The following is a 97,966-nucleotide window of genomic DNA, read 5'->3' on the forward strand; positions in this document are numbered from 1 at the left end:
TCTGCACGCCGAGGACGAGTCCATCTTCACCCTGCTCGACCGGTGGAAGGGGGAGCCGCGCTCCTACCTCGACTACGAGCGGCGGCGGCCGCGCAGCGGCGGCATCTCCGCGGTGGCGCGCGTCCTCGAACTGGTCGGCCGGTACGGCACCGCGGCCCACATCCTGCACCTGTCCAGCGCCGAGGAGGCCGACCTGGTCACCGCGGCGCGGGCCGCCGGGCTGCCGGTCACGTTCGAGGTGACCGGCCACCACCTGTCGTTCACCGACGCCGACACGAGCCGGCTGGGCGCCAGGATCCGGCTGTCACCGGCCATCCGCGCCCAGACGGACCAGGACAGGCTGTGGGAGGCGCTGCTGGGGGGCGAGGTCGCCTGCCTCGGCAGCGACCACGCCCCGCACACCGTCGAGGAGAAGACCCGGCCGGTCGCGGACGCCCCTCCCGGGCTGCCCGGCGTGCAGGAGCTCGCCGTGGCCGTGTGGACCGGCATGCGGCGGCGCCGGCCGGACGAGGACCCCGACGTGGCCGTCATGCGCCTGGCCGAGCACCTCTCCGCCAAGCCGGCCGAGCTGTTCCGGCTGCCGGGCAAGGGCCGGCTGGAACCGGGCGCCGACGCGGACCTGGTGGTCTTCGACCCCGCCGCGCCCTGGATGCTCTCCGCGCACGATGTGCGGTCCAAATGCGGCTGGTCGGCGTACGAGGGGTGGACGATGACCGGCCGGGTGCTCACCACGATCAGGGGCGGGCAGGTGGCCTGGGACGCCGAACGGGGCGTCTTCGGCCGCCCCGGGGGACGCTGGCTGTCCGCCGCCGCACAGGACCCGCCGCGTACGGAGGTCGTGACACGGGAGCCGTCCCGCGAGGCGGGGGAGCGGGAGGTGACCTCCGCGTGATGCTCAAGGGGATACACCCGAACATCAAGCTCCGCATCGGCATCGGGTTCGTCCAGCGCCTGCTGGACATGATGCTCATCCCGCTGATGATCATCCACTTCTCCGCCCTGTACGGCCCGGCCACCGCCGGCCTGATGACCGTGGTGGCCGCCGGAGTCGCGATCGCGTGCACCTTCCTCGGCGGCTACCTGTCCGACGCGCGCGGGCGCCGCCGCACGATGCTCGTCAGCGAGGTGGGCTGCTTCGTCGCGGCCGTGTGCCTGGCGCTCGCCAACTCCCCGTGGTGGGAGTCGGGCATCGCCACGTACCTCTTCTACCTGGTCAACACGGCCCTGATCAGCGTGGTCCGGCCGGCCAGCGACGCCATGATCATCGACGTGTCCACCCCGGAGACGCGGCCCAGGATCTACGCGGTCAACTACTGGGCGACGAACGTGGCGTTCGTGGTGGGCTCCCTGCTCGCCGGTTTCCTCTACGGCGGGCACTTCTTCCTCATCCTGGCCGCGGCGGCCGTGCTCTCCGGCGGGGTCGCCGTGGTCACCTGGCGCTGGATCTCCGAGACCAGACCGGTCCCCGCCGGGACCGCCGGGACCGCCGGGGAGACCGGCACCGGGGCCGGCGGAGGGACGGCCGGAGGGACGGACGCCGGGACCACCGCCGGGACCGCGGGCGAAACCACCGGGGAGACCGCCGCCGGGGCCGCGGGCGGGCCGGGGACCGGGCGGTCCGGCTGGCTGCTGCCGCTGCTGCGGGGCTACGCCGCCGTCCTGCGCGACCGCGTCTTCGCCCGCTTCTTCCTCTCGATCCTCCTGTTCACCTGCATCCAGGTGCAGCTCGCCAACTACATCGGGGTACGGCTCAGCCAGGAGTTCCCGCCGCAGCGGCTCTTCGACGTCGGCCCGTGGGCGCTGGACGTCGACGGGGTCAACATGTTCGGCATCCTGCGGGCCATCAGCACCTTCGTCGTCGTCTGCCTCGCGCTGTCCGCGACGACGATCTTCAGGCGGCTCACCGACGGGCAGCGGATCGGCGGGGGCACCATCGTCGTCACCGCCGGATACATGGTGCTGGCGGTGAGCAACGACCCCGGGGTGCTGATCACCGCGACGGTGGTGTTCGCGCTCGGGGAGATCATGACCTCCCCGACGCGCCAGGCGCTGCTGGCCGACGTGGTCCATCCCGACGCGCGCAGCATGTACATGGCCGTCTACCAGCTGCAGTTCCGGCTCGCCGCGGTGGCCGGCTCGCTGTGCGTGACGCTCGGCACCTTCGTCCCCCCGGCCGCGATGAGCGTTCTGTACGGGGTCTTCGGCGCCGCGTCGTGCCTGCTGATCCTGTCGGTGCTGCGGGCACGGGCCGCGGGCGCGCGGCCGGAGGCCGTACCGCACGCGACCGGAGACCGGGCGGAGCCCGCATCGCGCACGGACGGCGAGGCGGGGGAGGCCGCGGCGGGCGAGGACGGCGACCGGGCCGAGGCCGTACCGCAGGCGGACGGCGACGCGGGGGAACCGCACACCCGACACGCGACATCAGGGAGCAGGCGATGACCCAGGACAGGACGCTGCTGTTCATCGGCGCCACCACGCGCGCACTCCGGACGGCGAAGGAGTTCGGCCTCGGCGTCGTCCTCCTCCAGCACCCGAACAAGTTCGAGGCCGAACAGGCCGCGCTCGCCGACGTGACGTTCGTCGCCGACTACACCGACTGGTCCGCGGTGCGGCCCCTGGCGCAGGTCGCGCGCGAACACTGGGGCGTCACGGCCGCGCTCGCCCTGACCGACCCGGCGCTGGACGCCCTGGGCCGGGTCAACGACCTGTTCGGCCTCGGCGGCACCGGCTACGAGGTCTGCCGGAGATTCCGGGACAAGTACGAGATGCGCCGGCGGCTGGCGGCCCACGGCGCGCCGACGATCGGCGCCGAGCCGCTGGAGAGCCGGGAGGACCTGACCTCCTTCGGCGACCGGTACGGCTACCCGTTCATCGTCAAGCCCACCGACGCGGCGGCCGGCATCGGCGTCTTCCGCGTCGACGGCCCCGACGGCCCGGACGGGGTGGACGCGGCGTGGCGGCGGGTGCTCGGCCTGCGGGAGACCGGGGTGGACCGCGGCTGCGGCTACCTGTTCCCGCTCACCGGCTTCATCATGGAGGAGTACGTCGACGGCCCCGAGTTCAGCGTCGAGGCGTTCAGCTTCTCCGGCCGCCACGTCGTGGTCGCCGTCACCGAGAAGCTCACCTCCGACGCCCACTTCGCGGAGCTGGGCCACACCGTCCCCGCCCGGATCACCTCCGCCGAGGAGGACCTGGTCGCGGCCGCCGCGACCGGCTTCCTCGACGCGATGGGGCTCACCGACGGGCCCAGCCACACCGAGATCCGGATCGGGCCGCGCGGCCCGATCGTCATCGAGTCGCACAACCGGATCGGCGGCGACCGGATCACCGACCTCGTGGAGGCGGTGTACGGGATCGACCTGATCGCCTACGCCGTCGGCCACCCCTTCGGACTGGTCGAGGAACCGGCCGGACGGCCCACGCCCCGCGGCGGCGCGGCCGTGCGGTTCCTGGACGCCGGACCGGGCCGGGTGACGGCCGTCGACGGCCTGGACGAGCTGCGCTCCCGCCCCGACGTCATCGCCGCCGACGTGTTCGTGAAGGTCGGCGACGTCGTCGGGCCGGTGCTCGACAACAACGACCGGCTCGGCCTGGTCGCCGCGACCGGCCCCGACGGCGACGCCGCCGTCAAGCTGTGCGAGGAACTGCTGGAGAACACCCTGAACGTGCAGGTGGTGAACCCGTGAGCATTGTCATCCTGGACCGGGCCGTCGGCCCGCTCCCGCCGTACGCGGACTGGCTGCGCGACAGCGGCCGGCCGCTCGTCCTGCTGACCGGACGATCCCTGGCGGAGGTCCCCGCCGGCGACTACGAACAGGTGGAATGCCTCCCCGGCTACGCGACGTCCACCGAGGCGGACAGGTTCGTGCTCGGCCTCGCCGAAAGCACCGCCGTCGCGGCGCTCGTGGCGACCGCCACCGAGGACCTCGTCAGGGCCGGCGCCCTGCGGGAGTGCCTGGGCGTCGCCGGGCAGGGCAGGGACGACGCCCTGGCGTTCGCCGACCCCGTGACGACCCGGCGGCTCCTGGCCGGGGCGGGTGCCCCCGCCGTCGGGCGCGAAGCCGTGAACCGGATCTCCGACCTCTACTGGCACGCCCACCGCTGGGGGTACCCGGTGCGGGTCCGGGAGCGCAAGACGTCCGGCTGGCCCACGACCGCGGTCCTGCGCGACGAAGCGGACGTGCGCGCCTACACCCGCGGCGGCCTGGCCCCCGACCTGGTGTCCGTGCCCGCCCTGATGGCCGAGCCGATGACGGACGGCGAACGCCGCCGCCTCGTCGTCACCGGCGGCACGGCGTGCGGCTCCGAGACCCCCGGCCTGGCGGCCGTCGTGGACGCCGCGCTGGCGGCGCTGCCGACGACGGACGGCTGCCCGTACCTCGTCGAGGCGGTCCGCGACGGCGACGGGCGGTGGCTGGTCGACACCGTCGCCGTGGACATCCCCGTGGACGCCGACGGCGACGACCGCCGCGCGGCGGTCCGGGTGCAGGCAGGGCTCGTCCCCGACAACCTGGAGATGATCCGATGAGCGTCCTGATCATGCACCACCGCGGCACCCTCGCCGCCCACGCCTACGACAGGTGGCTCTCCGACTACGAGGGGGACGTCCTGCTGCTGGCGTCCAAGGAGCACCTCGGCTGGGTCGGCGAGGAGCTGCCCACCGGGGAGACCGGCTACAGCCACATGGAGGCCCTGGACGACTACGAGGTCGGCGGCGTGCTGGAGGCCCGCGTCCTCGACCTCGCCAGACAGTACGGCGTGACCCGCCTGTTCACCTGCCAGGAGCACGACCTGGAGCGGGCCGCCCAGCTCCGCGAGATCCTCGGCCTGCCCGGCCAGACGTTCTCCAGCGCGCTGCCGTTCCGCAACAAGCTCCTGATGAAGGAGACCGTCCAGGCCGCCGGCATCGAGGTCGCGGCGCACCGCGGCGTCGAGTGCGCCGGGGACCTCGTCTCCTTCGCGCGGGAGCACGGCTTCCCCGTGGTCGTCAAACCCCGCGACGGGGCGGGCTCCATCGGCGTCACGGTGCTCCGCTCGCCCGAGGAGCTCGACGCGTTCGTCGCCGAGAGGCTCGACGTCTACGGGCCGCTCCAGTCGAACCTGATGGTGGAGGCGTTCGTGCCCGGCGCGATGTGCCACGTCGACGGGCTCGTCGTGGACGGCCGCGTCGCCCTCGCCTGGCCGTCGCAGTACCTGTTCACGCTGGCGTCCTTCAAGGAACTGCGCGGCGGCAGGCACGACGTCACGCTCGACCGCGACGACCCGCTGGCGCGGCGGCTGCTCGACTTCACCGACCGGGTGCTGGACGCCCTGCCCTCCCCGCGCAACTTCACCTTCCACGCGGAGGTGTTCCACACCCCCGACGACCGGCTCGTCCTGTGCGAGATCGCCTGCCGTACCGGGGGCGCCCAGACGCGGGGCGTCATCAAGACCATCTTCGGCGCCGAGCTGAACGAGTGCTGGGTGCGCGCGGAGGCCGGCCTGCCGCTGCCGATCGACATCGGCCCCGAACGGCCCGAGCCGGTCAAGATGACCGGGCAGCTGCTCCTGTCGCGCCGGCCGGGCAAGGTCGTCGAGCTCCCGGGGGAGCCGCCGTTCCCCTGGGTCGAGGAGTACAAGATCTCCGTCGAGCGCGGGGAGGTCATGCGGGTCTCCCGCTACTCCGCCGACGTCATGTGCTGCTTCCTCGTCTCCGGACCGGACCGGGCGACCGTCCAGGACCGGCTCCAGGAGCTGGAGGACTGGTTCCTGGACGGGCTCGTCCTGGAGGAACTGGAGGATCTGCCCGAGGACGGGACCCCTGCCGTCCCGGAGACGAGCCGGAGCCGGTCGTGACGGGCCCGAGCGTGGTGGTGGCCGGCGGTGGCATCGGCGGGCTCGCCCTGGCCGTCGCCCTGCGCGGCGCCGGGCTCGGCGTGACGGTCGTCGAGCGTACGGCGCGCATCGCCGAGGCCGGCTCCGGCATGGTGCTCTACCCCAACGCGATCACCGCCCTGGACGCCATCAGCCCCCGCCTGGGCCGTGCCGTGCGCGCGGCCGGGCACGAGGCCGTCCCCGGCGACACCAGGCCGACGCTGACCTCCGGCGGCACGACGCTGGCCATCGACGCGATCGGGGAGCTCACCCGCCGCTTCGGCGCCCCGCAGGTGACCCTGCTGCGCTCGGCACTGCAGCACGCGCTGCTGGACGAGGCCCTGGCCTGCGGCGTCGACCTCCGTACGGGCGTCCGCGTCGAGGACCACGCCGACCGCGGCGGGCACGTCGACGTGATCCTGTCCGACGGCTCCGTCCTGACCGCGGACGTCCTCGTCGGCGCGGACGGCGTCCGCTCCGGCGTCCGCCGGCGCCTGTTCGGCGACAGCCCGCTCCTCTACCGCGGCTACACCTCGGTGCGGGGCAGGACGAGAGGGTGCGGCGCCCACCCCAACGGGTTCATCGCCAGCGGCGACGGCGTCGACCTGTTCGCCGGACCGATCGGCGGCGGGCACCTGTACTGGGCGGCCAAGATCGTCGCGCCGTCCGGGGTGTGGCCCGCGATGGGCCCGGCGGCCGCGATGCCGGCCCTCCTGGACCTGCTCGACGGGTGGCACGACTCCATCGTGGAGATCATCCGCGACGCCGACGCCGACGGGATCGTGGTGACCGACATCGTGGACCGCGACCCCATCCCGTGCTGGACCTCGGGCCGGGTGGCACTGCTCGGCGACGCCGCCCACCCGATGACCCCCGGGGTCGGGCAGGGCGCCGGCATGGCGCTGGAGGACGCGGCGGTCCTCGCCCATCACCTGCGGACGTGCCCCGACGTGCCGGCCGCGCTGGAGGCGTACTCGGCGGCCCGCGCGCCCCGCGCGGCGGACGTGGTGCTGCGGTCACGGCGCACGGGACGCGTGGACAGGGAGTCGGGCGCGGGCGAGGCGTCGGGCGCACCCCGGGACTTCAGCACCCAGGACGAGGGGCCCATGACGCTGTTCGGGTGGCGGCCCCCGGGCCACGTCGGGCCCGTCGCCGAACCTGTTTCCGAGCCCGTCGCCGAGTCCGTCCCGGTGTGACGCGCGTGACATGTGCGGCACGCGCCTCATGCGTGCCGCACATGTCATCCGTCATCCGAAACGGCGGATGCGGCGGATGCGGCGGATGCGGCACACGGAAACGTGACGCACGAGAAAGCGGCCGGACGTCATGTCCGGCCGCTTCACCGATTGCACAGCTTTCGCGGGCTGCACAGATTTCACGGATTTCGCGGAGAGTGCGGGGAGACGGCGGGCGCCGCCGCCTCCCCGGAAACGCCCGACGGTCCTCGCGGAACGGCTCGAAGCGGTTCTTCGGCGGATCACATGGGGACGGAGGTCGTGAGACCGCCGTCCACCGCGAGCTCCTGGCCGGTGATGTAGGAGGAGCGGGGCGACAGCAGGAACAGCGCGGCGTCCGCGACGTCCTCGGCCGCGCCCAGCCGGCCCAGCGCCACCTGCGCGCGGCACGCCTCCTGCGCCTCGGGGGTGTTGGAGATCCCCTCGAACATCTCGGTCACGATGTAGCCGGGGCTGATCGCGTTGACCCGGATGCCCTTGGCCGCCAGGTCGGGGGAGAGGGTGCGGACCAGGTTGATGACCGCGGCCTTGGTCGCCGCGTACACCGAGGTGAACGCCAGGCCGCGGTGGGCCAGCCAGGAGCCGTTGATCACGATCGCGCCGCCGTCGCCCATCAGGGCCGCCGCCTTGGCGATGGTGAAGTACACGCCCTTGAAGTTGACGCCCACCAGGGCGTCGAAGCCCTCCTCGGTGACACCGGCGCTGGGGGCGAAGTCGGCGATCCCCGCGTTGGCGAAGACGCCGTCCAGCCGGCCGAACCGCTCCCCGATGAGGGAGAAGAGCCGGTCGAGGTCCTCGGTGCGGGAGACGTCGGCCGCCACGGCCAGGACGCGGTCACCCGCGCCGAGCTCCTCGACCGCCTTGTCCAGGCGCTCCTGGCTGCGACCGGCGATCACGACCTGCGCGCCCGCCGCCAGGAGCTTCTGCGCCGTGGCGAGGCCCATGCCGCTGCCGCCACCGGTGATGAGAACTGTTCTGTTCGCAAACTCCGTCATGCGGTCAGAATCACACGCGGGTGTTTCCGCGACATCCTCGGAATTGCGCTCCTCCTTCTTCCGGAGCGCCTTTCTCGATCGTCTTTACGGCGGCATGCCGCGCCTCCTTTCCGGTCCGCCGGATCCCCGTCCTTCCGGGTCCGCCAGGCAGCATTCCAGAAGATGCCCGGTGTAATTCCGGATGTGACGCTGTAGCGGATAGAGCAGCGGACCGCCCGTCTCACGGAGAAGGGCGGGCGCCCCGGCCGGCCGTACGGGACCGGCGGGCGACGACGGATCGCTGAAGGAAATCTTGAGCCGAGGAGGCGCTCCAATGGGTGATGTGGCAAAGACCCGTGCGGTGGTGCTCGGTGGAAGCCTCGCTGGGCTGTTCGCGGCCCGGGTGCTCGCCGACGCCTATGACGAGGTGCTCATCGTCGACCGCGACGTCCTGATCGGAGTGGAGGGGCCGCGCCGGGGTTGCCCGCAGAGCCGCCACATCAACGGACTGCTGGCCCGCGGCCAGCAGGTCATGGAGGAGCTGTACCCGGGGATCACCGAGGAGCTGTTCGCCGACGGCGTGCCCACCGGCGACCTCGCCGGGAACGTCCGCTGGTACTTCCACGGCAAGCCCATCAAGCAGCAGCACGCCGGCCTGGTGTGCGTGGCCGCCAGCCGTCCCAAGCTGGAGCACCACATCCGTGAGCGGACCCGGGCGCTGACCAACATCGCCTTCGCCGAGCGGCACGACATCCTCGGCCTGGAGACCACGCCCGACAACAGCCGGGTCACCGGCGTGCGGGTGCAGCCGCTGGAGGAGGAGGGCGCCGGCGAGAAGGTCATCGACGCCGACCTCGTGGTCGACGCCACCGGCCGTGGCTCGCGCACCCCCATCTGGCTGGAGGCCCTGGGCTACGCCCGGGTCGAGGAGGAGCGGACGAAGATCGGTCTGGGCTACGTCACCCAGCACTACCGCCTGACCGCCGACCCCTACCACGGCGACCTGTCCATCAACCCGGTCGCCTCGCCCGAGCTGCCCCGCGGCGCCATCTTCACCAAGACCGACGGCGACCGGGTCGAGCTGACCACCTACGGCATCCTGGGCGACCACCCGCCGACCACCCAGGAGGGCCTGTACGAGTGGATCAAGTCGCTCGCGGTGCCCGACATCTACGACGCCCTGCAGCACGCCGAGCCGCTGGACGAGCCGGTGGCGTTCCGCTTCCCCACGACCCTGCGCCGCCACTACGAGAAGATGACCCGCTTCCCCGACGGCCTGCTGGTCACCGGCGACGCGGTGTGCTGCTTCAACCCGGTGTACGCCCAGGGCATGACCGTCGCCGCGCTCAGCGCGCTGGTCATCCGCCAGCACCTGCACACCGGCGCGGCCCCCGACCCCTTCCAGTACTTCTCCGACCTGTCGCGCAACGTCATCGACCAGCCGTGGGAGATGACCCACACCGTGGACCTCAGCTTCCCCGGCGTCGAGGGGCAGCGCACCCCGCAGCTCCGCGCGGCCCAGGCGTTCCTGAACCTGGTGCAGACCGCCGCCACCCGCGACGGCGTGGTCGCCGCCGCCTACATGCGCGGCGCCGGCCTGATCGACGGTCCCGAGGCGCTGATGCGGCCGAAGATGCTCGCCCGCATCCTGTGGAACGCCCTGCCCTGGGGCAAGCCGGCCGCGCAGCCGCGCCGCAGCCCGTCCACGCCGGCGGAGAAGCCCAAGGCGTCGGTGTCGTGACCGCCTCCCCGGTGACGGCCGCCGTCTTCACCGGGCGGCCGGTCCATGAGCTGGTACGGCGGCACGCCCGGGCGACCCCCGACGCGGTCGCCGTCACCGGGGAGGGACGAGGAGTCTCCTACCGCGACCTGCTGCGGCGGGCCGACGCGGTCGCCGGCGTCCTGCGGGACGCCGGCGGGGTGCGCGGCCTGCCGGTGGCGGTGCGGATGGACCCGGGACCCGGCCTGGCGGCGGCGGCGCTCGGCGTCCTCGCCGCCGGCGGCCACCTGCTCTGCCTCGACACCTCCGAGGCGGGCGGGCGCAGCAGGGCGGTCCTTGAGGACCTGCGGCCGGCGTTCCTGCTGCTCGACGGGGCCGCCCCGGCCGGGGACGACCTCCTGACCTGGTACCGCGACGCCCTGGGCGGAACGGTCCTGGACGCCGGGCCGTCCCCGGGCTCCGCGGCGTCACCCGTGCCGTCACCGGGAACAGGCGGGGATGTCCGGACCGGTGCGGACGCGGACCTCGTGGCGGGGGAGACCCCGGAGACGGCGGACGCGGCGGGCGGCCACCCGGACGGGCGGGCGGACGACCGGCTGGACGGGTGGATGTACGTCACCTACACCTCCGGCTCCACCGGCCGTCCCAAGGGCATCCCCCAGACCCACCGTGGCTTCGCCCAGTTCATGGACTGGTTCGCCGCGGAATTCCGGATCGGCCCCGGAGCCAGGGTGGCCCAGTGGGCGGCGCCCGGCTACGACGCGAGCCTGGTGGAGATGTTCGCCCCGCTCACCTCGGGCGCGACCCTCTGCCCGGTCCCGGCGAAGCTGCGGGCCAACCCGGAGAAGCTCGCCGCCTGGCTCGCCGCCGAAGGCGTCACGCACCTGCAGACGGTCCCGAGCTTCGCCCGCCGCCTGCTGGAGGCCGTCACCGCCCCCGGCGCGCGGCCGCCCGCCTCGCTCGGCTGCCTCCTGCTGGCCGGGGAGGCGCTGACCGGCGAGCTGGCGGACGGCGTCCGCGCGGCGCTGCCCGCCGTACGGCTGGTCAACCTGTACGGCCCCACCGAGTCGATCCTGGCGGCCTGGCACGAGGTGACCGGGACGGAGGGCGACCGCGTCCCGATCGGCCGGCCCATCCCCGGCCGGGACATCCTGGTGCTGGACGGCCGGGACCGGCCCTGCCCCGACGGAGCCGTCGGCGACCTGGTCGTCCGCAGCCCGTACGTCACGCCGGGATACGTCGGCGCGGCGGCCGGGGACCTGTCGGGCTTCCGGCCGCCGCCGGGCGCGCACGGGCCGGACCGCTTCTACCGCACCGGCGACCGGGGACGCCGCACCGAGGACGGGCTGCTGGAGTTCCACGGCCGCCGCGACCACCAGGTGAAGGTCAACGGCGTCCGCCTCGAACTCGGCGACGTCGAGTCGGCGCTGGCCGCGCACGACTCGGTGGCCGAGTGCGCGGTGGTGGCCGTTCCCGGCAGACACCGGCAGGTCGCCGGCCTGGCCGCCTACATCGTGCCGCGCGACCCCGCGGCCGGCGACGCGACGCCGGCCGCCTGGCGGGCCGCCCTGCGCCGGTGGTTCGGCCGGGCCACGCCGCCCGTGACCTTCACCGTCGTCGGCCGCCTGCCGCGCACCGCCGGCGGCAAGGCGGACCGCGACACGCTGCGCCGCCTGGCGGCGATCCCCGAACCGCCCGCGCCCGGCCCTGGGCCGACGGCGAGACCCCGGCCCGACGACGCAACCCCCACCCCACGAAGCAAGCAGCACGCCGGCATGAGGAGCCAGGAGCAATGAGCGTTTCCGAGGTGCCAAGCCTGACCGCCGACATCACGAGCGACGGGCCGGACCGCGTCCCCCTGTCGTTCAACCAGGAGTTCCTGCGCGCGTTCGACAAGGGAGACGAGGAGGGGCCGTTCGGCCCCCGCTACACCATCGTCTGCGGCTGGCGGCTCACCGGGCCCCTCGACCCGGCCGCCCTGCAGCGGGCCCTGCACGACGTCGTCGCCCGGCACGAGGCCCTGCGCACCGAGATCCGCCGAGGCGAGGACGGCCACCAGCTGATCGCCCCGCCCGGCCTGGCGCGGCTCGACGTCCGCGACCTGTCCGGCCTCGCCCTCGCCGACCGCGAGCTGGCCGCCGAGCAGCTGCTCAACGAGGTCGAGGCCGAGCCGTACCCGATGAGCGACCTGCCGCTGCTGCGCGCCGTGGTCGGCCGGTTCGACGAGCGCGACGCGGTGCTCGCGCTGATGGCCCACCACACCGCCGTCGACGAGTGGTCGATGCGGGTCCTCATGCGCGACCTGGCCGCCCGGTACGCGGTCCGGAGCGGGCACGACGCCGAACTGCCCGATGTGCCGCAGTACCGCGACTACGTCGCCTGGGAGCGCTCCGGCGTGGACCCGCAGTGGCTGGGCAAGGCGCAGGCGTACTGGCGGGAGAAGTTGGACGGCGCCCACATGCTGGGCACGAGGACCGACCACCCCCACTCGGCCGGCCTGCCCAAGCTGACCGGCTGGCGGCGCTTCACCTTTCCCGCAGACGTCACCTCGGCCGTCCAGCGGATCGGCAAGGAGACCCGCTGCTCGCCGTTCATGGTGCTGCTCGCCGCCTACGTGCGGTTCCTCCAGGAGAAGACCGGGACCGACGACGTCGTCATCCCGACCTTCTCCTCCGGCCGGGGCCCGGCGCGGTTCCACGAGACCGTGGGGTCGTTCTTCAACTTCATGCCGCTGCGGACGGACCTGACCGGCTGCGACGACTTCCGCGACGTCGTCACCCGGGTCCGGACGAGCTGCGTCCAGGCCTACTCCCACGACATCCCGTTCGGCCAGGTCCTCCAGCAGGCCCCGGAGCTCATGCTGCCGGTGATGCAGGACGACATGGCCCTGGTCGCCTTCCAGGTGTTCCGGTCGCCGTTCCCCTCCGAGCGCGGCACCGCCGGGGATCTGGAGTACTCGGTGATCCGCAGGCGGCTGCTGTCGCAGCCGGTGGGCGGCGACATCCCGGACGGCGCGATGTGGCACCTGGAGCTCGAACCCGGCGGTGAGATCGTCGGTTCCATGGCCTACAACAGCAACCTCTTCGACCCCGCCACCATCGACGACATGGTGACGTCGTTCGGCGCCGTCCTGCGCCGCCTGGTCCTCCCCTCCGGCGAAGAGGGCTGACCCCGGCCCGCCCCGCCTTCCGGTGAGGAGGGCAGACCCCCGCCCTCCGCGCCCCCGCCGAGGAGGACCGATCCCGCCCTCCGCACTCCGGCACACCGCGCCGGGGCCGTCCATACGACGGCCCCGGCGCGTCCGCGCGCCCGGCTTCCCCACGAGATCGACCGGCCGGCCCGGCGTGCGGTAGGCCGGAGGCGTGACCGGCCGCTGACCGTACCCCCGGTGACCCGAAGGGCGAAGCCCATCCCTCGACCCCACCGCGTAGGGTCTCCTCCATGAAGGGCATGATCAAGATCCGTGAGGCGGGGCCCGGCGACGGGGACGTCCTCGGCGAGATCCACGCGACCTCCTGGGGCGTCTCGCACGGCCCGCTGTGCACGCCGGAGGTCGCCGCCGCCGGTGTCCAGGAGCGGCGCACCAAGTGGAACGCCATCCTGGCCGAGGACAGGGCGGAGGACGAGGACACGATCCTGATCGCGGTCATGGACGGTCGGCCGGGAGCCTTCGCCCGCTTCGGGGCCTCCTCCGATCCCGGTCTCGCGGAGATCCACACCTTCTTCGCCCACCCGGACGTCTGGGGCAGCGGTCTCGCGGCGGCCCTGCTGGTCGCCACACTGGGCCGGCTGAGGGAGGGCGGCTACGACCGCGTGCACCTGTGGACGCTCCGGGATTCACCCCAGGCGCGCCGTTTCTACGCCAAGCACGGTTTCGGCGAGACCGGCAGGCGACACGACCACGACTTCGGCGAGGGTCCTCCGATCGCCCTCATGGAGCTCGTGCGAACCGTGCCCGGCCCCGGTCTGTGACGCAGACCGTGCCTAGCCCGGTCTGTGACGAGCAGACCGGGTGACCGCCTCGGCGCACGGAAACCCGGCCCGTACGGTCAGGCGTCGGCCCGGGGACGCCGGGCGACGGTCAGCAGGTGGGCGCTGACCCCCAGGAGCGAGGGCACCGACTCCATCGACCGCTGGGCGTCGAGCAGGAGCCGGCGGCGTTCCGGGTCATCGAGCCAGTCGTCGACGTCTCCGTACAGCCAGAAGGCGCCTTCCAGCCCGTACCGCTCGGCGCCGGGAAGACCCGCGTCGGCGAACTCTCCGGGAATGTCCTCCGGGTCGTGGAGGTAGGCGGGGAAACCGTCGCCGGGGGAGACGATGTGCCCGTCCCGCACCGCCGCGTGCGCCGCCTCCCGCGGTTGCTCCTGAGCGTAGAAGCCGGTGAGGACCATGTCGTGCACGGCCGCGTGGCGGTTGATGGTCGCGGCGGCCACCGTGCCGCCGGGCCGTACCGCGCGCCGGGCCTCTGCCAGCGCCCGCACCCGGTCGGCGCGTTCGGTCAGGTGGTAGAGCGGGCCCAGGAGCAGCACCGCGTCCACGCTCGCGTCCGGCACCGGCAGTTCCCGCGCGTCACCCGGCCGCGCCGTCACCCCGGCCAGCTTCGAGGCCCGCTCCACGTGCAGGGGCACCGGGTCCAGCAGTTCGACGTCGTAGCCGTCGGCGGCCAGCCACTCGGCGTGCACCCCGGTGCCGCCGCCCACGTCCAGCACCCGGGCCGGAGCCGGGGGCAGCGTACGGCGCAGCACGTCCTGCGTCCGCCAGAGCTCCAGCCGGCCGTGCCCCGTACGAAGCCGGCCGTCCTCCCTGTCCTGCCCGTAGTAGGCGAGCAGCAGTTCCCTCGTCACAGCCATACTCGATCATGCTGTGCCCCGTTCGCCCCGGGCAAACGGTTTGTCCTCCGTCGCGTCACCTGACACTCCGGGCGCACCTCATGTCGCCGGGGTCATGCCCCCGAGAACACGATGCCGTTGCCGTCGGGGTCGGTCACGACGAGGATGCGTGAGGCGGTGACCTGCCGGACTCCGTGATCTATACCCTCACGTGTCAGCCTGTCGGCGAGGGCGTCCAGGTCGGACTCGTCCACGACCATCGTCGAACGTCCGGCGCGTTCGGCGTCCTCCCACAGCTGCACGCCGAAGTTCGGAGCCAGATGCCACTCGGCCATGCCGTCCATGGGCCGGGCGTCGGCGTCCCTGCCGAACAGCTTCGCATACCATCCGATGGCGCGTTCGAGGTCGACGATCGTCATCTGCGCGAGCAGTCGAGTCATGGCCATGCCTCACCGACTGCCCGTTCGCCGGCGCGTCATGCACGACGCGGTACGACCGGAGGCGGCCGGTGAGGGTCAGGAGGCGGGGAACCTCCTGACCGCGGCGGACAACCAGACGGCCAGCGCGGTGACGGCCATGACGGCGATGGCGATCAGCACGGGAAAGTACCAGCCTGGGAAAAGAGACCCGAGAACGACGTCGAGGGCGAAATAAAACAAGATCACGTAAGTGCTCAACAGAGCCAGCACGAGAGTGAACAGGTATGCCGTGCCGACGGCCGTGCACAGCACGAGGCCCCCGACGGTGGATCGACGGTTCAGCCGGCCACCCGATACGGCCAATACGGCCGCCTCGACGGCGAGGATGAGAGCGATGCCGAGCAACATTCTCCGCGCCGACGCGATCTCCCCGTCCAGCTGGCTCGGCAGCAGTGGATTTTCGTACATGGAGTCGAGCCCCGCCCGGACGGCCGACTGGAGTGCGATCAGGGTCACTCCGGCGTACAACACCGGCGCCGCCAGAGCACACAGCAGAGCGAGCGAGCGCTTCGGATGTCGAAGTTTCATGATCGGTTGGACGGCCGACTCGAATTGAACGTTCCATGACGGATCACCTTCTCGACGCCTGAGCCGGATTCTTTCCGCCGCTGGAAGTGCCGGTGCGCGGTCCGTCATGGAGGCGGATCGATGGACGGGCACCACTCTGGACAGCCGGCGCGGTATCACCCCTACCGGGGCTCTTCACCGCGGAAGGTCCCAGCGGGCCCAGACGGTTTTGCCGGGGGTGTCGGGGAGTGGGGTGACGCCGAAGGCGTCGGAGAGGGCTTCGACGATGGTCAGGCCGCGGCCGTGGACGGCGTCGAGGCCGAGGTTCAGGCGGCGCGGCAGTTCGGGGCCGCGGTCGGACACCTCGATCCACAGCGCCCCGTCCTCCGCGCGGAGGGTGAGCCGGACCAGTGGCTCGCCGTAGGAGATGGCGTTGGCCAGCAGTTCGCCGGCGGTCAGGACCACGTCGTCGGCGAGGTGGCCGAGGCCCCATGCGGTGAGCGTCTCCTCCACCAGCCCGCGCGTCTTGCCGATGACCGACAGGTCGTGGGGGAGCGTCCACTGCGCGGCGCGCGGGCCGTACGGCGTCACGGGCATGGCGTCTTCCGGGAGTGACGGCGGGACGGGTGCCGACAGGGGAGTGGTCCGGCCCCCATTCGGACCGGCCGGAGCGGCGAGGGAGGGGTACGGTCCGGCGGCGCGTTCGGCGCCGCGCATCAGGCGGCGCAGTCCGTCGGTCCCTGCGGCGTGCACGATCAGCGGTTCCGGGGCGGGCCAGGCGGCGACGGCGTAGAAGCGGCGGGTGCCGACGCCGTACCAGACGGTCCAGGCGGGCTCGGCCTCGTCCAGGCGCCGGGCGGAGTCGCGGTGGGCGCCGTCCCAGGGGTGAGGCCGGGCCGCCGTGACGGGTGCGCCGTGCCGGTGCCGTCCGCGCCGGGCCGGGGGTGGAGCGGACGGCTCGGGGCGCTCCGGCCGGAGACGGTCACTCTGGTGCGGGGGTGCGGAGGCACCCTGAGGCGCGGGTGCGGAGGGCGGTTCGGGGTGGTCCGGCTCGCTCGCGTGGGGGTTGCCGGAAGGTGATAAACCCGTGCCCACGGAACGGCCGGGTCGATCGCCCGGACCGGTCGGATCCGCTCTTTCGACGGCCATTAGTTCCTCCTTTTTCCGGACATTTCCGCCGGTTCTCTCGGAGATCCAGAAGGCGACTCTTCTAGAGAGGCGAAAGGGCCTCCACGTGGGATCTCACGCGAGACGTTTCCCTTCACAGGGTGCCCTCGGGCCACTACTTTGGGTATGGAACCCCAGGCACACACCCGTGACACTTTGTGTCATTGCTGTGACGTCCGCGCGCCGGGATATACCCCCCTTTTCCCGATGGAGGAAAGATGTCGGAATACTCCAAAGCCGGCCTCCCCCTAAAGCCGTGGACGTTCTTCGGCAACGAGCTGTGCAAGCACCGCAAGCGAGCCGGGTTCACCCAGCAGGCGCTCGCCGAGGCGACGCAGTTCAGCCGGAGCCTGCTGAGCTTCATCGAGCGGGGCGAGCGCACCCCCAGCCGTAACCTGGCCCAACGCTGCGACGATGCCCTGGACGCGAACGGGAACCTCATCCGGCTCTGGTCGCAGATCACCCGGGACGCCAGTCCCCGGTGGTTCCGCGGCTGGCTGGACATCGAGCAGGACGCGCACACCCTGCACACCTGGGAGCCCCTGGTCTTCCCCGGCCTGCTGCAGACCGAGGAGTACGCGCGGGCCGTCATTCGCGGCGAGCCGGGCATATCCGATGAGCAGGTGGAAAAGGCCGTCGCCGCCCGAATGGAAAGGCAGCAGATCTTCAACCGGACCAAGCCGCCGCTTTTCCGGGCGATCATCGACGAAGGAGTCCTTCACCGCCTGATCGGCGGGAGGAAAGCCATGCGCCGTCAACTCCAGGCGATTCTGGAGGCGGTAGAGTCGCCGCGGATCGGCGTCCAGGTCATTCCCCTGACCCTGGGGGTGACGACGGGCATTCTCGGCGGCTTCGTGATCGCGCAGCTTCCGGAGGACTCGGACGCGGCGTACATCGAATCGACGATCAACGGGCACGTGACAAGCCGCCCGGAGGACGTCGATGCTGTGCGCAGCAGATACGACATCCTGCGTGCCGAGGCGCAGCCCCGGCACGTGTCCCTCACCCTGATCAGAGAGGCGGAGAAACTGTGGAGCTGAGCGACGAGCTGAAGACCGCCGCCTGGCGCAAGGCCACCAAGAGCGGGTCCAACCAGGGCAACTGCCTGGAGGTGGCTCCGTTGTCCGGTGGGCGGGTCGGGTTGCGTGACACCGAGGCTCCGGGGCGGGCGCCGTTCGTGGTGAGCGCGAGTGTGTGGGACGCGTTCATCGACGGCGCGAAGAAGGGCGAGTTCGACTTCTGACCCTCGAACGCGAGGGAGGCCCCGGTGTGGCCGTGTGCGCCGCATCCGCTGGGAACCATGAGGCGGGACATGGTGTCGTTCGTGGGGGAATCCAAGGGCCGGGCATGACGACGGCCCCCAGGAGGAGCCTTCCTGGGGGCCGTCGTGGTCCTCCCGGTCGTCGCGGCCGGGCCGTACGCGGAAGCAGGCCGTACGGCGGGCGGTCCGTGGCGCGGGGGAGGGGCGCCGGGCATTCGGTCCTTGAAGAGGTCCGTGACCTCGGACGCTTCGTGCCTTCGGAAAAGGCCCGGAGCCCGTACCGGCGGTCACCGGTCCGGTCGTCCGGAGGCCGGGGCGGGCCGGCTCGTCAGGGCCGGTTGTTCTTGCCGTCCAGCCACAGCACGTCGGATTCGTCGCGGTGGGAACCCGAACTGCCGACGTGCTTGGCGTCGATCTGCGGCCCCTTCTTGATCACGTGTACCAGCGCCATCGCGTGTCCACGGCCGAGATCGTAGTCCTGCTTCAGCCAATCGATGATCACTCCGGCCTTCGTGGCCGGGGCGTCGAAGCCGCGTTCCTTCGCCAGGGTGATGAACTCGCGCGGCGTCAGCCCGGTCTTTTCCTCAATATTGTCAAGGTATGCCTGAAATGACATGATTTCTCCGTTCTATGGTGCAGCGCCCCATGCTAGCCCGCTGATAGCGGTTTGTCCGATGGGCGGGTCCATGACCGGAGTTCTTTCATATCGTTCCGGGTGAAGCCGTCGATTCGGCCGTTCGCCGTCACGGGCCGTGTTCCTTCACGAAGAGACAGCGGCCCGCTCACGGCCCCGAGCAAGGCGACGTCCCGCTGTGGCCCTGTGACGCGCCTGCCATGGCGAGAGGAAGGTGACCTCCGCGCCCGCCCAAGGGCTGCTTCAGAGGCTCTTCGGGTCGCGTACCCGCAGGCCGAAGGCCGACAGGCCCTGCTCGTGGTGCTCGATCAGTCCGAGGCGCCGGTAGAAGGCGTGATTGGCGGGGCTTTCGGGGGTGGATTCGTGGTCGGTGGTGAGGACGAAGTAGCGGCAGTGCGCGTACCGGTCCTTGAGGTGCTCCAGCAACCGGCGGCCGACGCCCTTGCCGTGGTACCGGGCGTTGACCAGCAGTTCCTGCACATAGCAGACGACCTCGTCGTCGGACACCGTCCGTGCCAGGCCGAGCAGGCGGCCCGACTCGTCCCTGGCGGTGACGACCAGGTGCGAGCCGGCCAGGCTCCGGCACACCCGGGCGACGTCGCGCGTCCACGGGTGCCAGCCGACCGAGTCGTAGAGCTCACGCACCTCGGCCTCGTCGAACGACGTCTCCTGAGCGATGATCACCAATTACGGGTCTCCTTGATGTTCCCGGCATGAAGCGACGCGTCAAGCGTAGCCGGGGAGGCCTCCCCGGCTACGCCGATCGAAGTCGTGATGATCATGGATGAGGTGCGGCCGGGTCCTCGCCTGTCCGCCCCGCGGTGGCGGTGTAGGCGGCGTCGAGTCGCTCGAACGCGCCCGGACCGTCGTGCGGTTTCGGTGGGGCGTCGAGGTGGCGGACGCGGAGCTCGTCCATGAGCTCCTCGACGAACGCCGGGCCCTCGTCGCGCATGATCTGCTGCCGGATTCGGAGCTCGGCGCTGCCGGATCTCCAGTCGAGGCCCCAGTTGCCGAGGGCGTAGATGATCGGCAGGGTCTGGATGCCGGCCTCGGTGAGGCTGAAGCGTGCGCGCTGTCCGCGGGCCGCGGTGCCGCGGGTGAGGATCCCCGCGTCGATGAGCCGTTTGAGGCGGTCGGCGAGGATGTTCGAGGCGATGCCCTCGATCGATCCGGTGAGCAGCGCACGGAAGTGCCGGCGGTCACCGAAGATGACGTCGCGCAGCACGAGCAGCGACCAGCGATCTCCGAGTATCTCGACGGCGGCGTTGACCGGGCATCCGGACCGTGGTTCCACGACTCCTCCTTGACAGGCGTTTCGCCCCCAATATAGTGGTTGCGAAATGCAATCACTATGGGGATGGGGAGATGATGGGCCGTTTCCTGTATTGGATGAACGTGTCCCTCGACCTGCGGATCGAGCAGGTCCCGGGGGACGATGGCGCCGGCGAGTGGCTTCGCATCGACGAGGACCTGCACCGCGAGTTCAACGCGCGGGCACGGGCGCTCGCGATGATGGTCCAGGGCCGGGTCATGTACGAGACCATGGAGGAGTACTGGCCGCGGGCACGCGAGGACGCGTCGCTGCCTGACGTCCTGCGTGAATACGGCGAGATCTGGACCACGACGCCCAAGGTGCTCGTCTCCCGCACCCGCCGCGACGCCGGTCACGGCACCCGGGTCATCGGCGGGGACGACGCGATCGAGCAGCTCGCCGCTCTGCGTGCCCGGACCGACGGCACCATCGGGGTGGGCGGAGCGATGCTCGCGACGCAGCTGCTCCGCGCCGGTCTGCTCGACGAGCTGTTGCTCTTCACCCATCCCTCGATCCTCGGCTTCGGCAGGCCGCTGTTCGACGACTACGACCGGCCCATCGATCTCGACCTCCTGGAGCAGCGATCGTTCGCCCACGGCGTCACGATGCACCACTACGCCGTCCGGGACACGAAGGAGATGAGCGCATGCTGACGCGGGTCGCGGAGGGCGTGTGGGTCCACCAGAGCGAGTTCGTGCGGAGCAACGCCGTCGTCGTGCGGGGCCGGGACGGGGTGCTGCTCATCGACCCCGGGGTGACCGGCGCCGAGATCGAATGCCTCGCGGACGACCTCCGTGAGGCGGGCCTATCCGTCGTGGCGGGGTTCTCCACGCATCCGGACTGGGACCACCTGCTCTGGCACGAACGGCTCGGCGAGGTCCCCCGGTACGGCACGGCGCGCTGCGCGGCCACCGTACGGGATCAGCTGTCGGACGCGGGTGCGAAAGACCGCGTCGCCGACCACCTGCTGGAGACGGAGGTCGCCGGGCAGGTGCCGCTCGACCTCCTCGGCCGCATCACCGGCCTGCCCGCCGAAACCACAGAGATCTCCTGGGACGGCCCCAGGATCCGGATCATCGAGCATCAGGCGCACGCCCCGGGCCATGCGGCCCTGCTGATCGAGGAGCGCGGGGTCCTCGTCGCCGGAGACATGCTCTCCGACGTCCTGGTTCCGATGCTCGACCCGGACGCCGCCGACCCGGTCGAGGACCATCTCGCCGCGCTGGACCTGATCGAGGAGATGGCGGGCGGTGCCGACGTCGTCGTCCCCGGCCACGGGTCCGTCGGCGGAGCCGATCAGATACGGGCGCGGATCGACCTGGACCGGGCGTACGTGCTCGCGCTGCGGGACGGCCGGGTCCCCGCCGACCCGCGGATCGGCCCATCGGCCGAGCCCGGCTGGGAGTGGGTGAGCGACGTGCATGAATATCAACTCCGGCGTCTCGCCCGCGGAGGCGAGCACGACGGGACGCCCCGCTAGCGCCGGGCTCGTGCGGCCTCGGAGCCGGGACCTCAGCACGGCGTCAGCCGCGGCGCCGGGTCTCCTCCAGGTAGCGCAGGACGGCCGTGACCCTCCGGTCCGCCCGGTCGGCGGGCGCCAGGTCGAGTTTGGCGAAGATGCTGCGGATGTGCTTGTGGACGGCGCCTTCGCTGATGAAGAGCCGTTCGGAGATGGCGGTGTTGCCCAGTCCCTCGGCCATCACGGCGAGCACGTCGTGCTCCCGGGCGGTCAGCCGTTCCAGCCCGCTGTCGGTGCGGGTGCGGGTGAGCAGCTGCGCGACGACCTCGGGGTCGATGGCCGTGCCCCCGGCGGCCACCCGGTGCAGGGCGTCGAGGAACTGGTCGACACGGCCGACCCTCTCCTTGAGCAGGTATCCGAGCCGGTCGGTTCCGCCGGCGAGCAGTTCGGTGGCGAACGTCTCCTCGACGTAGGCGGACAACACGAGCACCGCCAGGCCGGGCTGAAGGCGTCTGGCCTCGACGGCCGCGGTGATGCCCTCGTCGGTGTGGGTCGGGGGCATCCGGACGTCGACGATGGCCACGTCGGGCCGGTGGGCGGCGACGGCCGCCAGGAAGGCGTCCGGGTGGTCGGTCGTGGCCACCACGTCGAGGGACTCGGCGCGCAGCAGCAGCGCGACCCCCTCGCGCAGCAGCGGGTCGTCCTCGGCTATCACGATCCGCACGGCAACCCCACTTCGAGCGCGGTCGGCCCACCGGGCGGGCTGGTCAGGGTGAGGCGGCCGTCGTGCGCCTCGACCCGGCTGCGGATGCCGGGGAGCCCGGAGCCGCGCCGTTCGTCCGCGCCACCGACGCCGTCGTCCTCGATCCGCAGGCACAGCCGGTCGCCCGCACGCCGTACGGTCACCGTGGCGTGCCGGGCCCGGCTGTGCCTGGAGACGTTGGTGAGCGCCTCGGCGGTCACGAAGTAGGCGGTGGCCTCGATGGAGGCGGGGCACCTGCCGAGCGCGTCGACGTCCACTCGGCAGGGCACACCGCAGTTCGCCGCGAGCCCGGCGAGCGCGCCGGCGAGCCCCCGGTCGGCCAGTACGGGCGGCAGGATGCCGCGGACGGCCGTACGGAGTTCGGACAGCGCCTGCTCGGCGGTCTCCTGGGCGCGTTCGAGCATGTCCTCCGCGTCCGGCCGGTTCCGGGCCAGCGCGCGGCGGGCCGCGCCGAGCAGCACGGTGACCGCGACCAGCCGGTTCTGCGCCCCGTCGTGCAGCGAGCGTTCGATCCGCCGCAGCTCCGCGGCGTGGGCGTCCAGCGCCGCCGCGCGGGTGGCCGACAGCTGCGCGATCCGCAGCGACAGGTCGACGTCGGCGGTGGGCGTCAGAAGCCGGCGCCCCGGCCACCCCTGCAACCGGGCCATCCCCGGCCCCAGCAGCAGGAAGCAGACGGCCATCGCCACGCCGAGCGCCGCGACCGCCATGGCGTCGGCGTCGTCACGCACGTCCCAGAACACCGGGGTCGGGGTGCGGTCCTCCGCGGGCAGCGCCCGCCACCACAGCGGATACGTGATGTTCTGCACGGCGTCCAGCACCATGGTCATCCCGGCCAGGCCGAGGAACAGGCCCAGCGTGCCGTGCGCGAGGAGCCAGCCCAACTCCCGCCGGACGACCGGGTCGGCGAGCGCGGCGCGCGCGCCGGACGGTGCGGGCCCCATGCCGACGATCTCCGGTCCCCAGCGGGACAGGCGGTCACGCTCCCGCTCGGCGACGGCCCGTACGGCACGCGGCACGGTGGGCAGCAGGAGCAGGCCCACACCGATCACACAGGTGAGCCCGGCCACGACGAGCCATGCCAGGGCGGCGAGCGCCAGCAGCGCGGTGCCGAGGCCGCCGACGAGGTGTCCGAACGCGACGGAGACGTCACGGACGCGTGCGGCGGCGCCCCTCCGGCCGTCCCGCCGGGTGCCGCCCGGTTCCGGCTGGTGCGCCGCCATCGTGCCACCCCCTTGGGCCAGAGATTTTAGGACATTTGATCCTTCGGGGCGGTGGCCGGTGCGGACTGCCGCCTACCGTGCCGTTGACGACCCGACGGCCGGACCGTCAACGGCCGGGGCCGTGGACGACGTGCCCCGCGCCGGTCGGATCGACGGCCAAGGAGTCTCCGGCTCCGTCGGCGGGCTCCGGCGTGGGCTCCTCGGCCGGACGGTAACCGAGGCGGCCACGGGTCGCGGCGAGCAGTACGATCGCCGCCGTGGCGGCCGCGAGCAGGGTGACGCGGCTCCCCTGCTCGGCGGTGTCGATCGACGGGAACATCGCCCCGTAGACCATCGACATGAAGTTGTTGACGCTGACGTGCAGCAGCATGACCAGAGGCAGGCTCTGTCCGGTCCGGTTGAACACCCAGGTGACGACCACGCTGAAGGTGCAGCAGAAGGCGATGAACTCGCCGACTCTCATCAGGGTGACGTCCGGCCATCCGCCCCACTCGCTCAGATAAAGCGGTAGATGCCAGACGCCCCACAGCGGGCCGAGGAGGGCGGTGGCGCCCAGCGGGCCGAACCTGCGCTGCATGCGGGGCAGCGCGAAGTCACGCCAGCCGGGCTCCTCGGCCAGACCGGTGGTGACCATCTGGAGCAGCAGGCCGGGCACGTAGGCGATCAGCACGGCGACGGGTGGCATGCGGACGTCCTCGCCGTAGAGGGCCGAGGCGGCGACGATGAGGGCGACGGGGACGGCGAGGACCGAGATGAGATACCAGACCCAGCTGACCCGCCACTTGGTCATCCCCCGTATCCACCGGCGGACGCCTTCCCTGCCGCCCGTGACCCTGGTCACGATGTAGGCGGAGAAGATGGGGCCGAGATAGGCGCCGGGGAGCATCCCGGTGAGCTGCGAGGTGCCGAGCACCTCCGGGAAGCGGAAGTTCCAGACTCCGAGGCCGGTCGCCGAGAGGATGTAGGGCACCCAGGCCACCCAGCTCATCAGGTTGGCCAGTGTGAAAAAGCTGATCAACGGATGGCGGCGGATGAAGCCCCGGAGCCCGCTCTCACCGGTGGAGCGCGCGGCCTCAGGCCGGCTGTCGACTGTCATTTCACTTTCTCCTGGAAGAGCGTTTGACTGACAGTGATCAGCACATCAGCCGGGGGCCCTCCCGGTCGCTCCCGCGTGCACCCCAATGGGGGTACAGCCTGGGGTACCGAGGGAGACGACGGCCAGGTCGGAGCGGGGGCCGGGCATGACGACGGCCGCCGGGAGGAAACGCCTTCCCGGCGGCCGTCACGGTGGACCCCCCGATCGCGGCGGCCGGGCCGTACCCGTCACGAACGGGTCGTACGGCGGGCGGCCGGGCCGTGGGGGACCGGTGTTCAGCGCTATCTAGTGAGGAGCCCCGGGCGTTCACACGCGGGAGGAATCGCCGCGCTCTGGCCGGATCCGGCCGGGTCTGGCATCGGGCTTTTCCCGGACGCGGGCAGGGGCCGGTCGCTACTGTGTTCGAGGTGAAGCTGGTGGTGCAGGTCAAGCTCCTGCCGACGCCCGCGCAGGCGGCGGCCCTGGCGGCGACCCTGCACGCGGTCAACGCCGCCGCCACCGCCGTCTCCCGCACTGCGCATCGGACGAGCACGTTCGGTGTCTACGACCTGCGCCGACGCACTTACGGCGACCTGCGCGCCGATGGGCTGTCGGCGCAGACCGCCCAGCACGTCATCAAGAAGGTCACCGACGCCTATGCCGCCCTGCGCGGCCTGATCCGCACCGGACGGCTGAAGGGTAAGCGCCCGAGCAAGGCCGAGAGCACACCCATCGCGTTCCGGCCCGAGGCCGCCCACCCCTTTGACGACCGGTGCCTGTCCTGGCGCATCGACGCCCGCACCATCTCTATCTGGACGGTGCACGGCCGGATCAAGGACCTCGCCTTCACCGGCTCGACCGCCCAGCTCACGACGCTCGCCGCCCACCGGCGGGGTGAGTCGGATCTGGTGTGCCGGGGCGGCATGTGGTTCCTGATCGCCACCTGTGAGGTGCCCGAAGCGCCGCTCAACACCACCCCGGCCGGGTGGATCGGGGTGGACCGAGGCATCGTGAACCTGGCGACCACCAGCGACGGCGTCAACCACAGCGGCCGAGAGCTGAACCGCTACCGGCGGCGCATGGCCCGCCTCCGGGCCGAACTGCAGGCCAAGGGCACCAAGTCCGCGCGGCGCAAGCTCAAGCGGCGCGCCGGGCGGGAATCCCGGCACGCCGCCCAGGTAAATCACAAGATCGCCGACGAGATCGTGGCCGATGCGCAACGCACCGGGCGCGGCATCGCCGTCGAAGATCTGGCGGGGATCCGTGAGCGGGTACGGTTCTGGCCATCCCAGCGGGCCACGCTCTCGTCCTGGCCGTTCCACCAGATGGGCGAGTTCCTGTCCTACAAGGGCCGCCGCGCAGGCGTGCCGTACACGGCGGTGGATCCGGCCTACACCTCCCAGACGTGTCCGGTGCCCTGGTGCGGGTCTGTCTGCCGGGGCAACCGTCCCACCCGGGACGCCTTCTCTTGTCGGTCGTGCGGGTTCGCTGGGCCCGCCGATCACATCGCCGCCCTCAACGTCGCACGACGGGCCGGGGTGGCGTGGGTGTTCGTCAACGCGCCCAACGATCCCGCCGTGGAAAGCGGGGTCAGTGCGTCCCGCGCCTGCCAGCCAGGCAGGCGCGAGAGGCGCAAGCCCAGGGCATCAGCCCTGGGTCGTTGACCTGGCCTTGAAGAACTCCGCGACCGCGGGGGCGAGGACCTCGGGGGAGGCGTCGTGCGCCTGGCCCTCCAGGATGCGGTGCTCGCCGTTGGACAGCTTGTCGGCGACGGCGGCGCCGGCCTTGCCCATCCAGGGGGCGCTGTTCTCACCGGTCAGGACGAGCGTGGGGGTGTCGACGCCGGACAGCCGCTCGGCGGGCAGCTGGTTGCCCGGGCCGACGACCGCGGCCTCGTAGACGAGGGTGTGCGCGACGGCCTCCATGCCCTCCCAGTAGGGGGACTGGCGCATCTGGTCCACCATCTCGGCGGGGACCTCGGCGGCCTCGGTCATGAAGCGCGCGACCACGTCGCCGCGACGGCCCTCCGAGATGAGGGAGGCGAGCTGGGCCTCGAAGTCCTGGGGGACCGGCGCGCGGCTCTCGTCGACGATGTAGGGCGGCTCGTACACGGCGAGCTTGGTGATCGCGAGCCCGTGGGCCGCGGCCTCCAGGGCGAGCGCCCCGCCGGAGGAGCCGCCGAACACCATCGCCTCGCCGCCGGCGTGCTTGATGATCGCCTCGAGGTCCTCGATCTCCCGCTCGACCGCGTACGGCTGCGTGTCGCCGCTGCCGCCGCGTCCCCGGCGGTCGTAGTTGTACACGGTGAAACCAGCGGGGGCGAGAGCGTCGGCCATACCCGTCCAGATCGGGTGGGAGCGGTCGCTGAACCCACCCTGCACCAGGATGACCGCGGGCCCTTCACCGGACCGGTCGAAAGCGATGGTGGTGCCGTCTGCTGACGTTACGTCCATGGTGAATCTCTCTGTGTAGTGGATATGGACAGTTGTTCGGTCGTGCCCCACCGGGTCTCGCGCGACGGCGACCTGCGCCGGCCCCGCGGGAAAAGGCAGACCCGGTGGAACCAACCTGCACCACCCGTGACCCGGCTGGCATCTCCGAGGATGCTATTCCGGCGGACCGACAATTCCGCGGTCCGGCCGGAGAACGGCCGCTCCGGGCGCTCCACCGCGTTTCCCGAATCCGAGACCTTTCAACCACTGATAACATTTTTAAGGCATTTATCGCCTTATGTGAATTTATGTATCGATCGCGTATTTTGGCGTGGTTTCACGGCGCGGACCCGCGCCCGCACGGCGTGGACGGCCCGGCTCCTGACGCATCCGTACGGCGAGGCGCCCCGGATCCCGCCGCGCGCGTACGACGGGCCGGAACCGGCCCCTCATGCCCGTACGGCGGGCCGGCGCCGTGCGCCCGCCCGCCGTACGCCCGCCACGCGAACCCGCTGAGCGGCCGAGCAGCCGATCAGCGAGCCCGCCGAGCCCGCCGAGCCCGATCAGAAGAGCTCGAAGGCGGAGGGGGAGCGGTGCCAGCCGAAGGCCGGACCGGCGGCGGCCAGCGCGCCCGGGGTCAGCTCCCGGACCAGCCCGGTACCCGCCAGCGTCCGGATCGACGTCCCGCCCATGTAGAGGGCGCCCAGCGCGCGGATGTCGCAGGCCAGGTCGGCGGGGTCGGAGGTGGGGACGCAGGTGGCCGAGTCCGGCGAGCCGGTCAGCCGCCACCGGCCGGTGTTGACCGGCATGAACTCGTCGGTCACGTCGATCACGACGTCCACGGGCGCGGCGTACCGGCGCGACTCCAGGGCCTTGGCGACGTCCACGACGCGGATCCACAGCGCGTCGCACAGGTGCGCCGCGAGCTGCCGCGGCTCGCCGACCCAGTAGAACAGCGGCTCGTCGACCGAGCACGACCACGTCGTGACCGAGCGGGTGAGGTCCACCGTGAGCAGGAACCGCCACAGCGCGTCGTACGCCTCGGGGGTCGTGGAGACCTGCTCCACCAGCTCGACCTGCCCGATCGGGCCGTTGCCGGTCCAGTTGCTGCGCACCCGCCACAGGGCGTAGCCGTCGACGCCGCCGTCGCCCTCGTGCAGGACGACCCGCAGCGCCGAGGCGCCGGCCCGCATCGACATGGTGTCGGCCAGCCGGTAGTCCCAGTGGGCCTCGGTCCGCTCCGACCAGCCGGGCTGCTCGGCGTACACCTGGTCGTAGACCTTGACGAGGGCCTCACGCAGGTCGGCCGGAGTGCCCTCGACGATCCTGCCCTGACCCTTGCCGGGCGGCAGGGTGACCTCGCGGGAGTTCACGTTGAGCCCGATCCGGCGGATCGACAGGCCGTAGCCGAAGCGGTGGTAGATGCGCGCCTCACTGGCCCAGCACAGGGTGATGGCCTCGCCGAGGGCACGGGCGTCCTCGAAGTGCCGGCGCATCATCTTGGTCAGCAGGCCCTGACGGCGGGCGCCGGCGGAGACGGCGCCGCGGCAGCCGTGGGCGGCGGGGATGACCGCTCCGGGGACGGCGATCTGCCGGGTGTTGCACCCCAGCGTGCCGACGACCCGGCCGCCGCTCCGCGCGACCAGCGAACGGTCGGGCTCGAAGAGCTCGCGCTCGGTCTCGCGGCTCTGCGGGTCGCCGTCGATGTTGATGCCCGCGGAGAACGTCGCGTAGATGTCGTCCCAGTCCTCGTGGGTCGGGACCTCGATCGTGATGTCGTCGGCCACGGCTTCCCCAAGGTCGTTGCTCTTCATTTAGTAGCCTCCGGATTGCCACACTCGGGTTTTCGACCGGATTACGGTGAACGGCGTTCGCCCTCGTATCCTCACACCGCCTCATGGGCGGAACATCTCCTGAAATGCGGGACCACCGGCCCGCCGGCGCCCGCGGGGGAAGTCGGCAAAAGCAGAGAAGGGCGTTTACCGGGGGGCTGTAAGAATGAGCCGCATGAAGGCCCTGGTGCTGTCCGGCGGGTCTGGCACCCGCCTGCGTCCTTTCAGTTACTCCATGCCGAAGCAGCTCATCCCGATCGCGAACAAGCCGGTCCTGGAGCACGTGCTGGAGAACATCCGCGACCTCGGCGTCACCGAGGTCGGCGTCATCGTCGGAGGCTGGGCGGCCGAGATCGCCGGAGTGATCGGCGACGGGTCGAGACTGGGGGTGCGCGTCACCTACATCCGGCAGGACCGGCCGCTGGGCCTGGCGCACTGCGTGGCGCTGGCCCGTCCGTTCCTCGGCGACGACGACTTCGTGATGTACCTCGGCGACAACATGCTGCCCGACGGCGTGGAGGCCATCGCCGCGGAGTTCCGGGCCGGCCGGCCCGCGGCGCAGGTCGCGGTGCACCGGGTCGCCGACCCGCGGGCCTTCGGGGTCGTGGAGATGGACCGGGACGGCGAGGTCCGGCGGCTGGTGGAGAAACCCTCGCAGCCCCGCAGCGACCTGGCCATGATCGGCGTCTACTTCTTCACCGCCCGGATCCACGAGGCGGTCGCCGCGATCCGGCCCGGGGCCCGCGGCGAGCTGGAGATCACCGACGCGATCCAGTGGCTGGTCGACCAGGGCTCGACGGTCAGGGCCAGCGAGTACCGGGGCTACTGGAAGGACACCGGCCGGGCCGAGGACGTGCTGGAGTGCAACCGGCGGCTGCTCGCCGAGCTGGGCGACAGGGTCGTGCTGGGTCCCGGGGCGCGGGTGGTGCGGTCGGTGATCGAGGGACCGGCCATCATCGGGGCGAACACCCTGATCGAGGACTGCCACCTCGGGCCCGACGTCTCCATCGGCCAGGACTGCGTGCTGCGCCGTACGCGGCTGGCCGACTCGATCGTGCTGGACGGCGCGACGATCTCCGAGGTCCCGGGCCTGTACGGGTCGATGATCGGGCGTTCGGCCGTCGTCATGCCGGCCGACCGGGAGAAGGTCCAGCACCGGCTGCTGGTCGGCGATCACACGCGGGTCGAACTGGTCGCCTGACGGCCCGGTACGGCGGGCGGCGACCGTACGGCGGGCGGCGACCGTACGACGGGCGGGGAGGCGGCGGGAAGGCGGTCCGGCGGCCGGTCTCCCGGACGCCGGGAGGACACGGACGCCGGGAAGACGCCGATACCGGGAGAACACAGACACCGGGAGGACACAGACACCGGGAGGACACAGACACCGGGAGGACACAGACACCGGGAGGACACAGACACCGGAAAGACGCCGATACCGGGAAGACGCGAAGGGCCGGGCATGGAGAAGGGGGACCTCCACGGGGAGGTCCCCCTTCTCATCCGGCGTCCGGGCCGCCCGCCGTCCGCGGTCAGGCGGCGACGGCGGCCGGGCGGTGGTCAGACGGCGTTCGCCGGAGCGTTGTGATAGGCGGTGAGCAGCCACCGGCCGTCCTGCTTGGCCAGGACCCACGTGGCGTGGACCGCGCGCTCCGGCGCGGGCTGGGTCTCATCGCCCACCAGGGCGCCGCCCCGCGTCACGAGGATGGCGCCGTCGGCGCCGGTGAACCGCACCGAGATCGGCTCGCCGGCCACCCGGGTGCCCCGGAGGGGACCGGCGTAGGCCCCGGCCATGTAGCCGCGGATCCCATCGCGGCCGGAGACGAAGACCCCGGGCAGGACCATGGTGGCGTCCTCGGTGAAGACCTCGGCGAAGGCGTCGGCGTCGTTGGCGGCCCACGCGGCGATGATGCGCTTGGGCACCTCGCTGACGGCCGTGATGTCGTCGGTGATGGTCGGTGATGCGCTCATGCTGGCGTTCCCTCACTCGATGGCTGGGGCAGGGCAGGCCCGGCGGGTCGGCGGAGGGAAGGGGATCGCCCCGCGACCTCGCGGGCCCGCACATTCGCATCGTGGTCGCCCGGTGCCGGAAGGCGCACCTTTCGGCGTGCGGTGTCCGCTTTCCGGGCGTCTTCGCGGTGACCGGAAAGGCGGCGACGGCCGTGGACGGGGAATTCCGGCGAGCCGGGAACGCGCTGGTGGCAGGGACGGGAACCCGGAAGAACCGGAAAGAAGGGAAAAGGACTTCGACGGCCCGCTCGGGGCGCTGGCAGGAAGTTGCCGGTGACCGGCACCTTGCTGAGGGCTCCGTCCCTGGAACGCCGGGGGCGGCCCCGGAAGACTGACGATGCGGCCGATGACGTCCGCTTCCGGACGTCTCCGCGCCTGGAACGCCGGGTGCGACGCCGCAGGGCCGCCGATGCGGCCGATGACCGCGCCGCTCCCGGCGCCTCCGCGGCGGTTCCCGGACGTTCCCGAGGCGATCCCGGCCGCCCCCGCGCCGGAGCGCACCCCATGGAGGATTGATGATCTCGACGGAGATCGGCCGTGCCGCGGTTCTCGGCTGCGGCCTGATCGGAGCATCGGTGGCGCTCGCGCTGCGCCGTACGGGGGTCCACGTCACCCTGTCCGACCGCGACCCGTACGCGGTGCGCAAGGCCGAGCGGATGGGCGCGGGAACGGCGTCGGCCCACGGTGACCGCCCCGCCGACGTGGTGATCATCGCCACCCCGCCGTCCACGGTCCCCGGCGTGCTGCGCGAGGCCCAGGACCGCGGGCTGGGCCGGGTCTACACCGACGTCGCGAGCACGAAGGCCGGGATCCTCGCCGAGGCCGAGGCCGCCGGCTGCGACGTCTCCGTCTACGTGCCGGGGCATCCGATGGCGGGCGGGGAGTCGTCGGGGCCGGGGGCGGCGCGCGCCGACCTGTTCGCCGGCCGCCGGTGGGCGCTGTGCCCGCATCCGGCGACGCGGCCGGAGGCGGTGCGCCTGGTGACGGAGATGGTGGCGCTGTGCGGGGCCGAGCACCGGCTGATCCGCCCGGACGCCCACGACCGGGTCACCGCCGCGGTCTCCCACGTGCCGCACCTGATGGCGTCGGCGCTGGCGGCGAGGTTCGCGGGGGCCGACGAGACCACGCTCGCGCTGGCGGGCCAGGGCCTGCGGGACGTCACCCGGATCGCGGGCGGTTCCCCCGACCTGTGGTGCGACATCCTGCGGCAGAACGCCGGACCGATCGCCGAGGTGCTCGACGCGGTGGTCCGGGATCTGGCCGAGGTCGCGTCCGCGCTCCGGGAGGCGTCCTCCGGCGCGGCCATGACGTCCGGCTCACCGGAGCTGTCCGATGCGACCATGATGTCCGGTGTATCCGGGACATCCGGCGTGATCATGGCATCCGGTACGCCCGGGATATCCAGTGCGCTCGCCGACCTGCTCGTCCGGGGCAACCGCGGCCGGGCCCTCCTCGCGGACGCGCGTCCGGCCGGGGCGGCGGGCAGGCAGCTCGCGGCGCCGAAGGCGGCGGCCTGACCCGTTTCCCTGTCCCCCGCGATTTCCGCACCTCCCGGAGGGGGCCCTGCTCCCGTGATCCCACCCGATGAACCGCCCCTCGCTCCACGGGTGCCGACAACCGCACTCATGAAGGTGCCGCGGCCGTACGCGGATGCGACATTCGTGAGGAGATCACCGGCGGGCGCCTCCCGGTCCGTGTTTCCCGGAGCTTCCCGGACGACAGGACGAGCGTGCCGGCCTTGTACGCGTCGCGAGCCGGAGGCCGGGGAGCGGTCTTCCGGGGCTCGTCGACGACGACTAGGAGGAAATGGTGCTGACGACCGATGTCCCGGCGCGGGAAGAACTCGTTCGCCGCGCGTCCGAACTGCTGCCGGTGCTGCGGAAGAACGCGGCCTGGTCGGAGGAGAACCGTCGGCTTCACGACGAGTCGATCGAGGCCCTGGCCGAGGCCGGCGTCTTCAAGCTGAGGGTGCCCGCCCGCTACGGCGGCTACGAGGCCGACACCCGCACCCTCGTCGAGGTCGCCGCCGAGCTGGCCAAGGCCGACGGCTCCACCGCGTGGACGGCGTCCGTCTACTGGATCCCCACCTGGATGACCTGCATGTTCCCCGACGCGGTCCAGGACGAGGTGTTCTCCACGCCCGACGTCCGGGTGTGCGGGACGCTGAGCCCGAGCGCCATGGCCACCCCGGTGGAGGGCGGCGTGGTCGTCAACGGCCGCTGGGGCTTCGTCAGCGGCGCCCTGCACAGCCACTGGCAGGAGATCGTCGCCATCCAGGCCGGTCCGGGCGTCGAGCCGATGCCGATCATGGCGCTGGTCCCGATGTCGGACCTGGAGATCGTGGACGACTGGCACACCGCGGGCCTGAAGGGCACCGGCAGCGTCAGCACCGTCGCCAAGGACGTCTTCATTCCCGCCGAGCGCGTCCTGCCCCTGCCCGCGGTGCTCGCCGGGCAGTACGCCTCGGAGCTGAACGCCGCCTCCCCGATCTACCGCGTCCCGCTGCTGCCGGTCGCCTCGGCCTCCTCGGTCGGCACCGCGGTCGGCCTGGCGAAGGCCGCCCAGGAGGCGTTCTTCCAGCGGCTCCCCGACCGGAAGATCACCTACACCGGGTACGCCAGCCAGCGTGAGGCGCCCCTGACGCACCTCCAGGTCGCCGAGGCGGCCATGAAGGTCGACGAGGCCGAGTTCCACGCGGGCCGGCTGGCCGGCCTGGTGGACGGCAAGGGCGTCAGCGGCGAGCAGTGGACGCTGGAGGAGCGGGTCAAGGCCCGCGCGGACATGGGGGCGGTGTGCCGCCTCGCCAAGGAGGCCGTGGACATCTACGCCACGGCCAGCGGAGGGTCGTCGATCTACAGCCACATGCCGATCCAGCGGATCGCCCGCGACATCAGCGCCATGAACCTGCACGCCCTGATGCACCCGAACACCAACGCCGAGCTGTACGGCCGCATCCTCTGCGGCCTGGAGCCCGACACCTTCTATATCTGAGAGACGTCCGGCCCCCGGTTCGTCCGCGGCGCCCCGGCCCCAGGGCCGGGGCGCCGCGCCGCGTCCGGGGGCCCTCGCCGGGAAATCGAGGGGCCTCGCCAGGGAATCGGGGGTCTTCGCCGGGAAAACCGGGAGCCGGAGGATCCCGGATTCCGGGAAACGCGGCCGGCCTCCCGGCCGGGAAACCGCAGAACCCCGGAAACGGGAGAAGCGGCTCCCCGTACCGGGCGGAGAACCGGTGAGTCCGGGAACGACGAAGGCCGTTCCTTTCCGAAGGGTTCTCGGAAAGGAACGGCCTTCCGCCGTGTCCGTGCCCGGGACCGCTAGACCGCGGCGACCTCGGCCTGGCCGGCGACCTTCCGGACCAGCGCCTCCAGGTTGGGGTCCTCCTCGAAGATGTCGCCCACGTCGACGGAGACGCCGAGCTCCTCCTCGATCCGGGACACCAGGCGGACCGCCGAGATCGACTCCCCCTCGAGGTCGAAGAACGTGGCGTCCTCCATCCCGTCCGGCACGTCGAGCACGTGCTTCCAGATCTCCGCGACCCTGCCCTCGATGACCGAGAGGCTGAGCTCGCCGGGACGATTGCCATTCATCCGGGTTCCTCCCATCGCCAGACAAACGTCAATGGCGGCGTGTGAGCAGATCCGCGATCCGCGCAGGTCCGTAGGTCGATTCCTGTTTCCTCATCATCACGGCGCGGCGATCCGGGCGCATCTCCGAGAATGCGAGCGAGACGGCCCGGACGGCGTCACGAGAAAAGCGGGGAAGCGGAAAAGCGGGGAAGCGGGGAAGACGCCCGGCGGCATCACCTGAGGGTCCGCGCGGCGCCCCCCGGGTGCTTCACACCCAGTCGCTCGCGGATGCTCCGCCCGACCGGCACATCGAGCCGCTCGGCCAGTTCCAGGGCCCTGGCCCGCGCCTCGTCGGCCTCGACGCCGGCGCCGGAGGCGCGCAACGCCTCGCTCAGCAGGGCGAGCGCCTCGGCCTCCTGGAGGGGGATCTGCATCCCGCGGAACAGTGAGGCGGACCTGCGCAGGTGGACGGCGGCCTGCTCCGGGTCGCCGGCCACCATGGCCAGCTCGCCCAGCCCGGCGAGCACCTGCGCCTCGGCGAGCCGGTGGCGGGAGCTGCCTGCCGGTTCCAGTGCCTGGTTCAGCATGGCGTCCGCCTCCGCGATGCGCCCCTGACGCAGCCGGGCGATGCCCAGGCCGTGCAGGCTGAACGCCTCGCCCGTGGAGTCGCCGATCTCCCGCACCACCGTCAGCGCCTCCTCGAACGCGCCCGCCGCCAGGCCGAACTCGGACGTCCGGAGGTGGGCCAGGCCCATGCGGTGCAGCACCTGGGCGGTCACCCTGCGGTCGCCCCCGGACTTGCTGAGCGTCAGGGCCTCGGCGAGCATCCTCTTCGCGCCCTCGGGGTCGTCGCAGTCGAGGCGGATCTGGGCGAGGCTGTGCATCGTCTGCGCGGCGGCGGCGTCGTCGCCGACGGAGCGGAAGATCTGCAGCGCCTTCTCGTAGTCCTCCTCGGCGGCCTCGAGGCGGCCGTTCATACGTTCCATGGTCGCGATGCTGCGGACGGCCAGGGCGGTCCGCCGCTCGTCGCCGACGGCCTGGAAGAGCTCGACCGCCGCCTCGAACTCGCGCCGCGCGTCGCCGAAGCGCTGCTCGTTGAACGACAGCGAGCCGGCGGTGTACAGGATCTCCGCCTGGCCGCGCTTGTCGCCGGTGCCGCGGGCGGCCTCCAGGGCGATCTCGTGGGTCTCGCGCCAGTCGTCGAGGTAGACCCGCGACTCGAAGAACGTGGCGGCGGTCGTCGCGATGCGCCAGCACAGCTCCCCGAAACCAGCCTGCGCCGCCTGGCGGATGCCGTACACCAGGAGCGGGCGCTCGCGCTCGAACCACGCGATCGGTTCGGTGACGAGCTGCCGGACCAGCTCGTCGGGCAGGACCTGGGGGATCTCCGTCTCGTCGGAGATCAGCGGACAGGTCCCGAACTCGCGGCACCGGGCCGCGTCGACGAGGAGGAGCAGCCCGCTCAGCAGCCGGCCGAGGGCGGCGCTGCGTTCGGCGGCCGTCTCCTCGGCGGCGAGGCGTTCCCGGGCGAACACCCGGACGAGGTCGTGGAAGCGGTACTGGGTGTGCACGCCCCGCCCGGTGCCGACGACCTCGACGAGCTGGGCCTCGGCCAGGTCGTCCAGCAGGTCCTGCGCGTCGAGGAGCGGCCGCTTCAGCAGGGCCGCGCCGGCCCACCCCGAGAAGACGTGGGAGTCGAGGATCGCCAGCCGCCGGAACAGCCGGCGCGCCTCCTCGCTGATGCCCTCGTAGGTCAGGGAGAGGCTGGCGCGGATCCCCATCTCGCCGTGCATCAGCTCGTCGAGCCTGCGGGTCTCGTCACGCAGCCGGCCCACCAGCTGCCCGACGCTCCAGTGCGGGCGCGCGGCGAGGCGGGCGCCGGCGATGCGCAGCGCCAGCGGCAGGTGCCCGCACAGCTCGGCGAGCGCCGCGGCGGAGTCGGCTTCGGACCGCACGCGGTCGGTCCCGGCCACGTGGGAGAGCAGGTCCACCGAATGGGCCGAGTCGAAGAGGTCCACGTCGACGTGGGTGACGCCGGCCAGCCCGGCGAGCCGGCTCCGGCTGGTGATGATGACGGCCGACGCGGGGTTGCCGGGCAGCAGCGGCAGGACCTGGCTCTCGCTGCCCACGTCGTCCAGCACGATCAGCATCCTGCGGTCGGCCAGCATCGTCCGGTACGTCTCGGCCCGCTCCTCCAGCCCGTCGGGCAGGGCGGTGCCGGGTATGCCGAGGGCGCGCAGGAACCTTTCGAGCACCTGCAGCGGGCTGACCGGGCGGGACACGCCGCTGTGCAGGTTGGCGAAGAGCTGGCCGTCGGGGAAGTGCTCCATGACGCTGTGCGCGGCGTGGACCGCGACGCTGGTCTTGCCGATCCCGGCCCGGCCGGTGATCGCGACGATGGGTACGGCGAAGCGCGCCGCGCCGTCCGAGGCGACGGTCAGCCGCCTGCGGATGGCCTCCACCTGCTCGGCGCGGCCGACGAAGTCGGCGATGCCGGCCGGGAGCATGCCCGGCACCGCCGGGGCGGGGGCCTGCGGCTCGGCCGTGGCCCGCACGGGGGCCTGGGGGGCGTCGAGGCTCTCGTCGGAGGTGAGGATCGCGTGTTCGAGCTGCTGCAGCCGTTCGTTGGGCTCGATGCCCAGCTCGTCGATCATGGTGCGCCGGGCGTCGCGGTAGACCTGGAGCGCCTCGGCCTGCCGGCCCGAGCGGTACAGCGCCGTCATGAGCTGGCCGAGGAGCCGTTCGCGCAGCGGGTACTCCTCCACGAGCCGGGTGAGCTCGCCCACCAGCTCGTGGTGGCGGCCGAGGTCGAGCTCCAGCTGGAGGCAGTCCTCGTTGGAGGTGATCCGCTGCTCGGCGAGGCGGGTCGCGACCGACTGCACCAGCCGGCTGTCGATGCCCTCCAGAGCCGGTCCCCGCCACAGCGCGAGCGCCTCGCGGTAGTTCCTGACGGCCTCCTCGGGCTCGCCGTCGTCACGGGCGCGGCGGGCCCGCAGGACGAGGTTCTCGAAGCGGCACGCGTCTATCTGCTCGTCGTCGGCCCGCAGCGCGTACCCCTGCGACCTCGTCACGATCACCTCTTCGCCGCCGTGGCCGGCGAAGAGCCGCCTCAGCGCCGAGATGCAGATCTGCACCTGGGCCCGTGACGTGGCGGGCGGGTCGTCCCCGTAGATGGCCTCCATGAGCCGGCCCGTGGCCACCGTACGGTTGGCGTCCAGGAGGAGGACCGCCAGAACGGTCTGCTGCCGGACTCCACCGAGGTCCACACGTCGCCCCCCGGCGGTGACTTCGAGCGCTCCCAGAACGCGAAACTCCACGCGCATCTCCTTGAAGAAACTTCCGTCCCCCGGCGTGGTGGAACCTCCACGCTTTACCGCCTTGCGGAGTACGGGAAGTGGCGGACCTCCCGAGGCCGGCTTTCCTGGTCACAGGAAGTTTACGTAAAGCATGGTCCGGGAACGCCAGGGGTTCTGCGCGGTGTGTTCCAAGATCGGCACGCTAACGCCACCTTGTTCGCGATTGTACGCTCTGTCCGTTTCGTGAGTGGATGGTACATCGCTGAATGGGAGGTTGCCAGGCGAACCGCCTGCTCTCCGGCAATTCCCCTTGTCAACCAGGTGAAAAAACACGGAACGGCCGGGGGTTCGCGTCCCCGGCCGTTCCGTGTCAGATGGTGTGCCTGTCAGCCCCAGGGGTTGCAGCACAGGGGGCGGTGGGTGACGGGCGGCGGGGGGACGGGGGTGTCGGAGGCGTTCGCGGCCATGCCGGTGACGGTGACGCCCGCGAGGGCGATGACGATCGAGAAACCCAGTCGCACGACGGTCTTGCTGATCTTGCCGCTCATCTCTACCTCCGTGGTCGTGGCGGCGTCGCCGTAGACGCCGTTCCTGACACCGATGACGCTCGCACGGCCCGCCATCGAGTCCCTATCGCTTCCCTTAGCGTCAGGCATATCCCCAGTTGAGGATGTATTCAAGGGGTTTCGGCGTGCTCGAATGGTGATTAGGGTCAGCGGTTCGGGGCTGTCGGCCGGCCCCGGTCCGGCCATCCACCGCCGGGAGTCGCGGCGGGCGGATGGCGGGCGGATGGCGGACGCATGACGGGCCGATAAGCGGGCGAAGGTGAACCGATAGCGCGGTCCGCGAATCTTGGACGAAGCCCAGGCGGAGCCGGCGCTCGCAGCGGCGCCGTCTGGGCGGCCAAGGCGAAAGCGCCGAACCGGGCCGCCCGTGGACGGGCCCGTTGGACAGGTGACGGTGAGATGGGTATTGCTATTCAGACACTGGACAGTGTCTACGGCCGACCGGCCGCCAGCGTCAGGGTCCGGCTGGAGTGCTCCGAGGGCGGCCACTGGAATCCCGACGCCAAAGCCGAAACCGACCACGAGGGCTGCATCCGGGACTGGAGCGGCCGCCGTTTCGAACGCGGGGTTTACCGCCTCGTCTTCGAAAGCGACCGGTACTTCGTCGGCCTCGGGCTCACCGCCGCCTATTCGGAGATAGTCGTTCTCTTCCGCATGCACGACGAGACCGACTCCTACCAGATCCAGGTCCAGCTCTCGCCGTACTCCTATTCGGCGTATTTCGGCTCGGCCGGCTGACGGGTGTCAGCGCCCCCCAGGCACACCAGGTTCACGCAGGTAAGGGTTCCGACAGTGAATATCGGACGATACACCGCATTCCCCCAGGTTCCCCTGAACGGTCGCAGGTGGCCGGACGCCACCGTCACCGCCGCGCCCCGCTGGCTCTCCACCGACCTGCGGGACGGCAACCAGGCGCTGGCGGCCCCCATGACCCCGGCGCGCAAGCTGGCGATGTTCGACCTGCTGGTGCGCATGGGATACAAGGAGATCGAGGTCGGCTTCCCCGCCGCCAGCCGCGACGACCACGACTTCGTCCGGATGCTCATCGAGGACGACCTCGTCCCCGACGACGTCCGCGTCTCGGTGCTCGTCCAGGCCCGCGAGGAGCTGATCGAACGCACCGCGGAGAGCCTGGCGGGGGCGCGGCGCGCCACCGTCCACCTCTACAACGCGACGTCGCCGTGGTTCCGCAGCCGGGTGTTCGGCATGGACCGCGACGAGTGCAAGGACCTCGCCGTACGGGGCACCCGGCTGGTGACGAAGTACGCCGAACGCTTCCTGGACGGCTGCGACCTGGGCTTCCAGTACTCTCCCGAGCACTTCGCCGACACCGAGCCGGAGTTCTCGCTGGAGGTCTGCGAGGCCGTCATGGACGTGTGGCAGCCCGGCCCGGGGCGGGAGATCATCCTGAACTTCCCCACGACGGTCGAGCGGTCCACCCCCAACGTCTTCGCCGACCAGATCGAGTGGATGCACCGCAACCTGTCGCGGCGCGAGCACCTGTGCCTCTCGGTCCACCCGCACAACGACCGGGGCACCGGCGTCGCCGCCGCCGAGCTGGCCGTGCTGGCCGGGGCCCAGCGGATCGAGGGCTGCCTGTTCGGCAACGGGGAACGGGCCGGCAACGTGTGCCTGGTGACCCTCGGGCTGAACCTGCTCACCCAGGGCGTCGACCCCGGCGTCGACTTCCGCGACCTCGACCGCGTCCGGCGCACGGTCGAGGGGTGCACCGGGATACCGGTCCACCCCCGCCACCCCTACGGCGGCGACCTCGTCTACACCGCTTTCTCCGGCTCCCACCAGGACGCCATCAACAAGGGCTTCGACGCCCTGGAGCGGGAGGCCGCCGAGGCGGGCGCCGAGCCGGCCGGGCTGCCGTGGCGCCTGCCGTACCTGCCGCTGGACCCGCAGGACGTGGGGCGGACCTACGAGGCCATCGTGCGGATCAACAGCCAGTCCGGCAAGGGCGGCCTGGCCTACGTCATGAGCGCCCGGCACGGGCTGAACCTGCCCCGCGGGCTGCGGGTGGAGTTCGCCCGGACGGTGCAGGCGCTGGCCGACGCCGAGGGCGGGGAGATCGCCCCCGACCGGCTGCGGGAGTGCTTCGAGCGCGAGTACGTCATCGGCGCGGCGGACGGGCCCGGCGCGACGGCCCCGGCCGGGGCCGCCGTCTCCGTCACGGCCCCGGGCGGCGTCCCGGCGGCCGTCGTCCTGCACGTCGACGGCGGCGGGTTCGACGCCGGCCGGGACCGGACCGACGCGGTGCGGGCCGTACGCGCCGAGCTCGCCCGGCTGGGGCTGCGGGTGCGCGCCGTACACCACACCGGTCCGGCGGGCGGGACCGGCGGGGTCGGCGGGGTCGGCGGGGTCACGGTCTACGCCGAGCTCCAGGCGGGCGGGACGGTCTTCTGGGGGGCCGGGACCGGACCGGACCTGCGGGCCGCCGCGCTGTCGGCCGCCGCCTCCGCCGCCGCCAGGGCGCGGAGGGGACGGGCGTCCCGTACGGAGGTCCCGGCGTCCCCCGCCGCGCCTCCCGCGCCTCCCGCACCGGAGGCCGTGGCACCCGCAACACCCGCGGCACCCGCGGAGGAGGCGGCGACGCTCACCTGGACGAGGAACACGCGGACGAGGAGCACGCGGGCGAGGAGCACGCGGACGACGGCGGGACGGTGACGACCGGCGAGCGGTGACCGGCCGGATGACGGCGCGACGAGACGCAAGAGCCCCGGTGAGGGCTCAGACGAGGAGGGAGACGGAGATGAAACTGGTCGAGCGGGAGGAGGAGCTGGCCTGCCTGCAGGCCCTCCTCGACAGCGCGGTGCTGGGCAGGGGCAAGGTGGCGCTGGTCGGCGGCGCCGTCGCGACGGGCAAGAGCGCGTTGCTGCACGTGTTCGCCGAACAGGCCATCGAGCGGGGCGCGCTGGCCGTCACCGCGACGGGCTCCCGCATGGAGCGGGACCTGCCCCTGGGCGTGCTCGGCCAGCTCATCCAGGACGCGCCGCTGGTCCCCGAGGAGCGCGACCGGGCGCTGGCGCTGCTGAGCGAGGGCGCGCGCACCGTGCTCGCGGAGGAGCCGGGGGACACCGGCGGCCGGCAGATCGACGCCCAGACCGTCCACGTCCTGTGCACCGTCCTGCTGGAGCTGTCGGAGCGGTACCCGCTCATGATCATCGTCGATGACGTGCACCACGCCGACCGCGCCTCCCTGCTCTGCCTGGCGTACCTGGCGCGGCGGGTACGGCTCGCCCGCATCGTGATGGTGTTCGGCCACGCCGACCACGGCCGCTGGGCCGACGGCTTCTTCCAGACCGAGCTGGTCCGCCAGCCGCACTGCCGCCGCATCCAGCTCACCCGGCTGTCACGGGCCGGGGTGGCGGCCCTCGTCGAGGAGGAGACGGGCCGGGAGACGGCCGAACGGCTCGCCGACGAGTGGTACGCCCTCAGCGGCGGCAACCCCCTGCTGACCACCGCCCTGGCCGACGACTACCGGCAGCTCGCCCGGTCCGCCGGTGAGGAGCCGCCGGACGGGATCACCGCTGGCGACCACTACGGCCAGGCCGTGCTGTCGTGCCTGCAGCGCGGCCACGAGCAGACCATGCGGGTGGCCCGGGGCCTGGCGATCCTCGGTGAGCCCGAGACGCTCGACCGGCTGCTCGGCCTGCCCGGCCCCGACGTCGGCAGGGAACTGCACTCCCTGAGCGCCGCCGGGCTGCTCACCCTCGGCAGGTTCCGGCACGACGCCGTCCGCGAGGCCGTCCTCGCCGGGACGGACGCCCGGGAGCGGGCGGACCTGCACCGCCGGGCCGCGGAGCTGGGCTACGACCTGGGCTCCTCCCCGGCGGTGATCGCGGGACACCTGCTGCTGGCCGGCCGGGTCGAGGCCCCCTGGGTCGTGCCGATCCTGGAGGAGGCCGCCAGGAGCGCCCTGCGCAACGGGCAGGTGGAGACGGCGGTCGACTACCTGCGCATGGCCTGGCGCGAGTGCGCCGACGAGACCCAGCGCGCGAAGATCATGACGATGCTGGTGCGCGCCGAGTGGCGGATCAACCCCGCCGCGCCGACCGGGCATCTCGCCGAGCTGACCGAGGCGATGAACCGGGGCAGCCTGCGCGGCGTCGACGCCGTCGTGCTCGCCCGGGCGCTGCTGTGGTACGGCCGCTTCGACGACGCGCGCGACGTGCTCGAACAGCTCAACCGGCCGGGCGCCGGGGCGGACCCCGAGACGGTCGCCGAGCTGGTGGTGAGCCAGCTGTGGCTGCGGGCCACCCATCCGCCCTTCCTCGACCGGCTGCGGCACCTCGCCGGCGACCGGGGCCTGGCGACCATGGTCTCGGTGTCGGTCAGCCGGCGGCTGGAGTCGGCGCTCGCGCTCGCCGAGGTCCTCACCCGGGGCCCGCGCGAGGAGGACATGGACGCCGTCGAGCGGATCCTGGAGGACTCCCGCCTGGACGAGATGACGCTCGACACCGTCGAGAACTCGCTGCTGGCCCTCACCTACGCGGGCCGCTGCGAGCGGGTGGCCCCCTGGTGCGACCTGTTCAGCGTCGAGGCGTCGTCCCGGCAGGCGCCGAGCCGCCAGGCCCGCCTCGCCGCGATCCGCGCCGAGATCGCCGTCCGCCAGGGCGACATGTCCGCCGCCGAGCACCACGCGCGCCTGGCCCTGGACATCATCCCGGTGAGCAGCTGGGGCGTCGCCATCGGCGGGCCGCTGAGCAGCCTGATCCTCGCTCTCACCGCGATGGGCAAGTACGACGCGGTGCGCGAGTACCTGGACCGGCCGGTGCCCGAGGCGATGTTCCAGACCCGCTACGGCCTGCACTACCTGCACGCCCGGGGCCGCCACAGCCTGGCCACCGACTACTTCGCGCTGGCGCTGCGCGACTTCCAGCGGTGCGGCGACCTGATGGCCGCCTGGAACCTCGACACGCCCGGCCTGATCCCCTGGCGGGCCGACGCCGCCGAGGCGTGCCTGCGGATGGGCCAGGCGGACGAGGCCCGGCAGCTCGTCCAGGCGCAGCTCGACCTGTGCGGCCCCGGCGCGACCAGGGGCCGGGGCGCCGCGCTCCGGCTGCTGGCCGCCGTCTCCGAGCTGCGCCGCCGTCCCCCGCTGCTGCGCCAGGCGACCGAGTACCTCCAGGCCGCGGGGGACAGGTACGAGCTGGCCCGCGCGCTGTTCGACCTGGTCGAGGTCTACGAGGCGCTCGGCGAGCACCGCCGCGCCAAGACGATCGCCGGGCGGGCGCGGGCCGTGGCCCTGGAGTGCCACGCCCAGCCGCTGGCCAGGACTCTGTCGCGCGCCGACGACCCCGGCGCGCCGCCGGCCCTGCCCGCCGGGGACATGATCGGCATGCTGAGCGACGCCGAGCGGCGGGTCGCCGCCCTGGCCGCGGCCGGATACACCAACCGGGAGATCGCCGCGAAGCTCTACATCACGATCAGCACGGTCGAGCAGCACCTCACCCGCACCTACCGCAAGCTCAACATCAGCCGCCGCGCCGACCTGCCGCTCGTCCTGGAGTTCGGCGACCAGCTCGTCGTCTGAGACTCCTCCCGGGCCCGTCCGGACCCCGAAATCCGCCGGGCCCGGGAGGGCACTCCCGAAGGTGCGCGCCGCCGTCGCCGGGTGCGACGGTCGTAGCCGGAGGTGTGCCGTGGAGGAGAACCCGGTCCTGACCGTCGTGCGGGGCAACCCGACGGCGGAGGAGCTCGCAGTGGTCGTCGCGGTCCTCACCGCGCGGGCCGCGGCCGCGGCGGCGGCGGCCGCGGAGCTCGCCGAGCTCGCTGAGATCACTACGGCAGGCCGTCCCCGGAGCGCCTGGAACGCCGAACCGGCCTGGAGCGCCGGGACGATCTGGGACGCCGGCTCCGCCTGGAGCGTCTGGGCCGCCTGGAACGCCGGGGCGGTCCGGCCCGCCGCGGCCTCCCGCTGACCCGCCGGTCCTCGTACGCCGTCCTCCCGTACGCCGGTCCCCGTACGTCGGTCCATGCACGCGTGCTGCCGCGGCCCCGGCCGGTGCGCCCGGTCGTTCCGATGGGAAAATCCCGATCCGCGGTCCGATCTGTGATCGTTCCGGTTGAATACGCCCCATGAGCGATCTGGCGACCGTCCTCTCGGCCTGGCTGGACGGGCAGTCGACCACCGGCATGGACCTGTACGGGATCAGGATGCTGGCGGTCGGCCGGTTCGGGAAGGGGCTCCTGTTCCTCGCGGGACTCTCCGTCGGCCTGGACCTGCTGGATCCCGACAAGGTCAGGGAGCGCGGCGAGGCGAGCGGAGAACGCGCCGAGCGCACCCTCGCCCGCGGCCGGCGCCGACGCGACGTGGCACGGCTGGCCGCGCTGCACAAGGCCGTCACCGAGGACATGGTCACCGTGTGGTCGGTGTCGGCGGACGACATCAACGGCCCGATCAGCGGCCTCTCCGTCCACCGCACGCCTCCCGGCCGGGTGCCCGAGGGACTCGACGTCACGCTGGAGACCTACCGAAGCTTCCACCGCGCGGTCATCGGCGAGCTGCCCGCCCACACCGAGAACGAGTACACGCACGCGAAGCGCCGCGCCGCCGAGTTCCTGGGGGACCACCTCGGTGGCCCCGACCGCGCGCTGTTCGCCGAGGCGGAACGGGCCGACGGCGCCGAGGGCTGCGCCGTGGCCGCCCTGGCCGCCGTGTTCGTCACGCTGGTGTCCGTCGTCGTCGCCCTCAGGACGAGCCCCGCGGCCGTGCCGTGGGCGGCCGCGGCGATGCTCACCGCGGCCGTCCTGCTCCTGCTCGCCCTCTCCACCGTGTCGCGCCTGACGGTCGCCGCCGCCTGGCGGTGGTTCCTCGGGCGGGCGCTGCGGCGGCTCGCCGCCACGCTGCGGAGCGCCCGGCCGTTCCACGGGTTCCGGAAGGCGGCCTTCGCACTCTTCTTCGCCGGGAGCATCCTCGACATGCTCGCCTCCTGACCCTCTTCCTCCTTCTCCGCCCGTGCGGACCGTCCCCGCGTCCGCGGGCCCCGCATTCTGTGAAAAGCCCGAGCGGGCCGCCGGTCGCATCCTGAGTGGTGTGCGCGGGGCGTTCCCCCGCACGCCGGGACGCCCGCGGCGGCGGTCCCGGGTCTCCGGGTGGTCTGAGGAGAGCGCCATGTCGACATTCTTCGGCTCGTTCCGCCGGTTGCTGCTGGCGCCGTCCCTGGCGGACGTGACGTTCGCGGTGCGCGGCTTCCCAGGCGCGTCGTCGCCGGCGGCCGAACGGCTGGAGGCGATCCCGCAGTCCGTCGTGTGCGGCTTCGAGTGGGGCATCGACGCGCGGAACCAGTGGGAGGTGGAGCGGCGGCTGGGCATGATCGACGTGGAGCTGCGCGGTTTCGCCTACGAGGGCGCCACGATGGCGCTGACCGTCCTCGACGCGATGGGCGGGGGCCGCGGCCACCGTACCCGCGACCTGCTGCTCGGGCCCGGCCGCCCGCACATCTTCCTCACCTACATCGGCATCGGCTTCGCCATGGCGCGGCTGCCCCGGCCGCTGTGGAAGAAGGTCGTCCCCGACCTGGGCGAGACGCCGTACCACCCGACGATGAGCTGGCTGGCGGTGGACGGCTACGGCTTCGACCGGGCCTACTTCGACACCCGGCGCTGGGTGGACGAGCAGCGGGTGCCCGCCCCCTACGCCTGGGAGGGGTCGCCCGGCTACTTCAACCGGGCCGTCGACCAGGGCATCGGCCGCGCCCTGTGGTTCATCCACGGCGCGCGGACGACGGACGTCTCCGCCGCGGTGCGCCGCTTCGCCGCCGGCCGCCAGGCCGACCTGTGGAGCGGCGTCGGCCTGGCGGCGACGTTCGCCGGCGGCTGCGGGACCGAGGCGCTGGCGGCGATGGGGGCGGAGGCCGGCGAGCACCGGGCCGAGCTGGCCCTGGGCGCGGTCTTCGCGGTCAAGGCCCGGGACCACGCCGGGTTCGTCCCCGAGCACACCGCGGCCGCCACCGCCGCGCTGACCGGCCTGGCGGTCGCCGACGCCGTCGCGCTCGCCGACGACACCGCCGTCGATCCCCACGGTTCCGGCCCGGTTCCGCAGTACGAGGTGTGGCGGCGGCGGATCCACGCCCGCTTCGCGCCGGACCGCGTCGGGCGCTGAACCCGGGCCCGGTGGCCCGGAGCACCGCACCCGGGCCCTCGTGCCCGGAGCACCGGATCCGGGCCACCGGGCCGGGATCGCCGGACCGCCGGGGCGCCGCGATCCCGGCCGCCGGGCGCCGGTCCGCCGGGCCCCATCGCCCGGCCGTGACGCCCGGTGAATTCATCGCGCCATTCATGAATGGTCCGACCGGCTGTTTTTCCGATCGCCGGAAAATGTCGCGCGCCCTGCCGGAAAGCGTGCCGGATGAGCACTTCCGAAGTGGAGGGCCCAGCTCGGCATATGCGTGAATCTATCAAAGGACACCTGTTGACGAGGGGTGGAGGGGTTGGGTTGGCCAGCATGTTCCGGTCATTGAGGCGTCGTGTCCTGACGCCGGACATATCAGAGACGAAACTTGCCACCCGGGGTTTCCACGTGAAGGACGACGCGTCCCGGGAATTGCTGGAGACGGTCGGCGAGACATTTCTCACCGGCTACGCCTTCGCGGCCGAGACCCGTTCCGCGGCCGAGGCCGAGGAACGCCTGGAGGAGATCCCCCGGCGCTTCCGGGGCTTCGCCTACGAGGGCGCGGGCATGGCCTTCGCGATCCTCGACCGGCTGACGCCGGGCGGCGGGCACCGTACCGCCGACTCCCTCGCCGGACGGGGTGACGCCCACAACTACATGATCTACGTCGGCATCGGCTGGGCCATGGCGCGGCTGCCGCGCTTCCTGTGGCCGGACAGCCGGGGGCTGGACCCGCTGCTGCTTTGGCTCGTCCACGACGGCTACGGCTTCCACCAGGCCTACTTCCACACCCGGAAGTACGTGCACGAGCAGTACCGCGAGACGCGCTTCCCCTGGCCGGCCGGCGGGCCCGAGGCGTACGCCGCCCGCGCCATCGACCAGGGCATCGGCCGCGCGCTGTGGTTCGTCGGCGGTACCGACGTCGAACACGTCGTCTCGCTGGTCGAGCGGTTCCCCGCCTCGCGCCGGGCCGACCTGTACGCCGGCGTCGGCCTGGCCGCGACCTACGCGGGAGGCGCGCCCGAGGACGAGCTGCTGGAGCTGCGCGAGCGGGCCGGGACGCACCGGCCGCAGCTCGCCCAGGGCAGCGCGTTCGCGGCCGAGGCCCGGGTCCGCGCCGGCCTGCTGGTGCCGCACAACGAGGTCGCGACCCGGGTGCTGTGCGGCACCACGCCTGAGGACGCCGCCCTGACCAGCCGCCGGACCCGCCCCGACGGGCCCGTCTCCGGCGACCTGCCCGCCTACGAGGTGTGGCGGCGCCGCATCGCCAATGAATTCGCATTTGCTGGAGGTGTTACTCCGTGACCACGACAGCTGGCTGGCTGCGCAGGCAACTGCCGGGAATCGTCGCCCTCGTCATGATGGCGGCCCTTTTCGTGGCGGGCCGCCCGTCCTTCGCCTCCGAGGAGGAGAAGGCCGGACTGGCGAGCGCCTACGCGTTCGAGCCGATGAGCATCGCGCTGCCCGCCGGGTACACGCAGAAGACGGTTCGCAAGGTGAACCAGCGCTACAGCAACATCGACGCCTGGATCTCCTCGGTCGGGGCCGGCATCGCCATGAACGACCTCGACATGGACGGCCTGTCCAACGACCTGTGCGTCACCGACACCCGGATCGACCAGGTCGTGGTGACCCCCACCCCCGGCGCGAAGGCCGACCGCTACCGGCCGTTCGCGCTGAACCCCGGCTCGCTGCCGATGAGCGACACGATGGCGCCCATGGGCTGCCTGCCCGGTGACTACAACGAGGACGGCCGTACCGACCTGCTGGTCTACTTCTGGGGCCGCACGCCGATCGTCTACCTCGCCAAGAGCGGTGCCACGCAGCTCTCCGCGGACGCCTACGTGCCCACCGAGCTGGTGGCGGGCGTCGGCACGGCGAAGTACACCGGGCCGCAGTGGAACAGCAACACCGCCACCGCCGCCGACTTCGACGGCGACGGCCACCTGGACGTCTTCATCGGCAACTACTTCCCCCACGGCCCCGTCCTGGACCCGAAGGTCAACGGCGGCGTGGAGATGAACGACTCCATGTCGGCGGCCGTCAACGGCGGCGAGGACTACTTCTTCCGCTGGACCGGCGCCACCGCCGGCGAGCAGCCGACGGTCAGCTTCGCCAAGCTCGACGACGTCCTGCCCGTGAACGTCTCCAAGGGCTGGGAGCTCGGCGCCAGCACCGCCGACCTGGACGGCGACCAGCTGCCCGAGCTGTTCCTGAACAACGACTTCGGCAAGGACCGGCTGCTGTACAACCGCTCCACCCCCGGCCGCATCGCCTTCTCCCTCGTCGAGGGCAAGTCCTCGCCGATCGTGCCCAAGTCCAAGGTGCTGGGCCACGACTCGTTCAAGGGCATGGGCTCCGACTTCGGCGACCTGGACGGCGACGGCCTCTACGACATCTTCGTCAGCAACATCACGACCTCCTTCGGCATCGAGGAGAGCAACTTCCAGTTCATGTCCACCGCCAAGGACCGGGCCGAGGTCGGCTCCGAGCTGAAGCGCGGCGTCGCGCCGTTCGCCGACCGCAGCGCCCCGAGCCGCACCGCGTGGTCCGGCTGGGGCTGGGACGTCAAGATCGACGACTTCGACAACGGCGGTGTCCCGGCGATCGTCCAGGCCACCGGCTTCGTCAAGGGCGACGTCAACCGCTGGCCGCAGCTGCAGGAGCTCGCCACCGCCAACGACGGCGTGCTGCGCAACCCGCACTCCTGGCCGACCGTCCACGAGGGCGCCGACATCGGCGGCAACCAGACGCTCGCCTTCTTCGTCAAGGACGCGAAGACGGGCCGCTACGCCGACCTGTCGCCGCAGCTCGGCATGGCCATCCCGGTGCCCACCCGCGGCATCGCCACCGGTGACGCCGACGGCGACGGACGGCTCGACATCGCGGTCGCCCGCCAGTGGGACGCCCCGGTCTTCTACCACAACCAGAGCCCGTCCCCCGGCGCGTTCCTGGAGCTGCGGCTGAACCACGAGAACGCCGCCGGCGCCGCCCCGTCCGCCGCCTCGCCCGCGATCGGCGCCGAGGTGAAGGTGACCCTTCCCGGCGGCCGCGTCGCCATCGGCAAGGTCGACGGCGGCAGCGGCCACTCCGGCCGCCGCAGCCACGAGGTGCACATCGGCCTCGGCCGGGACGTCACCGGCCCGCTGCCGGTGCACCTGACCTGGCGCGACCGGACCGGACAGGTCCACGAGCAGGATCTTCAGCTGACCCCGGGCCGGCACACCGTGCAGCTCGGCTCGCAAGCGAAGGAGCAGTGACGACATGGCCGAGAAAGCCAAGACGCCTCCGCGGCACGACCCGAAGGTCATCACGGCCCTGCGCCGGTTCGCCCTCTCGATCACGGTCTTCAACATCCTCGGCTACACGGTCCTCGGATTCGAGCAGCCCTGGACGTGGCCCCTCATCGCCCTGGCGACCGCCTACACCACCGAGATCGTCCTGGAGCTGATCGGCGCCAGGGTCGAGGGCCGCACCCCGCGCTTCCGCGGCAACGGCCCGCGCGGCGTGATGGAGTTCCTCTACCCGGCGCACATCAGCGGCATCGCGATGAACATGCTGATCTACGTCAACGACCAGGTCCTGGTGATGATGTTCGGCGTCGTCGTCGCCGTCGGCACCAAGTGGGTCATCCGGGCCCCCGTCCGCGGCCGGCTGCGCCACGTGATGAACCCCTCCAACTTCGGCATCGCCGTCATCCTGCTGCTGTTCCCGTGGGCCAGCATCGCGCCGCCGTACCACTTCAGCGAGAACGTCACCAACCCGATCGACTGGATCATCCCCTGCGTGATCATCGTCTTCGGCACCATGCTGAACGCCAAGCTGACCAACCGCATGTGGCTGATCGGCGCCTGGGTGATCGGCTTCGCCCTGCAGGCCGTCGTGCGCAGCGTCATCCTCGACGACGTCGCCCTCCTCGGCGGCCTGGCCATGATGACCGGCGTGGCGTTCGTCCTGTTCACCAACTACATGATCACCGACCCGGGCACCACGCCGTCCAAGCCGCTGTCGCAGGTCGCCTTCGGCGGCGGCGTCGCCCTGGTGTACGGCCTGCTGACCGGCATGAGCATCCCCTACGGCATCTTCTTCGCCACCGCGACCGTCTGCCTGGTCCGCGGCGCCTTCCTGTGGTCCCTGCACATCGTCGGCAAGGCCCGCGAGCGGGACGCGGCCCAGGTCAGCGCGGCGGCCGAGCAGGCCCTCGCCCCGGCCCGGAAAGAGGTCGCGAAAGTATGACCAGGCTCGCCATCGTCGGCATGGCATGCCGTTACCCGGATGCCACCTCGCCGCGGGAGCTGTGGGAGAACGCCGTCGCCGGGCGGCGGGCCTTCCGCCGGCTGCCCGACGTGCGGATGCGGCTCGACGACTACTGGGACCCCGACCCCACGGCCCCCGACCGCTTCTACGCCCGCACCGCCGCGGTCATCGAGGGCTACGAGTTCGACCGGCTCGCCTACCGCGTCGCCGGCAGCACCTACCGCTCCACCGACCTGACCCACTGGCTCGCCCTCGACACGGCCGGCCGGGCGCTGGCCGACGCCGGCTTCCCCGACGCCGAGGGCCTGCCCCGCGAGCGCACCGGCGTGGTGGTGGGCAACACCCTCACCGGTGAGTTCACCCGGGCCAACGTGCTGCGGCTGCGCTGGCCGTACGTGCGCCGGACCCTCGCCGCGGCGCTGAAGGAGCAGGGCTGGGACGACGGGCGGCTGGAGGCGTTCCTCGCCGACTACGAGGCCGCCTACAAGAGCCCGTTCCCGCCCATCGACGAGGACACCCTCGCCGGTGGCCTGTCCAACACCATCGCCGGGCGGATCTGCAACCACTTCGACCTCAACGGCGGCGGCTACACCGTGGACGGCGCCTGCTCGTCGTCGCTGCTGTCGGTGGTGACCGCCGGCAAGGCGCTGGCCGACGGCGACATCGACGTCGCCGTCGCCGGCGGGGTGGACCTGTCCATCGACCCGTTCGAGATCGTCGGGTTCGCCAAGACCGGGGCGCTGGCCAAGAACGACTTCCGCCTCTACGACCGCCACTCCAACGGCTTCTGGCCGGGCGAGGGCTGCGGCATGGTCGTGCTGATGCGGGAGAGCGACGCGCTGGCCGCCGGGCACCGGATCTACGCCACCGTCGCCGGCTGGGGCATCTCCTCCGACGGCCGGGGCGGCATGACCCGGCCGGAGGTCAGCGGCTACCAGCTCGCCCTGCGCCGCGCCTACGAGCGGGCCGGGTTCGGCATCGAGACCGTCCCCCTGTTCGAGGGCCACGGCACCGGCACCGCCCTGGGCGACGCGACGGAGCTGAAGGCGCTGTCGGGCGCCCGCTCCGCCGCCGACCCCTCGGCGCCGCCCGCCGCGGTCGGCTCGATCAAGGGCATGATCGGCCACGCCAAGGCCGCGGCCGGCGTGGCCGGCCTGATCAAGGCCGTGATGGCGGTGCACGGGCAGATGCTGCCCCCCACCGTCGGCTGCGTCGACCCGCACCCGGTGCTGGCCGAGGAGGGGGCGGCCCTGCGCGTGCTGCGCAAGGCCGAGCCCTGGCCGGACGGGGCCCCGCTGCGGGCCGGCGTCACCGCCATGGGCTTCGGCGGCATCAACACGCACGTCGTGCTGGAGAACGCCGCCCCCCGGCGGCGTTCCCCGCTGCCGGGCCGCGCCCGCGCCCTGGCCGCCTCGCTGCAGGACGCCGAGCTGCTGCTGGCCGACGCGGCCTCGCCGCAGGCGCTGCGCGAGCGGCTCACCGAGCTGGCGGACTTCGTGCCGAAGGTGTCCTACGCCCAGCTCGCCGACCTGGCCGCGACGCTCCAGCGGGAGCTGCGCGGCCTGCCGTACCGGGCCGCGGTGGTCGTCACCTCCCCGGAGGACGCCGAGCGGCAGCTCCAGCGCCTGATCACCGCGCTGGAGGCGGGCGAGACCGCCGTGCTCGCCCCGGACGGCCGCGCCTTCCTCGGCCGGGCCGGCGGCCCGGCCAGGGTCGGCTACCTCTTCCCCGGCCAGGGGTCGGGCCGTGGCACCAGCGGGGGCGCGCTGCGCCGCCGCTTCGCCGAGGTCGAGGAGCTCTACCTGCGGGCCGCGCTGCCCGAGGGCGGCGACACGGTGGCCACCGCCGTCGCCCAGCCGCGCATCGTCACCGGCTCCATGGCCGGTCTGCGCGCCCTCGCCCTGCTGGGCGTGGACGCCGACGTCGCGCTCGGCCACAGCCTGGGCGAGCTGTCGGCCCTGCACTGGGCCGGCGCGATGGACGAGGACACCCTGCTGCGCGTGGCGACCGTACGGGGACAGGCGATGACCGAGCACAGCGCCTCGGGCACCATGGCCGGCGTCCGCGCCACCCCCGGCACGGTGACCGGCCTGATCGGCGACCTGCCCGTCGTCATCGCCGGCTACAACGGCCCCGGCCAGACCGTCGTCGCCGGGCCCGTCGACGCGGTCGAGACGGTCGGGCGCCGCGCCGCCGAGGCCGGTCTGACCTGGACCCGGCTGCGGGTGTCGCACGCCTTCCACTCGCCGCTGGTCGCCCCGGCGGCCGAGGTCCTCGGCGCCCGCCTGGCGGACGAGGACTTCGCCCCGACGGACCGCCGCGTCGTCTCCACCGTCACCGGTGAGGACCTGGCGCCGGACACCGACGTCCCGGCGCTGCTGCGGCGGCAGATCACCGAGCCCGTCCGGTTCACCCAGGCCGTACGGCAGGCCGCCCCCGGCGTCGACCTGTTCGTCGAGGTCGGCCCGGGACGGGTGCTCAGCGGCCTGGCCGCGAACATCACCGACGTGCCGGTGGTCGCGCTGGACACCGACGACGAGTCGCTGACCTCGCTGCTCCGCGTGGCCGGCGCCGCCTACGTCACCGGCGTGCCCATCGCGCACGAGGAGCTGTTCCACGGCCGCCTCGTCCGGCCGCTGGAGGTGGGGGAGGAGTTCTCCTTCTTCGCCAGCCCCACCGAGCAGGCGCCGCAGATCGGGATCGGCGCGGCCCACCGCGTCACGGAGGCCGCCCCCTCCGCCGCACCGGCCGCCGAGGCCGGGCAGTCCGTCGCCGCGGCGGGTCAGGAGGGCGAGACGACCATCGACCTGCTGCGCCGCCTGGCCGCCGAGCGCGCCGAGCTGCCGCTGGAGATGGTCACCGAGGACAGCCGTCCGCTGGACGAGCTGCACCTCAGCTCGGTCACGGTGATGCACATCATCGACCAGGCCACCCAGCGGATGGGCGTGCCCGCCGCGCAGGCCCCGACGAACCTCGCCACCGCCAGCCTCCGGGAGCTGGGCGAGGCGCTCGACGGCCTGGCCAAGGCCCCCCAGGCGCAGCCCGCGAAGATCGTGGCCGGCGCCGCCGCGTGGGCCCGGCCGTTCGCGCTCGACCTGGACGAGATGCCGCTGCCGGAACGGCCCGCGGTGCGCGAGAGCGGCCAGTGGCGGCTGTTCGCCGGCGCCGGCTCCCCGATCGCCGAGCCGCTCCGCCAGGCCCTCGAGAACGGGAGAGTCGGATCAGGTGTCCTGGTGTGCCTACCGCCGGAGTGCCGGAGGGAAGACCTGGAGCAGGCGCTGCTCGGCGCCAAGGCGGCCGTCGCCGGTCCCGCGGGCACCCGGTTCGTGCTGGTTCAGCACGGCCGGGGCGCGGCCGGCCTGGCCAAGACGCTCCAGCTGGAGACCCCCCAGCTCCGCGTCACCATCGTGCACGTACCGGCGGCCGCCGAGGCCGTCGGCTGGGTGGTAGACGAGGTCGCGGCCACCACCGGCTACGCCGAGGCGTACTACGACGCCTCGGGCGTGCGGCGGGTGCCCACCATGCGCGCCCTGCCGGTACGGCCGGCCCGCACCGAGCAGCCGCTCGGCGCGGAGGACGTCCTGCTGGTCACCGGCGGCGGCAAGGGCATCACCGCCGAGTGCGCCCTGGCCGTCGCCGCCGACAGCGGCGCCAGGCTGGCCGTGCTCGGCCGGTCCGACCCGGCGGAGGACACCGAGCTGGCGGCCAACCTCCGCCGGATGACCGAGGCCGGGGTGGCCGTCCACTACGCCCGCGCCGACGTCACCGACGCCGGGCAGGTCCGCCGCGCCGTCGCCGAGGCCCAGGCGGCGCTCGGGCCGGTCACCGCCGTGCTGCACGGCGCCGGCCGCAACGAGCCGGCCGCGCTGACCAGCCTCGACATGGCCGCCTTCGCCCGCACCTTCGCCCCCAAGGTGGACGGCCTGCGCAACGTGCTCGACGCCGTCGACGTCGCCGGGCTGCGCCTGCTCGTCACCTTCGGCAGCATCATCGGCCGCGCCGGGCTGCACGGCGAGGCCCACTACGCCACCGCCAACGAGTGGCTGGCCGAGCTCACCAGGGAGGTGGCCGACAAGCACCCCCGCTGCCGCGCCGTCTGCATGGAGTGGTCGGTCTGGTCCGACGTCGGCATGGGCGAGCGGCTGTCGGTGGTGGAGGGGCTGACCCGCCAGGGCATCACCCCGATCACCCCGCAGCAGGGCGTGCAGATCATGCGCCGCCTGGTCGCCGACCCCGACGTCCCGCCCGTCGTGGTCATCAGCGGCCGTACCGAGGGCATCGACACCGTCCGCTACGACCTGCCGCCGCTGCCGCTGCTGCGCTTCGTCGGCAAGCCGCTGATCCGCTACCACGACGTCGAGTTCGTCACCGACGTCGAGGTCAACCCCGGCACCGACCTCTACCTCGCCGACCACCTCCTCGACGGCAACCTGCTGTTCCCGGCGGTGATCGGCATGGAGGCCATGGCCCAGGTCGCCCACGCCGCCACCGGGCGGCAGGGCGCGCCGGTCGTCGAGCACGCCGAGTTCCTGCGGCCGATCATCGTGCCGCCGGACGGCAGCACCACGCTGCGGATCGCCGCGGCCGTCACCGACGACGACACCGTCGCGGTCACGATCCGCAGCGCCGAGACCGGCTTCGACGTGGACCACTTCCGCGCCCGGCTCGCCTACACCGGCGAGCCCGCGCCGCAGGGCCCGCCCGGACAGGTCGCCGACGGCCTGCCCGCGGTGCCGCTGGACCCGGGGACGGAGATGTACGGCGACGTGCTGTTCCAGGGGCGGCGCTTCCACCGGCTGCGCCGCTACCACCGGGCCGCGGCCCGCCACGTCGACGCCGACGTCGCGGCGCTGGAGTCCGGCGACTGGTTCGCCCGGTACCTCCCCGGGGACCTGCTCCTGGGCGACCCGGGCATGCGCGACGCGCTCATGCACGGCAACCAGGTCTGCGTCCCGGACGCCACGCTGCTGCCCACCGCGATCGAGCGGGTGCACGCCGGCGGCGCGGCGCTCGCCGAGGCCGGGGAGCTCCGCTACTGCGCCACCGAGCGCAGCCGCGAGGGCGACACGTACATCTACGACATCGCGGTGCGCACCCCGGCCGGCGACGTCGTGGAGCGCTGGGACGGCCTGCGGCTGCAGGCCGTACGGAAGAAGGACGGGCGGGGCCCCTGGGTGACGCCGCTGCTCGGCTCCTACCTGGAGCGGACCGTCGAGGACCTCGTCGGCGTCCGGGTCGCGGTCGCCGTCGAGCCCTTCACCGCCGCCGACGCCGCCGGCGGTCCCGCCGGGGCGGAGGACGGCGAGGCGGCCCGGGAGCGGGCGGCCGTGGGGCTGGGCCGGGCGCTCGGCCGTCCGGTCGCACCCGGCGCGCCGGGGACCGGCGGCGAGGCCGGCGCCGAGATCGACGGCGCGACGGTCTCCGTCGCCCACGGTCCCGGCGTGACGCTCTGCGTCGCCACCCTCGGCACGCTCGGCTGCGACGTCACGGGGGCCGCCGCGCGGACGCCCGCGGAGTGGGCGGCCCTGCTGGGACCGCACACCCCGCTCGCCGAACGGGTCGCCTCCGTCACCGGCGACGGCCCCGACACCGCCGCCGCGCGCGTCGCCGCGGCCGCCGCGTCCCTGACGCGGGCCGGCCTGCCGAAGGAGTCGTCCCTGACCCTGACGGGGGAGGGGAGCGGCGCCTGGGCCGTGTTCGCCGCCGACGGCGTGCGCGTCGCGACGCTCGTCACGACCCTGCGGGACGCCCCCGACCCCGTCGTCTTCGCGATCTGCGTCCCGGAACGGACGCCGGTCGCGAGCGAGCAGCCAGAAGGGCGGTCACAGGAATGAGCAAGTACTACGAATACCTGCACACGGTCGGTTTCGAGGAGACCAACATCGTGGGCAACGTCTACTACGTCAACTACCTGCGCTGGCAGGGCCGCTGCCGGGAGATGTTCCTCAAGGAACGCGCCCCGGAGGTCCTCGCCGACCTGCAGGACGACCTGAAGCTGTTCACCCTCAAGGTCGACTGCGAGTTCTTCGCCGAGATCACCGCGTTCGACGAGCTGTCCATCAGGATGCGCCTGCTGGAGCTGGGACAGACCCAGGTGGAGTTCGGCTTCGACTACGTACGGCTCGGCAAGGGCGACGGTGAGGGCGAGACCCTCATCGCCCGCGGCAGGCAGCGGGTGGCCTGCATGCGCGGGCCCAACACCCGCACGGCACCAGCCAGGGTCCCCGAGCCGCTCGTCCGGGCGCTCGAACCGTATGCCAACTAGGCGCGGATCCAGGAGGTCAGCGTGAAAGTCGACCAATCTACGACGTCTTCCACGGTGGATGACGCCAAGGCGTTGCGGCGGGCGTTCGGAGCCTTCGCCACCGGCGTCACCGTGGTGACGACGGGAGGGCCCGTTCCGCACGCCATGACCGCCAACTCCTTCACCTCGGTCTCGCTCGACCCGCCGCTGGTGCTGGTCTGCATCGACCGGGGAGCGGTCATGCACCAGTGCCTCAGCATGACGGGGGTCTTCGGGGTCTCGGTGCTGGGCGCCCGCCAGGAGAAGGAGGCGCGGCACTTCGCCAACCGCTACCGGCCGATGGGCATGGCGCAGTTCGACCCCGTCGAGTGGCTCCCCGGCGAGCTGACCGGCGTGCCGCTCATCGGCGGCACGGTCGCCCGCTTCGAGTGCGAGCTGTGGCGCTCCTACGACGGCGGCGATCACACGATCTTCATCGGGAAGGTCCTGGGCATGGAGCAGCAGGCCGACGGCGACGGCCTGCTGGTCTACCGGGGCCAGTTCCGGGAGGTCACCTCCTACTGGCGGGAGGTCCCGGCATGAGCCTGCTGGGGGAGCGCACCCGGCCGGCCGCCCCCGCGGCGCGGCCGGGCACGCGCCGGCGCGGCACCGGCGCGGTGCCGCCCGGCCCCCCGCTCCGCGCCACGCCGGGCCTGTTCGCCAAGCTCGTGACCGACCGCATCGGGCTGTTCGCCGAGGCGACCGCCCGGTACGGCGACGCGGTCCGGCTGTCCATCGGCCCCAAGTCGATCTACCTGTTCAACCACCCCGACCACGCCAAGCACGTCCTGGCCGACAACAGCGGCAACTACCACAAGGGCATCGGCCTGACCGAGGCCCGCCGGGTCATCGGCGACGGGCTGCTGACCAGCGAGGGCGAGCTGTGGCGGACGCAGCGCCGCACCATCCAGCCGATGTTCCAGAACAAGCGGATCGTCCACCAGGACGAGGCCGTCGCCGACGAGGCGGCGCGCCTGGTCGCGCGGCTGCGCTCCCACGCGGGCGGGCCGCCGGTGGACGTCGCCGAGGAGATGACCGGCCTGACCCTCGGGGTGCTGGGCCGTACCCTGCTCGACGCCGACCTCGGCGCCTTCTCCTCGATCGGCCACTCCTTCGAGGCGGTCCAGGACCAGGCCATGTTCGAGATGGTGTCGCTCAGCATGGTGCCGCTGTGGCTGCCGCTCCCCGGGCACCTGCGGTTCCGCCGGGCCCGCCGGGAGCTGTACCGGGTGGCCGACCACCTCCTCGCCTCCCATCTCCGGCGCCTCCTGAACGGCGATGCCGGGGACGGCGGGGACGGCGGGGGCAGCGGGGACGGTCTGGTCGGGAGGCTGCTGCGCTCCGCCGCGCAGCCGGCGGGCGATCCGCGCGCCGCCCACCGGCGGCTCCGCGAGGAGCTGGTCACGCTGCTGCTGGCCGGGCACGAGACGACGGCGAGCACGCTGTCGTGGGCCTTCCACCTCATCGACCGTCACCCGGAGGTGGGGGAGCGGCTGCGGGCGGAGGCCGTCGAGGTGCTGGGCGACCGGCCGCCCCGCTACGAGGACCTGCACCGGCTGCGGTACACGGCGATGGTCGTCGAGGAGGTCATGCGCCTCTACCCGCCCGTGTGGGCCCTGACCCGCAAGGCCCTGGCCGCCGACGAGGTCGGCGGGTACCACGTCCCCGCCGGCGCCGACGTCGTGGTGAGCACCTACACCCTGCACCGGCACCCCGGCTTCTGGGACGACCCCGACCGGTTCGATCCGGAGCGGTTCGACCCGGCTGCGCCTGCCGCCAGGCCCAGGTACGCCTACATCCCGTTCGGTGCGGGGCCGCGCTTCTGCGTCGGCAACCACCTGGGGATGATGGAGGCGACGTTCGTCATCGCCATGGTCGCCCGAGAGCTGCGGCTGACCGGCCTGCCGGGCCGCGAGGCGTTCCCGGAGGCCATGCTCTCCCTGCGGGTCCGCGGCGGCCTGCCCATGACCGTCCAGGCGGTCTGACGAGCCCGTACGGCGGGCCCCGGCGAAGGGGCCCGCCTCGCGGGCTTCTCCGCGTGTTCCGTGCCGTTACGCGCGGACGCGGAACGCGACAGGCCCCGGGCGGTGTCTCCACCGCCCGGGGGCCGCCGTGTTCCGTCTCCGTCAGTACCGGCCGCCTCCGCTCAGCGCGCCCGCCGGCCGGGCCGGGCACACCGCGCGCGCCGGCCGGTCCGGCTCCTCCTCTTCCACCGGACGGCTCGCCCCCGCGGGGTCCGACGCCGACAGCAGGTCGCGCAGCGCCAGCAGCACCGGCGGGTCGAGCGGCCGCATCGGCCGCAGCTCGATGTCGGCGAGCTGGGGTCCGGCGCCCGGTCCCACGGTGACCGGCCGGCGCGCCAGGCAGAGCGCGTCGCCGTCACCCGGCCGGTACCGGACGGCGTCCTCGTAGCCGGGGGCGACGGACTGCGCGATCAGGTGCCAGCGGCCCTCCGGAACGTCCTTGAGCACGTACGGTCCCGGGCCGTCGAGCAGCGTGTAGCAGACGGGGCGGCCCTCCAGGATCCGGTCGGGGAACAGCCCCGCGAAGATCGGCCGGTCCTTCAGCGGGGAGATCACGGTCCCGCTGACCGTCACGGCCGGGCCCGGCGCGACCCGGGCGCGGCCGTCGTCGAGGGACTGCGGGGTCACGCTCTTGAGCAGCCGGTACCGGCTGGGGGACAGCCCCACGCTGCCGGTGAACCGGGAGCTGAAGGTGCCCACGCTGGAGTAGCCGACCTGGTGGCTGATGTTGGTGATGCTCAGGGAGGTCGAGGCGAGCAGCCGCTTCGCCTCGCCCAGCCGTACGGCGGACAGGAATCGTCCCGGGGACAGCCCGGTCACCCGCTGGAAGACACGGGAGAAGTGGAACTTGCTGAACATCGCGGTCCGTGCCATGTCGTCGACGGTGATCTGGTCTCCGAGGTTCTCATGCATGCTCTCGATCACTCGCAGGACGGCTCGCTCGATTACGTCATCCATGGCTCCTCCTGGGGTCCGGAGGCTTTCTGGTGGACAGGCCCGGACGAACGGGCCTTCGAAATAGGCCGGAATCTCTCCTGGCGCGGCAGCATCCGGTGGGCGCCGTCGAGCGCTTTCTCGGAAGCGGCCTGGGATTTATTTCCTGCGTCCTTCTTCTTCGTCGACATGTACACGCGGTGAGAGCCTTCCGGCGCTGCACCGCCACGCCGATAAATTCGCCCCGATATATGGGCGATATATCCGTGACGACATGTGTTCGGAGCGTGTCCGGGGTTCTCCCGGGCTGGTCACGGGCACCTTGCCGATATCTCCACCGCCGTCTGCGGGCGGCGGAAAAGACCGCCGGAGCGGTTCTGCTCTTTCACGGCGGCGCCCCGTGCGGGCGCCTTTCCCCTAGCGTGCCCCCGCGTCCCTTCGCGTTCCTATCGCGCTCCTATCCGACCGGCTCGCGGGCCGGTCGGATGCGGAAAAGAGGCGGCGGGCCGTGCGATCCGGTGGCCGCCCGGGGATGGAGACGGCCCCGGGGCCGCCCGCCGGCGACCCTCCGCCGCCGGTCTGCGAGCTGGTCACCTGGGGAGCGTATGCCCGCTTCGCGGGCCCGAGCGCGGGTTCGCCGGTTTTCTGGGGTGGGGGTGCCCGGAGTAAGGGCAGGTCAGAAGGCTCTAGGGGTTGTTGGTCCGGAAGAGTGCGCCAATTGTGAGGAGGTCGGACAAGAAGTGCCGAAACAACTGTTTGTCAGATTTAACCCCTTTTAACGTCCTATGTTCATAGGGCGTTCTTGGAGTGTGAAAAATGGCCGGGACACGCGACGACGAGTTCGCGCACTTCGTCGAGGCATCCAGGTCCGCCCTGCGGCGCGCCGCGTTCCAGCTCTCCGACGACTGGTACGAGGCCGACGACCTCGTCCAGCGCACCCTGATGACCCTGCACCGGCACTGGGAGCGGCTGGACCACCACGAGAAGATCAACGCGTACGCGCGCACCGTCATGACACGGCTGCTCATCAGCGACCGCAGGGCGCACCGGTGGTCCCGGGAGGTGCTCGGCGACTCGGTCCCCGAGTCCGTCCCCGCCCCCGACCCCTACGCCACCCTGGGCGACCGCCTGATGCTCATGGACGCCCTCGCCGGCCTCGGCCCGCGCCAGCGGGCCGCCGTCGTCCTGCGCTACTGGGAGGACCGCAGCGTCGAGGAGACCGCCCGCGTGATGGGCAGCGGCTGCTCGACCGTGCGCAGCCAGACCGTCCGCGGCCTGGCCGCCCTCCGCTCGGCCCTCCAGGCCGAGGGCGACGGCAACGTGGAAGATGCGCCGGACGAGGCGTTGTCCGGACCATGTGGAGAACCCGAGCTCAACTAGATGCGAGGAACGCGTATGCGCCCGCCAGCTCAGAACGAACCCCAGGACGACAGGACCATGACCCTCGAGGCGTTCGCGGACACGATCATCCCCGGCGAGAAGCGCTGGCCCGGGGATCGGGCCGTCGCGGGCGCGGCGCCGGGCGGCGGCGCGGTGGCCGCCGGGGCCATCGAGCTGCTGGAATGGGACGCGACCGGTATCTCCGGTGGCCTCGCCGACTTCGCGCGGGCGCTGGACGAGCACGCCCTGGCCTACGCCGCCCAGCACGGGATCGCGCTGGAGGAGGACGTCCCGCCGTTCGTGGCCCTGGACCACGCCGGCCGTACCGCGCTGGTGGCGACGCTCACCGCGCCCGGCCACCCCGAGAAGGCCCTGTGGGTCAGCCTCGCCCTGTTCAGCAACATGGCCTACGACTCCGCCGCGCACCTGAACACCGCCGACGCCCTCGCCGCCGGCCACCCCGGGCTGACCGCGATGGGCGTCACCCGGCCCGACGCCGACGGCCTGTGGCGGTTCCCCGCCTACTCCTACGGCCGCCCCCTGGCGGACCTGCACCCGGACACGACCCCCTCAGGGAGCCCCGCATGAGCAGCCCGGAACGCACCGACGTCCTGGTGGTGGGAAGCGGCTTCGGCGGCTCGATCACCGCCTACCACCTCGCGGCCGGCGGCGCGAAGGTCGTCATCCTCGAACGCGGCCCCTGGCTGAAGAGCGACGACTTCGAGCACGACTTCAAGCTCGGATCGTCCTACACCCGCGCCTTCGACTTCGTCGTGGGCGACGGCATGAGCATCCTCGGCGGCAACTGCGTGGGCGGCGGCAGCGTCGTCTACTTCGCCGCCATGCCCCGCGCGCCGCGCTTCGTCTTCGATCGCCGCGGCGGCATCAACCGCCGCATGTGGCCCGCCGCCGTCAGCCGCGACACCCTCGACCCCTGGTACGACCGGGTCGCCGAGTCCATCCCGATCACCCACCAGGGCTGGGAGGACGCCACGTACTCCGGGGGGCTGTGGGCCGCCGCGTGCCGTCACGCAGGCCGTACGGCCAACCCCGTCCCGGCCGCCGTGGACCGGGGCAAGTGCGTCAACTGCAACTGGATGATGGCCGGCTGCCGCTTCGACGCCAAGCAGTCGCTGCTGCTCAACTACCTGCCCGCGGCCCTCGCCCACGGGGCCGAGATCCGCCCGCTGCACGAGGTGCAGCGGATCGACCGGACCGACGACGGCGGCTACCGCGTCCACTACAGCGTCGTCGACGGCGAGGACTACCGGGTCACCTCCGGCGACGGCGCGATCGACGCCAAGATCGTCATCCTCGCCGCCGGGGCCGGCGCCACCCCGGTCATCCTGCAGCGCAGCGAGGCCGGCCTCGGCCCGATGCCGCACGCCGTGGGCCGCTACTTCTCCGGCAACGGCGAGCGGCTCAACACGGCCGTCCTCAACGAGGACCGGGTGCGCGAGGTGCTCGGCCTGGACCGCGGCGACGGCCCGGCCTACGCCGCCAACCAGATCGGCAAGGGGCCGACCGTGGCCAACTGGGACCGGCTGGACGGCTCGCTGCCCGAGTACACCCGCTACTCCCTCGAACAGCTCTACTTCCCGCCGGGCCTCGGCACCATCCTCGCCCAGGCGCCCGGCGCGAACCCCGGATGGTTCGGCGTGGAGAAGAAGGAGATGCTGAAGCGCTGGCAGTCGTGGCTGATCATCTTCCAGATGATCGAGGACGACAACGAGGGCGTGTTCGGCCCGCCGCCGGCCCGCGGCAACGCCGACCGCCTGTCGCAGCAGATGCTCGGCATCGGCCGGCTCAGCTACAAGCCGACCGCCAACACGATCCGCGCCTGGGAGATGGCCGACGCCGACGTCAAGGACATCCTGGAGCGCGACGGGCTGGCCACGGTGACGCCGTGGACCAACGACCTCGTCGGCGCCTACACCGTCCACCCGCTGTCCTCCTGCCGCATCGGCGACGACCCGCACACCTCGGCCCTGGACGACCGGCACGAGCTGCGCGGCCACCCCGGCATCTTCGTCACCGACGGCTCCGCCGTGCCGGGCGCGCTGACCGTCAACCCCGCGATGACCATCGCCGCCCTGGCCGAGCGGGCCGTCCCCGGCATCGTCCAGGCGGCGCGGGAGCGCGGCGTCGAGGTCACCTACGGCGCGCCCGCCCCGGACGGCTCCACCGCCGGCCGTCGCGGCGTCACCACGTTGATCCCGGAACTCACGCGACGGTGACCGCGCCGACGGCAGGACCGGCGGGGGAGAGGAGACAGGCGATGATCCGGATGCTCGCGCGGCTGATGCGCCCGGGAACGCTGATCCAGGTCCGGCACGTCTCCCCGGTACGGCCGGGCGCCGCGCGCGGCCTCGTCGCGCGGGTCTACCGGCAGCTCGAAGACGACTTCGGCGTGCTCGCCCCGCCGGTCATGCTGCACTCGCCCTCGCCGGAGGCGCTGGCCGCCTCCTGGACGATGCTGCGCGAGTCGCTGCTGGCCGCCGGGCGGACAGGCCGGGCGGAGCGGGAGGCGGTCGCCGCCGCGGTGTCGGCCGCCAACGCCTGCCCGTACTGCACCGGCGTCCACACCGGGACGCTGCACGGCCTGCTCCCCGGGACCCGCGCTGACGGGGCCGCCGGCGACCCCGCCGTGGCGGAGGCCGCCGAGTGGGCCCGGGCGACCGCGACCCGTGAGAGGGCCCTGCGGCACGCGGCCCCGCTCCCGGCGGAGCGGACGGCGGAGCTCGCCGCGGTGGCGGTCACCTTCCACTACCTGAACCGCATGGTGAACGTGTTCCTCGACGACTCCCCGATGCCGCCGCGGTTGCCCGGGGGCGTGCGCCGCCCCCTGGAACGGCTGCTCGGCCGACTCATGCTCCCGGCGGCGCGCCGGGCCGCCGTGCCCGGCGCCTCCCCCGCCCTGCTCCCCGCCGCCCCGCCCGCGGATTCGGCGTACGGCGTGGAGGCGGCGTGGGCGGACGCCGTGCCGCACTTCGCCGACGCCTTCGCCCGGGCGTCCGCCGCCGCCGGAGACTACGGCCGGCGATCGGTGCCCCGCCGGGTGCGGGAGCTGGTCGCCGCCGAGCTGGCCGCCTGGGACGGCGGGCCGGCCGGCCTCAGCCGCGTGTGGGCGACGGCCGCGGCGGACCGGCTGCCCGCCGCCGAGCGTCCCGCGGGCCGGCTGGCCCTGCTCACCGCGCTCGCCTCGCACCAGGTGGACCGGACGGTCGTCGAGGAGTTCCGGGGCGCAGGGGCGGGCGACCGGGAACTCGTCGAGCTGACCTCGTGGGCCGCCCTGGCCGCGGCGCGGCGGGTGGCCTCCTGGACGCCCGTGCCACCCGTGACATCCGTGCCACCCGTGACGCCCGGCTCCACCCCGGCCCCCGCTCCCGCCGGTCATCAGGTCCCCGCCCCCGGCGGGGCCACCGCCCGGCACACCCCGGCGTGACCGGCCGCCCCGGCCGTACCGCCCCACGACATCCGATGCGCCACCCGACGGAAAACGACAAGTAGGAGGACGGACGCGTGACCGACCTGGAGATCGTACTCGCGGACCTGACGGCCGACGGCGAGCAGCTCGACCGCCTGGTGGCGGGCCTGGACGCCGACCAGTGGAAGCTTCCCACCCCCGCGACCGGCTGGACGGTCGCCGACCAGATCGCCCACCTGGCCTTCATCTTCCGGCTGGCCGGCGCCGCCGCCGCCGACCCCGAGGCGTTCAAGGCCATGACCGCCAAGGCCCAGGAGAACTTCGACGGCGCGGTGAACGCCGCGCTGAAGGACTACGAGAACGACACCCCCGAGACGCTGCTGGCCCGCTGGCGGGCCGAGCGCGAGGCCGTGGTGCCGGCCCTGGCCGCCGTCCCCGACGGGCAGGTCGTGCCCTGGCTGGTCAACCCGCTGCCGCCCATCGTGCTGGCCTGCGCCGGCATCATGGAGCAGTTCGCCCACGGCCAGGACATCGCCGACGCCCTCGGCGTGGAGCTGGAGCGGGGCGGCAGCCTGCGTCACCTGGTGGTGTTCGCCGTCCTCACCCGCGACTTCGGCTACCTCTCCCGGGGCCTGACGCCGCCGGCCGCCGAGTTCCGCTTCGAGATCACCGGCCCCTCCGGCGAGCTGTGGGCCTACGGCCCCGAGGACGCCGAGCAGCGGATCAGCGGCCCGGCGGTCGACTTCTGCCTGCTGGCCACCCGGCGCCGCCACCGCGACGACCTCGCGGTCACCGCCGTCGGCGACGAGGCCGACCGCTGGCTGGACATCGCCCAGTGCTACCGGGGCCCGGCCGGCGCCGGCCGCACCCCGGGCCAGTTCGCCCCCGCCCTGCGCTAGATCCGTTTCGCGGGTCCCCGCCACGGCGGGGACCCGCGGCTCCGGGACCCGGGCCGCGCGCTCGCGGGCTAGTCCCGATCCCCGGTCCGGCGGCGGCGGGTGCGGGTCACCTCGACCGGGTCGACGCCGGCGGCCCACCGCCCGGCGAGCGTCAGCGTCGGCTCACGGCCGCCGGCGACGTGGCGCAGCGCGCAGACCGCCGCCCGGTCGGCGTCGCCGCCGGCGATCGCGGTGTAGAGCTCCTCGTGCTCGGCGCACTGCGTGGCGGGGTCGCGCTCGGAGGTCAGCAGGAACAGCCGGCGCAGCTGGGCGTCGAGGGGGCGCATCAACGCGCCGAGCAGGGCGTTCCCGGCGGCCTCGACGATCTCCGCGTGGAACTCGGCGTTGGCCGTCACGACGCCCCGGCGGTCGCCCCGCCGTACGGCGTCGCGGGCCCGGTCGAGGCAGCCGCGCAGCCGCGCGAGGTCGTCCGCCCCGGCCCGCCCGGCGGCCAGGCGCGCGGCCAGCACCTCCAGGCTCTCGCGCACGTCGAACAGGTCGCGCACGTCGGCGGGGGTGAGCGGGCTGACCAGGGCGCCGCGGTTGGGGACGATGACCACCAGGCCCTCGGCGGCCAGCAGGTGCAGCGCCTCGCGGAGCGGGATGCGGGAGACGTCGAGCTCGGCGGCGAGGTCGCGCTCCACCAGCCGCTCGCCCGGCCGCAGCTCCACCTCGACGATGCGCCGCTTGAGCGTCTCGTAGACCCGGTCGCGCAACGCGCTCACCTTCCGCTCCTTCCTGCCTGCGCCGAAGCCAGCCTATTGCCCCCGCTATTGGTATACCGTTAATGTCGCGACGACACCGCGGATGAGAAGGACAGAGGAGAGCATGAGCGAGCTGCTGCTGCGCGACGCCCGGATCCAGGGCCACGAGGGCCCCGCCGACCTGCTGATCCGTGACGGCCGGATCGCCGCGCTGCTCACGCCCGGCGCGGGCGGTCCGGACGTGCCGGACGTGCCGGACGGCTTCGCGGGCGAGACCGAGGACCTGGACGGCCGGCTCGTGCTGCCCGGCCTCGTCGACGGTCACGCCCACCTGGACAAGACCCTGTGGGGCGGTCCCTGGGTGCCGCACAGCTCGGGCCCCGGCCTGATGGGCAGGATCCGCAACGGCCAGGAGCGGCGGCCCGAATTCGGCATCCCCAACGCCGACCACATCGCCGCCCTGCTCGAGAACATGATCGTCTGCGGTACCACGCACGTCCGGTCGCACGTCGACGTCGACCCGCTGGTGGGCCTGGACTCCGTCGAGGCGGTCCGTGAGGCCGTCGGGCGCCTCGACGGCCGGATCTCCGCCGAACTCGTCGCCTTCCCGCAGGCGGGCATGCTGATCAGCCCCGGCACGGAGACGCTGCTGGAGGAGGCGCTGAAGGCGGGGGTCGAGCTGATCGGCGGGCTCGACCCCGCCGGAGTGGACCGCGACCCCGTCAGGCACCTGGACGCGATCTTCGGCCTGGCCGGGCGGTACGGCGCGGGCGTAGACATCCACCTGCACGACGGCGGCACGCTCGGCACCTGGCAGTTCGAGCTCATCATCGAGCGGACCCGCGCCCTGGGGCTGGACGGCAAGGTCACCATCAGCCACGGCTTCGCGCTCGGCGACGCCGACCCGGCCACCCGCGACCGGCTGATCGAGGACCTGGCCGAGGCCGGGATCGCCCTCGCCACCATCGCCCCGGCCAGGGGAGTGCTGCCGCTGCGGGCCCTGACCGAGGCCGGCGTCCGGGTGACCCTGGGCAACGACGGCGTCCGCGACCTGTGGAGCCCGTTCAACTCCGGGGACATGCTGGAGCGCGCCTTCCTCCAGGCCAGGGGCACCGGCGCGCGCGACGAGGACATCGAGCTGGTCCTGGACGCCGCCACCCGCGGTGGCGCCCGCGCCCTGGGTCTCGAAGACCACGGCCCTGCCGTGGGCGACCGCGCCGACCTGGTGGTGGTGGACGCCCGCAACGCGGCCGAGGCGGTGTGCGCGCGCCCGCGCCGGTCCCTCGTCGTCAAGGCCGGCCGGATCGTCGCCCGCGACGGCCGCCTCGCCTGACGGCCCCGGTGCCGCGGAGGGCGCCGCGGCCCGGTCAGGACCCGGGGACCGGCGACCCCGCCTCCCGCCGCAGGGCGGCGACCTCCTCGCCGAGGGCGTCGACGGCGGCGGCGAGCTGGGCGTCCGACAGGTACGGCGCCGGCCCGAACCGCAGGTACTCCCCGCGGCTGTCGGTCAGGACGCCCCGCTCCGCCAGCCGGGCCTGCAACCGCCCGGCGTGCGGCGACCGCAGCGACAGGAACCCGCCGAAGTCGCCGGGGGAGCCCTCCCGGTCGCGGGTGACGAGGTCGTCGGGGATGTCCAGCGCGTCGAACCCGGCGGTCAGCAGCCCCCGCTGGCGCAGCGAGATCCGGCGCAGCACGGACGGGGTCAGCCCGTGGTCGGCGAAGAAGCCGAACACGCGGGCGGCGCGGTAGTGGCTCGTCGGGTCGTAGGTGGAGCCCGCGAACCGGGCGGCCCCGGCGGGGTAGCCGACCGTGCCCTCCCGGTGGTCGGCCGCCAGCTCGGCGAACTCGGCGTACCAGCCGGTGATCACCGGCCGCAGCCCGGTGGCGTGCGGCGGGATGCGCAGGAAGCAGTTGCCCTCGCCGAGCTGCAGATACTTGTAGCCGCCGCCGACGACCCACGCCGCGTCGAACCCGTCCAGGGAGAACGGCACGACGCCCAGGGCGTGGTAGGCGTCCACCAGCAGCTCCGCGCCGCGCCGCCCGCAGGCGGCGGCCAGCTCGCCGAGACCGGGGACGATCCGCGCGGTCTCGAACAGCACCGCCGACACCAGCACGGCGGCCGTGCGGTCGTCGACGGCCTCGGCCATCCGGGCCGCCAGCGTGACGGCGGGCTCGGCCGGGACGCGGACGACCTCCACCCCCTCCTCGGCCAGCCGGCCGAGCTGGCGCCGCAGCGTGTGGAACTCCCCGTCGGAGGTGACCAGCCGGGGCCGGGACCGCAGATCCAGCGCCGACAGGAAGCGCAGCACCAGCTCGTGGGTGTTGCCGCCGAGGGCCAGCTCGGCGGAGGGGTCGCCGAGGAACCGCCGGAAGCCCGCCCGCACCTCGTCGGCCTTGGCCATCGCCCGGCCCCACTTGGCGTCCACCTCGCGGGCGGCGTCCTCGAACGCCTCCACCTGGCCGGCCATCGCCACGTCGGGCCACGCCTGGTGGGAGTGGCCGGTCAGCAGCATCCGCTCCGCCACCCGGAACATCGAGTAGTGCGGCGCGAGCAGCGCCGACCGGTCGCCGCCGGGCACGGCGGCCTCCGGGACGCGGGGGCGTGTGCCGTCCGGCACGGCCGCGCCGTCCGTGGCGGGAAGGTCCGCGCCGTCCGGGTGGCCGACGCGGCCCTGCGGGTTCTCACGGTGGTTCACAGAAGGCTCCTGACCGCCCACAGGTCCGGGAAGACCGGGGCGAACACGTCTCCGCGGGGATCGGCGTCGTCGCCGGTCGCCCGTTCCACGATCCTGGCGTGCCGGTACCGCCACTCCTGGAAGCCCTCGTCGAGGTCCACCAGCCGCTCGCAGATCTGGGCCGCCGCGCCGTCGTCGCGGTGGACCCGTACCAGGACGTCCTGGAGGCCGGGCGACGGCGCGGCCGGTGACGACACGTCCCGGTACAGCAGGTCGCACGGGACAGGATAGCCACGCGCCGCCAGGTAACCGAGGAGGGAGTCGAAGACCGACGGCCGGTGCCTCGCCGCCTCCGCCTCCGTCACCCCTCCGCCGTCCGGGGAACCGCCTGCCGGGTACGGCTCCGCGGACGGTGGGCGGCGGTCAGCGGACGGTGGGCGGAGGTCAGTGGAGGGTGGGCGGCGGTCAGCGGGGGACGGGCGGCGGTCGCGCCACCCCAGCACCGCCTCGGTCTCGCGGAACCCCGCCGGCTCGAATGCCCCCGGCCCGGCCGTCTCGCCGTCGGCCAGCTCCCACGCGGCCAGCGGCTCGACGACCTCCAGCTGGGCGACCAGCGCCCGCAGGATCCGCAGCGACCGGTCCACCGCGCGCAGCGCCCCGGGGCCGTCGCCGTGGTCGAGCCCGCGCTGCAGCGCGCCGAGCTCCCGCAGGAGCTGCTCGAACCACAGGCCCTGCGCCCGGAGGGCGACGGCGAGCAGCGTCCCACCGGACCCGCCGGGGCGCGTCCTGGGCGGTGGCGTCAGGATCTCGTCCAGCGCCAGGTAGGAGGGGTACGCCGTCTCCTGCGACTGGTCAACGATCATCTTCATCTCCCGTACCCCCTCAGGCCGCCTCGGACAGGCGTTCCGGCCGGCCGGCGCCGTCCCGGGCCTCGACGTCGCCGCCCGCGCCGTTCAGGGCGCGGCGGTCGAGCTTGCCGGAGCCGGTGTGCGGCAGCTCCGCGACGAACCTGATGTCGCGCGGGCACTTCTGCGGCGCGATCCTGGACTTCGCGAACGCCCGCAGCTCCTCGGCGGACAGCTCGCCGTCGGCCACGACGTAGGCCCGCAGCCGGGTCAGGCCGTCCACCTGGTGGCCGACGACCGCGCACTCCGTCACGGCCGGGTGGCCCAGCAGGCAGTTCTCCACCTCGGCGGGCGCCACCCAGATCCCGCCGATCTTCAGCATGTCGTCGGCCCTGCCGCGGTAGTAGAAGTAGCCCTCGGCGTCGCGGGTGAACAGGTCGCCGGAGCGCACCGTGTGCTCGCCGACGAACGTCTCGGCCGACTTCTCCGGCTCCTGCCAGTAGGCCAGGGCCACGGTCTCGCCGGTCACCTCCAGCAGCCCGGTCTCGCCGTCGGGCAGGGCCCGGCCGTGCCGGTCCACCACCCGCGCGCGGTAGCCGGGCACCACCCGGCCCAGGCTGCCGGGGCGGGTCCGGCCGGGCCGGTTGGACAGGTAGATGTGGTACGCCTCGGAGGAGCCGATGCCGTCGACGACCTCGACGCCGAAGGTGTCCAGCCACCGGCGGTGCAGCTCCTCCGGCAGCGGCTCGCCGGCCGACGTGCACAGCCGTATCGAGCTGAGGTCCTGCTTCGCGGCCTCCGGATGGGCGATCATCGCGCTCATCATCGTCGGCACGTTGACCAGGATGGTCGGCCGGTACTTCGCGATCAGCTCGAAGATCCGGTCGGCGGTGCTGCGCTCGGGGAAGACGATCCCGGCCGCCCCCACCCCGAACGGGAACAGCGCGGTCAGGTCGCGGGCGTAGCCGAAGAACAGCTTGGGCACCGGCAGCACGACGTCGTCGGGCCGGATGTCCAGCACGCCCCGGGCGTACCACTCGAAGCTCAGCAGCGGGCTGCGCGCGGGCAGCACGCACGCCTTGGGCGCGCCGGTGCTGCCGGTGGTGAACTTCCAGATGGCCACGTCGTCGCGCGTCGTCTCCGCCGTGGCCGGCTCGGACGGCTGCGCGGCGACGAGGGAGGCGAAGTGGCGCTCGCCGGGCCGCAGGTCCTCCTCGGGAACCCCCACCACCAGCAGGTTCGTCACCCCGGCCTCCCGGAGCCGGTCCAGGGTCACCGCGTCGGCCACCACGACGGCGGGCTCGGCGTACTCGGCGAAGTAGCGGTAGTCCTTGGGCTGCAGATACGTGTAGACCTCGGCGGTGACGACGCCGATCCGCTGCGCGCCGTACCAGGTGGCGACGAACTCCACCCCGTCGCCGAGCGCGAGCAGCACCCGGTCGCCGCGCCGTACGCCCAGCGCGCGCAGCGCGTTGCCCACCCGGCCGGCCAGCGCCCGCAGCTCGGCGTAGGTGACGGGACCGGCGTCGGTGAGGAGCGCGGTCCGCTCGCCGGGGTTGCGGTCCAGGAAGTGCTCGGCGACGTTGAAGCGGGGAGCGTCGTCAGGGCGGCCGTGGACATCGAGTCCGGGCGGCGTGGTGACGGAAACGTCCATGGGAAGACCTGCCTCGTGGCTGGTGGTTCGTCCTCGTGCCACCCACGATGCATTCCGGGCGGAACGCCGGACAGGCGGAACGGAGGCAGCAAAATGGCCGCGGCTGGCAGGAACCTGTCAGCCGCCTGACGCCGCGGCGCCTCCCCCGCACACCGGGAGAGCGTCCCCCGCGCTCGCCTCGCGTCCTGCGCCCTGCCTCCTGCGCGCCCGTCCCGCGCGCCCGCCCGGTGTGCCCCGGGCCGCCACGCGGGAGGGGGCGGCCGACCGTATCTTCTCGCGGATTGCTGACTGGGCTCCGCCGCGTTGACCTCCTACGGGACCGGCGTGCTGTACTGGATCACGTACCGGCCCCCGAACCGTTTCCGACGTCGGGGCGGGAAGCCGGTCGGCGGAGAAACCCCGGCCCGCGGCCGGCCGACGTCCCCCTTCCGCGAGGTGAACGGCGGCCGCGGGGCCGACGGCCTTCACTCCGGGCCCGCACGGGCCGGGATCTGTGAGGAGGAGGGACCGATGGCGTCCACATCTGCGGAACCCCGGCCGGTCACGGCACCGGAGGCGGATCCCGGAACGACGGGGGAGGTGACCGGCTGCCTGGGCGGCACGGTCCACCTGGCGTACGCGCAGGCGTCGCCCGCCGCGCCCGCCGTGATCGCCGCGGGCTTTTCCGCCTACGCGGCCCTGACCAGGGCGCGGGCCCGAGCCGACGCCCTCGGACTCCTGCACCGTCTGCCGGCCGGGTCCGATCCGGTGTCGGGCTCCGGCCCCGTGCCCGGCCTGGGCGGGCGGCGGCTGCGGCTGACCGACTTCGTGCCCGGCACGCCGGAGGACGGGCCGGTCGTCGCCGGCACCGGCCTGCTGACCGGGGACCGCTACCTGCTGCCGGCCGAGGTCTGCCGGCTGGGGGAGGGCGACGGCGTGGTCGAGCCCACCGAGGTCGGCGTGGTCGACAACGGGGTCTCCGCGGCCGTCGCCGAGCTGCTCGCCCACGACGTGGTCACGCGCTGGTGGGCCGATCCCCGGCGGCGGATCCTCCGGGTGTCCCGCTATCTCGACCGGCTGCTTCCCCCCGGGGTCGTCGAGGCCGCGTCCGGCCTGGGCCTGTGGGTGTCGGCGTTCGTGCTGCCCGCCCCCGACGCCCGGGTCGCCCTGGTCGGCGTGGGCGGCGAGGGGACGGCCATGGCGGCCGCCGCGGCCCGGACGGTCAAGGAGGCGGTCGGCGAGGCGTTCCTGCGGGCGATGGCGTCCCGCGCCCAGCCGTGGGACGAACTGCCGGCCGGCGACTCGCTGCGCCGTCTCGTGGTCTGGCACCGCGAGGCCGACTACCTCGCCTACCTGGAGAGTTCGGCCGTCGACACCGGGCCGCGCCTCCTCGGTGAGCCCGGCGGGCTGCGGCCGTCCAACTGGGCGGACGTCGCGTCCCGGCGGTTCGGGCACGAGCCGGTCGCGGTCACGGCCGGGCCGTCCCGCCAGGTCGTCAAGGTGGTCTGCCCCGGCGCCGCCTGCCACCGGCCGCTCCCTCCGGGCACCGCGCTGCCCTGCCCGGTGAACTGACCCCCGCTCCCCGGGGCGTACGACGGCTCCCGGCGTGGCGTACGGTGGCCTTCGACGTGGCCGTACGGCTGTACGGTGGCCCCCGGCGTGGCGTACGACGGCTCCCGACGTGCGGGGGACACCGCCGGCGGACCCCGCCGATTGACGGGGGAGCCGGCGGTCGGTGAACCTGTCGGTCGGTGAGCCTGACGGTCCGCGACCGCCACCGGGGGCGGACGCGGTGAGCCGGGAGGGGACGCGGTGACGAAGGACGGCGTGAGAGGCTCGGCCCCCGCCACGGAGATGCTCGCCGGGACGACCGGCTGGCTGCTGCACGAGACGGCCCGGCGGATCGTCGCCGAGACGGAGGAGGCGCTGCGGGGCGAGGGCCTGCGCTGGCGCGACTACGGCGTGCTCTGCCTGCTGCAGGCTGCGGGCCCGCTGTCCCAGCAGGAGCTCGGCCGCCGCCTCGGGGTGGACCGCTCGACCATGGTCCACCTCATCGACGCCCTGGAGGAGAGGGGGCTGGCCGAGCGGACGCGCGACCCCGCCGACCGCCGCGCCTACGCCGTACGGCTGACCGGCGCGGGCCACGCCCTGCTCGCGGAGGTGCTCGGCCCGGTGACCGAGACGGTCCACGACCGGCTCCTCGGCGGTCTCGCGGCCGAGGACCGGGCGCACCTCGACCGCGTTCTTGCTCACCTGGCCTTCCAGGGGGTCATCGGCTAGATATGCCGATTTACTGATTATCTCTTTGTTGTTAGATTGTAGGCGGGCGCACCTGTATGGCGGGGCAGTCTGCCCGCTTTTGGGGACGGGTGCGCATGGCCGGGAGGTGAGCCGTGGACGTGTCCGTCATCGGCATCTCGCCGGAGGCGGTGGAGATCTATCGATACTTCCTCCGGCACCGGGGGGAGGGCGTCGACTCCGTTCCCGAGGCGCTGGGCCTCGATCCGGATCTCGTGGAGTCCACCGTCGAGACACTCGGCCGGCTGGGCCTGCTCGACCTGCACGACCGGCACCGGGTCGTGGCCACCGAGCCGCGGATCGGCATCGAGCGGCTGGTGGAGAAACGACTCAACGAACTCAACGCCGAGGTCCTGCGCGTCCTCGCGGCGCGCGACGCCATCTCGGTCTTCATGGAGGACAAGCAGGAGGGGGAGCGCGCCGCGACGGCGCTCGACATCGAACGGGTCGAGGGCGCCGACCGGGTCCGCCAGCGGCTCGACGACCTCGCCTTCTTCTCCTACAAGGAGACGCTCTGCCTGCATCCCGGCGGGCCGTTCAGCCGGGTGATGATCGAGTCGGCGCTGCCGCTGGACACCCGCTCGCTGCGCCGCGGCCTGTCGATCAAAGGGGTGTACCACCCCGCGGCGCTCGAGGACGCCTTCATGCTCTCCTACCTCCGCGAGCTGGTCAGCCTCGGCGGTGAGGTGCGCATCACCGAGCAGCCCATGGACCGCATGCTGATCTACGACCGGAGCGTGGCGGTCGTGCCGATCGATCCCAAGGAGAGTGCCAGGGGCGCCCTGCTGGTCAGGGAGCCGGGCCTGGTGTCCCAGCTCGTGATCTACTTCGAGGGGATGTGGAAGTCCGCCGTCGACCTGCGCGAGTTCATCGAGCCCTCCACCGACCAGCCGTTGCTCTCCGAGATGGAGCAGCGGGTGCTGGAGGTGATGGCCACGGCCGACAAGGACGAGATCGCCGCCCGCGAGCTGGACATCTCCGTGCGGACCTACCGCCGCTACGTCGCCGACCTCATGGCCCGCCTCGGCGCGGTCAACCGCTTCCAGGCCGCGCTGCGCGCCAAGGAGGAGAACTGGATCTGACCGGCGGGACGCTCTGATCTCCCGAGGGGCCCGGACGTCTCGGGTGTCCTGAGCGTCTCAGGCGTCGAAGCGGCGGCGGGACTCCTCGATGTGGCCGAGGTACCGGTGGGTCCAGTCGCACATCTGGTTGGTCATCTCCCACAGGACCCGGCCCGGCTCGGTGAGGGTGTACTCGACCCGCGGCGGCACGGTGGGGTGGACGTCCCGCTCGACCAGGCCGTTGCGCTCCAGCATGCGCAGGTTCTGGGTGAGCATCTTGTGGCTGATCCCCTCGACGCCGTCCCGCAGCTCGCTGAAGCGCAGGGTGCGTTCCCCCAGGGCCTCGATGATCAGCAGCGCCCACTTGTTGGCGACGTCCGAGAAGATCTCGCGTGCCAGAGAGTCGGCGCGTGTCAGGTCCGCGTCCGCGGGCGAGCCCTCGAACTGCTTGGTCACCATGAGGTTCCCCAGTCACCGAAAAGTGCGTTCTTCCATGTCAGCGCACACTCTCCTACAGTTCCCCAGTAACCGCAAGAGACCACGAGCGTCGTGGTCCGACGCAGGCGAGAGCCCATGGCTCTCATGACGAGGAGACGAGTGGCATGGCCATCACCATGGTGAACCCCGGCGGACTGCCGGAAATCGATGTCTACCGGCAGGTGTCGATCGCGTCGGGGTCGAAGCTGGTCTTCGTCGCCGGGCAGGTCGCCTGGGACGCCGACGGGGTCACGGTCGGCGAGGGCGACCTGGCCGCCCAGGTCGAACAGTGCTACCTCAACGTCGGCACCGCCCTGTCCGGGGCCGGCGGTTCCTTCGACGACGTCGCGAAGCTGACCGTCTACGTCGTCGGCTGGACCCCCGACAAGATGCCCCTGCTCCTGGAGGGGATCACCCGGGCGTCCGCGAGGCTGGGGGTCACCCCGGTGCCGCCGGCCACGCTGCTGGGCGTCGCGGCCCTGGACGTGCCCGCCCATCTGGTCGAAGTCGAGGCCACCGCGGTCATTGACTGACCGCGACGACGCGGGCGGGCGTCCCCCCACGGGGTCCGTCCCGTCGGCCGGTGGGGGCGCCGGGCGGGCGCCGGGCAGCGGGAACCACCGTGGGCGGAGACCCCGGCGGGGAGTCGTGAGGCGGGGGAGGACCACGGCGCGAGGCCCATGCGATCAGAGCCCGTGCGATCGGGGCGCGTGTGAGCGGGGTCCGCCCGAGCGTGGTCCGCGTGATCGGGGCGCGCGTGGGTGTGATGCGTGTGATCGGGGCGCGCGTGAGCGGGTCCGCCGCTCCGGGCGAGGTTTTCCGGGGAGGCCGTACCGGCGGGGTCGACACACCGCTCGATGGCCTCGGGGCACTCTGCCCGCCGCCCTGGCTCTCTTCGGTCCTTTCCGGACCTTTCTCGTCTCTCCTCGCGGTTTCCGCTCCTCCCGTACGGTGGGCCCAGCCCCTCTCCCGTACGGTCCGCGTCCCGCCTTGCCGTGCGCCGGCTTTCCCTCATCCCGGTTCTCCGCGTTCCGCCTCACCCCGCCTTCGGCGCGGCGCGGCGTGCCGCCGGGGGCGCCGCCGGTCAGCCCCAGGTGTTGCCGGGGCCACCCTGCGGGGCGGAGCCCCAGGTGTTGCCGGGGCCCTCCGCCAGGACGCCCCAGGTGTTGCCGTCGCCCCGCGAAGCCGAACCCCAGGTGTTGCCGTCGCCCTGCGCGGCCGATCCCCAGGTGTTGCCGTCGGCCAGCACCGTCGCGTGCCGCCCGCCGGACTGCCCGGCCACCGCCTCGGGAGCGCCGGCCGCGAAGGTCAGCACCAGCGCGCCGGAGGCGACCGCGACGGCGCCCCTGACGACGCTCCTGTAGTTCACCGGGAAGGCGCTCAGGTTCCTCATATCACTGCCTCTTTCTCGTTCTTCGCTTTCTCGGCGGGTCGTCCCCGCACAATCAACTCTGCGTTCCCGCGAGGACCCGGACCAGGCTTGGCGAAGGCAGCAAGTTGCATGACGGTTACCACTTCCTGCCAGCCCCCTGCCCAGGGAGAAGGGCCTTGCGACGGCAAACGGCCACGCGTTTCCCGAAAAGGCCCGGACGGCCTCTGAACTGCGCGTTCGGCGGCAAGCACGACAGGAGATGACACCGGAAGGCCCGCCGCCTTTGACTGGTGGGGATTGGGAGAGGTGAACCGATGCTCGTAACTGTCACCGGCGGCACCGGATTCGTCGGCGCCCACTCGATCGCGGCGATGGTGAGCGCGGGCCACCGGGTCCGCATGCTGGTCCGCGACCCCTCGAAGGTGGAGCGCGCCCTGACGCCCCTGCTCGTCGATCCGGCGGCTGTGGACGTGGTGGCGGGCGACGTGACCGATGAGAGGAGCGTGGCCGGGGCCGTTCGCGGAGCCGACGCGGTGCTGCACGCGGCGTCGGTCTATTCCTTCGACAGCAGGCTGCGGGCGCGGATGCGCCAGGTCAACGAACGCGGCACCGAGGTCGTCCTCGGCGCCGCGCGGCGCGTCGCCGGCGGGCCGGTCATCCACGTCTCCACCGTCGTGGCCCTGGCCCCTGACCCCTCACGTGACCCGTCGTCCCCGGCGCGGGCCGGGACGATCGACGAGTGGTCACCCGTCGCCCGCCCACGCGAGACCTACGCGGCGACCAAGGCCGCGGCCGAACTGGTGGCCCGCCGCCACCAGGCCGAGGGCGCCCCCGTGGTGATCACCTACCCGCCCGCCCTGCTCGGGCCGCACGACCCCAACCTGGGCGACCAGACGGCCAGGCTGCGCGACGCCCTGCGCGGGCTGATGCCGCTGTGGCCGGCCGGTGGTTTCCCGCTGGGCGACGTGCGGGACACCGCGGCGCTGCACGCCCGGCTGCTGACCTCGCCGGGGGCCGCGCCGGGAATCACGCCGGGAGCCGCGCCCGCCGTGGGCACCGCGTCCACCCCGGACGCCGCGCCCGCCGCGCCCGCCGCGCCCGCCGCGCCGGGCGGTCCGGGGGCGGTCCGCTGCTTCGGGCCCGGCCGGTACGTGACGACCCGGGAGTACGTCCGGGTGCTGCGCGAGGTCACCGGCCGCGCGCTGCCGGCCGCCTTCCCGCCCGCGGCGGCGATGATCCCGGTCGGCCTGCTCGCCGACCTGGTACAGCGGGTGTGGCCGTGGCACATCCCGGCCGAGTACGGCGCCATCCACACCTGCGCCCACGCCGGACGCCCCGCCGGAACCGCCGGCACGGGCGGGATCACTCCGCGCCCCCTGGCCGAGACCGTCGGGGACACGGTGCGGTGGCTGTGCGAGAGCGGGCACCTGTCCGCCGGGCGCGCCGGCCTCGCCCGCCGGGCGCCCGCGCCCGTGAGGTGACACTCCACGTGGCCGCGGGCGGCCCGGGTCACCCGGAACACCGGCGCGTGCAACACCTGAGGGAGGATCTCCATTGAGCATCTCGGAACTCGACGCCGTATCCATACCGGCGCCGGCGCCCGCCAGGGAGGACCTCGCCGTCCGCCCCGTGGCGCCCCCCGGGGATCGGCCCGCCGCTCCCCCCGGGGATCGGCCCGCCGCTCCCACCGGGGATCGGCCCGCCGCTCCCGCCGGCGGCCGTGACGCGCCGCCGGCCGTACCGCCCGCGTCACCCGCGCCGGCCGTACCGCCCGCGCCGGCCGCCCGCCCCGCGTCCCGCTCCATGCGCGCGCTGCGCGAGGAGCACGGCCGGCTGCGGGACGGCATCACCGCCGGGAACGGCGAGGCGGTCGCCCGCCAGCACAAACTCGGCAAGCGCACGGCCCGCGAGCGGCTGGACCTGCTGCTCGACGAGGGGTCGTTCGTCGAGGTGGACATGTACCGGCGGCACCGGGCGCACGGCCTCCGAATGGAGCGGCAGCGCCCGTACACCGACGGCGTGGTCGCCGGATCGGGCACGATCCACGGTCGCCGCGTGTTCGTCTACGCCCAGGACTTCACCGTCTTCGGCGGCTCGCTCGGCGAGGCGCACGCGCTGAAGATCCAGAAGGTGATGGACCTGGCGATCGCCACCGGCTCGCCGTTCATCGGGCTGAACGACAGCGGCGGCGCCCGGATCCAGGAGGGGGTGATGTCGCTCAACGGCTACGGCGGCATCTTCCAGCGCAACGTCCAGGCGTCCGGGGTCATCCCGCAGATCAGCGTCGTGCTCGGGCCCTGCGCGGGCGGCGCGGCCTACTCCACGGCGCTGGCCGACTTCACCTTCATGGCCGGGGAGAACGCCCAGCTCTACCTGACGGGCCCCGACGTCGTGGAGGTGGTGACCGGCCAGCGGGTCACCCACGCCCAGCTCGGCGGCGCGCAGGTGCACGGCACCCGCTCGGGGGTGGCGACGTTCGTGCACGACGACGAGGAGAGCTGCCTGGCCGAGGTGCGCTACCTCGTCTCGATGCTGCCGGGCAACAACCAGGAACCGCCGCCCCGGTACCCGTCCCGCGGCGCGACCGACGATCCGCGGCCCCGGCTGGCGGAGATCGTGCCCGTCGAGCCGAACAAGCCCTACGACATGCGCCTGGTCATCGCCGAACTGGTGGACGACGGGGACTTCCTGGAGGTGCACCAGGGCTGGGCGCCCAACGTGATCTGCGCGCTCGCCAGGATCGACGGCGAGGTGGTCGGCCTGGTCGGCAACCAGCCCATGGTGCTCGCCGGCGTGCTGGACGTCGACGCGTCGCAGAAGGCCGCCCGCTTCGTGCGTTTCTGCGATGCCTTCGGCATCCCGCTGGTGACCCTGGTGGACGTGCCCGGCTTCCTGCCCGGAACCGACCAGGAGTACGCCGGGGTCATCCGGCACGGTGCCAAGCTGCTGTACGCCTACTGCGAGGCCACCGTGCCCCGCGTCCAGGTCATCGTGCGCAAGGCGTACGGCGGGGCCTACATCGTGATGGACTCCCGCTCCATCGGCACCGACCTGTCGCTGGCGTGGCCGACCAACGAGATCGCCGTGATGGGCGCCGAGGGCGCGGTGAACGTCATCTACCGCAAGGACCTCGCCGCGGCGGCCGACCCCGCCGCGCTGCGCGGGGAACTGCTCGGCCGGTACGTCGAGGAGCTCGTCCATCCCTACTACGCCGCCGAGCGGGGGCTGGTCGACGACGTGATCGACCCCGTCGAGACCCGGTCGGCGGTCGCCCGCGGGCTGGCGATGCTGCGTGACAAGCGCAGGCCCGGGGCCCGGCGCAAGCACGGGAACGTGCCTCTCTGACGCCCGCCGCGCCCGTCCGAGGAGCCGCGTCCCGAACACCGGGGCGCGGCTCCTTCGCGTTTCCGGCCTGATCCCCGCCCCTCGCGACCTCCCCGCACGGAACCCGTACGCCCCGCCGCGCCGTCCCGCTGCGCCATGCCGTACGGCCTCGCGGTGCCGTCCCGTACGGCTCCGCGGTGCCGTCCCGTACGCCCCGCGGTGCCGTCCCGTACGGCTCCGGCGCGTCCGCCGGCCGATGACAGGATGCGGCTACCCACCTGCAACTTGCTGCCTCCTCGAAGCCTGGTCCCGGCCCCTCCCGCGCCGCAGAGTTGAGGGTGTGAGAACGAATCACCGACCACGCCGGACGGCAGGGAGGTCGAAGGGCCGATGACCCGGCCGGCATCCGGTGAATTCGGGGAGCTCGCTGGGCCGTTCACCCGGACGGCCGTGAAACGTCGAGGAACCGGCCTTTTCCGATCGGCCGGTAAACGGGAGAAGGACCGTGGCTCATGCTGGTTCAGTTGACGATGCGCCATATCGACGGGCGACCGATACCGAATTCTCCGGTAGACGGCATCCGGATTCTGGCGCTTCTTCCGGAGAAATGGCACAAGGACCTCAGGCAGGCCACCGGTGACATCGTCATCCGGATACGCGCCGAGGAGGAGGCCACGAGCGCGCAGATCCGCGCGGAGGTGACCCGGATCCTCACCCGGCCGGAGGTCAGCCACCTGGAACTGGTGACCTGCTGCGCCCTGTCCGCCGGTCACCGCGAGTAGACGCTGCGACAAGGAGAAGATCGATGATCACTTCTGTTCTGTCGGCGGGCGAGTGCCACGTGTGGTGGGCCGATCCGCGGCAGGGGACGATCGAGGGTCTGACCGGGGTGCTCGGCCCCGCCGAGCGGGAGCGGGCGGCGCGGTTCCGGCGCGAGCCGGACCTGCGCCGCTTCCTCACCGGGGCCTGGCTGCTGCGGGTCACGGCCGGCGCCCAGCTCGGCCTTCGCCCCGAGGACGTGGTGGTCGACCGGTCGTGCTCGGACTGCGCGAGGAACCACGGCAAACCGCGGATCGACACCGGCGGGCCCCCGCTGCACGTCTCGATCTCCCACTCGGGCGACCGGGTCGGGGTCGCGCTGACGGCCGAGGGACCGCTGGGCGTGGACGTGGAGGCGGTGCCGACGACCTCGGTCGACGAGCTCGCGCGGTGCGCGCTGACGCCGGCCGAGCGCAGGACGCTGGAGGCGCTTCCCGGCGACGAGCGGTACGAGGCGTTCGCCCGGACGTGGGTGCGCAAGGAGGCGGCCCTGAAGGCCACCGGGCACGGGCTGCGGATCTCCCCGGACCGGGTCGAGGTCAGCGGCCCGGACGAACGGCCCGCGCTGCGGAGCTGGCCGCTGGACGTCCCCGTGGACGCGGTGCGGCTCCTGCCGCTCGACCCCGGATACGGCTACGTCGGGGTGGTCGCGATCCTCACCGGGAACCCCGCCGTGCGGGTCGTGGAATCCGACGCCGCCATCCTCGACCGGGCCTCCCTCGTCCGGGCATCCGGCAGGGCCGCCTGACGAGAGCTTGACGGGGCCCGGCACCGGGTTGCTGAATGGCGATGGGCGTCGCCGTCGCCGGACCTTTCGACAATGACGATGTCCCACCGCCGGAACGCGCCTCCCACGGGGCGCGGGCCGGCCGGAAGCAGGGGAAACGGACTCCTATGAAGAACTTCGTTCTCATCCCCGGCCCGTGGATGGGCGCCTGGGCCTGGGAGCCGGTGGCGCGGCGTCTGCGCGGCCACGGCCACCGGGTCCACGCGGTCACGCTGCCGGGCCTGACCACCGCCGAAGCCGACGTCGCCGACGTCGGCCTGGAGACGCACGTGGGCCACGTCCTGGCGACCATGGAGAAGAAGGACCTGCGCGACGTCATCGTCGTGGGGCACAGCTACTCGGGCATCGTGGCCGGCCTGGTGGCCGACCGGGCCCGGGACCGGGTGGCGCACACGGTGTTCGTCGAGGCGTTCCTGCCCCACGACGGCAAGTCGATGCTGCACGCCTTCCCCGAGCGGCTGCGCGCCGAGGAACTGCGGCTCATCGACGCCAACAACGGCCGCTGGCCGGCCCCCGACGCCTCGGTCGTGGCCGACGGCCAGGGGCTCTCCCGCCGCCAGGCCGGCTGGCTCACCAGGCGCTTCGTCGGGCACCCCGGGCGCACCGTCGCCGAGTCCGCCGTGCTGACGCGCCCGCTGGAGCAGCAGCGGGCCACCTACGTGATGTGCTCGATGGAGCACTTCGGCGGCCGGGTGTCCGCCGACGTCTCGGCCATGCGCACCGCGCCGGGCTGGGACTTCCGCACCCTCGACACGGGCCACTGGCCCATGGTCTCGGCCCCCGGCCGCCTCGCGGCCCTCCTCGACCAGGTCGCCGCCCGCCACACCTAGGCCCCGTCGGGACGGCGGGCCCGGCCGGCCTCTCGGACGACCGCCCAGGCGTCCGCCACCGGGCCCAGGTGCCGCAGCTTGTCAGGGTTGAGCACCGCGCGGATCGTCTGGATCCGCCCGTCGAGGATGTCGAACGCCAGGGTGTTGACGACCCTGCCGTCCCGGTCGCGGAAGATCGCACCCGGCTGGCCGTTCACCTCGTGCGGCTCCGCGGCGCCGCCGATCCGGTCGAACGGCCCGGCGATCGCGGCCAGCACCCGGGCCACGTTCCCGGCGCCGAATACGCCATCGCCCCACAGCGGGGCCTTGCCACCGCTGTCGGCGACCATCGACACGTCGGCGGCGAGCAGCCCGCGCAGTCCGTCGACGTCGCCTTCCCGGAAGGCGTCGAAGAAACGCCGGGCGAGCTCCTCCCGTTCCCGGCGGCCGGCCTCGAACCGGGCGCGCCCGGTGCTCATGTGGCGGCGCGCCCGCACCGCCAGCTGGCGGCACGCCGCCTCCGAACGCCCCACCGCCGAGGCGACCTCGCCGAAGCCGAACCCGAACACCTCCCGCAGCACGAAGACCGCCCGCTCCAGCGGGCTGAGCCGCTCCAGCAGCAGCAGGGCCGCCATCGACAGCGAGTCGGCCAGCTCCGCCGAGCGCTCCGGGTCCTCGTACGGGTCGGCCAGCAGCGGCTCGGGGAACCACTGCCCGACGTACTCCTCCCGCCGCACGCGTGCCGAGCGCAGCACGTCGATCGCGACCCGGGACACCGTGGCGGACAGGAACGCCTTGGCCGACACGGGCTCGGCCGGGGACGTCTCGTAGCGCAGCCAGGTCTCCTGGACCGCGTCCTCGGCCTCGCTCACACTGCCCAGGATCCGGTAGGCGATCGAGAACAGCAGCGGCCGCAGTTCCTGGAACTCCTCGATCCGGCTCACGCCGGCTCCTCCTCGAACCCCTCGGCGCGCGGCCGGCCGGTGACGGCGAACCGGTGATCGGGACGCCTGACGTCCGGTTCCCCGGAGACGGTGGTCATCCGGTGCGCGATCACCTCCGGCCGTCCCGGCACCCCGGCCCCGCCCGCCACGAACACCCTCATGATCCTCACCTTTCCGGTCCGAGCGTCCATCTCCACCGACTGAGACAAGACAGCCCGCCCGTCTCTGACACGGGAGGCGGGCCGGCCGGGAGGGGACCGTCCACGGTCGCCGACCGGCGTCGTGCGCTCACCCGGAGTCATGAGCCGGCGGGCGGTGGCCCGGCCATGTCACAGAACGGCCGGCTGTCTCGTCTCGGGTGACGGAAACGAACCCTCTCAGGGAGGAGATCGCTCGTGAACGAGCACACCGCGCACCGGCAGGTCGCGTTGATCACCGGCGCGAACAAGGGGATCGGCCGGGCGACCGCCGAGCGGCTCGCCGAGCTGGGCGTGACGGTCCTGATCGGGGCCAGGGACCCGCGGCGCGGCGAGGAGGCCGCCGCGGCGGTGCGCGCGGCGGGCGGCGACGCGCACGCGGTCACCCTGGACGTCACCGACCAGGCCGGTGTCCGGGAGGCCGCGAGGTGGATCGAGGAGCGCTTCGGCCACCTCGACGTGCTGGTCAACAACGCCGGAATCAGCGGCTCCGGGCAGGTCTCGCCGCAGGACGCCCACGACCAGGTCCCCAGCTCCGTCGACCTGGACATGGTCCGGGCGGTGTTCGAGACCAACGTCTTCGGGGTGATCACGGTGACCAACGCCATGCTGCCGCTGCTGCGGCGGTCACCGGCGCCGCGCGTCGTCAACGTCAGCAGCGCCGCCGGGTCGCTGACCGTCAACGGCATCCCGGACGGCCCGCTGTCGGGGCTGCCGGAGTCGGCCGCGTACTCGCCGTCGAAGACCGCGCTGAACGCGCTGACCGTGCAGTACGCCAACGAGCTGCGCAAGGACGGGATCCTCGTCAACGCCGCCGACCCCGGCTTCGTCGACACCGACATCAACGACCACACCGGGTACCTCACCACCGCGCAGGGCGCCGCGGCCGTGGTGCGCCTGGCGACGCTCGGCGCGGACGGGCCGACCGGCGGGTTCTTCGGCGCCGACGGACCGGTGCCCTGGTGACGATCGGCTGACGGCGTGACGGCCGGTTGACGGCGCGGTGCCCCGCCGGCGGCCGGTCGGCACCCCAAGGGCACAGGAAGATCACGAAACGCCCGAGCCCGGACGGTCCGGCGTGCCAGGATCGCCCGTATGACTTCCGTTTCCGAGAGTCCCGACGAGCAGACGGACACCCCGGCCGCTCCGGCCGCCGCGACGCCGTCGTGGATCCGCCCCGTTCCCGAGGAGTCCATCGGACCCGCGGAGCGGGCCGCGCTCAACGACTACGATCCCATCGCCGAGGGGTACTCGGCCGAGAACGAGACGAACCTCCTCAACGCCCACTACGAGCGGCCCGCCATGCTGGACCTGGCCGGTGACGTGGCCGGCCGGCGGATCCTCGACGCCGGCTGCGGCTCCGGCCCGCTGTCGGCGGCGCTGCGCGACCGGGGCGCCGCCGTGACCGGCTTCGACGCCAGCGCCAAGATGCTGGAGCTGGCCCGGCGGCGGCTCGGCGACGACGCGGACCTGCACCTGGCCGACCTGAGCGACCCGCTGCCGTTCCCCGACGCCTCGTTCGACGACGTCGTCGCGTCCCTGGTCCTGCACTATCTGGAGGACTGGACGGCGCCGCTGGCCGAACTGCGGCGCGTGCTGAAACCCGGCGGCCGGCTGATCGTGTCGGTCAACCACCCCTTCGCCGACTACCTGTCGGCCGGCCCCGGCACCAACTACTTCGAGACCCGCCAGACCTTCGACGAGTGGACCCTCGGCGGGAACACCGCCCTGCTGGGCTTCTGGAGCCGGCCGCTGCACGCGATGACCGACGCCTTCACCGCGGCCGGCTTCCGGATCGGTGTCATCAGCGAGCCGCCGCCCGCGCCGGCCGCCCGCGAACTGTTCCCCGACCTCTTCGCGACCAGGCCCACGGGGGTCTTCATGTGTTTCCTGTTCTTCGTCCTCGAGGCCGCCTGACGCCGCATCGGGCCACGTCCGCCCCGGTGTGCGAACCGGTGCGGGGGCCGGGCCGGCGGCGGGCCCCCGCACCGGTTCTCAACGGACCGGCTCCGCCGTCCGCGGCTCCGGGTGTTCCACCCCGCCGGGTGCGCCGGGCTCCCCGGACGCATCAGGCGCGTCGGGCGCCGCGCGGCCGGTGAGCGCCCGGCGCAGCGGCCCGCCGTACAGGTACACCGGGAGGGCGACCCCGATCAGGAGCAGCACCCCGGTGAAGACCCACTCCATCGAGCCGCCGGGGCCGTACACCTGCCGGGGACGGCCGACGTCCACGGCCGGGGTCTCCTGACCGGCCCGCAGCGACTCGCGTGAGCTCCCGTACATCGCGACCCCGGTCTTGCTGACCCCGCCGTCGGAGGAGCGGAAGTCGCCCATCCAGGTGCAGGACTCGTGCCCGGGGTGCTGGATGCACTCGAGCTGCCGCGCGGTGAACCGGCCGCCGATCCCGTCGGCCCGTGCGGCGCGGACGACCGGGCCGATGTTCGGCACGGCCAGGTAGAGCAGGAAGAGCGCGATGAGCGTCAGGACCGTGTTGAAGAACGGGGAGCGCCTCCTCGCCGGTCCGCCGCGCCGCCTCACCACTGGGGTGCGACCGCGCAGGTGCACCGCATCAGCGAGCGCTCCGAGGCGCGGGGACGCCGGTGGAGGACCATCGCGACCACCATGGGGATGAACACGAGGGTGTTGTAGAACAGGTGCAGCTCCACCCGCGGCACCAGGAGCTGGATGATGCTGGTCACGGTGGGGCGTCCCAGCAGGTGGTAGCCGCTGATGGCCTGGCTGAGCAGCAGCAGGTGCTCGAAGTGGTGCCAGACCTGGATGCCGAGTGAGATGTTCCACCAGGTGCGCGACCTGCCGGTGAAGCCGTGCCGCAGCAGGACCAGGCCGATCAGCATGAGCAGCGCGTAGCCGTAGTGCATCCACTCGGAGGTGACCAGCCAGGGGAACGGCAGGCCCAGGACGCCGCGCGCCTCCGAGAGCGGCCAGCCGAGGACGTAGATCTGGATGGCCTGGGCGATGTGCTCGGCCCAGTGGCCGAGGACGATCAGCATGTAGACGTTGAGCGCCGTCCTGTGGTGCCGGGTGTTGAGTGCGGAGATCCATCCGCCTGAGGGACGTGCCGAGACTGCCTCGGTTGCCATGCGCGAACCTCGCTTCGGGGGTCATGACCGTGTGCCGTCACGCGGACCGCGATCCCGGACATCCCGTGTTCCACATCCCGGTGGCGGGAACCGCGGGCCGCAGGGTCGATTTTTCCGTCCGCTCCCCAGGAGTGTTTATCGGCTCGTGCTGACTTTCCAGTCCCTCGAACGGTGCGGGCCGCGCGCCGGTTCCCCGGTGCGCGGCCCGCCGGCCCTCATGGCGTCCTCGGGCGCTCTCAGGCGTTGCGGCCGCGGCGCAGGCCCAGCACGCCGGCCACGGCGCCGACGAGCCCGAGGACCAGACCGGCGACGCCCAGCGCGCGGGCGGTGCCGTCGGAGGAGTCCACGCCGGGGGCCGCGACCACGGTGGCCGACGGCGTGGCCGGGGAGGCGGCCGGAGCGGCCGGGGCCGCCGAGGGGCTCGCCGTACCGGCGCCGTGGCCGTCGGAGCCGGCGGCGGCCGGGGTGAGCCGGAGCACCGGAGCCGGGTGCTCCGGCTCGGAGCCGTCGGCCTTGGGCTCGTCGGCCCACTTGACGACCTCGCCGCCGTCGTAGGTCTGGGTCGTCGGGAAGAGGAGGCGGTCGGTGTCCTCGGGCAGCGCGCCCATGGACACCTCGAACTCCTGGAACTGGCCCGGCTCGATCCGACCTCCCGACCAGACGACCTTGGTGACGGCCTCGGTGATCTCTCCGTACTCGGTGGTGACCGGCTTGGGCAGCTTGCCCTCGGTCACCTTGACCTTCCAGCCGGGCACCGGCTTGACCGAGACGAACGGCAGCGGGTGGTCGAGCGGGAAGGAGACCTCGACCTTGCTCGTCGAGTCCTTGTCGCGCTCGTTGGGGACCCGGAAGGCGACCTTGGTGAAGCCGCCCTGCTCGGCGGTGCCGGGGTTGATGCTCACGTGCGCGAGCGCGGGTACGGCCAGGCCGAGGGTGAGGGCGGTGGCGCCGGCGGTCACGGCGGCCAGGCGGCGGAACGTTGCGGGGAAGGACATGGGATTCTCCACTTCGGGGTTCAGGATGTCCGGAGAAGACGCGGAACCCATGACAGGGCCACGGCACGCGTGGGACCGCGGCGTGTGGAGCGGGTTCCGCGGTGAGAGGGTCAGACGGCGGGAAGTGGAGGACCGCGCCGGCTGACGGTGTGCCGCAGGACGCCCCACGCCGGGAGGGGCGGGACGGAGGGGGCGGCCGCCCGCGGGGGAGCGGGCGGTGTGGCGGGGGAGGGGAGCAGCCGGAGTGCCGCGCCGAGGCGCCGGCCCGCGGCGCGCAGCAGCGTCCACAGGGCGGCCTCGCCGCGGGCCAGCCACCAGCCGGTGAGCAGCGTGGCGGTCAGGTGTGCGACGAGCATGCCCAGGCCCTCGCCCAGCCCCCGGCCGTGGGAGTGCGTGACCAGGGAGATCCCCGAGGGGTCGCCGAAGGCGAACAGCTCGTGCAGGACGAGCTGCGCGGCCGCCAGGCCGGCGCTGATCACCGTGCCGGAGCGTTCGCGCCCGGCGAGCGTCGCCGTCGCCGCCGCGACGGCCGCCCAGGCGGCGGCCACCGCCTGCGGCTCGGGCCCGGCGCCGCCCGCGGCCCGGTGGCCGGCGACGGCCAGGGCCACGCAGACGGCCGAGAAGGCCGCCGCGCGGGCGAGGCGCAGGGGGAGGTGGGCGCGCATGGTGACCACATGTTCTCATGAACGATCCACGCCTGCCTTTTCCGGTCTTTTGCCGCTATGGTTGCCGCGAGCACCGCAGACAGTTCGTAGCTAGGCGAGGTCAATGCGGCATTTTTCCGGTTTTCTGGTCGGGCTGCTTCTCACCGCCGCACTGTTGGGCGGGGCCGGCTGGGCCGTACAGGAGGGTCTGTCGGCGGCGGCCGCCTTCACGCTCGGCGGCCCGAGATCCTGGACCGCGCTGGGCGCCATGGCGGGCGTCGGTCTCCTGCTCGGGCTGGTGGCCTCCGGCCGGGTCTCCCCGATGGCCGCCTTCGTCCCGTCGATCGTGCTGCTCGCCTGGACCGTGGTCTACTCCCTCGATCCCGCCCGCGCCACCGACCTGATCCCGCACGACCCCTCCATGCCCGCCGCGCTCCTGGAGGCCGGCCGGGGCATGGGCGTGCTGCTGTCCGCCGGCGTCTACGCCCTCGTGGGCGTCGCCCTCTTCGTGCCCGTCCTGATGCCCTCCCGCTGGGCGCCCCGGGTCCGCGACGAGGACTACGACGAGCCCGACGACGGCTACCACCGCTGACACCGGGCGGCGCCGGATCCCCGGGCGGCCGGTCCCCGGACCGGGCCCGACGGGGCTCAGCCGCCGTAGAGGCGGGCCACCACGTCCTCGATGGAGTCCTCCGGGGGAGCGGTGGCGCGCAGGTCGCCGAGCGTGCCGTCGAAGGACAGCCGCCCGTGGTCGATCAGCATCACCCGGCGGCACAGCTTCTCGACGTCCCCGAGGTCGTGGGTGGTGAGCAGGACCGTGGTGCCGTGCTCGGCGTTGAGGCGGTGCAGGAAGCCGCGGATGGCCGCCTTGCTCACCACGTCGAGGCCGATCGTGGGCTCGTCGAGCACCAGCAGGACGGGGTCGTGCAGGAGCGCGGCGGTCAGGTCGCCGCGCATGCGCTGGCCGAGGCTGAGCTGACGGACCGGGGTGGCAAGGAAGGGCGCCAGGTCGAGCACGGCGGTCAGCTCGTCCAGCCGCCGCCGGAAATCAACACGATCTACTTTGTAAAGGTGCCGGACCAGTTCGAAGCTGTCCCGCAACGGCAGGTCCCACCACAGCGTGGTCCGCTGACCGAAGACCACCCCGATCCGGCGGGCCAGGGCCGTACGGCGGCGCGTCGGATCGAGCCCGGCCACCCGCAGCCGCCCCGCGCTGGGCGCGAGGATGCCGGTGAGCATCTTGATCGTCGTGGACTTGCCCGCGCCGTTGGGGCCGAGGCAGCCGACGAACTCCCCGGCCCCGACGGTGAACGACAGGTCCCGTACGGCGTGCACGGTCCTGCGGGACCGGCCGCGGCCCACGGTGAACGAGCGGCCGAGCCGTTCGGCTTCGATCACGCGGATCAACTCCCTGTCGAGCGGTAGCGGCGGACGCCGGTCCGCCAGGCGAGGGCGGCCGCGGCGGCGAGGAGCAGTGCCGCGAGCGGAGCGGCGAAGCGGAGCCAGTACGGCAGGCCGAGGGGGTCGGGCCGGTCGAGCACGAACAGGGCGGGCTGCCAGTTGACGAACGCCAGCGGCAGGACGTAGGTGACGCCCCGGACGAGTTCGCCGCCGTAGACGCTCAGCGGGTACTGGACGAGGGTGCCGCCGCCGTAGGTGAAGGCGTTGGCGACCTCGGGGGCGTCGGTCAGCAGGAACTGCAGCGCGCCGCCGAGGGTGAAGACGGAGGCGAAGATCACGGTTCCGCAGACGATCATCAGCGGGACCATCCACGCCCGGCCCGCCTCCAGGTGGAGCCGGGACAGGGCGAGGCCGAGCACGACGGAGGCCTGGGCCACCCGGCCGAGGCGGTGCACGCCGAAGTGGTCCGCGGCCATCTGGACGAACGCGCTCGCCGGGCGGATGAGCATGACGTCGAAGGTGCCGGCCCGGATGTGCCGGCTGAGCCGGTCGACGTTGCCGAACAGCAGGTCGGCCAGGGCGAAGGAGACCCCGGCGGTGCCGTACAGGAACATGACCTCGGCGAGGCCGAATCCGGCGAGCGTCCCGGTGTGGCGGAAGATGACCCAGATCGCGGCGACGTCCAGCGCGGTGAGGACGAACGAGCCGATGATCATCATGGTCAGCGGCGCGGGGTACTGCGCGGAGGCGCGCAGCCACGTCCAGGCCAGCAGGAGGTAGGTCCTGGTCACCGGGGGCCTCCCCGCGGTCCCGCGGCGGCGCGGTCAGCCACCCTGGACCACCACCTTGCGGCGGGCGGCGCGGGTGGCGAGGGCGCCCAGGGCCAGCAGCGCGACGGCCCACGCGGCCTGGAACGCCAGGGCGGACAGGGCGTCGCCTTTGCCGAGGTAGACGTCGGCGGGCACCTGGGCCATCGCCGCCCAGGGCAGGGACCGGGCCACGTCGCCGAGCAGGCCGGGGAAGAGGTTGAGCGGGAGCGTCATGCCGCTGAAGAAGGTCGTCAGCACCATCGACAGCGTCTGCGTGCCGCGATCGTCGACGATCCAGCAGGCCGACAGGGCCACCAGGTACCGCCAGCCGAAGCTGACGATGACGCCGAGGGTGAAGCTGACCGCGAAGAGGCCCCAGGTCGCCGGGGAGGCGGGCACGACCAGGCCGAACAGCGCCGCCCCGGCGAGGGTCGGCGGGAGGCTGCGCAGCAGGAGCAGGTAGGCGGCACGGCCCAGGTCGTCGGCGAGGTTCCACAGCTGCAGCGAGGCGGGGCGCAGCAGGTCGATCGCGATGTCGCCGCTCTGCACGCGTTCGGAGAGCTGGAGGCCGCCGCCGAGGAACTGCATGGGGCCGATGAACGCCTGGGTGAGGAAGCAGAAGGTGACGGCGTCGGCGACGTCGTATCCGCCGAGTCCGGGCCTGGCCTGCCACAGGGCGATGAGGACGTAGGCGCGCAGGACGCCGAAGACGGTGTTGGTGAAGGCCCCGGCGAGGGCGGCGGCGCGGTAGGCGGAGTGGCGGCGGAAGCCGTAGCCGGCGACGCGTGCGTAGAGCAGGAAGGCTGCCTCCCGGGGTCGTCGGGACCACCCGATTTTCCCCGCCGTTCCCGTGCCCGGCAACGGGATTTACGGTGGCGGGGCGGGGGAGCGGGCGCCCGGTGGGGGAGTGGGGGGTTTCGCGGCGGGGAATCCTGTTTCCAGGAGGTCCGCGTGCACGGCCTTTCGGCAGGTCCGCGCTCGTGGTCCTGCGGGAGGTCCGCATGCATGACGAGATCGACGTGGACGTCTGTCCCGGTTACCCGGTGAGCTGGCAGGCCGCGGCTCTCAACGCGATGCTGCGCGGGACCTTCAAGCCGCTCGCCGGTCTGCTGCTGCGTTCCGGCGCGGGGGTGGCCGCGGGCTCCCAGCTCGCCGCCCTCGCGGCGCGGGTGCCGGTGCGCCTGCCCTCCCATGTGCGGGTGAGCCGGGACGGCACCGGGGTGTGCCGGGGGGAGTGGGTCCGGGCGGGGGAGGACCTCGACGAGGGCGGGGTGCTGCTCTACTTCCACGGCGGGGGGTATTTCGCCTGTTCTCCGGCGACGCATCGGGCGATCACCTGGCGGCTGTCGGCGGTCGCCCGGCGTCCGGTGCTGGCCGTGGACTACCGGCAGGGGCCGGTCCACCGGCCCGCCGAGTCGTTGCAGGACGCGGTCGCGGCGTACGGGTGCCTGCTGGAGCGGGGCTACGATCCGGCGAGGATCCTGTTCGCCGGGGACTCGGCGGGCGGTCACCTGACCCTCACGGCGTTGCTGGCGTTGCGCGACCGGGGGCTGCCGCTGCCGTCGGCGGCGGTGTGCCTGTCGCCGTGGGCGGACCTGACGGACGTGCCGCGCCGGGTGAACCGGCTGGTCGATCCGCTGATCCCGGCCGGCAGGGTGGACTGGCTGGCCCGTCGCTGGACGGCGGGCCTGGATGTGCGCGATCCCCTGGTGTCCCCGGTGTTCGGCGACTACCGGGGGCTGCCGCCGTTGATGATCGTGACCGGTTCCACCGAGGTCCTCCGCGACGACGGGCGCCGGGTGGCCGAGCGGGCGCGGGCCGGGGGGGTGCCGGTGACCTATGAGGAGTGGCGGCGGATGCCGCACGTGTTCGCGATCCTGGCCGACGTCCTGCCGGAGGCGCGCCAGGTCTTCCGGCACATCGACCGGTTCCTCACGGCGGCCCCGGGGGTGTCCGCCGGGTCCGGTCCCGCGGTGGCGCCGGATCTCTCGGCGCCGGACCTGTCGGGTGGTTCCGGGCTGGTGGCGGCCGGGGGAGCGGTACGGCCGGGCGTCGCGGCGGCGGAGGATCTCGCGCGGCCGGGTGCGGTGACGGCGAAGGATCTCGCGCGGCCCGGTGTCGTGACGTCCCGGGACCTGCCGGCGCCGTCCGGTTCGGCCGCCGCCTGACCCGCGGCGGTTCCGGTCATTCCGGCCGTGTGGCCGGAGGTCGCCGCCCGGCCCCCCGCAGCGCTTTTCGCGCCTGTGCCCGGCCGTACCGGTTCCCGGACCCGCCGCGGGCCGTGCCGGCCGGTCGCGGTGTCATGTCGTGCACCATCCGCGTCCCGCGTACCACGGGTTACTTACCTTGAGGGATCAGTCGCCTTACCTGCCATATCGCTTGTGTCCGGTCGGGCGCGAAGCGCCACGGGTTACGGCCACAGTGTGTTCTGCCGTATCGCGGACACGGGAGGCTCGACCAGGATGGTGCGTGGCGGAACCGGACCCATCGACGGCCTGCCGCCCGGTGTGCGGCCGCTGACCGTGGGGGACCCGGTCATCATCGGCCGTTATCTGCTGCTCGGCCGTCTCGGCGTGGGCGGGATGGGCGTCGTCTATCTCGCCGAGCATCCCCAGGGCGGTGTGGTGGCGCTCAAGACGCCGCATCCGCTGCATCTGCACGATCCCACGTTGCGGGCCCGGTTCGCCGAGGAGGTGGCGTTCTCCCGGCGCGTGGTGCCCTTCTGCACCGCGGCCGTGGTCGAGGACGGCGCCGACCGCGACCGGCCGTTCCTGGTGTGCGAGTACATCCCCGGGCCCGCGTTGTCCCAGGTGGTCTCCGCCGGCGGCCCGCTCACGCCCGACCTCGCCTACGGCGTCGCCCTGGGGGTGGCCGCGGCGCTGGTCGCGGTGCACGAGGCGGGGCTGGTGCACCGCGACCTCAAGCCCGGCAACGTGCTGCTGTCGCCCTCCGGGCCCCGGGTGATCGACTTCGGCATCGCCACGGACGTGGACGCCCCCGGCGCGCACACCCAGGCCGGGCAGGTCATGGGCAGTCCCGGCTGGGTCGCCCCGGAGCGGCTCACCGGGGGGCCCGCGCGGCCCGCCTCCGACGTCTTCGCCTGGGGCTGCGTGATCGCCTACGCGGCCACCGGGTACCACCCCTTCGGCACGGGTGAGCTCGACGTGCTGACCCGGCGCGTCATGGTCGAGCCGCCGCGCGTCTCCTCGGTGCCCATGCTGCTGCGCCCGGCGGTCGAGGCGTGCCTGGTCAAGGATCCGGCGCATCGTCCCCGGGCCGCCGACCTGCTCGTGGCGCTGCTGGCGGCGGGCGGCGTGCCCGCGCCGGCGGATCCGCGTGAGGCGGTCGCCGCGGTGCTGGGGGACATCTGGACGTCGGTGCCGTATCCCCCGGTCGCGCCGCAGGTGCCGGGTCCGGGCCGCTCCGGGGCGTCGCGGGCCGCGTTCTTCGGGGAGGGGGTTCCGCCGGGCGCCGTGCCGTACCCGTACGCGCCGGTGCCGTATCCGTCGGCGGGCGTGCCGTACCCGGCCGTGGAGGAGCCGGCCGTGGAGGGGGGACGGTCCGCGCCCGGCGGCCCCTCGCGGGAACGTTCCCGGGGACGGGGCGCCAGGCGGGCGGCGCCGGGCAGGGGCGGGGGCTTCTCGCAGGCGGGGTTCGCCGCGCTGGCCACGGTGTCGATGGCGGCGCTGACCGTGGCCGCCGCGGCGCGGGCCGGTGACGGCGGGACCGGCGGGGCCGGCGGCTCCGGCGTCCCCGAGCGCGTCCCGGTGGTGGTCCCGGCCGAGGGGGCGACGACGACGCCCGCGTCGCACCGGCCCCGCCCCGCGGAGGGAGGGCCGCGGCAGGCGCCGCCGATCACGCCGACGGCGATCACGGTCACCGCCACCCGCACGGTGCCGGTTCCCACCTCCCGTACTTCTCCGGACGTGTCGGCCGAGCCGTCCCCGAGCCGTCCCCGCGACACGGCCGGCCCGCCCGGCGGCGGTGACGGGCCGCAGACCTGTGCGGACCTCCCGGGGAACGGCGACGGCCGGGGCAACGGGCGTGGCGGCGGCCGGGGCCGGGGTGCGAACCGCGGCTGTCCCGAGGCGACGGGCGCGCCCACCCCCCGTCCCAGGCCCTCCTTCACCCAGATCCCGCAGACCGGCGACGGTGAGAGCCAGGCGCCGTCGCAGGCGCCGTCGGCCACGGAGGACGCGTCCCCGCCCCCGCCGGGCGCGACCCCGTCGTTCCAGATCGGCGACTGAGGGGCGGCGGCCCCGCCCCGCCCGGCCGGAGGCGGGGACCGCCGGGTCGGCTAGGGTGATCATCGTCGGACGTGCGGAACCGGACGGAGAGCGATGAGCGGGTTCGGGCCCGGGGCGGTGGAGCTGAGCGGCGTCGAGGTGCGGGTGGTGGGGCGGACCCTCCTGTCCGGCGTCGACTGGCGGGTGGAGTACGGCCAGCACTGGGTGGTGCTGGGGCCCAACGGGGCGGGCAAGACCACGCTGCTGTCGCTGGCGGCCGCCGTGCGGCACCCCAGCCGCGGTTCGGTCACCGTGCTCGGCCAGCGCCTGGGCCGGGTCGACCTGCGGGAGCTGCGGCGCCGGATCGGGCTGGTGGCGGCGAGCCAGCGGCTCGTCGACGAGGGGCTGCTGGAGGACGAGGGCGCGACCGCGCACACCGTCGTGCTGACCGGTCACACCGGCAGCAGCGCCCCGCTGTGGGACCGCTACGGCCCGGCCGAGCACGAGCGGGCCCATCGGCTGCTGGCCGACCTGGGGTGCAAGGACCTCGCCGAGCGGCCGTTCGGCGTCTGCTCCCAGGGGGAGCGGGCCAGGATCAGGGTCGCCAGGGCGCTCATGGCCGAGCCGGTGATCCTGCTGCTGGACGAGCCGTTCGCCGGGCTCGACCTGCCCGCCCGCGAGGACCTGATCGCCGCCGTGGAGAACCTGGCGGCGTCCCGTCCCGCGCTGACCACGGTCACCGTGACCCACCATCTGGAGGAGGTCCCGGCCACCACCACCCACGCCCTGCTGATGCGCGACGCCCGTGTCCAGGCGGCCGGCCCGGCGGGGGAGGTCCTGACGGGGGAGAACCTGTCGGAGTGCTTCGGCAGGCCGCTGCGGATCGACGCCCTGGACGGGCGCTGGTACGCCCGCGCCGTGCGGAGCTGACCCCGCGCCCCCGCCGGTTCCCGGGTCCGCCGGGTGCCCGCGCCCGGCCGTGGTTCCGCCGGGACGCGGTCGCGGCGCGGTCAGTCTCTCTTGCGCTGGCGGATGAGGCCCATGAAACCCGGGCTGGGCTTGAACTTGGCGGTCCAGGTCTCCGCGATCTCCAGGGGTTCGCCGGTCTGCGGGTTGCGCCCGGTGCGTGCCGGCTTGTGGACGATCTCGAAGGATCCGAAGCCGGGGATGGCCACCTTCTCCTCGGCGGCCACGCTCGTCTGGATCACGCTGAGGATGGCGTCCAGGGCGGCGGCGGTCTGCCGCCTGCTGAGCCCCGCCTCGGCCGCGGCCTTGTCGATCAGCTCGCGCTTGTTCATGGGGGATAGCTAACGCCATCACCGGCCGCGGCGTCGAGCCGGGCTCCCCGTACGGCCGCGGCGTGCCGGGGGTCCGTCGCGTGCCGAGGGCCGGGCGGCCGTGCGCCCCGGCCGGGGGCGCACCGGTCAGGTGAGGCCGGCGTCGTGGGCGAGGAGCGCGATCTGGGTGCGGTTTCCCAGGTCGAGCTTGGTGAGGATGCTGGAGACGTGCGCCTTCACCGTGGTGACGCCCATGGCGAGTTCCGCGGCGATGTCCGCGTTCGTCCGGCCGCGCGCGATCGCGAGGACCACCTCGTGCTCGCGGGGGGTGAGGGCGGCCAGCGCGGCGCGGGCCCGCTCGTAGGCGCCGGCCTGGGCGACGGTGCGGTCCATCAGCCGCCGGGTGACGCGCGGGGACAGGATCGGGTCGCCCGCCGCGACCCGGGTGACCGCCTCCACGATCTGCGGCGGCGGGGTGTCCTTGAGCAGGAATCCGCCGGCTCCGGCGCGCAGCGCGTGCAGGATGTTCTCGTCGGTGTCGAAGGTGGTCAGCACGATCACCTCCGGCGGGCGGGCCCGGGCGCGGAGCCGCCGGGTGGCGGTGATGCCGTCCACGCGGGGCATCCGCAGGTCCATGAGGACGACGTCGGGGGCGTGGGCGTCGGTGGCGGTGACGGCCTCCTGGCCGTCGGCCGCCTCGCCGACGACGGTGATGCCGGCGGCGCCGTCCAGCATCATGGACAGGCCGGCGCGGACCAGGGCGTCATCGTCGACCAGGAGCACGCGGATCACGCGGGCCATGGTAACCATGCCCGGAGCAGGAACCGTCCGCCGGTGTTCTGGTGGTCCAGCCGCCCGCCGGCCAGCCGTACCCGCTCGGTGAGCCCGACCAGGCCGACGCCGCCGCCGGGCACGGCCGGCGCCGGGCCCGGCGCCGGCAGCGGGTTGCGGACGTCGATCAGCAGGCGCGTGCCGGGGGAGCCGCGCAGCAGCACCTCCACCGGCTGGCCCGGGGCGTGCTTGCGGGCGTTGGTCAGCCCCTCCTGGACGACGCGGTAGCCGGTCCTTCCGGCGGCGGGGGGCGGGACGGCGCCGGCGGTCTCGTCGGCGACCCGTACGTCCTGGCCCGCCTGGCGCGCCTCGGCGACCAGCCGCGGCAGGTCGGCCAGCGTGGGCTGCGGTTCGGGTTCCTCCAGGAGGTCGTCCTCCTCGCGCAGCAGTCCGATCACCTGACGCAGCTCCTCCAGCGCCTGGTGCACGCCGGAACGGACCACTCCGGCGGCCCTGGCGAGCTGCTCGGGGGAGGAGTCCGGGCGGTACTCCAGCGCCCCGGCGTGGGTGGCCACCAGTGACAGGCGATGGGCCAGCACGTCGTGCATCTCCCGGGCGATCCTGCGGCGTTCGGCCATGCGGGCCTCGGCGACCCGCCGGCCCTGCTCTGCCTCGGCACGGCGGGCGCGCTCGCGCAGCGAGGCGAGCAGCGCGCGGCGGGAACGGGCCAGCGCGCCCCACCCGAGGAGCGCGCCGTACGAGGCGCAGATCAGCAGCAGCCACCAGCCGAGGGAGATGCCGGAGCTCGGCCGCCACAGTCCCTGGAGCGCGTGGGCCGCGAGGCCCGCCGCCGCCACCGCCGCCGCGACGGGGAACCGCCTGCGCTGGGCCACCTGCAGCGCCCCCGTCGTCGCCGCCGGGGTGGCGGCGGGGGAGAGCACGGCGAGGAGGGTCGCGGCGAGCGCTCCGGGGACCGGCCACCACAGCTGGGCGAGCGCCGCGGCCAGGCTCGCCGCCCCGACCGCGGCCTCCGGCCACGGCGGCGGCCCGCCGGCCCGGCCCCACAGCGACAGGGCGGTCAGCGCGCCCACCCCCAGGAACGTGATCGTCACTGCCACGGGGTGCGGGGGCCGGGTCTCGCTCACCGGCCCAGGCTAAGGCGTGTCTGATAATTCGGCGTGGCGGAGCCAGAGCAGCAGGGAAGCGATGGTGACGCCCGCGAGGTAGCGGCCGGCGAGCTTGTCGTAGC

General features: G+C 73.3%; 88 protein-coding genes (1 of these 88 cut by a window edge). 52 read left to right on the forward strand and 36 right to left on the reverse strand.

Annotated features, from left to right (window positions below):
* The 6 genes in view from ACZ6W9_RS15025 to ACZ6W9_RS15050 are tightly spaced (each overlapping or abutting the next) and all read left to right on the forward strand, a layout consistent with a single transcriptional unit that may run on beyond the window.
* Positions 1–892: the 3' portion of a dihydroorotase gene (locus ACZ6W9_RS15025; RefSeq protein ID WP_389963410.1), read on the forward strand. Its footprint begins 593 nt before the window's first position; only the last 892 of its 1,485 coding nucleotides appear in the window; its start codon lies off the left edge, out of view; its stop codon occupies positions 890–892.
* Positions 892–2,439, forward strand: coding sequence for an MFS transporter (locus ACZ6W9_RS15030; protein WP_470118153.1), 1,548 nt, complete (start codon positions 892–894; stop codon positions 2,437–2,439). Before ACZ6W9_RS15025 ends, ACZ6W9_RS15030 begins: the two co-directional genes overlap by 1 nt.
* Positions 2,436–3,686: an ATP-grasp domain-containing protein gene (locus ACZ6W9_RS15035; RefSeq protein ID WP_389963416.1), complete on the forward strand. Its 1,251-nt coding sequence runs from the start codon at positions 2,436–2,438 to the stop codon at positions 3,684–3,686. The genes ACZ6W9_RS15030 and ACZ6W9_RS15035 overlap by 4 nt, the downstream gene beginning before the upstream one ends.
* Entirely contained in the window at positions 3,683–4,528 is an 846-nt protein-coding gene (locus tag ACZ6W9_RS15040) for a hypothetical protein (protein WP_470118155.1), read from the forward strand. The genes ACZ6W9_RS15035 and ACZ6W9_RS15040 overlap by 4 nt, the downstream gene beginning before the upstream one ends.
* Positions 4,525–5,835 (forward strand): ATP-grasp domain-containing protein, encoded by a 1,311-nt coding sequence (locus tag ACZ6W9_RS15045; RefSeq protein WP_389963422.1) that lies wholly within the window; start codon positions 4,525–4,527, stop codon positions 5,833–5,835. The genes ACZ6W9_RS15040 and ACZ6W9_RS15045 overlap by 4 nt, the downstream gene beginning before the upstream one ends.
* The gene (locus tag ACZ6W9_RS15050) at positions 5,832–7,049 is read left to right on the forward strand and encodes an FAD-dependent monooxygenase (protein WP_389963425.1); all 1,218 of its coding nucleotides are present in this window, start codon (positions 5,832–5,834) and stop codon (positions 7,047–7,049) included. Before ACZ6W9_RS15045 ends, ACZ6W9_RS15050 begins: the two co-directional genes overlap by 4 nt.
* 281 nt (positions 7,050–7,330) lie before the next feature.
* Here the strand turns inward: ACZ6W9_RS15050 and ACZ6W9_RS15055 are convergent, their stop codons facing one another.
* Positions 7,331–8,083 carry an SDR family NAD(P)-dependent oxidoreductase gene (locus ACZ6W9_RS15055; RefSeq protein WP_362940945.1) on the reverse strand — a complete coding sequence of 251 codons (753 nt, stop codon included), beginning with the start codon at positions 8,081–8,083 and terminating at the stop codon, positions 7,331–7,333.
* Positions 8,084–8,396: 313 nt separating this feature from the next.
* Between ACZ6W9_RS15055 and ACZ6W9_RS15060 the strand changes: the two genes are divergently transcribed.
* The 4 genes from ACZ6W9_RS15060 (at position 8,397) to ACZ6W9_RS15075 (ending at position 13,754) form a co-directional block, all read left to right on the forward strand.
* Positions 8,397–9,803: an FAD-dependent oxidoreductase gene (locus ACZ6W9_RS15060; RefSeq protein ID WP_389963428.1), complete on the forward strand. Its 1,407-nt coding sequence runs from the start codon at positions 8,397–8,399 to the stop codon at positions 9,801–9,803.
* Positions 9,800–11,578: an amino acid adenylation domain-containing protein gene (locus ACZ6W9_RS15065; protein ID WP_470118159.1), complete on the forward strand. Its 1,779-nt coding sequence runs from the start codon at positions 9,800–9,802 to the stop codon at positions 11,576–11,578. The genes ACZ6W9_RS15060 and ACZ6W9_RS15065 overlap by 4 nt, the downstream gene beginning before the upstream one ends.
* On the forward strand, positions 11,575–12,951 hold the full coding sequence (locus ACZ6W9_RS15070; protein ID WP_470118161.1) for a condensation domain-containing protein: 1,377 nt from the start codon (positions 11,575–11,577) through the stop codon (positions 12,949–12,951). Before ACZ6W9_RS15065 ends, ACZ6W9_RS15070 begins: the two co-directional genes overlap by 4 nt.
* Positions 12,952–13,223: 272 nt before the next feature.
* The gene (locus ACZ6W9_RS15075) at positions 13,224–13,754 is read left to right on the forward strand and encodes a GNAT family N-acetyltransferase (protein ID WP_389963437.1); all 531 of its coding nucleotides are present in this window, start codon (positions 13,224–13,226) and stop codon (positions 13,752–13,754) included.
* Between the two features lie 77 nt (positions 13,755–13,831).
* Here ACZ6W9_RS15075 and ACZ6W9_RS15080 read toward each other — a convergent pair whose 3' ends face one another.
* From ACZ6W9_RS15080 to ACZ6W9_RS15095, 4 genes are all read right to left on the reverse strand, one after another.
* Complete coding sequence (locus ACZ6W9_RS15080; RefSeq protein ID WP_470118163.1) at positions 13,832–14,632, reverse strand: class I SAM-dependent methyltransferase; 801 nt, start codon at positions 14,630–14,632, stop codon at positions 13,832–13,834.
* 92 nt (positions 14,633–14,724) lie between these two features.
* Complete coding sequence (locus ACZ6W9_RS15085) at positions 14,725–15,051, reverse strand: VOC family protein (RefSeq protein ID WP_389963443.1); 327 nt, start codon at positions 15,049–15,051, stop codon at positions 14,725–14,727.
* 75 nt (positions 15,052–15,126) lie between these two features.
* Positions 15,127–15,546: a hypothetical protein gene (locus ACZ6W9_RS15090; protein ID WP_389963446.1), complete on the reverse strand. Its 420-nt coding sequence runs from the start codon at positions 15,544–15,546 to the stop codon at positions 15,127–15,129.
* Between the two features lie 246 nt (positions 15,547–15,792).
* Complete coding sequence (locus ACZ6W9_RS15095; RefSeq protein ID WP_470118165.1) at positions 15,793–16,746, reverse strand: ATP-binding protein; 954 nt, start codon at positions 16,744–16,746, stop codon at positions 15,793–15,795.
* 236 nt (positions 16,747–16,982) lie between these two features.
* Between ACZ6W9_RS15095 and ACZ6W9_RS15100 the strand changes: the two genes are divergently transcribed.
* Positions 16,983–17,804 carry a helix-turn-helix domain-containing protein gene (locus ACZ6W9_RS15100; RefSeq protein ID WP_470118167.1) on the forward strand — a complete coding sequence of 274 codons (822 nt, stop codon included), beginning with the start codon at positions 16,983–16,985 and terminating at the stop codon, positions 17,802–17,804.
* Entirely contained in the window at positions 17,795–18,007 is a 213-nt protein-coding gene (locus ACZ6W9_RS15105) for a DUF397 domain-containing protein (RefSeq protein ID WP_389963455.1), read from the forward strand. The genes ACZ6W9_RS15100 and ACZ6W9_RS15105 overlap by 10 nt, the downstream gene beginning before the upstream one ends.
* Positions 18,008–18,353: 346 nt before the next feature.
* On the opposite strand, the gene ACZ6W9_RS15110 is transcribed toward ACZ6W9_RS15105, so the two are convergent.
* The 3 genes from ACZ6W9_RS15110 to ACZ6W9_RS15120 form a co-directional block, all read right to left on the reverse strand.
* The gene (locus tag ACZ6W9_RS15110; RefSeq protein ID WP_389963458.1) at positions 18,354–18,641 is read right to left on the reverse strand and encodes a DUF4287 domain-containing protein; all 288 of its coding nucleotides are present in this window, start codon (positions 18,639–18,641) and stop codon (positions 18,354–18,356) included.
* Between the two features lie 261 nt (positions 18,642–18,902).
* On the reverse strand, positions 18,903–19,343 hold the full coding sequence (locus ACZ6W9_RS15115; RefSeq protein WP_470118169.1) for a GNAT family N-acetyltransferase: 441 nt from the start codon (positions 19,341–19,343) through the stop codon (positions 18,903–18,905).
* A gap of 94 nt (positions 19,344–19,437) precedes the next feature.
* Positions 19,438–19,953 (reverse strand): winged helix-turn-helix transcriptional regulator, encoded by a 516-nt coding sequence (locus tag ACZ6W9_RS15120; protein ID WP_389963464.1) that lies wholly within the window; start codon positions 19,951–19,953, stop codon positions 19,438–19,440.
* Between the two features lie 95 nt (positions 19,954–20,048).
* On the opposite strand from ACZ6W9_RS15120, the gene ACZ6W9_RS15125 reads away from it, so the two are divergent.
* Both ACZ6W9_RS15125 and ACZ6W9_RS15130 read left to right on the forward strand, forming a co-directional pair.
* Positions 20,049–20,624 (forward strand): dihydrofolate reductase family protein, encoded by a 576-nt coding sequence (locus ACZ6W9_RS15125; RefSeq protein WP_389963467.1) that lies wholly within the window; start codon positions 20,049–20,051, stop codon positions 20,622–20,624.
* The gene (locus ACZ6W9_RS15130; RefSeq protein WP_389963470.1) at positions 20,618–21,451 is read left to right on the forward strand and encodes an MBL fold metallo-hydrolase; all 834 of its coding nucleotides are present in this window, start codon (positions 20,618–20,620) and stop codon (positions 21,449–21,451) included. Before ACZ6W9_RS15125 ends, ACZ6W9_RS15130 begins: the two co-directional genes overlap by 7 nt.
* 43 nt (positions 21,452–21,494) lie before the next feature.
* Here the strand turns inward: ACZ6W9_RS15130 and ACZ6W9_RS15135 are convergent, their stop codons facing one another.
* From ACZ6W9_RS15135 to ACZ6W9_RS15145, 3 genes are all read right to left on the reverse strand, one after another.
* Positions 21,495–22,154, reverse strand: a complete 660-nt coding sequence (locus ACZ6W9_RS15135; RefSeq protein WP_389963472.1) for a response regulator transcription factor — start codon at positions 22,152–22,154, stop codon at positions 21,495–21,497.
* Positions 22,142–23,413, reverse strand: coding sequence for a sensor histidine kinase (locus ACZ6W9_RS15140; protein ID WP_470118172.1), 1,272 nt, complete (start codon positions 23,411–23,413; stop codon positions 22,142–22,144). Before ACZ6W9_RS15140 ends, ACZ6W9_RS15135 begins: the two co-directional genes overlap by 13 nt.
* A gap of 106 nt (positions 23,414–23,519) precedes the next feature.
* Entirely contained in the window at positions 23,520–24,509 is a 990-nt protein-coding gene (locus tag ACZ6W9_RS15145) for a CPBP family intramembrane glutamic endopeptidase (protein ID WP_470118174.1), read from the reverse strand.
* Positions 24,510–24,916: 407 nt separating this feature from the next.
* On the opposite strand from ACZ6W9_RS15145, the gene ACZ6W9_RS15150 reads away from it, so the two are divergent.
* Positions 24,917–26,152, forward strand: coding sequence for an RNA-guided endonuclease InsQ/TnpB family protein (locus ACZ6W9_RS15150; RefSeq protein WP_389963481.1), 1,236 nt, complete (start codon positions 24,917–24,919; stop codon positions 26,150–26,152).
* Here ACZ6W9_RS15150 and ACZ6W9_RS15155 read toward each other — a convergent pair.
* A complete protein-coding gene (locus tag ACZ6W9_RS15155; protein ID WP_389963484.1) occupies positions 26,135–26,941 on the reverse strand; it encodes an alpha/beta fold hydrolase in 807 nt (268 codons plus the stop codon). The two genes, ACZ6W9_RS15150 and ACZ6W9_RS15155, sit on opposite strands and share 18 nt — an antisense overlap.
* Before the next feature lie 542 nt (positions 26,942–27,483).
* Positions 27,484–28,734 (reverse strand): GNAT family N-acetyltransferase, encoded by a 1,251-nt coding sequence (locus tag ACZ6W9_RS15160; RefSeq protein WP_389963487.1) that lies wholly within the window; start codon positions 28,732–28,734, stop codon positions 27,484–27,486.
* 193 nt (positions 28,735–28,927) lie between these two features.
* On the opposite strand from ACZ6W9_RS15160, the gene ACZ6W9_RS15165 reads away from it, so the two are divergent.
* Complete coding sequence (locus ACZ6W9_RS15165) at positions 28,928–29,953, forward strand: glucose-1-phosphate thymidylyltransferase (protein ID WP_389963490.1); 1,026 nt, start codon at positions 28,928–28,930, stop codon at positions 29,951–29,953.
* 356 nt (positions 29,954–30,309) lie between these two features.
* Here ACZ6W9_RS15165 and ACZ6W9_RS15170 read toward each other — a convergent pair whose 3' ends face one another.
* Entirely contained in the window at positions 30,310–30,720 is a 411-nt protein-coding gene (locus tag ACZ6W9_RS15170; RefSeq protein ID WP_362941950.1) for an SgcJ/EcaC family oxidoreductase, read from the reverse strand.
* A gap of 554 nt (positions 30,721–31,274) precedes the next feature.
* Between ACZ6W9_RS15170 and ACZ6W9_RS15175 the strand changes: the two genes are divergently transcribed.
* Complete coding sequence (locus ACZ6W9_RS15175) at positions 31,275–32,276, forward strand: prephenate dehydrogenase (RefSeq protein WP_470118178.1); 1,002 nt, start codon at positions 31,275–31,277, stop codon at positions 32,274–32,276.
* Positions 32,277–32,565: 289 nt separating this feature from the next.
* On the forward strand, positions 32,566–33,750 hold the full coding sequence (locus tag ACZ6W9_RS15180) for an acyl-CoA dehydrogenase family protein (RefSeq protein WP_389963498.1): 1,185 nt from the start codon (positions 32,566–32,568) through the stop codon (positions 33,748–33,750).
* A gap of 323 nt (positions 33,751–34,073) precedes the next feature.
* Here ACZ6W9_RS15180 and ACZ6W9_RS15185 read toward each other — a convergent pair whose 3' ends face one another.
* The 3 genes from ACZ6W9_RS15185 to ACZ6W9_RS15195 all read right to left on the reverse strand — a co-directional run bounded on the left by ACZ6W9_RS15185 (position 34,074) and on the right by ACZ6W9_RS15195 (position 38,277).
* On the reverse strand, positions 34,074–34,346 hold the full coding sequence (locus ACZ6W9_RS15185; protein WP_389963501.1) for a phosphopantetheine-binding protein: 273 nt from the start codon (positions 34,344–34,346) through the stop codon (positions 34,074–34,076).
* 212 nt (positions 34,347–34,558) lie between these two features.
* Complete coding sequence (locus ACZ6W9_RS15190) at positions 34,559–37,642, reverse strand: AfsR/SARP family transcriptional regulator (RefSeq protein ID WP_389963504.1); 3,084 nt, start codon at positions 37,640–37,642, stop codon at positions 34,559–34,561.
* A gap of 365 nt (positions 37,643–38,007) precedes the next feature.
* The gene (locus ACZ6W9_RS15195) at positions 38,008–38,277 is read right to left on the reverse strand and encodes a hypothetical protein (protein WP_389963507.1); all 270 of its coding nucleotides are present in this window, start codon (positions 38,275–38,277) and stop codon (positions 38,008–38,010) included.
* 309 nt (positions 38,278–38,586) lie between these two features.
* Between ACZ6W9_RS15195 and ACZ6W9_RS15200 the strand changes: the two genes are divergently transcribed.
* The 13 genes from ACZ6W9_RS15200 to ACZ6W9_RS15260 all read left to right on the forward strand — a co-directional run bounded on the left by ACZ6W9_RS15200 (position 38,587) and on the right by ACZ6W9_RS15260 (position 58,834).
* The gene (locus ACZ6W9_RS15200; RefSeq protein ID WP_362941931.1) at positions 38,587–38,925 is read left to right on the forward strand and encodes a hydroxyisourate hydrolase; all 339 of its coding nucleotides are present in this window, start codon (positions 38,587–38,589) and stop codon (positions 38,923–38,925) included.
* A 54-nt stretch (positions 38,926–38,979) separates the two neighbouring features.
* A complete protein-coding gene (locus tag ACZ6W9_RS15205; protein WP_470118182.1) occupies positions 38,980–40,860 on the forward strand; it encodes a 2-isopropylmalate synthase in 1,881 nt (626 codons plus the stop codon).
* Positions 40,861–40,945: 85 nt separating this feature from the next.
* Positions 40,946–43,729 carry a helix-turn-helix transcriptional regulator gene (locus tag ACZ6W9_RS15210; protein WP_389963514.1) on the forward strand — a complete coding sequence of 928 codons (2,784 nt, stop codon included), beginning with the start codon at positions 40,946–40,948 and terminating at the stop codon, positions 43,727–43,729.
* A 109-nt stretch (positions 43,730–43,838) separates the two neighbouring features.
* A complete protein-coding gene (locus tag ACZ6W9_RS15215; protein WP_389963517.1) occupies positions 43,839–44,117 on the forward strand; it encodes an acyl-CoA carboxylase epsilon subunit in 279 nt (92 codons plus the stop codon).
* A gap of 157 nt (positions 44,118–44,274) precedes the next feature.
* Entirely contained in the window at positions 44,275–45,132 is an 858-nt protein-coding gene (locus tag ACZ6W9_RS15220; protein ID WP_389963520.1) for a hypothetical protein, read from the forward strand.
* 178 nt (positions 45,133–45,310) lie between these two features.
* Positions 45,311–46,300, forward strand: a complete 990-nt coding sequence (locus tag ACZ6W9_RS15225) for a DUF1702 family protein (RefSeq protein WP_389963523.1) — start codon at positions 45,311–45,313, stop codon at positions 46,298–46,300.
* Between the two features lie 342 nt (positions 46,301–46,642).
* On the forward strand, positions 46,643–47,614 hold the full coding sequence (locus ACZ6W9_RS15230; RefSeq protein ID WP_389963526.1) for a DUF1702 family protein: 972 nt from the start codon (positions 46,643–46,645) through the stop codon (positions 47,612–47,614).
* Positions 47,611–49,569, forward strand: a complete 1,959-nt coding sequence (locus ACZ6W9_RS15235) for a CRTAC1 family protein (protein ID WP_389963529.1) — start codon at positions 47,611–47,613, stop codon at positions 49,567–49,569. The genes ACZ6W9_RS15230 and ACZ6W9_RS15235 overlap by 4 nt, the downstream gene beginning before the upstream one ends.
* Positions 49,570–49,573: 4 nt before the next feature.
* Entirely contained in the window at positions 49,574–50,545 is a 972-nt protein-coding gene (locus ACZ6W9_RS15240; RefSeq protein ID WP_389963532.1) for an enediyne biosynthesis protein, read from the forward strand.
* Positions 50,542–56,400: a type I polyketide synthase gene (locus ACZ6W9_RS15245; RefSeq protein WP_389963535.1), complete on the forward strand. Its 5,859-nt coding sequence runs from the start codon at positions 50,542–50,544 to the stop codon at positions 56,398–56,400. The genes ACZ6W9_RS15240 and ACZ6W9_RS15245 overlap by 4 nt, the downstream gene beginning before the upstream one ends.
* Positions 56,397–56,831, forward strand: a complete 435-nt coding sequence (locus tag ACZ6W9_RS15250; protein ID WP_362941906.1) for an acyl-CoA thioesterase — start codon at positions 56,397–56,399, stop codon at positions 56,829–56,831. The genes ACZ6W9_RS15245 and ACZ6W9_RS15250 overlap by 4 nt, the downstream gene beginning before the upstream one ends.
* 21 nt (positions 56,832–56,852) lie before the next feature.
* Positions 56,853–57,392 (forward strand): flavin reductase family protein, encoded by a 540-nt coding sequence (locus ACZ6W9_RS15255; protein ID WP_389963538.1) that lies wholly within the window; start codon positions 56,853–56,855, stop codon positions 57,390–57,392.
* A complete protein-coding gene (locus ACZ6W9_RS15260; protein WP_470118187.1) occupies positions 57,389–58,834 on the forward strand; it encodes a cytochrome P450 in 1,446 nt (481 codons plus the stop codon). Before ACZ6W9_RS15255 ends, ACZ6W9_RS15260 begins: the two co-directional genes overlap by 4 nt.
* Before the next feature lie 141 nt (positions 58,835–58,975).
* Here the strand turns inward: ACZ6W9_RS15260 and ACZ6W9_RS15265 are convergent, their stop codons facing one another.
* Positions 58,976–59,830, reverse strand: coding sequence for a helix-turn-helix domain-containing protein (locus ACZ6W9_RS15265; protein WP_389963544.1), 855 nt, complete (start codon positions 59,828–59,830; stop codon positions 58,976–58,978).
* A gap of 792 nt (positions 59,831–60,622) precedes the next feature.
* Here ACZ6W9_RS15265 and ACZ6W9_RS15270 point away from each other — a divergent pair.
* The 5 genes from ACZ6W9_RS15270 (at position 60,623) to ACZ6W9_RS15290 (ending at position 65,512) form a co-directional block, all read left to right on the forward strand.
* A complete protein-coding gene (locus ACZ6W9_RS15270; protein WP_389963547.1) occupies positions 60,623–61,186 on the forward strand; it encodes a SigE family RNA polymerase sigma factor in 564 nt (187 codons plus the stop codon).
* A gap of 15 nt (positions 61,187–61,201) precedes the next feature.
* Positions 61,202–61,774 carry a DUF5987 family protein gene (locus ACZ6W9_RS15275; RefSeq protein ID WP_389963550.1) on the forward strand — a complete coding sequence of 191 codons (573 nt, stop codon included), beginning with the start codon at positions 61,202–61,204 and terminating at the stop codon, positions 61,772–61,774.
* The gene (locus ACZ6W9_RS15280) at positions 61,771–63,423 is read left to right on the forward strand and encodes an FAD-dependent oxidoreductase (RefSeq protein ID WP_389963553.1); all 1,653 of its coding nucleotides are present in this window, start codon (positions 61,771–61,773) and stop codon (positions 63,421–63,423) included. The genes ACZ6W9_RS15275 and ACZ6W9_RS15280 overlap by 4 nt, the downstream gene beginning before the upstream one ends.
* Before the next feature lie 41 nt (positions 63,424–63,464).
* A complete protein-coding gene (locus tag ACZ6W9_RS15285) occupies positions 63,465–64,631 on the forward strand; it encodes a carboxymuconolactone decarboxylase family protein (RefSeq protein ID WP_389963556.1) in 1,167 nt (388 codons plus the stop codon).
* A gap of 77 nt (positions 64,632–64,708) precedes the next feature.
* Positions 64,709–65,512: a TIGR03084 family metal-binding protein gene (locus tag ACZ6W9_RS15290; RefSeq protein WP_362941882.1), complete on the forward strand. Its 804-nt coding sequence runs from the start codon at positions 64,709–64,711 to the stop codon at positions 65,510–65,512.
* Positions 65,513–65,580: 68 nt separating this feature from the next.
* Here the strand turns inward: ACZ6W9_RS15290 and ACZ6W9_RS15295 are convergent, their stop codons facing one another.
* Positions 65,581–66,276 (reverse strand): GntR family transcriptional regulator, encoded by a 696-nt coding sequence (locus ACZ6W9_RS15295; protein WP_389964445.1) that lies wholly within the window; start codon positions 66,274–66,276, stop codon positions 65,581–65,583.
* Positions 66,277–66,379: 103 nt separating this feature from the next.
* Between ACZ6W9_RS15295 and ACZ6W9_RS15300 the strand changes: the two genes are divergently transcribed.
* On the forward strand, positions 66,380–67,588 hold the full coding sequence (locus ACZ6W9_RS15300; RefSeq protein ID WP_470118191.1) for an amidohydrolase: 1,209 nt from the start codon (positions 66,380–66,382) through the stop codon (positions 67,586–67,588).
* Positions 67,589–67,622: 34 nt separating this feature from the next.
* Here ACZ6W9_RS15300 and ACZ6W9_RS15305 read toward each other — a convergent pair whose 3' ends face one another.
* The 3 genes from ACZ6W9_RS15305 to ACZ6W9_RS15315 are packed head-to-tail and all read right to left on the reverse strand — an operon-like array spanning position 67,623 to position 71,429.
* The gene (locus ACZ6W9_RS15305; RefSeq protein WP_470118193.1) at positions 67,623–68,951 is read right to left on the reverse strand and encodes an aminotransferase class V-fold PLP-dependent enzyme; all 1,329 of its coding nucleotides are present in this window, start codon (positions 68,949–68,951) and stop codon (positions 67,623–67,625) included.
* Positions 68,948–69,793: a tryptophan 2,3-dioxygenase gene (locus tag ACZ6W9_RS15310; protein WP_470118195.1), complete on the reverse strand. Its 846-nt coding sequence runs from the start codon at positions 69,791–69,793 to the stop codon at positions 68,948–68,950. The genes ACZ6W9_RS15305 and ACZ6W9_RS15310 overlap by 4 nt, the downstream gene beginning before the upstream one ends.
* Before the next feature lie 19 nt (positions 69,794–69,812).
* Positions 69,813–71,429 carry a benzoate-CoA ligase family protein gene (locus ACZ6W9_RS15315; protein WP_470118197.1) on the reverse strand — a complete coding sequence of 539 codons (1,617 nt, stop codon included), beginning with the start codon at positions 71,427–71,429 and terminating at the stop codon, positions 69,813–69,815.
* Positions 71,430–71,939: 510 nt separating this feature from the next.
* Between ACZ6W9_RS15315 and ACZ6W9_RS15320 the strand changes: the two genes are divergently transcribed.
* From ACZ6W9_RS15320 to ACZ6W9_RS15330, 3 genes are all read left to right on the forward strand, one after another.
* Positions 71,940–72,980, forward strand: a complete 1,041-nt coding sequence (locus tag ACZ6W9_RS15320) for a hypothetical protein (RefSeq protein ID WP_470118199.1) — start codon at positions 71,940–71,942, stop codon at positions 72,978–72,980.
* 240 nt (positions 72,981–73,220) lie between these two features.
* Complete coding sequence (locus ACZ6W9_RS15325; protein WP_389964429.1) at positions 73,221–73,688, forward strand: MarR family winged helix-turn-helix transcriptional regulator; 468 nt, start codon at positions 73,221–73,223, stop codon at positions 73,686–73,688.
* 113 nt (positions 73,689–73,801) lie between these two features.
* Entirely contained in the window at positions 73,802–74,788 is a 987-nt protein-coding gene (locus ACZ6W9_RS15330; RefSeq protein WP_362941861.1) for a helix-turn-helix transcriptional regulator, read from the forward strand.
* Positions 74,789–74,845: 57 nt separating this feature from the next.
* On the opposite strand, the gene ACZ6W9_RS15335 is transcribed toward ACZ6W9_RS15330, so the two are convergent.
* Positions 74,846–75,226 carry a winged helix-turn-helix transcriptional regulator gene (locus tag ACZ6W9_RS15335; protein WP_362941858.1) on the reverse strand — a complete coding sequence of 127 codons (381 nt, stop codon included), beginning with the start codon at positions 75,224–75,226 and terminating at the stop codon, positions 74,846–74,848.
* 143 nt (positions 75,227–75,369) lie between these two features.
* Here ACZ6W9_RS15335 and ACZ6W9_RS15340 point away from each other — a divergent pair, with 143 nt between their 5' ends.
* On the forward strand, positions 75,370–75,777 hold the full coding sequence (locus tag ACZ6W9_RS15340) for a RidA family protein (protein ID WP_389964424.1): 408 nt from the start codon (positions 75,370–75,372) through the stop codon (positions 75,775–75,777).
* A gap of 551 nt (positions 75,778–76,328) precedes the next feature.
* Here ACZ6W9_RS15340 and ACZ6W9_RS15345 read toward each other — a convergent pair.
* Positions 76,329–76,637, reverse strand: a complete 309-nt coding sequence (locus ACZ6W9_RS15345) for a hypothetical protein (RefSeq protein ID WP_389964421.1) — start codon at positions 76,635–76,637, stop codon at positions 76,329–76,331.
* Positions 76,638–76,930: 293 nt separating this feature from the next.
* On the opposite strand from ACZ6W9_RS15345, the gene ACZ6W9_RS15350 reads away from it, so the two are divergent.
* From ACZ6W9_RS15350 to ACZ6W9_RS15370, 5 genes are all read left to right on the forward strand, one after another.
* The gene (locus ACZ6W9_RS15350) at positions 76,931–78,097 is read left to right on the forward strand and encodes an NAD-dependent epimerase/dehydratase family protein (protein ID WP_389964418.1); all 1,167 of its coding nucleotides are present in this window, start codon (positions 76,931–76,933) and stop codon (positions 78,095–78,097) included.
* 322 nt (positions 78,098–78,419) lie between these two features.
* Positions 78,420–79,961 carry an acyl-CoA carboxylase subunit beta gene (locus ACZ6W9_RS15355; protein ID WP_389964489.1) on the forward strand — a complete coding sequence of 514 codons (1,542 nt, stop codon included), beginning with the start codon at positions 78,420–78,422 and terminating at the stop codon, positions 79,959–79,961.
* A 491-nt stretch (positions 79,962–80,452) separates the two neighbouring features.
* Positions 80,453–80,722 carry a hypothetical protein gene (locus ACZ6W9_RS15360; protein ID WP_389964415.1) on the forward strand — a complete coding sequence of 90 codons (270 nt, stop codon included), beginning with the start codon at positions 80,453–80,455 and terminating at the stop codon, positions 80,720–80,722.
* 23 nt (positions 80,723–80,745) lie between these two features.
* Positions 80,746–81,507, forward strand: a complete 762-nt coding sequence (locus ACZ6W9_RS15365) for a 4'-phosphopantetheinyl transferase family protein (protein ID WP_362941843.1) — start codon at positions 80,746–80,748, stop codon at positions 81,505–81,507.
* A 146-nt stretch (positions 81,508–81,653) separates the two neighbouring features.
* On the forward strand, positions 81,654–82,376 hold the full coding sequence (locus ACZ6W9_RS15370; RefSeq protein WP_470118204.1) for an alpha/beta fold hydrolase: 723 nt from the start codon (positions 81,654–81,656) through the stop codon (positions 82,374–82,376).
* Here the strand turns inward: ACZ6W9_RS15370 and ACZ6W9_RS15375 are convergent.
* Both ACZ6W9_RS15375 and ACZ6W9_RS15380 read right to left on the reverse strand, forming a co-directional pair.
* Positions 82,373–83,299: an RNA polymerase sigma-70 factor gene (locus ACZ6W9_RS15375; RefSeq protein WP_389964408.1), complete on the reverse strand. Its 927-nt coding sequence runs from the start codon at positions 83,297–83,299 to the stop codon at positions 82,373–82,375. The genes ACZ6W9_RS15370 and ACZ6W9_RS15375 overlap by 4 nt on opposite strands.
* Positions 83,296–83,460, reverse strand: a complete 165-nt coding sequence (locus tag ACZ6W9_RS15380) for a hypothetical protein (protein ID WP_389964405.1) — start codon at positions 83,458–83,460, stop codon at positions 83,296–83,298. Before ACZ6W9_RS15380 ends, ACZ6W9_RS15375 begins: the two co-directional genes overlap by 4 nt.
* A 234-nt stretch (positions 83,461–83,694) precedes the next feature.
* Between ACZ6W9_RS15380 and ACZ6W9_RS15385 the strand changes: the two genes are divergently transcribed.
* Both ACZ6W9_RS15385 and ACZ6W9_RS15390 read left to right on the forward strand, forming a co-directional pair.
* Positions 83,695–84,462, forward strand: a complete 768-nt coding sequence (locus ACZ6W9_RS15385) for an SDR family NAD(P)-dependent oxidoreductase (RefSeq protein ID WP_470118207.1) — start codon at positions 83,695–83,697, stop codon at positions 84,460–84,462.
* Between the two features lie 129 nt (positions 84,463–84,591).
* The gene (locus tag ACZ6W9_RS15390) at positions 84,592–85,413 is read left to right on the forward strand and encodes a class I SAM-dependent methyltransferase (RefSeq protein WP_389964398.1); all 822 of its coding nucleotides are present in this window, start codon (positions 84,592–84,594) and stop codon (positions 85,411–85,413) included.
* Positions 85,414–85,491: 78 nt separating this feature from the next.
* Here ACZ6W9_RS15390 and ACZ6W9_RS15395 read toward each other — a convergent pair whose 3' ends face one another.
* The 4 genes from ACZ6W9_RS15395 to ACZ6W9_RS15410 form a co-directional block, all read right to left on the reverse strand.
* On the reverse strand, positions 85,492–86,031 hold the full coding sequence (locus ACZ6W9_RS15395; protein WP_389964395.1) for a hypothetical protein: 540 nt from the start codon (positions 86,029–86,031) through the stop codon (positions 85,492–85,494).
* Positions 86,028–86,594, reverse strand: a complete 567-nt coding sequence (locus ACZ6W9_RS15400; RefSeq protein ID WP_389964392.1) for a hypothetical protein — start codon at positions 86,592–86,594, stop codon at positions 86,028–86,030. The genes ACZ6W9_RS15395 and ACZ6W9_RS15400 overlap by 4 nt, the downstream gene beginning before the upstream one ends.
* A gap of 236 nt (positions 86,595–86,830) precedes the next feature.
* Positions 86,831–87,589, reverse strand: a complete 759-nt coding sequence (locus ACZ6W9_RS15405) for a YcnI family copper-binding membrane protein (protein WP_389964389.1) — start codon at positions 87,587–87,589, stop codon at positions 86,831–86,833.
* 110 nt (positions 87,590–87,699) lie between these two features.
* Complete coding sequence (locus ACZ6W9_RS15410; protein WP_470118224.1) at positions 87,700–88,254, reverse strand: MFS transporter; 555 nt, start codon at positions 88,252–88,254, stop codon at positions 87,700–87,702.
* Between the two features lie 103 nt (positions 88,255–88,357).
* Here ACZ6W9_RS15410 and ACZ6W9_RS15415 point away from each other — a divergent pair, with 103 nt between their 5' ends.
* Positions 88,358–88,825, forward strand: coding sequence for a hypothetical protein (locus tag ACZ6W9_RS15415; protein ID WP_470118210.1), 468 nt, complete (start codon positions 88,358–88,360; stop codon positions 88,823–88,825).
* 56 nt (positions 88,826–88,881) lie between these two features.
* Here the strand turns inward: ACZ6W9_RS15415 and ACZ6W9_RS15420 are convergent, their stop codons facing one another.
* Genes ACZ6W9_RS15420 through ACZ6W9_RS15430 form a run of 3 tightly spaced genes read right to left on the reverse strand, consistent with a single transcriptional unit; the run spans position 88,882 to position 91,304 of the window.
* Positions 88,882–89,631 (reverse strand): ABC transporter ATP-binding protein, encoded by a 750-nt coding sequence (locus ACZ6W9_RS15420; RefSeq protein WP_362941816.1) that lies wholly within the window; start codon positions 89,629–89,631, stop codon positions 88,882–88,884.
* 5 nt (positions 89,632–89,636) lie between these two features.
* A complete protein-coding gene (locus ACZ6W9_RS15425; protein WP_470118213.1) occupies positions 89,637–90,425 on the reverse strand; it encodes an ABC transporter permease in 789 nt (262 codons plus the stop codon).
* Between the two features lie 33 nt (positions 90,426–90,458).
* Positions 90,459–91,304: an ABC transporter permease gene (locus ACZ6W9_RS15430; RefSeq protein WP_470118215.1), complete on the reverse strand. Its 846-nt coding sequence runs from the start codon at positions 91,302–91,304 to the stop codon at positions 90,459–90,461.
* A 140-nt stretch (positions 91,305–91,444) separates the two neighbouring features.
* Here ACZ6W9_RS15430 and ACZ6W9_RS15435 point away from each other — a divergent pair, with 140 nt between their 5' ends.
* From ACZ6W9_RS15435 to ACZ6W9_RS15445, 3 genes are all read left to right on the forward strand, one after another.
* Positions 91,445–92,611: an alpha/beta hydrolase gene (locus ACZ6W9_RS15435; protein ID WP_389964377.1), complete on the forward strand. Its 1,167-nt coding sequence runs from the start codon at positions 91,445–91,447 to the stop codon at positions 92,609–92,611.
* Between the two features lie 294 nt (positions 92,612–92,905).
* The gene (locus ACZ6W9_RS15440) at positions 92,906–94,690 is read left to right on the forward strand and encodes a protein kinase domain-containing protein (RefSeq protein WP_389964374.1); all 1,785 of its coding nucleotides are present in this window, start codon (positions 92,906–92,908) and stop codon (positions 94,688–94,690) included.
* Between the two features lie 93 nt (positions 94,691–94,783).
* Complete coding sequence (locus ACZ6W9_RS15445) at positions 94,784–95,599, forward strand: ABC transporter ATP-binding protein (protein WP_389964371.1); 816 nt, start codon at positions 94,784–94,786, stop codon at positions 95,597–95,599.
* An 80-nt stretch (positions 95,600–95,679) separates the two neighbouring features.
* Here ACZ6W9_RS15445 and ACZ6W9_RS15450 read toward each other — a convergent pair whose 3' ends face one another.
* From ACZ6W9_RS15450 to ACZ6W9_RS15460, 3 genes are all read right to left on the reverse strand, one after another.
* Entirely contained in the window at positions 95,680–95,967 is a 288-nt protein-coding gene (locus ACZ6W9_RS15450) for an HU family DNA-binding protein (protein WP_362941799.1), read from the reverse strand.
* 126 nt (positions 95,968–96,093) lie between these two features.
* On the reverse strand, positions 96,094–96,747 hold the full coding sequence (locus tag ACZ6W9_RS15455) for a response regulator transcription factor (protein ID WP_362941983.1): 654 nt from the start codon (positions 96,745–96,747) through the stop codon (positions 96,094–96,096).
* The gene (locus tag ACZ6W9_RS15460) at positions 96,735–97,862 is read right to left on the reverse strand and encodes a sensor histidine kinase (RefSeq protein ID WP_470118219.1); all 1,128 of its coding nucleotides are present in this window, start codon (positions 97,860–97,862) and stop codon (positions 96,735–96,737) included. The genes ACZ6W9_RS15455 and ACZ6W9_RS15460 overlap by 13 nt, the downstream gene beginning before the upstream one ends.
* Positions 97,863–97,966 lie beyond the last annotated feature (104 nt).

Source organism: Streptosporangium sp. NPDC053982 (assembly GCF_055585205.1).

What these genes read in the sequence shown, in the direction of transcription:
- ACZ6W9_RS15030 (WP_470118153.1), top strand. Translation starts at nt 892, where the DNA reads ATGCTCAAGGGGATACACCCGAACATCAAGCTCCGCATCGGCATCGGG.
- ACZ6W9_RS15035 (WP_389963416.1), top strand. Translation starts at nt 2,436, where the DNA reads ATGACCCAGGACAGGACGCTGCTGTTCATCGGCGCCACCACGCGCGCA.
- ACZ6W9_RS15045 (WP_389963422.1), top strand. Translation starts at nt 4,525, where the DNA reads ATGAGCGTCCTGATCATGCACCACCGCGGCACCCTCGCCGCCCACGCC.
- ACZ6W9_RS15055 (WP_362940945.1), bottom strand. Translation starts at nt 8,083, where the DNA reads ATGACGGAGTTTGCGAACAGAACAGTTCTCATCACCGGTGGCGGCAGC.
- ACZ6W9_RS15060 (WP_389963428.1), top strand. Translation starts at nt 8,397, where the DNA reads ATGGGTGATGTGGCAAAGACCCGTGCGGTGGTGCTCGGTGGAAGCCTC.
- ACZ6W9_RS15070 (WP_470118161.1), top strand. Translation starts at nt 11,575, where the DNA reads ATGAGCGTTTCCGAGGTGCCAAGCCTGACCGCCGACATCACGAGCGAC.
- ACZ6W9_RS15075 (WP_389963437.1), top strand. Translation starts at nt 13,224, where the DNA reads ATGAAGGGCATGATCAAGATCCGTGAGGCGGGGCCCGGCGACGGGGAC.
- ACZ6W9_RS15080 (WP_470118163.1), bottom strand. Translation starts at nt 14,632, where the DNA reads ATGGCTGTGACGAGGGAACTGCTGCTCGCCTACTACGGGCAGGACAGG.
- ACZ6W9_RS15085 (WP_389963443.1), bottom strand. Translation starts at nt 15,051, where the DNA reads ATGACTCGACTGCTCGCGCAGATGACGATCGTCGACCTCGAACGCGCC.
- ACZ6W9_RS15095 (WP_470118165.1), bottom strand. Translation starts at nt 16,746, where the DNA reads ATGGCCGTCGAAAGAGCGGATCCGACCGGTCCGGGCGATCGACCCGGC.
- ACZ6W9_RS15100 (WP_470118167.1), top strand. Translation starts at nt 16,983, where the DNA reads ATGTCGGAATACTCCAAAGCCGGCCTCCCCCTAAAGCCGTGGACGTTC.
- ACZ6W9_RS15110 (WP_389963458.1), bottom strand. Translation starts at nt 18,641, where the DNA reads ATGTCATTTCAGGCATACCTTGACAATATTGAGGAAAAGACCGGGCTG.
- ACZ6W9_RS15125 (WP_389963467.1), top strand. Translation starts at nt 20,049, where the DNA reads ATGAACGTGTCCCTCGACCTGCGGATCGAGCAGGTCCCGGGGGACGAT.
- ACZ6W9_RS15130 (WP_389963470.1), top strand. Translation starts at nt 20,618, where the DNA reads ATGCTGACGCGGGTCGCGGAGGGCGTGTGGGTCCACCAGAGCGAGTTC.
- ACZ6W9_RS15140 (WP_470118172.1), bottom strand. Translation starts at nt 23,413, where the DNA reads ATGGCGGCGCACCAGCCGGAACCGGGCGGCACCCGGCGGGACGGCCGG.
- ACZ6W9_RS15145 (WP_470118174.1), bottom strand. Translation starts at nt 24,509, where the DNA reads ATGACAGTCGACAGCCGGCCTGAGGCCGCGCGCTCCACCGGTGAGAGC.
- ACZ6W9_RS15155 (WP_389963484.1), bottom strand. Translation starts at nt 26,941, where the DNA reads ATGGACGTAACGTCAGCAGACGGCACCACCATCGCTTTCGACCGGTCC.
- ACZ6W9_RS15160 (WP_389963487.1), bottom strand. Translation starts at nt 28,734, where the DNA reads ATGAAGAGCAACGACCTTGGGGAAGCCGTGGCCGACGACATCACGATC.
- ACZ6W9_RS15165 (WP_389963490.1), top strand. Translation starts at nt 28,928, where the DNA reads ATGAAGGCCCTGGTGCTGTCCGGCGGGTCTGGCACCCGCCTGCGTCCT.
- ACZ6W9_RS15170 (WP_362941950.1), bottom strand. Translation starts at nt 30,720, where the DNA reads ATGAGCGCATCACCGACCATCACCGACGACATCACGGCCGTCAGCGAG.
- ACZ6W9_RS15175 (WP_470118178.1), top strand. Translation starts at nt 31,275, where the DNA reads ATGATCTCGACGGAGATCGGCCGTGCCGCGGTTCTCGGCTGCGGCCTG.
- ACZ6W9_RS15180 (WP_389963498.1), top strand. Translation starts at nt 32,566, where the DNA reads ATGGTGCTGACGACCGATGTCCCGGCGCGGGAAGAACTCGTTCGCCGC.
- ACZ6W9_RS15185 (WP_389963501.1), bottom strand. Translation starts at nt 34,346, where the DNA reads ATGAATGGCAATCGTCCCGGCGAGCTCAGCCTCTCGGTCATCGAGGGC.
- ACZ6W9_RS15195 (WP_389963507.1), bottom strand. Translation starts at nt 38,277, where the DNA reads ATGCCTGACGCTAAGGGAAGCGATAGGGACTCGATGGCGGGCCGTGCG.
- ACZ6W9_RS15200 (WP_362941931.1), top strand. Translation starts at nt 38,587, where the DNA reads ATGGGTATTGCTATTCAGACACTGGACAGTGTCTACGGCCGACCGGCC.
- ACZ6W9_RS15210 (WP_389963514.1), top strand. Translation starts at nt 40,946, where the DNA reads ATGAAACTGGTCGAGCGGGAGGAGGAGCTGGCCTGCCTGCAGGCCCTC.
- ACZ6W9_RS15220 (WP_389963520.1), top strand. Translation starts at nt 44,275, where the DNA reads ATGAGCGATCTGGCGACCGTCCTCTCGGCCTGGCTGGACGGGCAGTCG.
- ACZ6W9_RS15225 (WP_389963523.1), top strand. Translation starts at nt 45,311, where the DNA reads ATGTCGACATTCTTCGGCTCGTTCCGCCGGTTGCTGCTGGCGCCGTCC.
- ACZ6W9_RS15230 (WP_389963526.1), top strand. Translation starts at nt 46,643, where the DNA reads ATGTTCCGGTCATTGAGGCGTCGTGTCCTGACGCCGGACATATCAGAG.
- ACZ6W9_RS15240 (WP_389963532.1), top strand. Translation starts at nt 49,574, where the DNA reads ATGGCCGAGAAAGCCAAGACGCCTCCGCGGCACGACCCGAAGGTCATC.
- ACZ6W9_RS15245 (WP_389963535.1), top strand. Translation starts at nt 50,542, where the DNA reads ATGACCAGGCTCGCCATCGTCGGCATGGCATGCCGTTACCCGGATGCC.
- ACZ6W9_RS15250 (WP_362941906.1), top strand. Translation starts at nt 56,397, where the DNA reads ATGAGCAAGTACTACGAATACCTGCACACGGTCGGTTTCGAGGAGACC.
- ACZ6W9_RS15260 (WP_470118187.1), top strand. Translation starts at nt 57,389, where the DNA reads ATGAGCCTGCTGGGGGAGCGCACCCGGCCGGCCGCCCCCGCGGCGCGG.
- ACZ6W9_RS15265 (WP_389963544.1), bottom strand. Translation starts at nt 59,830, where the DNA reads ATGGATGACGTAATCGAGCGAGCCGTCCTGCGAGTGATCGAGAGCATG.
- ACZ6W9_RS15270 (WP_389963547.1), top strand. Translation starts at nt 60,623, where the DNA reads ATGGCCGGGACACGCGACGACGAGTTCGCGCACTTCGTCGAGGCATCC.
- ACZ6W9_RS15275 (WP_389963550.1), top strand. Translation starts at nt 61,202, where the DNA reads ATGCGCCCGCCAGCTCAGAACGAACCCCAGGACGACAGGACCATGACC.
- ACZ6W9_RS15280 (WP_389963553.1), top strand. Translation starts at nt 61,771, where the DNA reads ATGAGCAGCCCGGAACGCACCGACGTCCTGGTGGTGGGAAGCGGCTTC.
- ACZ6W9_RS15285 (WP_389963556.1), top strand. Translation starts at nt 63,465, where the DNA reads ATGATCCGGATGCTCGCGCGGCTGATGCGCCCGGGAACGCTGATCCAG.
- ACZ6W9_RS15300 (WP_470118191.1), top strand. Translation starts at nt 66,380, where the DNA reads ATGAGCGAGCTGCTGCTGCGCGACGCCCGGATCCAGGGCCACGAGGGC.
- ACZ6W9_RS15310 (WP_470118195.1), bottom strand. Translation starts at nt 69,793, where the DNA reads ATGATCGTTGACCAGTCGCAGGAGACGGCGTACCCCTCCTACCTGGCG.
- ACZ6W9_RS15315 (WP_470118197.1), bottom strand. Translation starts at nt 71,429, where the DNA reads ATGGACGTTTCCGTCACCACGCCGCCCGGACTCGATGTCCACGGCCGC.
- ACZ6W9_RS15320 (WP_470118199.1), top strand. Translation starts at nt 71,940, where the DNA reads ATGGCGTCCACATCTGCGGAACCCCGGCCGGTCACGGCACCGGAGGCG.
- ACZ6W9_RS15335 (WP_362941858.1), bottom strand. Translation starts at nt 75,226, where the DNA reads ATGGTGACCAAGCAGTTCGAGGGCTCGCCCGCGGACGCGGACCTGACA.
- ACZ6W9_RS15340 (WP_389964424.1), top strand. Translation starts at nt 75,370, where the DNA reads ATGGCCATCACCATGGTGAACCCCGGCGGACTGCCGGAAATCGATGTC.
- ACZ6W9_RS15345 (WP_389964421.1), bottom strand. Translation starts at nt 76,637, where the DNA reads ATGAGGAACCTGAGCGCCTTCCCGGTGAACTACAGGAGCGTCGTCAGG.
- ACZ6W9_RS15350 (WP_389964418.1), top strand. Translation starts at nt 76,931, where the DNA reads ATGCTCGTAACTGTCACCGGCGGCACCGGATTCGTCGGCGCCCACTCG.
- ACZ6W9_RS15355 (WP_389964489.1), top strand. Translation starts at nt 78,420, where the DNA reads ATGCGCGCGCTGCGCGAGGAGCACGGCCGGCTGCGGGACGGCATCACC.
- ACZ6W9_RS15360 (WP_389964415.1), top strand. Translation starts at nt 80,453, where the DNA reads ATGCTGGTTCAGTTGACGATGCGCCATATCGACGGGCGACCGATACCG.
- ACZ6W9_RS15365 (WP_362941843.1), top strand. Translation starts at nt 80,746, where the DNA reads ATGATCACTTCTGTTCTGTCGGCGGGCGAGTGCCACGTGTGGTGGGCC.
- ACZ6W9_RS15370 (WP_470118204.1), top strand. Translation starts at nt 81,654, where the DNA reads ATGAAGAACTTCGTTCTCATCCCCGGCCCGTGGATGGGCGCCTGGGCC.
- ACZ6W9_RS15380 (WP_389964405.1), bottom strand. Translation starts at nt 83,460, where the DNA reads ATGAGGGTGTTCGTGGCGGGCGGGGCCGGGGTGCCGGGACGGCCGGAG.
- ACZ6W9_RS15390 (WP_389964398.1), top strand. Translation starts at nt 84,592, where the DNA reads ATGACTTCCGTTTCCGAGAGTCCCGACGAGCAGACGGACACCCCGGCC.
- ACZ6W9_RS15400 (WP_389964392.1), bottom strand. Translation starts at nt 86,594, where the DNA reads ATGGCAACCGAGGCAGTCTCGGCACGTCCCTCAGGCGGATGGATCTCC.
- ACZ6W9_RS15405 (WP_389964389.1), bottom strand. Translation starts at nt 87,589, where the DNA reads ATGTCCTTCCCCGCAACGTTCCGCCGCCTGGCCGCCGTGACCGCCGGC.
- ACZ6W9_RS15410 (WP_470118224.1), bottom strand. Translation starts at nt 88,254, where the DNA reads ATGCGCGCCCACCTCCCCCTGCGCCTCGCCCGCGCGGCGGCCTTCTCG.
- ACZ6W9_RS15415 (WP_470118210.1), top strand. Translation starts at nt 88,358, where the DNA reads ATGCGGCATTTTTCCGGTTTTCTGGTCGGGCTGCTTCTCACCGCCGCA.
- ACZ6W9_RS15435 (WP_389964377.1), top strand. Translation starts at nt 91,445, where the DNA reads ATGCATGACGAGATCGACGTGGACGTCTGTCCCGGTTACCCGGTGAGC.
- ACZ6W9_RS15440 (WP_389964374.1), top strand. Translation starts at nt 92,906, where the DNA reads ATGGTGCGTGGCGGAACCGGACCCATCGACGGCCTGCCGCCCGGTGTG.
- ACZ6W9_RS15445 (WP_389964371.1), top strand. Translation starts at nt 94,784, where the DNA reads ATGAGCGGGTTCGGGCCCGGGGCGGTGGAGCTGAGCGGCGTCGAGGTG.
- ACZ6W9_RS15450 (WP_362941799.1), bottom strand. Translation starts at nt 95,967, where the DNA reads ATGAACAAGCGCGAGCTGATCGACAAGGCCGCGGCCGAGGCGGGGCTC.
- ACZ6W9_RS15455 (WP_362941983.1), bottom strand. Translation starts at nt 96,747, where the DNA reads ATGGCCCGCGTGATCCGCGTGCTCCTGGTCGACGATGACGCCCTGGTC.